Here is a 110,912-nt window from a genome sequence, read left to right as displayed (position 1 = left end):
AGCAGGCACACGGCCAGCACGAGCGAGCCGATGAGTGCGAACTCCATGAACGACATGCCTGCTTCCTCGCGCAGCAGGTTCATGAAGTTTCTTGGCAGCAGTTCGTGCGATTCCATGCGTATTTCCCGGTGATGTGGCGTCACTGTAGGAATTGGCACGCTTGCGCGCATGGGCCGTGCGCCCCCGGCCCGGGGAGACATGTGCCCCGGGTCCGCCGCCCGGGTGCATGACAAAGCGCCTGCCTCGTGTGCACCAGCGCGGGGCGCGCCCGTGAAAAAGGCCTCGGTGTGTGCCGGGGCCTCTGGATGCGTGCCGCCCGTGGGCCGGGCGCGCCGCTTCTCAGGTGTCGAGCGTCAGGTGCTGGCCATGCAGCGCTGCTGCCGCGGGCGAGGCGAGGAACGCGATGGTCTGCGCCGCGACCGAGGTCGACACCCAGTCGGCGGGATTCGCGTCGGGCATCGCCTGTCGGTTGGCCGGCGTGTCGAGCACGCTGGGCGCCACGCTGTTGATGGCCACGCCATGCGGCGCCGCTTCGGCCGCCATGGCTTCGACCAGGCGCTGCAGCGCGCTCTTCGACGCGATGTAGGCGGCCATGCCCGGCAGGCCGCGCGCAGCCACCTTGGCGGTGACCGCGACGATGCGGCCGGCGCCGTGCTCGATCATCGAAGGCAGCACCGCCTGCGTGACCGCCACGAACGACCAGGCGTTGAGGTCCATCATGCGGTTCCAGCTCGCGCGCGTGAGCGCATGCGTGGCCTCGCCCATCTCGAAGCCGCCCGCGATGTGGACCAGTGCATCGATGCGGCCGAACGCCTTTCGCGCCTGCGTCGCGAGCGCCGACATCTCGTCGACCGAGGTCACGTCGCCCTCCAGCAGCAGGTGCTGCGAATTGTCGAGACCCGGGAAGGCATCGGCCAGCCGGTCCGCGCGATGGTCGACAAGCGCGAGACGTGCGCCCTGCGCAAGAAAGTGCTGGACCACCGCACGGCCCAGCGCGCCCGCGGCGCCGGTGATCACCACATGCGGCATGGTGCTTGTGTCTGCTGTTGTCATGGAAGTGTTCTCCTGGTGAAGGGCGTGGACCGCCGCCGATGACGCATGCTACCGCTGCGGCGCACAAAATCGTTGAGCCCCAAAATTTTTACGCTATACTTGCGGTCTTGCCAAAAAACGCCAAGCGTTTGAAAAGCAAGGGCTCTTAGCTCAGTTGGTAGAGCAGCGGACTCTTAATCCGTAGGTCGAGTGTTCGAGTCACTCAGGGCCCACCAACCAACACGAAAAGCCTGCTACCGCTCGGTAGCAGGCTTTTTTCATGGTGATACGCCGCCCCGGCCGGAGAGGATCCTCTCGGAAGAAGAGGAAATATTTCACGGTTTCACAGCCAATCCGAGTTGCTTCCGGCCGCCGCCTACGCCGGACAGTCCTTTGGCGTGGCATCTTGCAAACTGCTGTCACGCACCAAAAGAAGAACAAGAACGACCGCGACAGAAGTCTCGCGTCCAAACGCCAGTTCGTTTTTCTACCCGCCCAGGCGGTTTTTTTTTGCCTGTTCCGTTCAGGCCGGCGGCGAAAAGCCGCGCAGGATCGCAGCGCGGATGTCTTCGGGCACGGCCACGGCACGGTGGCTTTCGAGCGACGTGGTCACGAGCACCTGCTTTACCTGCATGCGCAGCTCGCCGGTCGCAGGCTCGAAGCAGCGCAGCGCGAGCGCGATCGAACGCGAACCCAGCCGTTCCACCGAGAGCCCGAGCATCACATCGTCGCCCATGCGGCTCACCGCGCGGAAATCGGCCTCGAGCCGCACGGTCGGCAGGCCGATGCGCCTCCCGCCGATGAGCGCGTGGTAGTCCACGCCGAGGCCCTCGCCCACCCAGTCTTCCACGAGGCCGTTGAGCATCACGAAGTACTGCGGATAGAAGACGATGCCCGCCGGGTCGCAGTCCGAGAAGCGGATCATCCGCGCGCGCTGGAACTCGACCACGGTCTGGGCGGGCGCGTCGATGGCGCTCACGCCGCTTCCTCGCCCGCAGGCTCGCTGCGCATCACGTGCACGCGCAGCTGCCCGAGTTGCGCATGCATCTGCTTGACGGTCTTCATGTCGAGCCCCGAGAACATCTCGAGGATCCACTGTTCGTGCTCCTTGGCCATGGCCTCGAAGCTCGTGCGGCCCTTGGGCGTGAGGCTCACGATCCAAGAGCGACGGTCGTCGGGGCTGTGCGTGCGCACCACCACGCCATCGCGTTCGAGCTCGTCGGTCAGGCCGGTGACGTTGCCGCCGGTCACCATCAGGTAGCGCGAGAGCACGCGCATCTTGAGGCCTTCGCGGTAGCGATGGAGCTGCGCCATGTAGTCGAAGCGCGCCAGCGAGATGCCGAAGCGCTCGCGCAGCCGGCGCCGGATCTCGGCCTCGATCTGCGTGGTGCTGGCCAGCATGCGCAGCCAGAGCTTGAGCATCGCGTGGTCGTCGTGGCCGGCGCGCGCTTCGTGGCCCAGTTCTTCGGCGTCGCTGAGCGCCGCATGCGAGGCGTCGTTGCGCATCACATCACCTCTCCGCCCGAAACCGACACCGATTGCCCGGTGACGGAGCCGGCGCCCTCGCCGCAGAGCCAGCGCACCGCATCGGCCACTTCGGCGGGCTGCACGATGCGCTTCTGCGGATTGACGGCAGAGAACTCGGCCAGCGCATCGGCTTCGCTGCGCCCGGTCTTGCCGACCACGTTGGCCACGCTCGTGCGCAGGATCTCGGTGTCGGTGTAGCCGGGGCACACCGCGTTCACCGTGATGCCCTTGCGCGCCACCTCGAGCGCGAGCGCGCGGGTGAGCCCGATCACGCCGTGCTTGGCCGCCGTATAGGCCGCTACGTACGCGTAGCCCTTCTGGCCCGCAGTGCTCGCGATGTTGACGATGCGGCCCCAGCCGGCCTCGAGCATGCCGGGCAGTGCCGCCTGCGTGCACAGGAAGGTGCCGGTCAGGTTGACGTCGAGCATGCGCTGCCAGAGCGCGGGCGTGGTCTTGAGGAACGGTGCGCTCTCTGCCGCGCCCGCGTTGTTCACGAGGACGGCGACGGGCCCGCGTTCAGCGCTGGCCTGTGCGAAGGCCGCGCGCACCGCGGCCTCGTCGGCCACGTCGGCCGCCGCGACACCGTGCCCCTGGCCCGGCAGCCATGCGGCCACGCGCGCGAGCGCATCGAGGTCGCGCCCGAGCAACGTCAATGTGGCGCCCTCGGCCGCGAGCGTGCGGGCGATTTCGGCGCCGATGCCGCGCGCGGCGCCGGTCACGAGTGCATGGCGTCCGGCGAGTGGATTTGCTTGCATACCTGAAATATTTACTTATGAACTTTTCGAACCGCGATTTTGGCGCATCGCCTTTTCAGCGCATGAAACGGCCGCCGTTGAGGTCGAGCGTGGCGCCTGTCATGAAGGCCGCTGCGGGCGACGCGAGATAGGCCACCGCAGCCGCCACTTCTTCGGGCTCGCCGAAGCGGCCTACCGGAATGCCGGCCTGTAGTGCCTGTTGCCGCGCCGCATCGAGCGCGTCGAGCGCGGGGCTCCTGACCGCCGCGGGCGCGACGGCGTTGACTGTGACCCCGTGCGGCGCCAGTTCCGCGGCGAAGCTGCGTGTCAGCGCCAGCAGCGCCGCCTTGCTGGCCGCATAGTGCGCGCCCGTGGCCGCGCTGGGCTGCTGCCCCGCCATGGACGCGATGTTGACTATGCGCCCCTGCCCGCGCGCGCGCATGTGACGCCCCGCGATGCGGCAGCCGAAGAAGCTGCCGCGCAGGTTGACCGCGAGCACCTCGTCCCACTCCTCGGGCGTGATGTCCCAGAGCGAGGTGAAGGCGGTGCGTGCGGCGTTGTTGACCAGCACGTCGACCGCGCCGAAGCGCGCGGCGGCCGCATCGAAGCAGCGCGAGAACGCCGCCTCGTCGCGCACGTCGAGCTGCATGGCCACGCAGTCGGCGCCTGTGCCGCGCAAGCGCGCGGCCGCGCGTTCGGCGCCATCGCCATCGATGTCCGCGAGCACGGTGCGCGCGCCCGCCTCGGCCAGCCCGCGCGCGATGGCCTCGCCCAGCCCCTGCGCCGCACCCGTGACGAAGGCGGCGCGGCCGGCGAGCACGGGCGATGCGGCCATCAGGCCGCCTTTGCGGCAGGCCGCGACGCCGGCCCGCGGTCCCAGGTGCCGGCGGTCACGCCGCGTTCGCGCAGCTTGAACTTCTGCACCTTGCCGTTCTCCGTGCGCGGAAGGTCGGGCAGCAGGTCGATGTAGCGGGGCACCGCGAAGTACGGCAGCCGGCTTTCGCAGAAGCGCACCAGCGCGGCCGGCTCGATGTGCTCGCCCTCGCGCGCAACGAGCGCGGCCATCACCTCGTCTTCGGCAAGTTCCGAGCGCACCGGATAGACCGCGCAGGCCGCCACGCCGGGATGGCTCAGCAGCACCTGCTCGACCTCGAACGACGAGATGTTCTCGCCGCGGCGGCGGATCGCGTCCTTGATGCGGTCGACAAAACGGAACGCCCCATCGGCATCGCGCACCACGCGGTCGCCGGTGTGGAACCAGAGGTTGCGCCAGGCCTCGACCGTCTTCTCGGGCATCTGGAAGTAGCCGCTCGCGAAGGCATGGGGTTCGTCCGAACGCAGCAGCAATTCGCCGGCTTCGCCGATCGGAAGTTCCACGTCGCCCTCGTCGGCCACGCGCGCCTGGAAGCCCGGACGCAGCCAGCCCATGACGCCGCCGCGCGGTGAATCCGGCGCGGTGGCGATCGCAAAGTTGGTTTCGGTCGAGCCGTAGCCCTCGAGCAGCTTCACGCCGGTGCGCGCCAAAAAGGCCTGTGCGGCCGCCGCGGGCACGCCCGGCCCGAGCCCGATGCGCACGCGGTGGCCGCGTTCGCCTTGGCCCTCGGGCTGCGCGAGCAGGATGGGCACCATCGCGCCGAGCAGGTAGACCACGGTCGCGCTGTTGTCGCGCATCGCGGGCCAGAAGCCCGACGCCGAGAAGCGTGTCTCGAACACCGCTTCCGCGCCGGTCAACGCGGCCTGCGCGAAGGTGTTGAGCGCATTGATGTGGAACAGCGGCAGCGTGGTGCACAGCACATCGTCCGCACCGACGCCGAGCACCTCGGCGCTGTTCACGCCCCACCAGAAATACTGCGCATGCGGGCAGACCACGCCCTTGGCGGGGCCGGTGGTGCCCGAGGTGTAGAGGATGGCAAGCGGATCGCCGGGCAGAACGTCTGCGGCTGGCAGCGAAGGCCCCTCCAGCGGATAGCGGCTCACGCGCACGCCTGCCGGCGCTGTCCACGCAGCGGCAGCCTCGCCAACCACCCACACCGCTTGCAGCGACGTGCGCGCGAGGTCGGCCGTCGCGAGCCGTTCGAGGAATCCGGCCTCGATCACCAGCAGCTTCGCCTGGCTGTTGGCGAGGAAGTATTCGAGCTGCGGCCCCATCGACGCGCTGTTGACCGGCACCACCGCCGCGCCGAGCCAGCCGGCGCCGAGAAAGACCTCGAGAAACTCGATGCGGTTGCCGCACATCACGGCGATGCGGTCGCCGCGCGCCACGCCGGCCGCGGCCAGGGCGCCGGCGCGCACCGCGGCCGCCGCCGCCGCATCGCCGTGCGTCCACTGCCGCCCCGCGATGCGCACCAGCGGACGCCCCGCGAAGCGCTCGGCCTGCCGCTGCAGCATCGCCGGCAGCGTGCGCTGGCCGGGCGGCAGCGCGCGCGCTTCACTCGTCATCGTGCGTGCCCCCGCCGAGGTAGGTGGCCTGCACGCGTGGGTCGCCCGCCAGTTCGGCCGACGCGCCCGACAGCGCGATCTCGCCGGTCTCGAGCACGTAGCCGTGGTCGGAGGTCTCGAGCGCCGCGCGCGCGTTCTGCTCGACCAGCAGGATCGAGACGCCGTCGTCGCGCAGCTTGCGCACGATCGACAGGATGTCGCGCACGATGAGCGGTGCCAGCCCGAGGCTCGGCTCGTCGAGCATCAACAGCCGCGGGGCCGACATCAGCGCCCGCCCGACCGCGAGCATCTGCCGCTCGCCGCCCGAGAGCGTGTCGGCGCGCTGCGCGCGGCGCTCGGCCAGGCGCGGGAACCGGTCGTACACCGATTGCAAGCGCTTCTTCATCGCGTCGCCGCGCAGCCGCTTGGCATAGGCGCCGAGCTGCAGGTTGTCGAGCACCGTCAGCTCGCCGAACAGCTCGCGCTTCTCGGGCACGAGGCACAGGCCGCGCTCCACGCGCGATTCGACGTCGAGGCCCTGCAGGTCCTCGCCCTCGAAGCGCAGCGTTCCCTTGCAGGGCAGCAGGCCCATCGCCGCCGCGAGCAGCGTGGTCTTGCCCGCGCCGTTCGGGCCGATCACCGAGATGATCTGGCCCGGCTGCAGTTCGAGCGACACGCCGCGCACCGCCTCGACCTGCCCGTACGACACGTGCAGGTCGCCGATCTCGAGCATGGCGGTCATACAACGCTCCCCAGATAAGCCGCCTGCACGCGTTCGTCGGCGCGCACCGCCGACGGCACGCCCTCGACGAGCTTGGAGCCGAAATTCATCACCACCAGCCGGTCCACGAGTTTCATCACGAAGTCCATGTCATGTTCGACGATCAGGATCGTCACGCCCTCCTCGCGCAGCTTGCGCAGCAGGTCGCCGAGCGCCATCTTTTCCTTGCGGCGCAGGCCCGCCGCGGGCTCGTCGAGCACCAGCAGCACCGGGTCGGCCGCGAGCGCACGCGCGATCTCGAGGATGCGCTGCGTGCCCAGCGGCAGGCTGCCCGCGAGTTCGTCCGCGCGGTCGCCCAGGCCGATGCGGTCGAGCTGGCGCTGCGCCTCCTGCAGGATCTGCCGCTCCTCGGCGCGGTCGAGCCGCAGGCCCGCCCTGAGGACACCCGAGCGCGTGCGCGAATGCGCACCCAGCGCCACGTTGTCGAGCAGGCTCATGTGGGGGCGCAGCTTGACGTGCTGGAAGGTGCGCGCCAGCCCGAGCCGCGCGACCTGCCGCTGCGGCATGCCCGCGATGTCGCGCCCGAGAAAGCGCACCTCGCCCGCGCTCATCGGCAAGGTGCAGGTCAGCAGGTTGAACATGGTCGACTTGCCGGCGCCGTTGGGCCCGATGAGGCCGACGATCTCGCCCGCATTGACCTCGAAGCTCACGTCGTTGACCGCCACGAGGCCGCCGAAGCGCCTGACCGCGCCCTTGACCGACAGCACCTGCGTGCCGCGCGCGGGCAACTGCCGGTGTGCGAGCGGCGCCACTTCAGGCCCTTCGTAGCGCGAAGCCCCCGAGGTACCGCCATGCCGCCGCGTCCAGCGTCGCAGCAGCCCCATCAGCCCGCCGCGCGCAAAGTGCAGCAGCAGGATGAAGAGCGTCGCGAAGGCCACCGCCTCCAGTTGGCCCGCGCGCTGCGTGAGCATGGGCAGCACGTCCTGCAGCCCGTTCTTGAGCACCAGCACCAGCGCCGCACCCACCAGCGCGCCCGACAGGTGGCCCAGGCCGCCCGCCACCGCCATCAGCAGGTATTCGATGCTCACCCGAACGTCGAACGGCGACGGGCTCACGAAGCGGTTCATGTGCGCATAGAGCCAACCCGCCAGGCCCGCGAAGAGCGCAGCCGTGACGAACAGCGTGAGGCGCACGCGGTAGGCGTCGGCGCCCACGCTCGCAAGCAGCGTGGCGCCGCCGCGCAGTCCGCGGATGGCGCGGCCCGGGCGCGACTGCAGCAGGTTGTGGCTGAACAGGCAGGCCAGCCCGACGATCGCCCAGATCAGGTAGTACATCGCGCGCGGATCGGCGAGCGACCAGCCCGCGACATGCAGCGGCGGAATGTTCGACAGCCCCGTGTGGCGCCCGAGCGCATCGACGTTGCCGAACAGCATTGCGATCGACAGGCCCCAGGCGATGGTGCTGAGCGGCAGGAAGTGTCCGCCGAGCCGCAGCGTGAGCATGCCGATCGCCAACGCCGAGACGCCGGTCAACAGCAGCGCGAAGAAAAGGCCGATCCACGGCGACAGGCCCTGCGTGGTCGTGAGCCATGCCGTCGCATAGGCTGCGATGCCCACGAAGGCGGCCTGTCCGAACGACGTGGCGCCGCCCACGCCGGTGAGCAGCACCAGGCCCAGCGCCACCAGGGCGCCGATGCCGATGTCGTTGAAGAGCGAGACCGTGAAGCTGCCCGCCAGCGCCGGCAGCAGTGCCAGCACGACGACCACTCCGGCGATCAACGCCATGCGTTTGCGGTTCGCGTTCATCATTGCTCCACCTCGTCTTCTTCCTCTTCGCTGTGGACCGCCAGGAACGATCGCAGCATGAGCACGGGTATCAGCAGGCTGAAGACGATCACGTCCTTCAGCGCCCCGCTCCAGAACGACGCGAAGCTCTCGACCACGCCGACCGCCAGCGCGCCGAGCGCCGTGATCGGGTAGCTCACCAGACCGCCAATGATCGCGGCCACGAAGGCCTTCAGTCCGATGATGAAGCCCGAGTCGTAGTACATCGTGGTCACCGGCGCGATCAACACGCCGATGAGGCCGGCGAGCAGCGACGCGCAGCCGTAGGCCAGCAACGCGGTGCGCACCGGCCGGATGCCGACCAGCCGCGCGCCCACGCGGTTGACCGCGGTCGCGCGCAGGGCCTTGCCGGCCACCGTGCGTTCGAAGACTAGAAAGAACAACCCGCTGAGCACGATCGCGGCGCCCACCATCAGCACCACCTGGCCGCTGACGGTGAAACCGTCGCCGAGCGTGAACACCGCACTCGTGAGCGGCGTGGTGCGCGAGCCCTCGGGTCCGAAGAACAGCAGGCCCAGGCCCGAGAGCAGGAAGTGCAGCGCGAGCGACACGATCAGCAGCACCAGCACCGAGGCGTCGGCAATCGGCTGGAACACCACCCGCGCGAGCAGCGGCGCCATCGGCACCACCAGCAGCACGGCCACGGCAATGTGCACGGCCACGGGCACGCCGGGCCGCGCCGCGAGCCATGCGAGCACGCAGGGCACCGCAGGCAGCACGCCCCACATCAGCACCGCCTTCGGAATGCGCGCAGCCTCACCGCGGCGCACCAGGCTGCCGATCTCGGTGGCAAGCGCCAGCGCCGCGAGCACCGCCACCATGCCGATGGTCGGCGGCACGCGGCCGGTCTCGAAGGCCGCGAGCGACAGCGCGGCAAAGGCCGCGAGGTCGCCGAACGGCACGAACACCACGCGGGTGACGGAAAAAATCAGCACCAGCCCGAGGCCGGCGAGCAGATAGACGGCACCGTTGGCGAGGCCATCGGTGACGAGGATCAATGCCACGTCCCATGTCATGAGGAAACTCCCTGCAGGATCGTTGTTGTCCGGATCGTTCGCGCGCGTGTACTCAAGGTGCGAGCTTCCATTGGCCGTTGTCGAGCTTGACGATCACGCGCGCGCGTTCGTCCACGCCGTAGAGGCTGCCGGGCTTGAAGGTGTAGACGCCGTGGGTGCCCACCACTTCCTTGGTGCTGAAGATCGCATCGCGCAGCGCCACCCGGAACTCGGCCGTGCCCGGCTCTGCCTTCTTCATGGCGCGCGCGGCGGCATCGGCGAACACCAGCCAGCCGTCGAACGAGTAGGCCGAGAAGGCATCGTTGGTGGCGGCGTTGTTGACCTTCTGGAACACGGCACGGAAGTCGGTCGCGATCTTCTTGGTCGGATGGCTCTCGGGCAATTGCTCGGCCACGATCACAGGCCCCGTGGGCATCAGCGCGTTCTGCCCGGCCGCGCCGACCACGCGCACGAAGTCGGGGTTGATCAGCCCATGCTGGCCGTACACGCCGCCCTTGAAGCCGCGCTCCTGCAGCGCCAGGAAAGGCAGTGCGCCCGGCGTTCCCGCGCCACCGGTCATCACCGCGTCGGGGCGCAGCGCCACGATCTTGAGCACCTGCCCGGTGACCGATGCGTCGGCGCGCGCATAGCGCTCGTTGCTCACCACCTTGATACCGGCCGCGGGTGCGGCCTTCATCATCGCGTTGTAGACCAGGTCGCCCCAGGCGTCGGAGAAGCCGATGTAGCCCACGGTCTTGACGTTGTTGCGCTTCATGCGCTCGATCACCGCATCGATCATGAGCTGCGTGGGCTGCGCCACGGTCATGACCCATTCGTTGTCGGCCGGATCCAGCAGGATGGGTGTCAATCCGATCATCGGCGTCTTCGCGCCCTTGCCGACCTGTGCCATCGCGATGGCGGCCGGCACGCCCGAGGTGCCCATGAGCACGTCGACCTTTTCCTCCTCGATCAGCTTGCGCGCATTGCGACCGGCCGTGGTGGGGTCGGAACCGTCGTCGAGCACGATGAGCTGGATCTTGCGGCCCTCGACCTCGCCCTTGTAGGCCAGCGCGGCCTGCATGCCCTTGGCATAGGGCACGCCGAGCGAGGAGTTGGGCCCCGAGAGCGAGACGCTCAGCCCCACTTTGAGATCGGCCGCGATGGCGCCCGCCATGCCGCAGGCGGTCAGCGCCGCGGCGAGGGCGCCGCGTGTCAAGGTCAACATCAGGCTCTTCATGTCTTGGCTCCGGTGAGGGAAGGTGGATGAAACGAACGGGAGAAAACTCAGATGAACAACTGGATCGCAGGCAATGCACGCGCGCAGTCGAGCAGGTCGACGCGCTTCTCGCGCAGGGCCCAGCCCGAAGGCGTGCGCACCAGGTGATGGCGCGCGGTGCCGCTCAGCAGCACCTGCGCGTCGCCGCGTGCTTCGACGTAGAGGAACGGCGTGCGAAGGCGCACCTCACCGGGCGACTCGGCCTCGATGCGCGACGGCTGCAGCACGTGCTGGCTGCGGCTCGGCGGATGCTGCGAATGGGCGCGCGGGTTGCCGAGCCGGTCCACGCGCAGCTGCAGCAGCAACCGGTCTTCGTAGGCCAGCGAGTTGTGCGAGAACGGGTCAGCCTGCGCGGCGCCGAGCAGCGGCACCCAGTAGTGCCCGTCGTCGGTGAAGAGCGCCAGCCACTCGGCGAAGCGCCGCTCGTCGAGCAGGGCCGCCTCGTGCGCGGCGAAATCGCGCGGGTCGCCGTTCATGCCGGGGCCTCCATGCCTGCCGCCATGGCCTGTGCCCAGGCGCGGAACTGGTTGCGCATGAGCAGCTCGTTGGTGCCATTGGTGGTGAGCGTAGTCTGCGCACGCTCGGCGGGGTCGTAGTTCCGGTGCAGGCTCACCCAGTCGTTGCCCTCGGCGCGCAGGCCGCGCTGGATGCTCTCGAACAGGTGCACGTCGTCGTGCGCCACCACCGACATCGGCGAGAACACGAGCCGGTTGTAGCTCATCGCGCGTTCGAAAAGAAGCTCGGGCGCACCGGCCGCGCAAAAGCTCCAGGCCTCGACGAGCGTGCGGTCCGCGGCCAGCGGCCGGATCACGCGGATGGCCTGCGGCGAGCCCTTGACCGACAGGCTCGGGTACAGCACCGAGTTCTGCGGCGAGCGCTGCAGGATCTCGGTGGCGCGCGCCTCGCCGTGCGCGGCGCGCATCGCGGCCTCGTAGTCGGGCAGCTGCGCGTAGTTGGAATGGATGCTGAAGTTCACGCCGAGCACGCTGTGGCCGTTGGCGAACACTCGGCCGCCCATGTCGTCGAAGAACGCGTAACCCGCACCGAACGGCAGGATCTGCTCCATCGCCATCGGCTTGGGATCGGTGGGCGCATGGCCTTCCCACAGCGCCTCGGCCGCCTGCGTGGCCGACTCGTGGGTCGACATCGGGTGCACCGTGTCGTTGATGTTCTCGAGGTAGATCTTCCAGTTGCAGTGCACGATGTTGCGCAGCACGCCGCCGCCCACCGAGAGCCTGCCTTCGGGCGAGCGGTCGACCATGTTGTCGATCGCGCCGAGCACCTCGCCGAAGTAGTCCTCGAAACCCGGGCCGGTGTCGGCGAGCCGCACGAAGACGAAGTCGCGGTACACCTTCACATGCTTCACCGGCGCCATGCCCTGCCCCGATTCGCAGGCCTTGAGCCGTGTGCCTTCGTAGCCCTGCTTGAGCGGCATGCCCAGCGGCGCGCCGTCGAGCTTGTAAGTCCACGCGTGGTAGGGGCAGCGAAAGAAGCGGCCGGCGTTGCCGCATTCGTCGGTGACCAGCTGCGTGCCCTTGTGGGCGCAGCGGTTGTAGAGCACGCGCAGGCCGCCGTCGGGCTGGCGCACCATCACGAGCGGCCGTCCCGCGATCTCCGCGGCCACGAAGTCGCCGGCCTCCGGCACCTGGCTCGCATGGCCGAGGAAGACCCAGCTGTTCGCGAACAGGTGCGCCTGCTCGAGCGCGAAGATTTCCTCGCTCAGGTACAGGTCGCGGTGCACGCGGTCGTCCTGCACGAGCGCGGCAATGCGCTCGGGGTGGTCGCGGTAGGCGGGTGTCATCGGCGCGGGCCTTGGGTCGTCCGGGGTCGCGTCAGGGCACCAGCTTCCACTGGCCCTTCTGCATCTGCATCACGACCACACCGCGTTGGTCGGAGCCGTAGCGGTCGTCGGGCTTGAAGGTGTAGATGCCGTGGGTACCCACGAGCTCCTTGGTCGCGACGATGGCATCGCGCAGCGCCGTGCGGTACTGCGGCGTACCCGGCTCGCCCTTGGTGCGCGAAGCCGCGTCGGCGAGCAGCAGGTAGGCATCGTAGGTGTAGGACGAGAAGGCATCGGTCGGCACGGCGCCATGGGCCTTCTGGTAGGCCGCGCGGAAGCTCATCGCCACCTTCTTGATGGGGTTGCTGTCGGGCAGCTGGTCGGCCACCAGCACCGGGCCGCTGGGCACCTGCAGGCCTTCGATGGAGGCACCGCCCACGCGCACGAAGTCGGCGTTGATGAGGCCGTGCGTGCCGTAGATCTTTCCCTTGTAGCCGCGCTCGGCAAGCGCAAGGTACGGCAGCGCCCCGGGCGTGCCGGAGTTGCCTGCGAACACGGCGTCGGGCCGCTTGGCGACGATCTTGAGCACCTGGCCCGCGACCGACGAGTCGCTGCGCGCATAGCGTTCGTTGCCCACCACCTGGATGCCGGCCTTCTCGGCGCTCTTCACGAGCGAGTCGTAGGCCAGGTCGCCGAGCGCATCGGAAAAGCCGATGAAGGCCACGGTCTTGACGCCCGACTTCTTCATGCGGTCGACGACGCCCGCGACCATGAGCGGGAACGGCTGCGAGACGGTGACGGTCCATGCGCCTTCGGGGCCTGCGATGGTGACGGGCGTGGGTGAGATCAGCGGCGTGTTGAGCTCGCGCGCCACCGCCGCGATGGCCATGGCGCCGGGCACGCCCGACGTGCCGATGAGCACGTCGACCTTGTCCTCGGTCACGAGCTTGCGCGCGTTGCGCCCGGCGGTGGTCGGATCGGAAGCGTCGTCGAGCACGATGAGCTCGACCTTGCGCCCGGCAATCTGCGGGTGCTCGGCGATGGCCGCGCGAATGCCCTTCTCGTACGGCACGCCGAGCGCGGCGACGGGGCCCGAGAGCGAGCTGATGAAGCCGATCTTGAGGTCGGCGGCGATGGCCTGCGTGGCGGCCAGCGCCACGGCAGTGAGGCCGAGGATGCGGATCAGGTGTTGTTTCTTCATTGTCTTGGCTTCCATCAGGGAACGAGCTTCCACTGCCCCTTCTCGAGCCTCACGACGACGCGCGAGCGCTCATCGGCGCCGTAGCGGTCGGTGGGCTTGAAGTTGTAGACCGCGTGCGTTCCCACGAGCTCCTTGGTGCTCACGATGGCATCACGCAGCGCCAGGCGGAACTGCGGCGTGCCGGGCTCGGCCTTGGTGGCGAGGGCGCGCTCGGCCGCATCGAGGTACAGCAGCCAGGCATCGAAGGTGTAGGCCGAGAAGGCATCGGTCGGCGGCGCGCCGTTGGCCTTCTGGTAGGCCGCGCGAAAGTCGAGCGACACCTTGCGGATCGGGTTGGACTCGGGCAGCTGCTCGGCCACGATCACCGGGCCGGTGGGCGCCAGCAGGCCTTCGACCGCGTTGCCGCCGACGCGCACGAAATCAGGGTTGATGAGTGCGTGCATGCCGTAGATCTGGCCCTTGTAGCCGCGGTCGGCGAGCGCCAGGTACGGCAGCGCGCCGGGCGTGCCCGAAGTGCCGGTAATCACCGCGTCGGGGCGCAGCGCCACGATCTTGAGCACCTGGCCCGTGACCGACGAATCGGCGCGCGCATAGCGCTCGTTCGAGACCACCTTGATGCCCGCCGGGGCTGCGCTCTTCTGCAGCGCGTCGTACACCAGGTCGCCCCAGGCGTCGGAAAAGCCGATGTAGCCGACCGTCTTGACGCCCGACTTCTTCATGCGCTCGATCACCGCGCTCACCATCAACGGCGCGGGCTGCGGCAGCGTGACCATCCACGCGCCCTCCTCGCCCGGCAGGTTGGCATTGGCAATGGAGATGAGCGGCGTCTTCGTCTCGCGCGCCACGCCGGCAATGGCCAGCGCACCGGGCGAGCCGGCGGTGCCGATGATCACGTCGACCTTGTCCTCGTCGATCATCTTGCGCGCATTGCGCGCGGCGGTCGACGGATCGGACGCATCGTCGAGCTGCACCAGCTGGACCTTGCGGCCGCCCACTTCCGACTTGTAGGCCAGGGCCGCCTTCATGCCCTTCTCGTAGGGAATGCCGAGCGACGACACCGGCCCCGACAGCGAGGTGATGAAACCGACCTTGAGATCGGCCGCCCATGCGCCCGCGGCGGTGACGAGGGCGCCGAGGCCCACGGCGATGCCCGCGAGGGCTCGGAATCGGTTCGGAACTGTCATGGCAATGCTCCCGGTGGGATGGTGGTGAATGAAGGCTTGGAATGAATGAATGAGCGGCGGGTTCAGAGCGCCAGGCTGCCGACGCTGGTGCCGCCGCAGACGTAGAGCACCTGGCCGGTGACGAAACTGTTGTCGGCGTCGGCAAAGAAACGCACGGCGCGTGCCACGTCGGCCGATTCGCCGAGGCGCTTGACCGGCACCGAGGCCGCGAGCGCGCGCTCCTTCTCGCTGCCGGCCTCGACCACGTCGTAGAACATGTCGGTGCGGATGGGGCCGGGCGCGACCACGTTCACCGTGATGCCGTCGGCCGCCAGCTCGAGCGCCCAGGTGCGCGCCATGCCCAGCATGCCGGCCTTGGTGGCGGAGTAGCTGGTGCGCGTGGCCAGGCCGAGCGCCGCGCGCGAAGAGAGCAGCACGATGCGGCCAAACTTCTGTGCGCGCATCGCGGGCAGCGCGCCCTGCACGAGCTGGATCGCCGCGCCCAGGTGCAGGTCGACCAGCGCATCGAGGTCGTCGAGCTTCACATCGCTCAGCAAGGCCGCGCGGATCACGCCGGCGTTGTGCACCAGGGTCGTCGGCGAGAAGCGCGCAACCAGTTCGCGCACCGCCTCGCCGGTGGCCGCGCGGTCGCTCAGATCGACCTCGATGCTGTGGAGCTTCGGGTGCGCGATGTCGGCCTTGCGGCGCGCGAGCGACACCACCTCGTAGCCCTGCGCCAGCAGGTCTTCGCAGATCGCGCGGCCGATGCCGGCGCTGCCGCCGGTGACGGCTGCGACCTTGCCCGGTGCCGTCATGCCTGCGCTCCCACCAGCGCGAGCACGCGCAGCGGGCTGCCGCTGCCCTTCTCGATCTTCAGCGGCGGGCAGATCAGCACCGCGCCGGCCGGCGGCAGCAGGTCGAGGTTGGCAAGGCACTGCAGGCCGTAGCGCCCCGCGCCATGCATGTAGTAGTGGCACGGGTACGGCGGGCGCAGGTGGTAGCCCTGCCCCGCATCGGTGCCGATGGCTTCCGAGCCGAAGCCCAGCACGTCGCGCTGCTCCACCAGGAAGCGCACCGCCTCCGTACTCGGGCCGGGCGTGTGCTGGCCGGTGTCGTCGAAGTTCTGGTAGGCCGCTGGATCGCTGCGCTTGGACCAGTCGGTGCGCATCAGCACCCAGGCGCCCTTCGGGATGCGGCCGTGTGCGGCTTCGTAGCGCTCGATGTCGGCCACGCTCAGCAGGTAGTCGTCGTTGGCCTGCACGTCGGCCGAGCAGTCGATCACGCAGGCCGGTGCCACGAAGTTCTGCACCGGGATGGTGTCGACCGAATTGTTCGGCAGATCGCGCCCCGAGATCCAGTGGATCGGCGCATCGAAGTGCGTGCCGGAGTGCTCGCCGCACGAGAAGTTGTTCCAGTACCAAGCCGGGCCGCGCTCGTCGTACTTGGACACTTCCTCGATGCGGAACGGCCAGCACTGGCCCATCTCGGGCGGCAGCGCGATCTGCGGGAACTCGGGCGTGAGCGTCTGCGTGAGGTCGATCACGCGGATGCGGCCGCTGGCCATGGCGGTCACGAGGCCGCCGAGGACTTCGGCGGCGGACATCGCTTCGGTACTTGTCTTCATTTCATTCTCCGAACTCTGTTCCAGGAACACCGCGGAACCGGCTTTGCCGGGCCGCTGGTGTTGCCCCCTGCAAGGGGGTTGGCGAAGCGACACGAAGTGCGCGAAGACTGGGGGTGTGCTTCATGATCCGGCCGCGAGTTCGCGTTCCAGCACCTTCGGGTTGTCGCGCCAGCGTTCCAGCCACTCCTGCGCCACGTCGCCGGGGTACACGTCTTCCACCCCGTCGCGCAGCGCCTTGACGATGGCATTGGCGAGCGTGGCGGGCGCGAGCTTGGGCGGCGGCATGTGCTGGTTCCATTCGTCGTCGATCGGCCCGGGAAACACGTTGATCACGCGGATGCCGGCCGGGCGCATCTCGGCGCGCAGGCACTGCGCGAGCGAATGCGCGGCGGCCTTCGAGGCGCTGAAGGTGCCGTGCGGCGGGAAGTTGCTGAGCGCGTAGATCGACAGCAGGTTGACCCAGGCGGTCGCGCCGGTCGCGCCGTCGGCCGAGCGTCCCTTGAGCGCCGGGCCGAACTCCTGCGCGAGGCGCAGCAGGCCGAAGTAGTTGATGTCCATCTCGGCCCTGGCCACGTCGGTGCCGCGGCGCGTGCCGATGCCGAAGGTGCGGTGCAGCTCGGCGTTGTTGATCACGATGTCGACCTTGCCGCCGATGGCACCCGCGACCTCGGTCACCTGGCGTCCATTCGTCAGGTCCAAGGGCACCAGCGTGACCTGCGGCAGGGCCGAGATGTCGTCCAGCCCATCGCCGAGCTTCTTCCACGGCTCGGCATGACCGACCCAGACGATGTCGGCGCCGGCCTTCACCAGTGCGCGCACCAGCGCCTGGCCCACTTCGGTCTTGCCGTCGGTCACCAGCGCCTTGCGGAATTTTGGGTCGCTGGTCATTTCGCGCAGCATCTTGTCGTCGGCCATATGGGGACTCCCTTCGTTCGGAAAAGCAATGAGGACGGCCTGGCCGGCGCGGTCGAGCCGGGCGCCGACACGCACCTTCTGCGGCGCCTCGCCGACTTCGCCGTGCAGGTGGACCATGAGCGTCGGCCCGGCATCGAGGTGCACCAGCCCGAGCCGCCACGGCAGCCGCTCGCGGAAGAACAGGTCGTTGCTGTGGTGCAGCGTGGTGCTGCCGAGCAGTTCGCCCTCGCCGCTCTGTTCGCGCCAGCGCAGAGAAGCCGACAGGCACTTGTGGCAGACCTCGCGCGGCGGGTACTGCACCGTGCCGCAGTCGTCACAGGTCTGCAACTCGAAGCGGCCTTCGGCGGCGGCCGCCGTGAGGCCGAGCGCCACACGGCCGCGTGCGCCGGGCGGCAGGTTCATCTGCCGGGTGCGCAGCACCGGGTTCTTGCGCGGTGGGCGCATCAGGGGCATGGTCATGCCGATCTCCCCAGGATGACCGCGCCCGTACAGAGGCAGCGGTCGTAGGTCACCATGCCGAAGCCGGCGACGAGGCCCAGTTGCGCGTCGGGCACTGCGCGCGCTCCGGCTTGATCGGTCAGTTGCCGGATCGCCTCGACCATGCCGAGGAAGCCGCCCGCCGCACCCGCCTGCCCGGCCGATAGTTGCCCGCCGCTCGTGTTGTTGGGAAAGCTGCCATCGAAGGTCATGGTGTTGGCCTGCACGAAGGCCGAGCCCTCGCCCTTCTCGCAGAAGCCCAGGTCCTCGAACTGCATCATGACGATCACCGGATAGTCGTCGTAGGTCTGCACGAAGTCGAGCGCGGCGGGCTGCACGCCGGCCTGCGCGTAAAGGTCGTCGCGGTCCATGCGCCAGCCGCCCTGCACCATCACCGGGTCTTCGGCATAGGCGTTGTGGCGTTCGATGGCGCCGCGGATCACCACGTGCGCCAGGCCGAGGTCGCGCGCACGTTCTTCGCTCATCACCAGGAACGCGTCGGCGCCCGCGCAGGGCATCACGCAGTCGAACAGGTGGATCGGGTCGGAGATCGGCCGTGCCGCCATGTACTCGTCGAGCGTCAGCGCCTTCTTGAACATCGCGTTCGGGTTGCCTAGCGCGTTGGTGCGCTGGTCGACGCAGATGCGGCCGAAGTCCTCGCGCTTCACGCCATAGGTGCGCATGTAGTTGGCGGTGATGAAGGCGAAGATCGAGTTCGGCCCGCCCGAGCCGTACGGGTAGCTCGCGTCGCGCGCAAAGTTGCTGAAGCTGCCGAGCGTCTGGCGGAACGAGTCGACGTGGTTGGTGTCGGCACCCACGCAGGCGACGATGTCGGCATCGCCCGCCTGCACGGCGCGTGCGGCGCGGCGCAGGCACATCACGCCCGAGGCGCCGCCCGTGGGCACATGATCGAGCCAGCGCGGCGACATGCCCAGATGCTGCGTGACGCCCACGGCCGTGTCGGGCGCGAGCGAGAAGCTGCTGAGGCAGAGGCCGTCGATTTCTTCCTTGGCAACGCCGCTGGCCTTGACGAGGGCCTCGACGGCCTGGCCGACGAACCAGTGCGCGGTGCCCGTCGAATAGCGAACGTAGGGCACGGTGACGGGCACCGCGACCGCGACGCCTTCGTAGGAAAGCCGGTTGCGCTTCATGCCGGTTGCCTCTTCTTCATCGCCCGGGTGTCGATGCAGTGGCCCTGCCCCGGCAGCGACTGTGCCATCTCGCGCAGTTGCCCGCGCTGGATCTTCTGCGAGGGCGTGAGCGGCAGCGCCTCGACGAATGCGACGTAGCCAGGGGCCTTGTAGTAGGCGAGCTGCGCGAGCGCGTGCTCGACGATGCTGGCCGCAACCTGCGCGCGCTGCGCCGCATCGCCGGCGCCTTCGCGCAGCACGATGCAGGCCAGCACTTCGTCGCCGCGCACCGTATCGGGCGTGGCGGCCACGGCCGAGGCCTTCACGGCCGGATGCTGGTTGAGCACGCTTTCGACCTCGACGGCCGAGATGTTCTCGCCGCTGCGGCGGATCACGTTCTTCTTGCGGTCGACGAAGAAGAAGTTGCCTTCGGCGTCGCGGCGCACCAGGTCGCCGGTGTGAAACCAGCCATCGGCCCAAGCTTCGCTCGTCGCGTCCTCGTCCTTCAGGTAGCCCGAGAAGAAATAGCGCCTCGGGTCGGCGCCGGCCGAGCGCACGAGCAGCTCGCCCGGCGCATCGGTGCCCACCTCGCTGCCGTCGTCGCCCACGAGGCGGATCTCGACGAAGTCTTCCTGCCGGCCGAAGCAGCTGGTGCCCACGCGCCGCGGCTCGCGGTTGGCCATGATGCAGGCGGCCGCGCCGGTCTCGGTCATGGCCCAGGCCTCGACCAGCGGAAAGCCGAAGCGTTCCTCGAACGGCGCGTGGTTCTTGCGGTCGACACCGGCGCCGAAACCCCAGCGGATCGCATGCTCGCGGTCGGCCGCCGAGGGCGGCGCCGACAGCAGCATCGCGGGCATCACGCCGAGGTAGTGCGCGATGGTCGCGCCGCTTTCGCGTGCGCTCGCGAGCCAGCTCTTCGGATGGAAGCGGTCGAGCTGCACCAGGCAGCCGCCTGCGACCAGCACCACCATGGTGGAGAAGGCCATCGCGTTCATGTGGTTGAGCGGCAGCGGCGTGATGACGCGCTCCGCATCGCGCCGGATGCTGCACACGCCGTCGAGCGCCGCGTACCACTGGCCCGCGCGCAGGAAGTAGGCGTTGCCGAGGATGCAGCCCTTGGGCCGACCGGTGGTGCCCGAGGTGTAGAGCAGGCCGCATTCGGTGGCCTCGCCGATCGGCTCGCCGGCGCGCGGGGCGGGCGTCTTCGCGCGCGGCACGGCATCGTCCGGGCCCATGGTCTCGCAGGCCATGCCGGCCTGTGCCGCCGCGGCGCGCAGGTCGTTCGCGCGTTCGGGCAGCGTGACCGCCAGGGCGATCTCGCTGTGGCCGATCAGGTAGGTGAGTTCGGCCGAACGCATGTCGGCGTTGATCGGCACCACGCTCACGCCCAGCGCATTGAGCGCGAACCAGTGGAAGAGGAATGCGGGCCGGTTCTCCAGCAGCAGGCCGACGCGGTGGCCGTGGCCGTACCCCGCCTGTGCATAGGCCGTGCGCAGGCGCTCGACCTCGGCCGCAGCATCGCCCCAGCGGATGGCGCCGGCCGCGATGCCGTAGGCCGCCGCGGTCACCGATTCGGTGAACAGGAATTCGGCCTCGGGCGTGCGCCGCGCGGTGGCCGTGAAGACCTCGTGGACAGTGCGCTGTTGTTGCATCGCGTCCCTAGATGAAAAGCTGCACGGCCGGCAGCGCCGCGTCGCAGTTGAGGAGGTTCACGCGCTTCAGCGTCATGCGCAGCGCGCCGTCGTGCACGGTGAGGTGGTGAAAGAAGGTGCCCACGTAAAACTGCAGCTCGTCGCCCTGCGCTTCGGTGTAGTGGAATGCGGTGCGCACGACGAAGCGGTTGCCCTCGGCATCGAGGGTTTCGACCACCGGCACCTGCAGCAGGTGATGGCAGCGGCTCGGCGGCTGTTGCGAGAACGCGCGCGGGCTCTTGAGGCGCTCGATGCGCAGCGCGCGCAGCAGCTTGTCCTCATAGAGGTGAGAGGTGTGGTTGAGGCCGTCTTCCTGGTCGGGCACGAGCGGCACCCAGTAGAAGGCGTCGTCGGTGAAGAGCGCGTTCCACCCCTCGTAGCGGCGCGTGTCGAGCAGATGCGCTTCGTTCACCACGAAGTCGATCAGGTCCTGGCGGGTGACTTCGGCCGGCGTCATCACATCGTCTCCGTCATGCGCTGCAGCCAGCTGCGGTACTGGTTGCGCATCGGCAGCTCGTTGGTGCCGCCGGTGGTGATCTCGCCGCCCTTGAGTTCGGCCGGGTCGTAGTCACGGTGCAGGCTCACCCATTCGTTGCCGCTCGCATGCAGGCCGGCCTGCATGCCGCGGTAGGCCTGCAGGTCGTCGTGCCCGACCACCGAGAACGGCGAGTTGATGAGCCGGTTGTACATGGTGGTGCGCTGCAGCAGCTCCGGCGGCGCGCCCTTGAGGCGGAAGGTCCAGCTTTCGACGAGCGTCTGGTTGGCCGAGATCGGCTTGACCACGCGGATCGCCTGGATCGCGCCCTTGATCGTGAGGTTCGGGTAGTAAACCGTGTTGTGTCGCGCCATGCCCAGGATCTGCGCGGTCTTCTCTTCGCCGTAGCGCGCCTTCATGGCGTCGTCGTAGGCGGGAATGGCCTTGTACTTGCTGTGGATGCTGAAGTGCACGCCCGTGAAGCTGTGGCCGTGGTCGTAGGTGCGGATGCCCATGTCCTCGAAGAACTTGTAGTCGGACATGAAGGGCACGAACTGCTCCACCGCCATGGGCTTGGGCGCGTCCTCGGGCTTGTCGGCCCACATGCGCTTGGCCGTGCCGGCCGACGATTCGTGCGCCACCATCGGATGCATGGTGTCGTTGAGGTTCTCGACGAACATCTTCCAGTTGCACTGGTGCATGAAGCGCAGGCAGCCGCCCGCGATTTCGAGCTCGCCTTCGGGCGAGCGGTCGGCCATGTTGTCGATGGAGCTCAGCGAATCGCCGAAGTATTCTTCGAAGTCCGGCCCCACATCGTTGATCTTCACGAAGATGAAGCCGCGGTGGCTGCGCACGTGCTTCACGGGCGTGAGGCCCTTGCCCGATTCGCATTCGTGCAGCTGCGTGTTCTCGTAGCCGGTCTTGAGCGGAATCGCGAGCGGCGAACCGTCGGTCTTGAAGGTCCAGGCGTGGTACGGGCAACGGAAGAACTTGCCGGTGTTGCCGCACGGGCCGCTCACGAGCCGCGAGCCCTTGTGGGCGCAGCGGTTCATCACCACGCGCACCGTGCCGTCGGAGTGGCGCACCACGATCAGCGGGCGGCCCGCGATCTCGTTGCTGATCCAGTCGCCGGGCTTGGGCAACTGGCTCTCGTGGCCGACGTAGTTCCAGGTGTTGGCGAAGAAGTGTTCCTGCTCGAGCTCGAACAGTTCCTGGCTGATGTACAGGTCGCGGTGCACGCGGTCGGGCTTGACCAGCGCGCGGATCGCATCGGGGTTGTCGCGGTAGGAGGTCATTGGGGGCGGCTCCTTGTCGTTCACATGTCGAGCACCAAGCGCGCACCCTTGGCGCGCGAGATGCAGATCTGCATGACGTTGCCCTCGGCCTTCTCGCGGGCCGTGAGCACGTAGTCGCGGTGGTCGATCTCGCCTTCGATCACGGGCACCGCGCACACGCCGCATTCGCCGCGCTTGCAATCGAACATCGGGTCGCAGCCGTGGTCGATGAGGCAGTCGAGGATGCTCTGGTCGGCCGGCACGGTGAAGCGCTGGCCCGACTGCGCGAGCTCGACGTCGAACGGCTGGTCGCCTTCCTCGGCGACCGGCTCGGTGAAGAGTTCGAAGTGCACGCGGTCGTGTTCCCAGCCGCGCGCCTGGGTGCGCGCGAGCACGGCATCGAGCATGACCTTGGGGCCGCAGACATATAGACGGTCGCCGGCAGGCACGCTGTCGAGCAATGCGTCGATGTCGAGTGGCGCGCCGGCCTCGGCGTCGGCATGCACGCGCAGGTCGTCACCGAGCAGCGCCTGCAGTTCGGGCAGGAAGGCCATGAGTTCGCGGCTGCGGCCGGCGTAGTGCAGGCGCACCGGCGCGGCTTCGGCGCGGCGGCGCGCGGCCATGCTGGCGAGCGGCGTCACGCCGATGCCGCCCGCCACGAGCACCGTGCCGCCGGGGCCGGTGTGCAGCGGGAAGTCGTTCTTCGGCGCCTCGACGGCGAGCGTGTCGCCCTCGTTGAGCCGCTCGTGCATGAAGCGCGATCCGCCGCGGCCATCGGCCTCCTTGCGGACGGCGATCACGTAGTCGGTCGGCGCATTCGTGGCATTGCGCGCGGTGTCGAAATTGATGAGCGAGTAGTGGCGCCAGTCGGTCTGGCCCTCGGCGAGCGAGACCTGCACGCGGATGTGCGCGCCGGCCGCGAAGCCGGGCAAAGCGCGGCCGTCGTCGGCGCGCAGGCGCAGCAGGCGGATCAGCGGATTGAGTTGGCGCGCTTCGGCAACGCGAAGCTGGAGCGTGGCGGTGGGTGCGGTCATCGTGGTTCGTCGTCTGTTCAGGCCATGGCATGCCGCGCCAGCGCGGCCTGCAGCTTGTCGCCGTGTTCGTCGGCCAGCGCCGCGTCGCGCCACTCGCGCAGCGTGGCCGGTGCAAGCGCCGTGCCCGCGCGCTCCACGGCGCGCATCACGGTGTCGTAGTTGCGGATGCCGCGCTCGTGCGTGTCGCTGTAGCCCTTGACGAGGCGTTGGCACTGGGCCAGTTCGACCGCCAACTCGGGGTTGCGTGCGGCGATGCCGGCGATGCGCGCGAGCCATTCCTCGATGCGACGGTTCTCCTCGGCATAGCGCATCGTGGAACGGCGCCAGCGCTTCATCGCGGCGACGGTGCGCAGCATCAGGTAGCCGTGCAGCGAGCTGGTGCGGATCACGCGGCCGTGCTGGGTAAAGCGCTCGACGATCTTCTTCGGCAGCGTCGAACCCATGAGCCAGCGGCCGAGCCCGCCGGGCAGCGTCTCGCAGATTTCCTGCAGCCGCGGATGCATGTATTCGTTGATGGCGAGCACCTGGCCGGGCTGCACGCGCGCCTCGCCGCGCACGCGCTCGAAGCGGGTGGCCCGGGTCTTGAGTGCGGCGACGCGCGCGGTGTCTTCGTACGACATCCAGAGCGCAAGGTGCCGCGCGGTCTCGCGCAGCAGCCGGTACGAGCCGGCGCCGGGCAGCGCCGCCACCTCGGCCATGCGGTCGAGGTAGAGCCCCGCATAGTCCGGATCCTGGTAGTCGATAAGGCGGCGCACGCCTTCGAACAGCAGGTCTTGCGCATCGGCCGGAAAGTTGCGCTGCACGCGCTCGACGAGCGCGCGCACCGCGGGGTGGCGCGGTTGCGGCGCGGGCGTGGCGATGGGCGCCTGCGGCACGGGCTCGCCATCGTCGCCGTCCTGCGCACGCGCGAACGCCGCGCCGAAGGCCTTCAGGCTCGGCTTCACGCCCACGCCGCCGCGCTCGATGGTGGCCTCGAACTGGGCGCGGCTGAACGGCAGCACGCCAGATCCCGCGAGCGCGCCGAAGAGCACGGCGCTGATCACGCTGCCCGCGGCCTCGGCCGCCTGCGCCATGTCGAAGCGGATGAAGCGCTTGGCCGCTCGGCCCGCATGCGCGAGCAGCTGGTCGCTGTCGACGCGGCCATCGCCGAGCGCGCTCTTCTCGGCGATCGAGAACACGCGGTGGGTGGAGGCGATCAGCGTGGTGCGATCGCCCGTGACCAGCCCGCGCTGCACCGCGCGGCCGGCCTCCATGAGTTCGGAGGCCAGCACCACGTCGACGTCGCCGGGCAGCGGCATCAGCGCGAGCACAGGGCGCCCGCCATCGACCTCGGCCTGCGCCACCGGGTACAGCTCGACGTAGTAGATGGTGGCGCCCGTGCGCTGGGCGACGCCCGGCACCGAGGTGGTTTGCGCGTGATAGCCGTTGGCCTCGCCCATGTCGACGATCCAGTCGGCCAGCACGCCGCCGCCCTCGCCGCCCATGGCGAGGATCGCGATCTTGATCGGTTGCGCCTTGTTCGTCATGGCTGCTTCAGAAGGCATAGGTGTCGCGCCGGCGCGCCTCGCCGCGCTGCAGCCAGCCGATCACGGCAGAACGCACGCGATCGCGCAGGCGGTCCCAACGCGTGGGGTTGCTCACGATCTGCGCCTTGTAGAACGAGGGGCACAGCACGGCGGCATGCGAGACCTCGCCGCAGACGCCGCAGCCCACGCAGCTGTCGAGCACGGTGGCCACCGGGTCGGTGCGCAGCGGATCGGGGTTGGGCTTGATCGACAGCGACGGGCAGCCCGACAGGCGGATGCACGAATGGTCGCCGGTGCAGGTGTCGGAATCGACGCCGAACTTCTCGCGCACCATGCGCTGGCCGTCGGCAATGGCCTTGCGCACCAGCGGCTTCTCGCGGCGCTGCTTGTTGAGCATGCACTCCGACTGCGCGATCAGGACCTTGGGGCCCTTCTTCGTGGTGGTGAGCGCTTCTTTCAGCGCGTCGCGCATGCCCGCCACGTCGTAGGTGCGGCGCAGCGTCTTCACCCACTCCACGCCCACGCCGCGCACGGCGCGCTCGATCTCGTGGCCGGTGCTGCGCGTGCGGTTGACGGCGCTCGACGAGAGGATATCCTGCCCGCCCGTGGCCGAGGTGTAGTTGTTGTCGACGATGATCGTGAGGTTGTCGCTCTTGTTGAAGACCGCGTTGGCCACGCCGCTCGTGAGGCCGTTGTGCCAGAAGCCGCCGTCGCCCATCATGGAGATCGCGCGCTTGCCCGCGGGTGCATTCAATGCCGCCGCACCGGCACCGCCCAGGCCGTAGCCCATGGTGGTGTTGCCGATGTTGAACGGCGGCAGGATCGAGAACAGGTGGCAGCCGATGTCCGCGCTCACGTGGTGCGCGCCGAGTTCGCGCTCGACCAGCTTCATCGCACTGAAGATCGGCCGCTCGGGGCAGCCGGTGCAGAAGCCCGGCGGACGCGCATGCACGACCTCGCCGAGCGCCATGGACGGCTCGGCCGGTTGGGGCGCCGCATCGACGCCGATGGCCGCCACTTCCTTGAGCGGAATCACCTTGCGCACCGGCGCGGGCATGGGCAGCGGCGCGAGCCGCTCATAGCGCTCGCAGAAGGTGCGTGCACCCTTGAGCAGTTCGGACGCGGTGTACTCGCCGGCCACCGGCAGCATGTCCTTGCCGTGCAGCACGGTGGTCGAGCCGGCCTGGCGCAGGATGGTCGCCAGGTTCTGCTCGACGAAGTTGGGCTGGCCCTCCTCGACGACCATCACCGCGCGCTTGCCTTCGCAGAAGCGGATCACCTCGCTCTCGATGACCGGGTAGGCCACGTTCATCACGTAGAGCGGCACCTCGGTGTTGCCGTAGACGTCGGCCAGGCCGAGCCGCTCGAGCGCGCGCAGCAGCGTGTTGTAGCTGCCGCCCTGCACGATGATGCCGATGTCGTCGGCGTCTTCGGAGAAGAACTCGTTGAGCTTGCGCTCCTCGATGAAGCGCACGGCGGCGGGCCAGCGGTCCTTCACCTTCTCCTGCTCGTGCACGAAGCTCGCGGGCGGCAGCACGATGCGGCCGACGTCGCGCTGCGGGTTCTCGAGCGCATCTTTCAGCGTGAACTTGGCGCGTTTGTTGTCGCCCGCGATGAAATGCCCATGCACGTGACAGGCGCGGATGCGCAGCTGCAGCATCACGGGCGTGTTGCTCGCCTCGGAGAGATCGAAGCCGGTCTTCACCGCGTCGACGATGCTCGGCAAGTTGGGCCGCGGATCGAGCAGCCAGATCTGCGACTTCATCGCGAAGGCGTGGCTGCGCTCCTGCATGATCGACGAGCCCTCGCCGTAGTCCTCGCCCACGATGATGAGCGCGCCGCCGGTGACGCCGCCCGACGCAAGGTTGGCCAGCGCATCGGACGCCACGTTGGTGCCCACGGTGGCCTTGAAGGTGACGGCACCGCGCAGCGGGTAGTTGACCGAGGCCGCCAGCGTGGCCGCGGCCGTGGCCTCGCTCGCGCTGTTCTCGAAGCGGATGCCCTGCTCGGCAAGGATGTCCTGCGCATCGGCCAGTACGTCCATCAGGTGCGAGATCGGCGCACCCTGGTAGCCCGCGACGTAGGACACTCCCGATTCGAGCAGGGCCTTGGTGACGGCCAGGATGCCTTCACCGCGAAATACTTCGCCACCGGAAAGCCGCAGCTTCTTGACTTCTTCGACGAATGAACGCTCAGCCATGGGGTGTCCTTGTTCTCTCTCGTGGGACGATGCGCAAACGCTGCCACACCGTGCTTCCTATAATGTTGACAAATAAACGTATCCACAATCATGAATTACCCTAGACATGCAAACCGCGTGCCCGAGGCTCGTTCGACCCCTCTGGTTGTGAGGTGCCTTCATGGCCGAGCCTGCTGCTGAGACGCACCGCTTCGTCGACGACTACCTGCCGGCCCTGCTGGCGCAGGCGAGCCAGCTGATTTCGTCGGAATTCCACGAGGTGGCGCGCCAGCATGGCTTCTCGGTGTCGGAGTGGCGCGTGATGGCGTCGCTCGCGGGCAGCGAGCCGGTCAGCATCGGCCAGCTCGCGCAGGTGACGGTGACCAAGCAGCCGACCGTGACGCGGCTGCTCGACCGCATGGAAGCGCGCGGCCAGGTCGAGAGGCTGCCCCACGAGAGTGATCGCCGCATCACGCTGGTGCGCATCACGCGCAAGGGGCTGCACGCGGTCGAGCACCTGATGGAACTCGCGCGCGAACACGAGCGCCGGGTGCTCGAGCCGTTCGGCTTGCGGCGTGCCGAGGAGCTCAAGCAGACGCTGCGGCAGATGATCGAGCTGCATGTCCATGTGCCGACCGGCGAGGCCGAGGCCGCGGGCGAGGAAAGCTAGGGCACCAGCACCGCGCGGCCGCGGTGTCCGCGCTGCGCGATCCAGTCGAGCGCCGCACCCGCATCGGCCAGCGCGAACGGCGTCACATCGAGGTGCAGCCGCCCGTCGGCCAGTCGCGCGAGCAGGTCGGGCGCCGCCGCACGGCCCGCGGCTTCGCGCCGGAACATGTTGAGCGGCAGCAGCGCCACGTCGCGCTGCAGGAAATGAGCGATGTCGAGCTGCAGCAACGGCCCCGCGGTGTAGCCGACCAGCACCGCGCGGCCACCGGGACGCACCGCCGGCAATACCTTCGCGAGCACGTCGCCGCCGACGGTGTCGACGAGCAGGTCGGCTGTGCCCTCGCCCGGCGGCGGCCCATCGGGATCGACCGGCGACGCGGTGCAGCCGGCATCGCGCGCCAATTGCATTGCGAGCGATCCGACCGCACCGCTCGCGCCGGTCACGAGCACGCGCTCGCCCGGCTGCAGCTTCGCGACCTCGTGCAGCGCGACCCAGGCCGAGGTGCACGGCGAGAAGAAAGCCGCGCCCAGCGCCATCGGCACGGCATCGGGCAGCAGGCCCAGGGTTTCGTCGGGCGCGTCGATGAGTTCGCACCAGGTGCCGTCGAAGAGCGTGCCGAGCCCGCCGCCGCGCAGCCACACGCGCTGGCCCGCCGCGTAGCGCTGGCTCGCGACCACGATGCCCGCGGCCTCCACGCCCGGTATGTACGGCATCGGCGGATGGCGCAGGAAGCTGCCGCGCCACACGGTGCGGTCGATGTGGCCGACCGTGGCCGCCTGCATGCGCACGAGGGTGCGTCCGGCGCGCGGCAGTGGATCGGCGGCTTCTTCGAGCACCGGCGCGGCGTGGAAGCCGTGGATGCGCACGGCCTTCATGGCAGCGTCGACAGGAAGTCGGTGACCGTGCGCGCGAAGGCTTCGGGCATCTGGTCGGGCAGCGGCACCATGCCGCCTTCGATGTCGACGATGCGCGCCTGCGGCAGGTGCTGCTGCAGCTCCGCCGCATGCGGCGCGGCGAACGGATCGGCCGTGGCGCGCACGATGAGCGCAGGCTGCGTCACGCGGGCGATGCGCGTCTCCATGCGGTACGACGCCACGGCGCGGTGCCCTTCCTCGAGCCGATGGACGACCTTCATGGCATCGCGCACGAAGGCTTCGAGCAGGTCGGGGCGGCCCGGCGGATAGAAGCCCTGGCGCTTCTGCCAGAGCGCCGCGAGATGCATGCCGTCTTCGCTGGGCGCGACTTCGTCGATGGGCGGACGTTCGGCCCGCGCGCGGCGAAAGGCTTCGTCGGTGAAAGGCGTCGACGACAACACGAGGCTGCGCACGCGCTCGGGAAACGCAGCCGCCATTTCCAGCGCCACGACCCCACCCGTGTGGTGGCCGACCACGTCGGCGCGCAGGATGCCCAGCGCGTCGAGCAACTCGCAGGCCACGCGCGCCCATTGCGCGATGCTCGCAGGCGCGCCGCCGTCGTCGGAGTCGCCGAAACCCGCGGTGTCCATCGCAATGGCGCGGTAGCGCGCACCCAGCAGCGGCAGCACCGCGCGGTATTCGGCCCAGCTGCGCGGCGACTGGTGCAGCAGCAGCACGGGTGGCGCGTAAATGTCGCCACACGCCGCGTAGTGCACCTGTCCCACCGACAGATCGGCGAAGGCGCGGCGGATCGTCATGGCAGGGTGTCGGCGGCGGGCGCGCGCCAGAGGCCCGCGTGCTTCAGTTCGCCGAGCGTGCGCGAGAGCACGTCGCGCCGATAGGCGGCCACGTCGCGGCCTTCATAGTCGTAGAAGCCGCTGCCGCTCTTGAGGCCGAGCCGCCCCTCTTCGACCATGCGCCCGACGATGGCCGGCGCGGTGTAGCGCCCCGCATCGAGCGAGGCCGACATCTCGCGGCTCGCGTGGTGCAGGATGTCGCAGCCGCCGAAGTCGATGAACTCCACCACGCCGAGCGCCGCGAAGCGCAGGCCGAGGCCGTAGCGCGTGGCCTTGTCGATCTCCTCGGCGGTGGCGGCGCCCTCCTCGATCATGCGTGCGGCCTCGTTCATGACCAGCGCCTGCAGGCGCGGCACGATGTAGCCCGGCGATGCGCCGCAGACCACCGGCAGCTTGCCGATGGCCTCCATCAGCGCCTTGGTGCGCGCGAGCACGGCGGCGTCGGTGCCCGGGTGGCAACTGAGCTCGACCACCGGGATCACATAGGCCGGATTGAGCCAGTGCATGTTGAGGAAGCGCTCGGGCCGCCGCACGAGCGCCGCGAGCTGCGTGACGAGGATGCTGCTCGTGGTCGACGTGAGGATCGCATCGTCGCGGCAATGCCGGTTGAGCTGCTCGAAGGCCTCGCGCTTGGCCTCGAGCGTCTCGGGCACGCCCTCGAATACCAGCTCGGCGGCCGCCAGGGCCTGCGGCGCGTCGGCCGCATTCACGAGGTGCACGCGCGCCGCGATGGCCTCGGCCTGCGCGGCGTCGATCACGCCGAGTTGCGCCAGCCCTGAGAGGCTGGCCTCGATCTCGGCCCGGGCCTCGGCCTGCAGCCGCTGCCAGGCTTCGTCGCTGCGCGGGCGCAGGTCGATCAATGCGATGCGGTGACCCGCATAGGCGAACGCGATCGCGATGCCGCGCCCCATGCGGCCCGCGCCGACGGCCGCAAAGCGGGGCAGCGCGGCTTCATTCGCCATCGTGCAGCCTTTGCTGGAGGTCGGCCGCGCTCAGGTCGGCCAGCCCCAGGCTTTCGAAGGTGCGCGCGCCGCGGCGCAGGTCGCGGCCGAGAAAGCCGCCCACGATGGCCAGCAGGCCGTGCGCGATCGGCGCATCCACGCCCGCATGGCGCGCGGCCGAGGCCAGGAAAGCCAGGCCGAGTTCGGTGTCCTCGGTGATGTAGCGGTGGGTGTGCAGGTCGATGTGCTCGCGCCAGTCGCCCGACTTGACGAGCTTCTTGTGCGCATCGCCGTACATCCACTGGTCGTTGTTGTAGTGGTCCGCCAGCGGATAGTGCGGTGCCGCATGCCCGAAGGCTTCGCGCACCGCCATGCGCTCCAGGTCGAGCCGGTCGGTCACGTCGCGCACCGCGCGCTGCGTGCCTTCGTTGTGGATGTCCCAGCGCTCGAAGTGCTGCAGCGGCGCGGCGTTCATCACCATGAGCGGCGGATGGATCACCGGGCCGGCATTCATCAGCGCGCCCGAGAGCGCATTGCCGCAGCCGTGCACCGCAGGGTAGGCCTGGCGGATCACCTCGATCGCCTCGGCTTCCTTCCGCGCAGGATAGACGCCGGTGGGCAGCCGGATCGCACGGATGGTGACGTTCACTTCGCGCTCGCCGTGCTTGCGCGCCAGGTATGGCAGGGTGCCGGTCTCGGCCCACGCCACGTCGGCACGGCTGCCTGCCGCCTTCACGGTGCGCGCCATCACGTAGCTGCCGAAGGTGCCGGGCGGCAGGAACACCACCTGGCCGTCGGCGAGGTGCGGCGCCATGGCCAGCGCGATGTCGTGCTGCGCGATCGCCGGGGTGGGAACGACGATGAGTTCCGCGCCCTTCAATGCCGCGGCGATGTCGCCGGTGGCCAGGGCCAGCGGCACCTCGCGCGCGCCATCGGCATCCTTCAGCGTGATGGCGCCCGCCTGCACCACCGGCTCGAGCGCTGCCGCATCGCGGCGCCACAGCCGCACTTCATGGCCCGCTTCGGAGAGGTCCGCGGCCGCCGCGTAGGCCCCATGGCCACCGCCAAGAATCGCAATTTTCATGTTCGGAATTTGAAAGGCAGATGTCGATGAACCGGCAGCCGCGGCGCGGACCGGGGGAGCAATGCCTCAATACATTACTTTTCATCGTTTCATGTGTCAATCAACTTCCGTGACTGCGGCCCCCGCGGAAACCCGCAAAGGAAAAGCCCGGACTTCTCGCGAAGTCCGGGCTTTCTCGGGTGCGGGCGGCCCGTAGGCCGCCCTGGAGGGGATCAGCGCGTGGGCTTGAAGGCGCGCTTCTGGGCGTCGCGCGGCACGAAGACCTTGCCCGGGCCGCCATGGCCTGCGCCATTGCCGCGGGGTGCGAAGCCCTCGCGGGGTGCGAAGCCTTCACGCGGTGCAAAGCCGCCGTCGCCACGGCCGCCGCGCGGTGCGGCGTTGTCGCCGCCCCAGCCCGGCTTGCGACCGTAGCCGCCACCGCCGCCCTCTTCACGGGCACCGCCGCCGCCGAAGCCGGCGTTCTGGCCCTGGAAGCCACGCGGGCCAGCCGGGGCGCCGCGGCGGTCGTTGAAGCCGCTGGCGCCGGCATAGCCGCCGCGCGGGCCGCCTGCGTTGCCGCCGCCGCCACCGAACTTGCGGTCGCCACGCGGGCCGCTGTTGTTGTCGCGGCCACGGCCGCCGAAGTCGCCCTGCGGGCGCGACTGCGGCATGCGCTGCTGCGGCTCGAGACCGGCAACCACTTCCGCCTTGAACTGCTGGCGGCTGTACTGCTCGATGTCCATGATCTTGCGGCGATCGCGGAATTCGGCAAACGTGATGGCCAAGCCATCGCGGCCGGCACGGCCGGTGCGGCCGATGCGGTGGGTGTAGTCCTCGGCCTTCATCGGCAGGCCGAAGTTGAAGACGTGCGTGATCGTCGGCACGTCGATGCCGCGGGCGGCAACGTCGGTGGCCACCAGGATCTGGACCTGACCTTGACGCAGTGCCATCAGGCGGCGGTTGCGCAGGCCCTGGCTCAGGGCGCCGTGCAGCGCGACGGCGCTGAAGCCTTCTTGCTGCAGGTCGTTGGCGAGGCCGTCGCACTCGACTTGCGTGCTGGCGAACACGATCGCCTGGTTGATGCTGGTGTCGCGCAGCCAATGGTCGAGCAGCTTGCGCTTGTGCTGGCTGTTGTCAGCCCAGTACAGCGACTGCTTGATGTTGGCGTGCTTCTCTTGCGGGCTGTCAATGGTGATGCGCTGCGGCTCGCGCATGACGCGCTGAGCCAGCTGCTGAATGCGCGGCGCGAAGGTGGCGCTGAACATCATCGTTTGCTGACGCTCGATGGTGAGCTGGTTGACTTCGGCCAGGTCGTCGGAGAAGCCGAGGTCGAGCATGCGGTCGGCTTCGTCGACGACCAGGAACTTGACCTGGTCGAGCTTGAGCTGCTGCGAGCGCTGCAGGTCGAGCAGGCGCCCCGGCGTGGCAACCACGAGGTCGGCGTTCTGCAGCTTGGCGATCTGCAGCTGGTAGGGCATGCCGCCCACCACGTTGGCGACGCGCAGGCCGCGGCAATGGCGCACCAGCTCGATGGCATCGTGCGCCACCTGCTGCGCGAGCTCGCGCGTCGGGCACAGGATCAGGGCGCCGGGCGTGGCGGCCTTGAAGTGGCGCGCGTTGGTCGGGTCCTTGCGCTTCGCCTTCTTGGGCACGGCTTCGCCGCGCGCGGCGGCTTCGGCAGCCAGGCGTTGGTATTCGGCCTTGGCGGCCTCTTCGGCTTCGGCCTGGCGCTTGAGCAGCGTGTGCAGCACCGGCAGCAGGAAGGCTGCGGTCTTGCCCGAGCCGGTCTGGCTCGAGACCATCAGGTCGACGAAGCGGGCCTTGCCGTCCTGGCCGGCTTCACCGCCCATGGCGAGCGGGATCACCTTGTCCTGCACGGTCGTGGGCTGGGTGAAACCCAGGTCGGCCACGGCGGCGATGAGTTCGGGCGCGAGACCGAGCCGGACGAAACCGTTCGGTGCGACGGGCGCCTCGGCCACGGCCGCTTCGGGCAGCGCGGCGTCGAGTGCCTCGAGGATCGGCGACTCGGACGCGGTGTCCGGAGCGGCGATGAATTCGTTGTTGTTGGTGGATTGCACAGGCGCGAACTCGCCCTGCGCTTCAAAAGCGTCGGTCATGTGATTTGTCAATCTCAAACGCGAGCGCTGCCGTAGGCGGCGCCCCGTTGGTGGTTAAAAACATCAACCATCCAACGACATTCAACTTCCGGATTTCGCCGGAGGCTGCGGCCCTTTTTGATCAGCGGATGCGATCGGGCGCGGTGTGCAAGATAGGGAGATGCAAGAGACGCTGGCCGAAAAAAACCTGTCGACCAGCGAAGCCAACGATTATGGCACGGATCGGGGTTTTTACCTAATCCGTCAAACGCAAGAAGGTTTCACGGTAGTGCGCGAGCTCCTCGATGGATTCGTGCACGTCGGCCAGCGCGGTATGCGCCTGCTGCTTCTTGAACGCGCTGTAGGCCGAGGGCTTCCAGCGCTTGGCCAGCTCCTTGAGGGTGCTGACGTCGAGGTTCCGGTAGTGGAAATAGGCCTCGAGCCTGGGCATGAACTTGACCAGGAAGCGCCGGTCCTGCCCGATGGTGTTGCCGCACATCGGCGAGCCGGCCTTGGGCACGTAGCGCGCGATGAACTCGAGCAGCCGCAGTTCGGCCGTGGCTTCGTCGAGGGTGGAGGCCTTCACCTTGTCGATCAGGCCGCTGCGGCCGTGCGTGCCCTTGTTCCAGGCGTCCATGGCGTCGAGCACGGCATCGCTCTGGTGGATCACGAGCACGGGGCCGTCGATGCGGGGGCTCAGGTCGGGGCCGGTCACGACCACGGCGATCTCGAGCAGGCGCTCCTTCTCGGGGTCGAGCCCGCTCATTTCGCAGTCGAGCCAGACCAGGTTCTGGTCGCTTTTCTTCAGCACCGGCAGTGCGCCGCCGGTCGTGGGGTCCAGGGATTCGAGCATGCCCGGATTGTCGCCGATGGCTTCCGCGCTGCGGACCCGGCGGGCGGCAACACGCCCTAAACTCGCCGGTCATGTCCTATTCACTCATCTTCACCGCCGCCTTCGCCGCTGCACTCGTCGCGGGGCTCGTCGTGAAGTTCTGGCTCGCCTCGCGCCAGGTGCGCCACGTGGCGCGCCACCGCAACGCGGTGCCGCCCGCCTTCGAGCACAAGATCACGCTCGAGGCCCACCAGAAGGCCGCCGATTACACCGTGGCCAAGGCGCGCTTCGGCATGGTCGAGATGGCTTGGGGCACGGCGGTGCTGCTCGGCTGGACGCTGCTCGGCGGCCTCGACCTGCTCAACAAGCTGCTCGTGGCGTGGCTCGGTGGCGGCATGGTGCAGCAGCTCGCGCTACTCGCAGCATTCGCGGCGATCGGCGCGCTGCTCGAGCTGCCGTTCACGTTGTGGCAGATCTTCCGGCTCGAGGAGCGCTTCGGCTTCAACAAGATGAGCTGGCGCCTCTGGCTGCGCGACACGGCCGTCTCCACGCTGATCGGCGCAGCCATCGGGCTGCCGATCGCCGCGCTGATCCTGTGGATCATGGGCGCGGCCGGCACGCTGTGGTGGCTCTGGGCCTGGGCGGCATGGATGGGCTTCAACCTGCTGCTGATGATCGTCTATCCGATGTTCATTGCACCGCTCTACAACAAGTTCAAGCCGCTCGACGATCCCACCGTCAAGGAGCGCGTCACCGCGCTCATGAAGCGCTGCGGCTTTCGCGCCAAGGGGCTGTTCGTGATGGACGGCAGCCGGCGCAGCGCGCATGCCAATGCCTACTTCACGGGCTTCGGCGCGAGCAAGCGCGTGGTCTTCTACGACACGCTGCTGCGCCAGCTCAATGCGGCCGAGATGGAGGCGGTGCTCGCGCACGAGCTCGGCCATTTCAAGCACCGCCACATCGTGAAGCGGCTCGCCTCGATGTTCGCGCTGAGCCTGGCGGGCTTCGCGCTGCTGGGCTGGGTGTCGACACAGGCCTGGTTCTACGGCGGGCTCGGCGTACAGCCGAACATGGCGCCCACGGCGCCGAACGACGCGCTCGCGCTGCTGCTCTTCATGCTCGCGGTGCCGGTGTTCGGCTTCTTCGTCGCGCCGCTCGCGGCCCGGCTGTCGCGCAAACACGAGTTCGAGGCCGACGCCTATGCGGTGGCGCAGACCAGCAGCGCCGATCTCTCCGCTGCGCTGCTGAAGCTCTACCAGGACAACGCGTCGACGCTCACGCCCGACCCTGTGTTCGTCAAGTTCTACTACTCCCACCCACCGGCCTCCGAGCGCCTCGCGCGCATGCAGGCCGCCTGAATGACTCCCACCTCTCGCGAAGAAAAAGCCGACACCATGAGCAGCATGTTCAAGCCCAAAGACTGGAAGGGCGTTACCCGCCAGGCACTGAGCGCCACCGAGATCGTCTCGGGTCTCGCCAAGCTCGACGGATGGAAGCTCAATGGCGACGGCGCCAACGTTGCGATCGAAAAGACCTTCAGCTTCGCGAACTACTTCGAGACCATGGCCTTCGTGAATGCGCTGGCCTTCGTCGCCCATACGCAAGACCACCATCCCGACCTGTCGGTGCACTACAACCGCTGCGTGGTGCGCTTCAACACGCACGACGTCGGCGGCATCTCGAGCACCGACTTCGAGTGCGCACGCCAGGCCGACGCGCTGGTGGCCGGGCCCGCGCCGTGACGAGGGCTCGCGCCTTTGGCTAAGCCGCCCCGCACCCCCGCCAAGGGCGCCGCGGGCGCCGCCCGCACCCTGCACGATGGCCTGGTCGTCGCGAGCCACGGACGCCACTGCCTGGTCGAGACGCCTGCGGGCGAACGGCTGATCTGCCATCCACGCGGCAAGAAGAGCCAGGCCGTGGTCGGCGACCGCGTGCGCTGGCAGGCCAGCGAGGACGAGGGCACGATCGAAGAGGTCGTGCCGCGGCGCAACCTCTTCTACCGGCAGGACGAGATCCGCACCAAGTCGTTCGCGGCCAACCTCGACCAGGTGCTGATCCTGATCGCGGCCGAACCGGAGTTTTCGGAGCACCAGTTGGCCCGCGCACTGATCGCGGCCGAGGCCGAGCGCATCGTGCCGATCATCGCGCTCAACAAGCGCGACCTGGCCGTGCCGTTCGAGCGCGCATGGAACCGACTCGCACCGTACCGGCGCATGCATGAAGGCGTGCTGCCGCTGTCGCTCACGGCCACGGGCGACGCCGACCGCGCCACGCTCATGGCACTGCTCGCGGGCAAGCGCACCCTGGTGCTGGGCCCCTCGGGCGCAGGCAAGAGCACGCTCGTGAACCTGCTCGTGCCGGGTGCCGCCGCGCTGACGAACGAAATCTCGCAGGCGCTCAATTCGGGCAAGCACACCACGACGAGCACCACCTGGTACTGGGTCGACGAGGCGCGCACCACAGGCCTCATCGATTCGCCGGGGTTCCAGGAATTCGGTCTCAACCACATTGCCCCGATGCAGTTGGCGGGACTGATGCCGGACATCGCCGAGCATGCGCAGGAATGCAAGTTCTACAACTGCACGCACCTGCACGAGCCGGGGTGCGGCGTCATCGCGAATGTCGACGCGCCCGGGAAGCCGGCCCCGATCAGCGCCACGCGTTACCGAATCTACGGCGAGCTGTTCGCCGAACTGAGCCAGACGCGCTACTGAACCGCTCAGGGCGCCTGGAGAATCTCCTGCAGACGCTGCACGAGCAGGCTGCACTGGTCGCGCGTGCCGATGCTGATGCGCAGGTGCTGCGCGATGCGCGGCTGCCTGAAATGCCGCACCAGCACCGCGCGCTCGCGCAACAGCGCCGCGAGTTCGGCCGCGTCGCGCCCCGGGTGGCGGGCGAAAACGAAATTGGCCTGCGAAGGCAGCACCTCGAAGCCCAGGTCTTCGAGCTGCAGGCACAGCCCTTCGCGCGCGTCCATGACCTGGCGGCGCGTGCGCTCGAACCAGGCCTCGTCGTCGAGCGCCGCCACCGCGCCCGCCGAGGCGAGGCGGTCGATCGGATAGGAATTGAAACTGTCCTTCACGCGCACCAGCGCATCGACCAGGTGCGACTGGCCGCAGGCGTAGCCGACCCGCAGGCCCGCGAGCGAGCGCGACTTCGACAGGGTGTGGACCACGAGCAGGTTCGGATGGCAGGCGATGAGCGGCATGGCGCTCTCGCCGCCGAAATCGACGTAGGCCTCGTCGACCAGCACCACGCGTTCGGGGCAGGCGGCGGCGAGCCGCTCGATGCGCTCGAGCGGAAGGCCGATCCCCGTGGGCGCATTCGGGTTCGCAATCACCAGGCCGGCGCAGCCGCTGGCCGCGCGCGACGCCATCGCCTCGGCGTCGATGCGCAACTGCGCGTCGACCGGCAGCAGCTCGCAGGCGATGCCGTAGAGCTGCGCATAGACGCGGTAGAAGCTGTAGCTCACGTCGGGCATGAGCAGCGGCTCGGCCTGCTGGAAGAAGGCGAAGAAGGCGTGCGCCAGCACCTCGTCCGAACCATTGCCCGCGAAGACCTGCGCCACGTCCAGGCCATGCCGCCGGGCCACGGCTTCGCGCAGCGCGAGCGAGCTTGGATCGGGGTAGCGCTCCAGTCCCTCGGCAGCCGCCTCGCGGATCGCGTGGACCGCGCGCGGCGACGGCGGATACGGGTTCTCGTTGGTATTGAGCTTGACGAGGTCGGCGATGCGCGGCTGCTCGCCGGGCACGTAGGGTTCGAGCGCGCCGATGCGCGGGCTCCAGAAGGTCGGCACGGAGGTCGCCATGGCGTCGTGGTGGCGAGCAGCCCGCTCAACCGAGCAGGCGGGCCAGCGTGAGAAGGGCCAGCAGCACCATCCACATGACCACCGAGCGCCAGACCAGGCCGACCACGCTGCGCAGGTGACCCGGCTCGGGCTCGCGCCCGGGCGTGCTGCCGCTGTCGGTCCGGCGGTCGTCGGCCAAGGAATCGCCGGCCTGGGCGCGCGAGAGCGCATCAGCGAGCGGAATCGGCCGCAGCGCCCCCCCGCCGAGCCGCACGTTGACCGCGCCAGACGTGGCCGCGAGGATCACGCCGTCGTTCTCGCTCGCGAAGCGGCGCGCGTCGTTGCGCCAGCAGTCGATGGCCTCCTCGAAGCTGCCGACGACCGCAAAGCCCAGCGCGGTGATGCGCGCCGGGAGCCAGTCGATCGCATGCCAGGCGCCCTCGGCGGCACGCTGCACCGAGACGCTCGAGGGCTGCACCGCCGCGCCGTCCTTGTGGGCCCAGTAGCGCGCGACGAATTCGCTCATGCGGTAGAACACCGCGCCGGCCGGACCGAGGCCCAGCGCCGCGAGCACAGAGAACCAGGCCAGCACACCGAACACGTGGCGATGCGCGGCGATCACCGAATGCTCGATCACGCGACGGACGATCTCGCTGCGCCGCAACTCGGCCGCGTCCACGCCCTGCCAATGGGCGAGCAGCGAGCGCGCGAGCGGCTCGTCGCCTTCGTCGAGCGCATCGCGGATGCCGGTGAAGTGATGGCTGAACTGCCTGAAGCCCAGCGTGACGTAGAGCACGGCGACGCTCCAGAGCACCGCGAACGGCAGTCCGAGCGTGAGCACCAGCAGCCAGTGGATGCCCAGCGTTGCAAACGTGGGCATGAGCACCGCGAGCCCCCATGCGACCCATCCGTGGTGCGGTTTGCCGGCATCGAAGTTGCGGCTGGTCCAGCGGGTCCAGGAAAGCACGCCGCCGTACACCGGGTTGTGTGGCGCGAGCGGACGCACCTGCTCGATCAGCAACGCACACAGGATGGCAAAGAAGCTCATCCTTCGATGATAGCGAGGGCGCCCCGGCGCTTCACGCCGGCGCTCACCATCAGGCGATCAGGAAGCGGTAGAGGTTGCGCAGCATGCCCGCCGTGGCGCCCCAGACGAAGCGCTCCTCGGCGCCATCCTGGTAGGGCATCGAATACCACTCGCGGCGCGTGCCGTCGGGTGCCGGCACCGTGTGCCGGCGATGGTTGGCGGGGTCCATGAGCCAGGCCAGCGGCACCTCGAAGGCGGCGGCTACTTCGTAGGGATTGAGCGTGAGTTCGAAGGGCGGCTTCACCAGCGCGACCACGGGCGTCACGACGAACGAGGTGATCGTCGTGTAGGTCGGCAGGCTGCCGAGCACCTCGATGAACTGCGCCGAGAGGCCCACCTCTTCCCAGGCCTCGCGCAGGGCCGCCGCCGCGACGTTCGCGTCTTCGGGGTCGACGCGCCCGCCCGGGAACGCTACCTGGCCCGAATGGTTCGACAGGTGCGCGGTGCGTTCGGTCAGCAGCACCGTGGGGCCTTCCGGACGCTGGACGATCGGCACCAGCACCGCCGCCTGGGCCGGCGTGCGGTCGCTCAGGCGTGGCTCGCGGCGCAGCTCCGGCATCCACTCGGGGGGCGTGGCGAATCGCCGGCGCAGCGCCTCGGCCGTCAACTCGGCCACGTCAACCGCGGGCAGGCCATCCGGACCGCCGACCACCGGCGCCTTGCGCGGGTCGACCACGAGCAGCGTGGGCGGCACCACGGCATTGACGGGTTCGGCGGGCTCGAGCTGCATGGAGGGGTCGGCGGGGGTGGTCAAGTGCTAGCTGGCTGTCTGGTGAAGGAGTAGAACCCGAAACTGCGGTGCTGTCTTTTCGCGGAAAGGCCTGCACAGCGCACAACGCAAAAAGCCGCCAGAGGGCGGCTTTTTTGCACGGCAGAAGAACGGCTTACTTGGCAGCCACTGCTGCGCGCTTGCCCGGCAGCTTTTCCTTGATACGTGCCGAGCGGCCGCTGCGCTCGCGCAGGTAGTACAGCTTGGCGCGGCGAACGTCGCCGCGGCGCTTGACTTCGATGCCGGCGATCAACGGGCTGTAGGTCTGGAACGTACGCTCCACGCCTTCGCCGCTCGAGATCTTGCGCACCGTGAAGCCGCTGTTGAGGCCGCGATTGCGCTTGGCGATCACGACGCCTTCGTAGGCCTGCACGCGCTTGCGGCTGCCTTCGACGACGTTCACGCTGACGATGACCGTGTCACCGGGCATGAAGTCGGGGATCTTCTTGTCGAGACGGGTAATTTCTTCCTGCTCGAGGGTCTGGATGAGGTTCATGATTTCCTGATGTCGATCGTGCTCGCGCTACACAAAAGGCGCCCTTGGGTTTTGTCGGCTGCTTCGAAAGAAGCCGAAGACGAAACCCAGGCGCGGCCGGGCAGAGGATCGGGGAACCAGGGATTATAGCTTTTTTTTGAGCGCCGTCTCGTCGGCCTTGCTCAGCCGGCCCGCGGCACGCGCGGCGTCGATCAGGTCGGGACGCCGGGCCGCGGTGATCGCGAGCCGCTGGTCGCGGCGCCAGCGCTCGATCTGGACGTGGTGGCCCGACAGGAGCGGCGCCGGCACGCCCTGCCCGTTCCACTGCTCGGGCCGGGTGTAGTGCGGGCAGTCGAGCAGTCCGTCGAGCGAGGGATTGAAGCTGTCCTGCACATGGCTGGCTTCGTCGCCCAGCACGCCGGGCTGCAGCCGTGCCACCGCATCGAGCAGCGCCATGGCCGCGATCTCGCCGCCCGACAGAACGAAGTCGCCGAGGCTCACCTGGTGGGTCACGCGCGTGTCGATGAAGCGCTGGTCGATTCCCTCGTAGCGCCCGCAGACCAGCACGGCGCCGTCGCTCGCGGACCAGCGTTCGACCGCCTCGTGCCGCAGCACGTCGCCAATCGGCGAAAACAGCACGACCGGTGCCGGCGTGCCGCGCGCGGCCAGCGCCGCATCGAGGCAGGCCGAGAGCGGCTCGGCCATCATGACCATGCCCGGCCCGCCGCCGAACGGACGATCGTCCACGCGCCGGTAGTTGCCTTGCGCGAAATCGCGCGGGTTCCAGAGCACGACTTCGACCTGTTTTGACTCGTAGGCACGGCGCGTCACGCCCGCGGCCATGAAAGGCGCGAACAGCTCGGGAAAGAGCGTGAGAACGTCGAAGCGCATGCGCGCGAGCCCGGTCAGTAGTCGGGTTGCCAGTCGACCGTGATGAGCCGGCCCGGCAGGTCGACCTTGTCGACGAAGGCCGAGACGAAAGGCACCATGCGCTCGATCGCCTTGCCGTCTTCTTCCGCGGACAGGACCAGCGTGGTCTGCGGCCCGGTCGCGAGCAGCTCGCGCACGTTGCCGAGCACCACGCCCTCGCGGTTGACGACCGAGAGGCCGATCAGGTCGACCCAGTAGTACTCGTCATCGCCGGCGGTGGGAAAGCTCGAACGCGGCACGAACACCCGCGCACCGCGAAGCGCTTCGGCCGCATTGCGGTCGGGCACGTCCTCGGACGAGGCGACGATGCAGTCGGAATGTTCCTTGGCTTCGCGGATCGCGAGCCGAAATGCAGCGCTGGTGGTGGCGCCGGGCGCCTGCAGGAACCAGCGTTTGGAAGAAAAAAGCGCCTCGGGTTGGGCGCTGTGGGGCAGGACCTTGAACCACCCCTTGATGCCCCAGGCATCGGCGATGCGTCCTACCTCGATCGCGTCCGCCGGCAATTCGGCGGTTTCGAGTGCGGGCAGCATGGCCGTGCGAAAGGCCTGCAGGCTCAGGCCGCGGCCTGGGGTGCTGCGGCTGCCGCTTGCTTGATTAGGCGCAGGACCGTGGGCGAAGCCTGTGCGCCGACGCTCTTCCAGTACGCCAGGCGGTCCTGGGCGATGCGGATGCTTTCTTCGTTTTCCTTCGCGGTCGGGTTGTAGAAACCCAGACGCTCGATGAAACGGCCATCGCGGCGAACGCGCTTGTCCGACACGACGATGTTGAAGAACGGACGGCCTTTCGAGCCGCCGCGGGAGAGTCGAATGACGACCATGATTTATCCTTGGGTGGTGCAGCGAGCCTGAATGCCCGCCCACAGAGTTCTTTCAGCGTCGAGACACGCGACATGGCCACCCGGCCAGCGACACGCTGAAAAGCCTGCGATTATAGCCCGAACCGCTTTTACAGAATTCGGCCCCCTGCGTCTCCCGCTCTCCACCTGCATGACCCTCACCATTCGACCCAGCCGCGACGAGGACGTCGCGGCCATCACCGCGATCTACGCGCACCACGTGCTGAACGGCACCGGCACCTTCGAGACCGAGCCGCCCCCGGCTGCCGACATGGCGGCGCGGCGCGCCGACGTGCTCGGCAAGAACCTGCCCTACCTCGTCGCCGAAGAGGCCGGCGAAGTGCTGGGCTTTGCCTACTGCAACTGGTTCAAGCCGCGCCCCGCCTACCGCTTCTCGGCCGAAGACTCGATCTACCTGGCCGAAGCCGCACGCGGTCGCGGGCTCGGCAGCCGCTTGCTGGCGGCGTTGTCGGAGGCCGCCGAAGCCGCGGGCATCCGCAAGCTCATCGCGGTGATCGGCGATTCTGCCAATGCCGGCTCTGTCGGCGTGCATCGCGCCCAGGGCTTCACGCACGTCGGCGTGCTCAAGGACTGCGGCTGGAAATTCGGCGAATGGCGCGACGTGGTGCTGATGGAGAAGGTGCTCGGCGAAGGCAGCACCACCCGACCCGAATGAAAAACAAGACGACTGCCGCCTGGCTCTCCTTCCTGGGCGGCCCCTTCGGGCTGCACCGCTTCTACCTGCGCGGATTCGGCGACTGGCTCGGATGGCTGCTGCCCATTCCGACCGCGCTCGGCCTCTATGGCATGGAGCGCGTGCGCATGTACGGCGTGGACGACGGCTGGAGCTGGGTGCTGATTCCGATGCTGGGCTTCACCATCGCGGGCTGTGCGCTCATGGCCATCGTCTATGGCCTCATGGCGCCCGAGAAGTGGAATGCCCGCTTCAACGCCGGCGCGCCGGCCGACGCCGAACCGGGCCGCACGAACTGGGCCACGATCGGCGCCGTGGTGCTGGCGCTGTTCTTCGGCACCACGGTGCTCATGTCGAGCATCGTGTTCAGCTTCCAGCGCTACTTCGAGCACCAGATCGAAGAGGGCCGGAAGATTTCGCAGTAGCCCCGCCCGCCGGCCGGGGCCTCAGAAGATCTGCCAGCTCACCCAGTAGGCGATCGCGGCGACGAAGGCCGAGGCCGGTATCGTGAAGATCCAGGCCCAGACGATGTTGCCCGCCACGCCCCAGCGCACGGCACTTGCGCGCTGGGTCGCGCCCACGCCGACGATAGCGCCGGTGATGGTGTGGGTGGTCGACACCGGAATGCCGAGCGCGGTCGCCAGGAACAGCGTGATCGCGCCGCCTGTCTCGGCGCAGAAGCCGCCCACGGGCTTGAGCTTGGTGATCTTCTGGCCCATGGTCTTCACGATGCGCCAGCCGCCGAACATGGTGCCCAGCGCAATGGCGGCGTAGCAGCTCACGACCACCCAGCCGGGCGGCGCGCTCTCGGTCGCCGAGTGGTAGCCGGTCGCGATCAGCAGCATCCAGATGATGCCGATGGTCTTCTGCGCATCGTTGCCGCCGTGGCCCAGGCTGTAGGCTCCGGCCGAGACCAGCTGCAATCGCCGGAACCAGCGGTCCACGCGCGACGGCGTGGCGCGCCGGAAGCCCCAGGCCACCACCACCATCATCAGGGTGCCGAGCAGGAAGCCGAGCACCGGCGACACGAAGATGAAGGCCAGGGTCTTCCAGATGCCCGAGGCCACGAGGCCGCCGGTCCCGGTCTTGGCGATCACCGCGCCGACAATGCCGCCGATCAGCGCGTGCGACGAGCTGCTCGGAATGCCGTAATACCAGGTGACGAGGTTCCAGCTGATGGCGCCGATGAGTGCGCCGAAGACGACATGCACGTCCACCACGCCCGGCTGGGCGATCCCCTTGCCCACCGTCGCGGCCACGCTCAGGTGGAACACGAAGATGGCAATCAGGTTGAAGAACGCCGCGAACACCACCGCCTGCCCCGGCTTGAGCACGCCGGTGGACACCACCGTCGCGATCGAGTTGGCGGCGTCGTGGAAGCCGTTCATGAAGTCGAACAGGATCGCAAGCGCGACCAGCACTATCACCACCCAGAGGGCGACCTGCATCGTTTCCATCGGTAGCCGCCGCTCAGGAATTCTCGAGGACGATGCCCTCGATCACATTGGCCACGTCCTCGCATTTGTCGGTGATCGTCTCGAGCAGCTCGTAGATGGCCTTGAGCTTGATCACCTCGCGCACATCGGGCTCCTCGCGGAACAGCTTGCTCATGGCGCTGCGCATCACGCGGTCGGCATCCGACTCGAGGCGGTCGATCTCCTCGCAGGTCTTGAGCGTGGCCTCGGCCACCGCCGGATCGGCGATCTTGCTCAGAAACTTGACGGCATCCTTCAGGCGGTCGCAGCACTTCACGCACAAGGCCGTGAGCCGCACGATCTCTTCGGTCATGTGGCGCACGTCGTACAGCGCCATGGTCTCGGCCGAGTCCTGGATCAGGTCGGCCACGTCGTCCATCGTGTTGATGAGCTTGTGGATCTGCTCGCGGTCGATGGGCGTGATGAAGGTCTTGTGGATCAGCCGATTGACGTCGTGCGTCACACGGTCGGCCGCGCGCTCGGCGTTGTCGACGTCACGGTTGTACTGCTCGCGCAGGTGCACGTCGCTGTAGTTGGCCACGAGTTGCTCGAACGCGCGCGCCGCTTCGACGATGCGCTCGGCGTGCTGGTTGAACATCTCGAAAAAATTCCCCTCGCGGGGCAGCAGCTTGCCGAACATGGCGCTCTCCTGGGTTCGCGTCTGCCACAGGCATGTGACAGCGTTATGAAAAACCATAGGAGTGTAATGGGCGATCAAGCCCCCCGGCGATCGGGGGGCCCGGCTCCGCCGCTTCAGTCGCGGATGCGCTCGACCACTTGCGAGGAAACGCGCGCCAAGGCTGCGCGCGGCACCTTGTCGGGCGCGATCTCGGCAAGCGGCTTGAGCACGAAGGCGCGGTCGCGCATGCGCGGATGCGGCAGGCTCAGCGCGGGCGCGTCCTTGACCGTGTTGCCGTGCATCAGGAGGTCGAGGTCGAGCGTGCGCGGCGCATTGGGGAACGGCCGCTCGCGCCCGGCCTGGGTCTCGAGCAGTTGCAACTCGGCCAGGAAGGCCTCGGCCGTGAGGCCGGTGCGCACCGCCACCACGGCGTTGATGTAATCGGGCCCTTCTGCATCGATCGGCGCACTGCGGTAGAGCGACGACCGCGCCGTGACCTGGGTCCGTTCGATGCCGGCGATCGCGTCCATGGCCACCGTCACGGCCGCCTGGGCGTCGCCGAGGTTGGCTCCGATGGCCACGAAGGCCTGCACGGTCGGGTAGTCCTCGCGCGGGCGGCGGGCGGCGGGCGCCGGCCTGGGCGCCGCCTTGCCTGCCGGCCGCGGACGCGACGGCGCGCGCTTGTCGTTCGCCCGCGCGGGGCCAGGGGGCTTGCCGCCCTTCGGCTGGGAAGGCCGCGTCATTCGGATGCGGCGCCTGCGCCGCCTTCACTGCCGGCCGCGCCATCGGTGCGGGGCTTGCGGCGGCGCCGGCGCTTGCGCGGCGTCGTGGGGTCGCCACCGCCTTCGCCGGACGGCGCGACGGTTTCGGCCTCGAGCACCTCGTCGGGCTGCGGCTCGCGCCCTTCCTCGCGCTGGCGCCCGGCGGGCTCCGCGCGCGGCTTCGGTGCCACAGGGTCGCGCGTGCGCACGCGCTGGCGGGTCTTCTGCTCCTCGCGCACCTGCTCTAGCAGGTCCTGCCGGCGCACGTCGTCGGCGGTGCTGAACTCCTGCCACCACTCGGCGATTGCTTCGCCGATCTCGCCCACGTCGGCGCGCAGGCGCATGAAGTCGAAGGCAGCGCGAAAGCGCGCCTGCTCGACCAGGCTATAGGGCGTGGAGCCGGTGCGCTTGTCGAAGCGCGGCTGCATCATCCAGATCTCGCGCATGTCGGCCGCGAGCTTGCCACGGCCGGACACGTCGCCGATGCGGGCGTTGAACACATCGTCGATCGCATCCTGCAGCGCCGGGAACGGCGGCTGCGGCCGATGCCCGCGCTGGCCCTCGATGCGCTGGGACCAGCCATCGCGCACGTCGGCCCACAGCACGCAGGCCAGCAGGAAGCTGGGCGCGACGGGCTTGCCCTCGCCAACGCGACGGTCGGTGTCCAGAAGCGCCGCCTGCACGAAGGGCTGGTCGGCGCGCTCCACCACCACGTCGAGCAGCGGATAAATGCCCTTGGCCAGGCCGAGCTTGCGCAGTTGCTCGACGGTGGCGATCGCATGGCCGGTCTGCAGCAGCTTGAGCATCTCGTCGAACAGGCGGCTCTGCGGCACGTCGGCCAGCAGCTTGCTCGATTCGACCAGCGGCGCGGCCGTCTTGGCCTCCATCTTGAAGCCGAGCGCCGCGAGCTTGGCCGAGAAGCGGATCGCGCGGATGATGCGCACCGGATCCTCGCGGTAGCGCGTGGCCGGGTCGCCGATCATGCGCAGCGTGAGCTTCTGGGCGTCGCGAATGCCGTTGTGGTAGTCGACCACGACCTGGTTGGCCGGGTCGTAGTACATGGCGTTGACGGTGAAGTCGCGGCGCGCCGCATCTTCTTCCTGCGGGCCCCACACGTTGTCGCGCAGCACGCGGCCGCTCGCATCCACCGCATGCGTCATGCTCGCGAGCTCGCCCTTGCTGGTGCGCTCGTTGCCGGTCACCTGCCCGGCCGCGGCGCTGTCCATGTAGGCGCGGAAGGTCGAGACCTCGATCACCTCGTGCTCGCGGCCGCGCCCGTACACGACGTGCACGATGCGGAAGCGCCGCCCGATGATGAAGGCGCGGCGAAAGAGCGACTTGACCTGTTCGGGCGTGGCATTGGTGGCCACGTCGAAATCTTTCGGGCGCAGGCCGAGCAGCAGGTCGCGCACCGCGCCGCCCACCACATAGGCCTCGTAGCCCGCCTGCTGCAGCGTGGTGACGACGTTCTTCGCACGTTCGTCGACCAGGGCCGGGTCGATCTTGTGAACCTCCGCCGATACCTCCTGACGCTTGCCGAAGCGGCTCTTGCCCTGTGCGCCGCCGGGCGTTTTGCCGAGCAGCTTGTCGATGAATTTCTTGATCATTGTTGGTTGAGGCTCTTCTTATTCGTTTTCGAGCATGGATCGAATCAGGGGAATGGTGATCGCGCGCTGCGTCTGCAGCGCATAGCCGTCGAGCTGGTTCAGCAGCTCCATCAGGCTGCCGAGGTCGCGGCTGAAGCGGTGCAGCATGTAGTCGAGCACGTCGTCCGACAGCATCACGCCGCGCGTGTCGGCCGCCTGGCGCAGCACCGCGCGGCGTTCGCTTTCGCTCAGCACGTGCAGGTGGAACACATGGCCCCACCCGAGGCGCGTGCGCAGGTCCTCGCGCAGCGGCAGGTCGGCCGGCGGCAATGCGCCGGCTGCCACCACACCGCGCTGCAGGGTCTGCGCATTGACGAACCAGTTGAAGGCCGCGTGCTGCTGCACCGCGGTGTAGAGGTGCACGTCGTCAAGCAGCACCGCGCCCCAGCGCTCGTCGAACTCGGGCGGCTCGAGCAGGCCGGCATGCAGCCAGCCCACGCTCGCGCCCTGCTCGCGCAGTGCGACGCGCACCGATTCGAGCAGATGGCTCTTGCCACTGGCGCTTTCGCCCCACAGGTAGGTCGGCACCGGCGAGTGCGGCACGGGGCCGCCGGCGCCGCCCGCCCATACTTGAAGGTGGCGCAGCGCCGCCTCGTTGGGGCCGGCAAAAAAGGCGTCGAAGCTGGGGCCCGTCGCAATGCCGATATCGAGCGCGAGCTGTTTCATCCCGGGAAGGTTCATGGAGGGGGCCGCTGGGACCCTTAAAATCAACAGGAATTCTATCGGCCCGGCCGCTTCGGTTGCCGGCGCCTCCACCGCCCGCCTGCTTTTCGGCCCATCGTTTCGCCTTTTCCGACACCGTCCGACCATGACTTCCCCCACGCCCACCCCGCTCAGCTACAAGGACGCAGGCGTCGACATCGATGCCGGCGACGCCCTGATCGACCGGATCAAGCCGCTCGCAAAAAAGACCCTGCGCGAAGGCGTGCTGGCCGGCATCGGCGGCTTCGGCGCGCTGTTCGAGGTGCCCAAGCGCTACAAGGAGCCGGTACTGGTGAGCGGCACCGACGGCGTGGGCACCAAGCTCAAGCTGGCGTTCGAATGGAACATGCACGACACGGTCGGCATCGACCTGGTGGCCATGAGCGTGAACGACGTGCTGGTGCAAGGTGCCGAGCCGCTGTTCTTCCTCGACTACTTCGCCTGCGGCAAGCTCGACGTGGACACGGCCGCGGCCGTGATCGGCGGCATCGCCCGCGGCTGCGAGCTCTCGGGCTGCGCACTGATCGGCGGCGAAACGGCCGAGATGCCCGGCATGTACCCGGCCGGCGAATACGACCTGGCCGGCTTCGCCGTTGGCGCGGTCGAGAAATCGAAGATCCTCACGGGCCTCAACGTGAAGCCCGGCGACGTGGTGCTCGGCCTCGCCTCGGCCGGCGTGCATTCCAACGGTTTCAGCCTGGTGCGCAAGGTGATCGAGCGCGCGGGCGCCGAACTGCCCGCCACGCTCGACGGCATGCCCTTCCGCGAAGCGGTCATGGCGCCCACGCACCTTTACGTGAAGCCCGTGCTCGAGGCCCTGATGAAGCATCCGATCAAGGCGCTGGCCCACATCACGGGCGGCGGCCTGCTCGAGAACATCCCGCGCGTGCTGCCCGAAGGCATGGCCGCGCACCTGAAGAAGGGCAGCTGGCCCCAGACCGAACTCTTCGCCTGGCTGCAGAAGGTGGCCGGCATCGACGACATCGAAATGAACCGCACCTTCAACAACGGCATCGGCATGGTGGTGGTGATCGACGCGGCCGAGGCCGCGGCCTGCGCCGACACGCTGCGCGCGGCCGGCGAAACGGTGCACGAGATCGGCACCATCGCCGAACGCGGCGAAGGCGCGGCCGTGGTGGTGGCCTGAGGCCCGCGGCTTCCGGTACGACGCGCAGCCCTCGCCACGGATGACCAAGCCGCTGCCCGCCACACCCCTCGCCACCCCGCCTGCGCGCACCGCGTCGCGCCAGGTGGTGGTCGCGAGCTATCTGCTGATGCTCGCGGGCCTGCTGCTCGTGATGTGGCAGCACCTGCTGCCGGGCCTGCTGTGCGTCTGCATCGGGTTTCTCGCCACGCGCTGGTTCACCCGGCTCATCGCGCCCCAGTTGGCCCGCCTCGGCGTGCTTCGCGGCCGCGGCGAAGGGCTGGCGCGTGTTCTCTCGGTCATCCTGGTGCTGCTGGCGCCGGTAGGGCTGCTCTCGCTGGGCTTTTCCGAGGCGCGCGAATATGTCATCGATGCGCCCGACCAGTACCGCGAACTTGTCGACTACACCGCGCGCACCGTGCTCGAGCTGCGCCAGAAGCTGCCGCCCGAGATCGCCGTCTACCTGCCCGAGGGCGCGGCCGAGATCCAGCGCATGGCGGCCAACTACATGCGCACGCAGGCCGGCGCGCTTGCACTCACGGGCCGCGCCTGGCTCGGCGCCCTGCTCTTCGCCTATGTTGGCCTGGTCATCGGCGCGCTCGCAGCGGTGGCGGTGCAGAACCGGGAGCGGCCGCCGCTCGCGGCCGAACTGCACCGGCGCATCAGCATGTTTGGCGAGGCCTTCGGCCAGATCGTCGCGGCCCAGTTCTGGATCGCGGCGTTCAACACGCTGCTGACCGCGATCTTCCTGCTGTTCCTGATGCCGCTCTGGGGCCCGCTGCTGCCCTACACGCCGGCGCTGATCACGCTCACCTTCGTGGCCGGGCTGGTGCCAATCGTCGGCAACCTGGTGTGCAACACGGTCATCACGCTGGTGGCGCTGTCGGTATCGCCGATCACCGCGCTTGCCTGCCTGATCTTCCTGATCGTCATCCACAAGGCCGAGTACGTGATCAATGCCAAGGTGGTCGGACGCCGCACGCAGATGAGCGTGTGGGAGCTGCTCGCGGTGATGTTCGTGGCCGAGGCGGTGTTCGGGCCGGCCGGACTGGTGGCGGCGCCGCTGTTCTACGCCTACCTCAAGAAAGAGCTGCAGGCGGCGGGGCTGGTCTAGGGCGTGCGCTCTTCCGGCTCTTGATGTCCTGATCTGATCGATTCCGGTCCGCTTCGGCACGGACCCTGCGCTGGCGGCGCCCAAGAATAGACGGCATCATTCACTCCGCCCGTGCGAGCACTCCACCCATGAGATCCTGTCTGATTGTGATCGACGCCCAGGAATCGTTTCGGCACCGGCCGTACTGGTCCGCCGGCGGCCTGCCGTCGTACCTCACGGCGCAGAACGCGCTCATCGAGGGCTGCGCCGACGCGGGCGTGCCGATCGTTCGCGTGTTCCACATCGACGCGCCCGCAGTGCCCGACAACCCGTTCGCGCTTGAATCGGGTTTCGTGCGCCCGATCGAAGGCCTGGCGCCGTTCGAGGCGGCCGCCACCTTCACCAAGCACCGCCACAGCGCGCTGGTTGGAAGCGGGCTCGAGGTCTGGCTCACGCAGCACGGCATCGGCCGGCTGATCGTCAGCGGCATCCGCACCGAGCAATGCTGCGAGACCACCACGCGCCACGCCTCCGACCTGGGCTGGGAGGTCGATTTCGTTGCCGAGGCCACGCTGACCTTCGACATGGTGCAGCCCGATGGCCGGCCACTCGCCGCGGCCGACATCCGTGCTCGCACGGCCACGGTGCTTCACGAGCGCTTCGCGACGGTCTGCAGCGTGGCGCAGGCGCTCGAGCGCGCGGGCGCCGTAGAGGCCGCCGCGGCGCGGTAGACGGACGACCGATGGCTCCGCAGCACACAGCGCCGCCCATCCGCGTCGTGTTCGCGCTGCTTCCGGACAGCCTCGTGCTCGACTGGGCCGGGCCCGCCGAAGCGCTGCGCATCGCCAACCAGCGGCTGGGCGCCGCGGGACGGCCGGCACGCTTCGAGATCGAATTCGCGAGTCCGCGGCCTACCGCCATCGGCTCGGTCGGCATCGCGCTCGCCGATCTCGCACCGCTGCCAACAGCGTGGAACGGGCCAGCCTGGGTGGTGTTGGTCGGGCTGCCGGGCGATGCGATCCCGATCGACAGCGCCGAGGCGCAGGACCTGCTGCACTGGCTGCGCGGGCTGCGCTTCGAACGCGGCGGGCTAGAGCTGATCACGATCTGCGCCGGCGCGCTGCTGGCCGCGCATGCCGGCGCGCTCGCGGGCCGGCGCGTGACCACCCACCACCATCACCTCGACGAACTGCGCGCAGCCGAGCCGCGCTGCGAAGTGGTGGCCAACCGCGTGTTCGTGCTCGATCCACCGGTCTACAGCAGCGCGGGCGTGACCACCGGCATCGACCTGATGCTGCACCGCATCGGCGACGTCTGCGGCGAAGCGCTGGCTGCACAGGTGGCGCAGACGATGGTGGTGGCGCAACGGCGCGGTCCGCACGATCCCGAGCTGTCGCCGTTTCTGGCCTACCGCAACCACCTGCATGCCGCGCTGCACCGCGTGCAGGACGCGGTGAGCGAGCAGCCGCAGGCCGACTGGAGCGTGCCGCGCATGGCCGAAGTGGCGCACACCTCGGCGCGGCACCTGACGCGGCTGTTCGTCGAGCATGGGGGCGTCGCGCCACTGACCTACCTGCGGCGGCTGCGGCTCGCGGCGGCGCAGCTCGCGCTGGCCTCGGGGGCGAGCGTGACGCGGGCCGCGGAGATCTCGGGCTTCGGCTCCGACACCCAATTGCGGCGCGCCTGGCACCAGTTCGGCCTGCCGGGCTCGCCCTCGGCGCCGCGTCACTGAGGCAGGCACGCCCGCGCACGCGCCAACAGCAGTGCGCGTTCGCGCGTGTTGCGCGTGAGCGAGGCGGCGCGGTCGAACTCCCGGCGCGCTTCGTCGTGGCGGCCAAGCTTGAACAGCAGGTCGCCGCGCACCGTCGGCAGCAGGTGATACCCCTGCAGGGCCGTTTCTCCGACGAGCGCATCCACCACCTCGAGCGCTGCGGCCGGCCCGAAGGCCATCGACAGCGCCACCGCGCGGTTGAGCTCGACCACGGGCGACGGCGACAGTTGGGCCAGCGCGTCGTAGAGCGCGGCGATGCGCGGCCAGTCGGTATCGGCCGCGCTGCGGGCGCGCGCGTGGCAGGCGGCGATCGCGGCCTGCAGCGTATACGGGCCGAGAGCGCCGCCCAGCGCTTCGGCGCGCGCCAGCCCGGCCAGGCCGCGGCGAATCAGCATCTGGTCCCAGCGCGCGCGGTTCTGTTCGAGCAGCAGCACCGGCTCCCCCGAGGCGCCCACGCGCGCGGCCGTGCGCGAGGCCTGGATCTCCATCAGCGCGACCAGGCCGTGCACCTCGGCCTCCCCGGGCATCAGCCCAGCCACGATGCGGCCCAGGCGCATCGCCTCGTCGCAGAGCGCGGGCCGCATCCAGTCGTCGCCGGCCGTGGCCGAATAGCCTTCGTTGAAGACCAGGTAGAGCACTTCGAGCACAGAGGCGAGCCGTGCCGCGAGTTCGTGCCGGCGCGGCACCTCGAAAGGCACGCGCGCCTCGCGCAGCGTGCGCTTGGCGCGCACGATGCGCTGCGCGATGGTGGCTTCGGGCACGAGGAAGGCACGGGCGATCTCGTCGGTGGCGAGGCCGCCGACCAGGCGCAGCGTGAGCGCCACGCGCGCCTCGGTCGACAGCACCGGGTGGCAGGCGGTGAACACCAGCCGCAGCAGGTCGTCGCCGATGTCGTCGTCGATCGCCGCATCGCGCGCCTCGGCGAAGTCGGCCTGCGCGATCGCGTGTTGGGCGTCGAGCTCGCGACCGATCTCGGGCGCCTTGCGCTCGACCAGCTGGCCGTGGCGCAGTTGGTCCAGCGCCCGGTGCTTGGCGACGGCCGTGAGCCACGCCGCGGGGTTGTCGGGCACGCCGGCCGCGGGCCATTGCTCGAGTGCCGAAACCAGCGCGTCCTGGGCCAGTTCCTCGGCGCGGCCCACGTCGCGCACCATGCGCGCGACGGTGGCCACGATCTTCGGCGACTCGATGCGCCACACCGCCTCGATGCTGCGGTGGATGGCGGCCGTGGCGGAGGCGCTCACTGGGGCTTCTTCAGCGTCTGCATCGACGCGAAATCGTTCGTCCTGGCCTGCACGTCGGGCGGATAGTCGGCCACTTCCTGGATCTGGCGCACCTCGATGACCTCGTTCTCGGCGCCGGGGCAGCGCGTGGCCCATTCGATGGCGTCGGCGCGCGTGGGCACGTCGATGATCCAGAATCCGCCGAGCACTTCCTTGGCTTCTGCGAAAGGGCCGTCGACGACCTTGGGCTTGCGGCCCGGAAAGCTCACGCGCGCACCCATCGAAGGCGGGTGCAGGCCGTCGCAGCTGATCAGCACGCCGGCCTGCTGCATCGACTCGTTGTAGGCCATCATGGCCGACACCGCATCGATGTCGTCGGGCACGGTGCCGGGCGCGGCCGTCTCGTAGCCGCGGGGAATCATCAGCAGCATGAATCGCATGGCGGGTCTCCTTTATTGCGGGGCGGTCAGTGGGCGGCCTTGGTCTGGGCGCGCAGGCGGTCTTCCTGCGCGACCAGTTCGGGCGTCATCGCCTCGCCGAAATCGGCGGCTTCGAACACCTGGCGGATCTCGATCTCGCCCTCCTCGAAGGGGCTGCGCTTGATCCACTCGATCGCCTCTTCCTTCGACTTGACCTGCAGCAGCCAGAAGCCCGCGAGCAGCTCCTTCGTCTCGGTGAAGGGGCCGTCGATGACGGTGCGCTTCGTGCCTTCGCAGCGCACGCGCACACCCTTCGACGAGGGATGCAGCCCTTCGCCGGCAAGCAGCACGCCGGCGTTGACCAGCGCCTCGTTGAACTTGCCCATGGCGGTGAGCAACTCGGTGCTCGGCATCACGCCGGCTTCGGAATCCTTGCTGGCCTTGACCAGAACCATGAATCGCATGTCGTTTCTCCTGGAGGGTGGATGAAGAAAGAAACGGCGCGGAAAAAACACCTGCGCCTGTTCACACGTCGCGCAGCGTGCCGCCGGATCGACACGCGGGCGACTGACAATTTGTAAATTAGTGCTTCAACGTCGAACCGGCCGGGCGCAGTGCCACCCCCGCGCGCGCTCACAGATAGCCGCAGAAGCGCAGCACATGTCCGTCGGGTTCCCGCACCGCGAACTCGCGCAGGCCCCAGGGCTGCGACACCGGCGGCTCGACCACGGTGACGCCGCGCCGGAGGTAGGCGGCATGCAGGCCGTCGATGTCCTTGCCGACGTGGATCACGATCTCGCCGCGCCAGGGCGGCGCGTCGCGCGTGCTGCACTGCCACAGGCGCAGGTAGACCGGGTCGCCATGGCTGCCGTCACCCTTCTTGACCCTGGCATAGCTCGGCGGTTCGCCCGCGATGAAGTCGAGCTCGAAGCCCAGCACGTCGCAGAACCAGCGCGCCGCGCGCGTGACGTCGGACACCGGCAGCACCGGCTGCAAGCCGTGGAACTGATGCAGCGTCCCGAGGTCGGCCGCGGGCGCGACGCCGGGCCTCGCGGGGGTCATCGGTTCGACGCGCGGCGCAGCGCGGCCACGCGCTCGGCAATGTCGTCGACATCGAGCGCATCTTCGGCATGCGTGAGGTAGGTTTCGAGGTCGCGCACGGCCGCCGCGGTGTTGCCCTGCTCGGCATGGGCGATGCCGCGGTCGCGGTACTCGCCCCAGGCATTCGGCAGCAGCGCGATGAGGCGGTCCTGCACGGGAATGGCGCGCTGCCAGTCCTCTTGCGCGCGGTGTACTTCCTTGAGGTTGCGCAGCATGCGCGCAATGATCTCGCGCGAGCTCGCGGGCTGCAGGTAGAGGCCCAGAGGCACGTCGAAATCGCCCACAAGGCCGTTGCTGCGTTTGTAGGGCTCGAGCCGCTCGCTGAGTTCCTCGCGCGAGAGCGACTTGCCGCTGAAGGGATCGATCACCACCTGCCCCTTCGGCAGCGTCACCTTGACCATGAAATGGCCCGGAAACCCGACGCCGCGTGCCTGCAGTCCGAGCCCCTGCGCCAGCTCCATCCAGAGCACCGCGAGCGAAATGGGGATGCCGCGGCGCGTGCGCAGCACGGCATTGAGGTAGCTGTTGTCGGGGTCGTAGTAGTCGTTGACGTTGCCGCCGAAGCTCAGGTCGCTGAAGAAGAACTGGTTGAGTGCGCGCAGCCGTGCCAGCGGCGCGGCGTCGCCCGGCAGCCGGCGCTTCAGGCGCGCGAGCAATTGGTCGACGTCGCCAAGCACCTGCTGCACGTCGAGGTCAGGGTATTCGTCCTGCGCCAGGCTGGCGGCAGCCTCGAGCAGCGGGAAATGGTCGTCGCTCTGCACCAGCGACTCGAAATACGCGAGGGCGGTGGGAACCTGAAAGCTGAACGTCATGTGTCTTTGTAGAGGAGCGCCAGGGGTGCGTCAAGGCGGTGTTTTCAGCTTGCGCCAGTCGCGGTGGCCGCGGTCCTTCAGCGCCGCAAGAAGCTGCGCAGCCGCACGCCCACGGCCGCGAGCACGCCGAAATACAACAGCCCCGCGCCCGCGATCAGCGCCGCCAGCCAGCCGATGCGCAACAGCCGCTGCTCGCGCAAGGCGATCCAGTCGACATGCTGTGCGCCCCAGGCCAGCACGGCGGCCAGTACCAGCGTGCCGGCGGCCACCTGCAGCACGAACCGGCCCCAGCCGGGCGCCGGCTGGTAGTTGCCGCGGCGCACCAGCCCGACCAGCAGCCAGACCGCATTGACCAGCGCGCCGATCGCGATGGTCAGCGTCAGCGCCGCATGCTGGAGCACCGGCACCAGCACGAGGTTGAGAAGTTGGATCAGCACCAGCACCGACACCGCGATGATCACCGGCGTGCGCATGTCGTGCTTGGCGTAGTAGCCCGGCGCCAGCACCTTGATCGCCACGATGCCGACGAGCCCCACGCCGTAGCCCATCAGCGCCATCGTGGTGCGCCGGACGTCCTCGCCGCTGTAGGCGCCGTTGTGGAACAGCACCGCCACCAGCGGCTGCGAAAAGAGCAGCAGCGCCACCGCGCAGGGCGCCGAAAGCAGCACCACGAGCCGCAGGCCCCAATCGAGCAGGGCCGAATAGCGCGCGTCGTCCTTGGCCGCGCGCGCGCCCGCCAGCTGCGGCATCAGCACCACGCCGAGCGCCACGCCGAGCATCGCGGTGGGAAATTCCATCAGGCGGTCGGCATTGGCGATCCAGGTCACGCTGCCGACCGCGAGGTGCGACGCGATCTGCGTATTGATGAGCAGCGAGATCTGCGCCACGCTGACGCCCACCAGCGCCGGCGCCATGAGCTTGGCCACCTTGCGCGTGGTGGGGTCGCGCCAGGCCGCGCGCAGCGCGCCCAGGCTCGCGCCGATGCGCGGCGCGAGCCCGAGCTTGCGCAGTGCCGGCACCTGCAGCGCCAGCTGCAGCACGCCGCCGACCAGCACGCCGGCGCACTGCGCATAGATCGGCTCGATGCCCCAGCGACGGAACAGCGGCGCGCCGACCACGATCGCAAGGATCAGCGACAGATTGAGCAGCACCGGCGACGCGGCCGGCACCGCGAACCTGCGCCAGGTATTGAGCACCCCGCCGGCCAGCGCCACGAGCGACATGAAGCCGATGTAGGGGAACATCCAGCGCGTCATCACCACGGCCGCGTCGAAGCCCGGCAGGCCGCTGGCCATGGCCCACACCAACCACGGTGCGCCGACCACGCCCGCCACGCACACCACCACCAGCGCCCAGGTCAGGAGCGTCGCGACATGGTCGATCAGCGCTTTGGCGCCCTCCTCGCCGGCCTCGGTCTTGTGCGCGGCCAGCACGGGCACAAAGGCCTGGCTGAAGGCGCCCTCGCCGAACACCCGCCGGAACAGGTTGGGAATGCGGAATGCGACATTGAAAGCGTCGGTCAGCGCGCTGACGCCGAAGACCGAGGCAAAAAGCACGTCGCGCACGAGGCCCGTGATCCGCGAGGCGAGCGTCAGCAGGGATACGGTGGAGGCGGATTTGAGCAGGGACACGGGGCGAGTGTAGGGCCCGGAAAGCCCCGATTCGGCCGAAAACGCAACCCGGCCTATAATGGAGGGCTTTGCTGCATCATCCTCAGACACCTAAGGAACCAAAACCATGGCATCCGCCAAGCCCAAGAAAAAGAACCCGCGCCTCGCGTCGGGCCGTAAGCGCGTCCGTCAGGACACCAAGCTCAACGCTGCGAACACCTCGCTGCGCTCCAAATACCGCACCGCCGTGAAGAATGTCGAGAAGGCCGTGCTGGCCGGCGACAAGACCAAGGCGAGCGAACTCTTCGCGAAGGCCCAGAGCATCGTCGACGCCATCGCCGACAAGGGCATCTTCCACAAGAACAAGGCTGCCCGCGACAAGAGCCGCCTGTCGGCGAAGGTCAAGGCCCTCGCCCTCGCGCCTGAAAAGGCCGCCGCCTGACACCTGTCAGGCAAGCCCGGACTGAAATGTTTCAGTCCGCCGTTTGATCGGGGTGCGCTGCAGCAAAGTGTAAAAAACCGCCTTCGGGCGGTTTTTTCATGGGGCGATCGATTCGCGGGGGCGGCGGCTCAGGCCTTGGGCGGCACTTCGGGTACGTCGGGCACCAGACAGGCCTCGGCCACCTGCAGGTCGTTGTCGCGCGCGAAGTTCACGCAGAAGTCCCATGCCATGGGCTCCGCGTCGCGCAGCGCCCTGTTCACCACCACGCATTTGACCCCGTTGATCGTGGTGGGAATACACCAGGGCGAATAGCTCAGATGGCTCCCCGGGTAGGCCCCTCCGGGGCGGAAGGAGCACATCACACCGGCCAGCCGCTCGGCCCAGTCGCTGGGGCGAAAAGTCCGGCCATCGCGCGTGATGCCCTGGATGAAGATTTCTTTGGCAGTGGGGGAAATCATCGTTGAAAGAGGCGACCGAAGCAGGTGCTGCGGTGCAGCATGCAATTGTATCCGCGCCCTTTTGGCGGCCATGGCCGGGGGCATTGCTGTGATGCGGAATCGTCAACGAAGCCGTCGTACCACCCGCCTAGAATTCCCCTTCCCTTTCTGGAGAACCGAATGAGCGCCACCGCCGAGCCCACCTCGCCCCACGTCATGAACACCTACGGTCGACTGCCGATCGCGCTGTCGCACGGCCAGGGCTGCCGAGTCTGGGACACCGCGGGCAAGGCCTACCTCGACGGTCTCGGCGGCATCGCCGTCAACACGCTGGGCCACAACCACCCCGAGCTGGTGCCCGCGCTGCAGGACCAGATCGCCAAGCTGATCCACAGCTCCAACTACTACCACGTGCCCGGCCAGGAGCAGCTCGCGGCCAAGCTGGTCGAACTCTCGGGCCTGACCAACGCCTTTTTCTGCTGCACCGGCCTCGAGGCCAACGAGGCCGCGCTGAAGCTCGCGCGCAAGTTCGGCCACGACAAGGGCATCGAGCGCCCCGAGATCGTGGTCTACGAGGCCGCCTTCCACGGCCGCAGCATCGCCACGCTGTCTGCCACCGGCAATCCGAAGGTGCAGGCCGGCTTCGGCCCGCTGGTCGAGGGCTTCATCCGCGTGCCGCTCAACGACATCGATGCCCTCAAGAAGGCCACCGAAGGCAACCCGAACGTGGTGGCGGTGTTCTTCGAGACCATCCAGGGCGAAGGCGGCATCAATCCGATGCGCCTCGACTACCTCAAGCAGGTGCGCGCGCTCTGCGACGAGCGCGACTGGCTCATGATGATCGACGAGGTGCAGTGCGGCATGGGCCGCACCGGCAAGTGGTTCGCCCACCAGTGGGCCGATATCAAGCCCGACGTGATGCCGCTCGCCAAGGGGCTGGGCTCGGGTGTGCCGATCGGCGCCGTCGTGGCCGGCCCCAAGGCCGCCAACATCTTTGCGCCCGGCAACCATGGCACCACCTTCGGCGGCAATCCGCTCGCGATGCGTGCGGGCGTCGAAACCATCCGCATCATGGAAGAGCACAAGCTGCTCGACAATGCCGCCACGGTGGGCGCGCACCTGAAGGCCGCGCTCGAGCGCGAGCTCGGCGGGCTGGCGGGCGTGAAGGACATCCGCGGCCAGGGCCTGATGCTCGGCATCGAGCTCGACCGGCCCTGCGGCGTGGTGCTGAACCGCGCTTGCGACGCCGGCCTGCTGTTGAGCGTGACCGCCGACCGCGTGATCCGCCTCGTGCCGCCGCTCATCCTGAGCATTGCCGAGGCCGACGAGATCGTGGCCATCCTCGCGCCCATCGTGAAGAACTTCCTTTCGGAACCTGCCGCGCAATGACGACCGCCGCCACCACGCCCAACGCCATCCGCCACTACCTGCAGTTCTCGGACCTCACGGCCGACGAATACACCTACCTGTTCGACCGCATGGCGGTCATCAAGCAGAAGTTCAAGACCTACGAGAAGCACCAGCCGCTGACCGACCGCACGCTGGCGATGATCTTCGAGAAGGCTTCCACACGCACCCGCGTGAGCTTCGAGGCCGGCATGTACCAGCTCGGCGGCAGCGTGGTGCACCTGACCACCGGCGACAGCCAGCTCGGCCGCGCCGAACCGATCGAAGACAGCGCCAAGGTCATCAGCCGCATGGTCGACCTGGTGATGATCCGCACCTACGAGCAGGCCAAGATCGACACCTTCGCCGCGCATTCGCGCGTGCCCGTGATCAACGGCCTGACCAACGAGTTTCACCCCTGCCAGATCCTTGCGGACATCTTCACCTACATCGAGCACCGTGGATCGATCCAGGGCAAGACCGTGGCCTGGGTCGGCGACGGCAACAACATGGCCAACACCTGGCTGCAGGCAGCCGAGATCCTCGGCTTCTCGGTGCACGTGAGCACGCCCAGCGGCTACGAGGTCGACCAGTCTATCGCCGGCATCCGCTCGGGCGACAGCTACAAGGTCTTCAAGGACCCGATGGAAGCCTGCCGCGGCGCCGACCTCGTGACCACCGACGTCTGGACCAGCATGGGTTATGAAGCCGAGAACGAGGCCCGCCGCAAGGCCTTTGCCGACTGGTGCGTCGACGAGGACATGATGCGCGCCGCCCAGCCCGACGCCCTCTTCATGCACTGCCTGCCCGCGCACCGCGGCGAAGAGGTGCAGGCCGAAGTCATCGACGGGCCGCAGTCGGTGGTGTGGGACGAGGCCGAGAACCGGCTCCATGCGCAGAAGGCGCTGATGGAGTTTCTGCTGCTGGGGCGGCTGTAAGTCCTGGCGCTTCGGGCTTCAAAACGCCCACGCGCCCAACTGGTAATAGTCGAAGCCGCTGCTGCGCCCGCCAAGGCAGCCGGCGAGGAAATCTTCGGCGTGGCGGTACATGGCGAGGTTGTTGGGCCACTTCTGGTTGCCGTGGCCGTCACCCTGGAAGCTGACGAACTCGACCTTCTTGCCGGCCGCGCGCAACGCCGCCACCATGCGCTCCGATTGATCGAACTTCACGCGCGCATCGTTCACGCCATGCATGACGAGCAGCGGCGCGCGCACTTGGGCGACGTGATTGATCGGTGACTTGGCGTCCAACAGCTTGCGCTGCACAGGATCGGCCGGATCGCCCACATAGCGCTTCCACCAAGGCAGGTTGAGCGACCAGTAGGCGGGCGCGTTCTCGATCAGCCGCGAGAGGTCGGACATGCCCACCACGTCGACCGCGCAGGCAAAAGTCTCCGGCGTCATCGTGGCGCCCACGAGCGCCGAATAGCCGCCGTAGCTCGCGCCGTAGATCGCCACGCGCGCGGGATCGGCCACGCCCTCGGCCACGGCCCATCGCACGCCGTCGATGAGGTCGTCGTGCATCTTGCCCGCGAACTCGCCCACGGCCTTTTCCATGAACGCGCGGCCGTAGCCGGTGGAACCGCGGTAGTTGACCTGCAGCACCGCATAGCCGCGGTTGGCAAGAAACTGCTGGACGCTGTAGTTGCTCTGGTAGGTCCAGATATCGCGCGCCCAAGGCCCGCCGTGCACCAGCAGCACCATCGGCAGCGCGCGCGCCTGCGCGCCCGGCGGCAGCGTCAGGTAGCCATGGATCCGCAAGCCGTCACGCGCGGCGTAGTCGATCGGCCGCGTCGATGCCAGCGAGGCAGCGAGGCCGCTGGTGTTGCTTTCGCCGAGCAGCAGCGGCGCTGTGCCCGCATCGCGCTGCAGCAGGTAATGCTTCCAACCCTTGTCGGTTCCGACGCTGACCGTCATGGCGTGCTCGTCGTCGGCCATGCTGGTCACGTGCACCGCAGCCGGTGCGCCGCCCGCCAGCGGTTCGAGCCGCGCCGCCAGCGCGGTATCGAAGTACCTGACGCGCGGGTAGCCCGGCATCGCATAGGCCGCGAGCGGCGCATGGCTGCGGCGACTGATGAGCACCTGCTCGACGTCGACCTCGCGCTCGGCGTGCACCACTTCCTCGGCGCCCGATTCGAGGTCGAGGCGCACCAAAGCGTCCTTGTCACGGCCGCGGCCCGAGACCGCCCAGGCGATGTTCGTACCCGGCACGAAGTCGGCGATCCACCAGTTCTCGCCCTTCTGCCAGCGCAACGTGGTGCGCCATCCATCGCCATCGGGCAGCTGCAGGTAGTGCGCGTCCCCGTCCAGCACCGAACGCGCGCGCAGGCGCCCCGCGCGGTCCACCACCCAAGAGGTGACGTTGCCCGGGTTCTGTGCCAGCAAGGTCCGCGCGCCGGTGACGGGATCGATGCGGTAGAGGTCGAAGACCTTCTTGTCGCGAAGGTTGGAGATCACAAGGAGTTCGGCACTGCCGTCGACGCGTCGCACGATGCGCGAGCGGGTGCCCTTGAAGGGCGTCAGGTCGACGGGCTCAGAATCGGCGCGCATCAGGTCAACGGCCAGCACATGGGTGTCCTCGTCGCCTGTGCGATCGACCGTGAGGAAGAGAAAGCGACTGTCGCCCGACCAGACGATGCCTCGCGCGCGCACCGGGATCGCCCGCGTGTCGCCGCTGGCCAGCTTCTTCACCCAGACGGCCGGCTGCAACCCGCTGACGCCCTTCCATGCAAGAGACGCGCCGTCGGGCGACACGCGGTAGAGGCTCGTGCCCTCGGTGTTCGCGACGAACTCACGCACGGGTATCAGCGGCGGCAGCGGCGCATCCTGCAGCGCCGGGTGCGTCGGCGCGATGGCGCAGCCGCCGAGCAGCACCGTCAGAAAAAGCGCGATCCACATTCTTGGCAGCGTCACGGGAATGCCTCCTTGTTGCAGGCCGGATTCTGAGCCGCCCGACCTTTGGCGATCCCAAAGGTGCGGGCGCCACAATGCGGCCATGCACCTCCTGCTCATCGAAGACGATCTCGACCTGGGGCGTGCGCTGCAGGCCACGCTCAAGGTCGAGCACTTCACGAGCGAGTGGGTGCGCCGCGCCGCCGATGCACCGCCGGCCGTCGATGCCGCGCGCGTCGACTGCGTGCTGCTCGACCTGAACCTGCCCGATGCCAGCGGCTTCGACCTGCTGCGGCGCTGGCGGCGCAGCGACGTTCGCGTGCCGGTGATCGTGATCACCGCGCGCTCGGCCATCGACGACCGGCTGGCCGGCTTCGAAGGCGGTGCCGACGATTTCGTCATCAAGCCTTTCGACACCGCCGAATTGGTGGCGCGCATCCGCGCGGTGGTCCGGCGCAGCGCGCGGCAGGCGAGCGAAGACTGGACCGTGGGCGCCCTCGAAATCGAACCGGGCCGGCGCCAGGCCAGGCTGCACGGCACACCGCTGGCGCTCTCGCCGCGCGAATTCCAGCTGCTGCTCGAACTGGCGCGCGAACCGGGCGTCGTGGTGCCCAAGGACCGGCTGGCACAGCGCCTGGAGCCCTTGGGCGATCCGGTCGACTTTGCCGCGATCGAGGTGCATGTTTCGAACCTGCGCAAGAAGATCGGCACCGAACGCGTGCGCACGGTGCGCGGCGTGGGCTATCTGCTCGAGCCATGAGCGTTGCGCTTCGCAATTTGTGGCAGCGCGTGCGCGAGCCCTCGCTGGTGCGGCGCGGCACCGCGGCGACGCTGCTGGTCCTGCTGCTGATCTGGGCCGTGCTGCTGGGCTACATGTACCTCGAGAACCGCAGGTACCTCGCCCAGGCGCCGGGGCTGCAGCAGTTCGGCGACGCGCTGCTCGTCGCGCTCGACGAAACCCCGGACCCGGCCCAGGCGCGCGTGGTGATGGCCGCCACCGAACGCTGGACTGCCATCCGCCGCACCCAGGACAGGCGCCTCGGCGGCATCGTGCTCTACGAACTGCGCGACCGCGGCGGCGCTCGTGTGTACGCGTCCGACGCATGGCCATGGGCAGCCGCCACGCCGCCGGACGGCCGCTGGACCGAGCGCTACTGGCGCTACCACGGCACGAGTGCGCAGTGGCATCTGCAGATCCTCAACCCGCGCCGCACCCGCGGCGCATGGCTCGGCTACAACGCCCGCACCATCGTTCCCTACCTGTTGGTGGCATTTCCCTTCGTGCTGCTGGCGGTGTGGCTCACGGTGCGCGCCAGCCTGCGGCCACTGCAGCAGCTGGCGCAGCGGATCGAAGCGCGTCCGGCCGACGACCTGAGTCCGGTCGGCGTGCCGGCCCACTACCGCGAACTCAGGCCGCTGGTGCAGGCGCTCGACACGCTGGTGTCGCGCCTGCGCGGCACGGTGGAGCGCGAGCGTGCATTCGTGCAGGACGCGGCCCACGAGATCCGCACGCCGCTGGCCGTCATCAGCGCGCAGGCCCATGTGCTGGCGCATGCGCGCGAGCCGGCAGAGCGCGCCACGGCCGAGGCGCAATTGAGCCAGGCCATCGCACGCGCCTCGCACCTGGCACGGCAACTGCTGGCACTCGCCGCGCTCGACCGCGCCGGTGCGCCGAGCGCCAGCCGCATCGACCTGGCGCACTGGCTGCGCACGCTGCTCGGGCCCGCCGCCCAGGCCGCGCTGCGCGAAGGCCGCGAACTCTCGCTGGACGCGCCCGACACGCTGCCCTGGAGGGTCGAGCTCGGCACGCTGGAGTCGATCGTGCAAAACCTGGTCGACAACGCGCTGCGCCACGGCGTGCCCGGCAGCATGGTGGCCGTTACCCTCTGCGATACCGGCGGCGAGCTGCAGCTCGACGTGCGCGACGATGGCCCCGGCATCGCAGCGGCCGAGCGCGACAGGGTCTTCGAGCGCTTCCACCGCGGCACCGAGCCGCGCGCGAACGGCGCCGGCCTCGGGCTCGCCATCGTCCGCCAGGCTGCCGCGCGCCTGGGCGGCAGCATCGAGATCGTGGAGGGGCTGCGGGGCCGCGGCGTTGGCTTTCGCGTGCGCCTGCCGCGGCCGGGCGGATAGCATCGCCGCCATGAGCAGCCGCTATTCTTCCTGCCAGCAATGCGGCGCCTGCTGCGCCGCCTACCGCGTCGACTTCAGCGTGCACGAACTCGACACGCACGGCGGCGCGGTGCCGGCCGGACTCGCGGTGGACGTCAACGAGGCGATCGCCCGCATGCGCGGCACCGACCACGCTCGGCCGCGCTGCGCGGCGCTCACCGGCCGGATCGGCGAGGCGGTGGGCTGCGGCATCTACGAATGGCGTCCCAACCCCTGCCACGAGCTCGAGGCCGGCAGCGACGCCTGCGAACGTGCCCGCGCGCGCCACGGGTTGCCGGCGCTCGCGGCGTCCTGAAACCCGCGCCCATCAACTCCTCACCGCAGTTGTTGGAAATAACCGACACCACGACCGCGCGCGCGGCGCTACCTTCGCGCCATGCGCTCTCTGCAACCCCAACCCCGCGTCTGGGACATCTCGCCGCCGGTCCATGAAGGCACGCCGGTGTTCCCCGGCGACACGCCCTACCGGCAACGCTGGGCGGCCACCATCTCGCCGGGCTGCCCCGTCAACGTAAGCGAGATCACGCTCTCGCCGCACACCGGCGCGCATGCCGACGCACCGCTTCACTACGACGCCGAAGGCCTGCCCATCGGCCTGGTCGATCTCGCGCCCTTTCTCGGGCCCTGCCGCGTCATCCATGCCATTGCCAAGGGACCCTTGGTCGAATGGGCGCACATCGCGCACGCTGTCGACAGCCAGTTGCCGCCGCGCGTGCTGGTGCGCACCTATGCGGCCATGCCGGTGGACCGCTGGGACCCGCAGCTCGCGGCCTATGCGCCCGACACGGTCGAGCGCCTCGCGGCCATGGGCGTGAAGCTCATCGGCATCGACACGGCGAGCATCGACCCGGCCGACAGCAAGACGCTCGACAGCCACCAGCGCATCCGCCGGCTCGACATGCGCGTGCTCGAGAACCTCGTGCTCGACGCGGTGCCCGAAGGCGACTACGAACTCATCGCGCTGCCGCTGAAGCTGGCGAGTGCCGATGCATCTCCCGTTCGCGCGGTGCTGCGCGACCTTCCCCGCTGACATCCCTTCCCTCCATGACCACCCTCGAAGACTGCCGCGCGCTCGACGCGCAAGACCCGCTCGGCGCGTTGCGCGACCAATTCATCCTGCCCGAGGGCGTGATCTACCTCGACGGCAACTCGCTCGGCGTGCTGCCGAAGGCGGCTCCGTCACGCATTGCCGAAGTGGTGGCCGCCGAATGGGGCCAGGGCTTGATCCGCTCCTGGAACACGGCCAGCTGGTTCGACCTGCCGCAGCGCCTGGGCGACAAGGTGGCGCGGCTGATCGGTGCCGCACCCGGCGAGGTGGTGTGCACCGACAGCACCTCGGTCAATCTCTACAAGGTGCTGTTCGCCGCGCTCGCGCAGCAGAAGCAGCATGCCGGCCGCAGGCTCGTGGTCAGCGAGCGCAGCAACTTCCCGACCGACCTCTACATCGCCGAATCGCTGTGCCGCGAACGCGGCTTCACGCTCAAGCTCGTCGACGAGGGCGAGCTGCCCGCCGTGCTGACCGACGAAGTGGCCGTGCTGATGCTCACGCACGTCAACTACCGCACCGGTGCGATGCACGACATGAAGGCCGTCACCGCGGCCGCGCATGCGGTCGGCGCGCTGACCGTCTGGGACCTGGCCCACAGCGCGGGTGCGGTGCCGGTCGCGCTCAACGACAGTCAGGCCGACTACGCGATCGGCTGCGGCTACAAGTACCTGAACGGCGGCCCCGGTGCGCCGGCGTTCGTGTGGGTGCACACCCGGCACGCGGGCCAGTTCGAACAGCCGCTCGCGGGCTGGTGGGGCCATGCGGCGCCGTTCGAGTTCACGCCGCACTATCGGCCAGCGCCCGGCGTGGGCCGCTACCTCTGCGGCACGCAGCCGATCATTGCGCTCGCGGGGCTCGAATGCGGCATCGACACCGTGCTCGCGGCCGAAACCTTCGACAACGGCCGGGGCGGCATGGCGGCCCTGCGCGCCAAGTCGCTCGCACTGACCGACCTGTTCATCGCGCTGGTCGAGGCGCGCTGCGCGGGCCACGGGCTCTCGCTCGTCACACCGCGCGATCCGGCACGCCGCGGCTCGCAGGTCTGCCTGAGCCGCACGGACCCGCAAGACCCGCAGGGCGGCTCGGGTGCCTACGCGATCGTGCAGGCGCTGATCGCCCGCGGCGTGATCGGCGACTACCGCGCCGGCGACGCGCAGATGCCCGACATCCTGCGCTTCGGCTTCACGCCGCTCTACCTCGGCTTCGAGGATGTGTGGAATGCGGTGGAGCACCTGGTGCAGGTGCTCGAGACGGGCGAATGGCGGCGCGCCGAGTTCAACCAGAAGAATGCAGTGACATGAGCACCGGGAAGCCTTCGCCGAACCACCCCGAGCACATCGTGCGGGAAGAAGGCGCACAGCTCGACTTCAGCAAGTCGATGAGCTACGGCGACTACCTGCACCTCGACGAGATCCTCAACGCGCAGCATCCGCTGTCGCCCGCGCACGACGAGCTGCTGTTCATCGTGCAGCACCAGACCAGCGAGCTCTGGATGAAGCTCATGCTGCACGAACTGCGCGCGGCCACGGCCTGCATCGCCAGCGAGAAGCTGTCGGACGCCTTCAAGATGCTCGCGCGCGTGAGCCGGATCATGGAACAGCTCGTGAGCGCATGGACCGTGCTCTCGACCATGACGCCGCCCGAGTACACGGCCATGCGCCCCTACCTCGCGAACTCGAGCGGCTTCCAGAGCGCGCAGTACCGCTGCATCGAATTTGCGCTGGGCAACAAAAACGCGGCGATGCTCAAACCCCATGCGCACCGCCCTGATCTGCTGGCACAGGTCGAGGCCGCCTACCGCTCGCCCTCGCTCTACGACGAGTCGCTGCGCCTGCTGGCGCGCCACGGACTGCCAGTGCCCGCCGACAAGCTCGAGCGCGACTGGACGCAGCCGTACGATGCGAGCGACGGCGTCGAGGCCGCATGGCTCACGGTGTACCGCGATCCGCATGCGCATTGGGATCTCTACCAGCTCGGCGAGAAGCTCACCGACCTTGAAGATGCCTTCCGGCTCTGGCGCTTCCGCCACGTGACCACGGTCGAGCGCGTGATCGGCTTCAAGCGCGGCACCGGCGGCACGGGTGGCGTGAGCTACCTGCGCAAGATGCTGGACGTGGTTCTGTTCCCTGAAATCTGGAAGATCCGAACGGATCTCTAGGACGCGCCCCGACACGCTACATTGGCAGACACCTCACGGAGACCTGCCATGCACAAAGACGACGTCCAGTTTTCTCCCGACGAACTCGCCACGCTGCGCACACATGGCGTGGTGCTGTTCGCGGACCGCGTGATCTTCGAAGCCCGGCCGCCGATGCCCGAGGCGCGCATCGCCGAGGTCGAGGCCCTGTGCGCCGGGCCGGTTCCCGATGCGCTCGCCGCGCTCTGGCGCGAAACCGCGGGCGGCCGCCTCGACTACGACCTCTCGCTGCCGATGAAAGGCAACATCGAGGCCGTGAGCTGGTCGGAGCTGTTCTGGGACGGCAGCGACGGCTACCACGACCTGCAGGGCTGGATCGCGCACGAGCAGGAGATCGCCCAGGAAGCCGCCGACGACGAGGGCCGCACCTGGAGCGGCAAGCTCACGCACCTGCCGCTCGGCGGCTTCGAGTACCTCGACCGCGTGTATGCGGTGGTGGAACCCGGCGGCGAGCACGGCAGCATCGTCGCGTGGAAGCACGGCCTGCCGCCCGCCTGGACGCATGCGCTGCACGAGGACGGCGTCAGCACCATTGCGCCCGACCTGCGCGGCGCCTTCGCGGCGCTGCACCTCGACGAGGATCCGCTCGCACCCGCGGGCGACTACTTCTCGGGCCAGGCGCTACTCGAATACCTCGACGACCGGCACGAGGAACACGGCCTCGCGATCGACCTCGTCGACAAGCTCGTGGCCTTCTACCGCCGCGCGATGCGCGACTGGCGCACGCCGCTCGCCGACGGCACGCTGCGCCTCCAGCCGGCGACCGCACGCGCGGCATTGCGCCACGCCATCGGCACAGACGACGCCTCGCTGGTGGCCGAGCTCGCGGCCGCGGGCGTGAGCTTCCAGGGCCCACAGCAGGGCAGCGCACTGGCCACCGACGTGGCGATCGGCCACGGCGCGTTCGCAGCCGCCATGGCACTGGTGCGCGCCGGCGCACCGGTGGCGCGCGAGGCGCTGGCCAACATCGACGGCCAGATCTCGCCCGAACTCACGAGCGCCCTGCTCGCGAACGGTGCCGAGCCTAGCGTGGTCGCGATCGTGCAGTGCGCGGCCTGCGGCGCGCCCGCGAGCGCGCACCTGATCGCGGAGGCCTGCGCCAAGGCGGGCATCGACGTGCCGGCTGCGTTCGCCCTGGAACGCGACGCCATGCTGGGCGAACTCAAGGCCACGCTGCTCGAGGTGCGCGAGGACGCGCAGGGCCACTATCTCGGGCCCGAGGGCCTGGCCGAACGCATCGAACACCTGCAGGCATTCAGCCTCGATTGAGCGCGGCAGCCCGCCGGGATCAGCCCGCGTACAGCCAGGGCTGGTCGAGCAGCCGCGCGCCGAGCACCCGCATTGCCAGGTCGCGGCCGATGCGCGTGGCACCGGTCGCGTGGAAGACCTGGCCGTTGCGCCGCGCCCGCGCCTGCACCAGCGCATTGCGCTGCCACCGGGCCTCGGCATAGCGCGCGAAGGCGGACGGCACCTCGGCCGCGGAACCCTCGCCGAGCGCGTCGGCCAGCGCCACCGCATCCTCGATGGCCATGCCCGCGCCCTGCGCGAGGTACGGCACCATCGGATGCGCGGCGTCGCCGACCAGTGCCACGCGCTCGTGCGCCATCTCGGCGGCCGAGCGCAGGGGGGGCCGGTCACTCAGCGACCAGGCACGCCAGCCCGGCATCGCCTCGAGCAGGGCCTGCAGGCTGCGCCCGCTCGGCCCCGTGGCTTGCTGCAGCGCGGCCAGGCTGCTGGCCTGATCCCAGTCGTGCACGTTGCCGGTGGCTGCCGCTTCGGCGATCACCACCACGTTGAGCCAGTCGCCGCCGCGCACCGGATAGGCCACCGCATGCAGGCGGGGGCCGAGCCAGACGTCGATGCCGTCGCGGCGCAGCGCCTGCGGCAGGTCGGCCTGGGCGGCGAGCGCGCGCCAGGCCGTGTGGCCGGTGACACGCGGCGCCTCTGCGGCCGAGGGCGCGTCGAGTCGCTGCCGCGCGATGCTCCAGAGCCCGTCGGCGCCGACCAGCGCCTCGCCCTCCCAGGCCCTCGCACCGCTGCTCGAGATGCACACCAGGTCTTCGCCGGCCTCGACGTCGGCGATGCGCGCGTCGGTGACCAGCACGCCGCTGCCCGCGGCGCGCACCGCATCGAGCAGCAGCGCGTGCAGGTCGGCACGATGAACGCAGACGTAGGGTGCGCCATAGCGCCGGCGCATCGCCGGGCCCAGCGGCAGCCGCGCGAGTTCGGCGCCGCTGCCGGCGCTGCGCACCGCCAGCATGGTGGGGCGCGCAGCGATCGCGTCAAGGCCTTCGGCCAGGCCCAGGCCTGCGAGGCGACGTGTGACGTTGGGACCGAGCTGGATGCCGGCGCCGATCTCGCCGAAGGCCGCCGCCTGCTCGAAGACATCGACCCGGTGCCGGCCACGCGACAGTGCCAGCGCGGCGGCAAGCCCCCCGATGCCGCCGCCGGCGACGAGGATGTGCGCGGGCATCCTCAGCGGCTGGGATGCGTGTCGCGAAGTTCCTGGCCGGTTCTTTCAGCCTCGGCGCCCGGACGCACCTTGGGGCCGCAGCTGCCGCAACTGTCGCAGGAGCCGCAGCCCGAGGTCTTGGCCAGCGAGGCGGCCAGCGCATCGGCGCGCTCGCGGTCGACCCAGCCGGCCCGGTGCGTGCCGGCGGCGAACTTCTGCGCGGCGCTGCGGCGCCAGCCGGCGGGCATCCAGCGCCAGACCGCGTAGAACGCGGCGGCCGCGACGATCAATCCGACGATCAGTTGCTGTGTCATGTCCGTCCCTTGTTGCGAAGCCTGCTTTTTACCCCGCCCCCAAAGCCAGCGCCACCCGGTAGGTGATGAAGCAGGCCACGTAGGCGAGCGCGAACAGGTAGCCCGCCATGATCCAGACGTATTTCCATGCGCCGGTTTCGCGCTTGACCGCCGCGAGCGTCGAGATGCATTGCGGCGCGAACACGAACCAGACCAGGAGCGACAGCGCCGTCGCGAGCGACCAGGTGCCCGCGATCAGCGGCTGGAGCTGGCCCGCGACGTCGTCGCCCGTGGCCGACAGCGCATACACCGTGCCGAGCGCGCCCACCGCCACTTCGCGCGCCGCCATGCCCGGCACCAGCGCGATGGAGATCTGCCAGTTGAAGCCGATCGGCGCAAAGATGTGCTCGAGCCCGCGGCCGATGATGCCGGCCAGGCTGTACTGGATCGCCGGCCCCGTGGCGCCCTCGGGCGGCGACGGGAAGGTCGACAGGAACCACAGCAGGATGGTGAGCGTGAGGATGATGGTGCCCACGCGGCGCAGGAAGATCCAGGCGCGCTCATACAAGCCCAGCGCCAGGTTGCGCAGGTTGGGCCAGCGGTACGCCGGCAGTTCCATCAGCAACGGCGAGTGCTGCTTGTTGTCGCGGAAGCGCTTCATGACCCAGGCCACCGCCATCGCCGAGACGATGCCGAACACGTAGAGCGCGAACAGCACCACGCCCTGCAGGTTGAACACCCCGGCCACCGAGCGCTCGGGGATGAACGCCGCGATCAGCAGCGCATACACCGGCAGGCGCGCCGAACAGGTCATGAGCGGCGCGATCATGATCGTCGTGATGCGGTCGCGCCAGTTGCTGATGGTGCGCGTCGCCATCACGCCAGGAATAGCGCAGGCAAAGCTCGACAGCAGCGGAATGAACGAGCGGCCCGACAGCCCCACCGAACCCATCATGCGGTCGAGCAGGAACGCGGCGCGCGGCAGGTAGCCCGAGTCCTCGAGCGCGAGGATGAAAAGGAACAGGATCAGGATCTGCGGCAGGAAGACGATCACGCCGCCCACGCCAGCAATCACGCCGTCGACCAGCAGGCTTTGCAGCATGCCTTCGGGCATGTAGGTCTTGAGCAGCCCGCCGGCGCCGTCGGTGGCAGCGAGGATCGCGTCCATCGGCACGCTGGCCCAGCTGAACACGGCCTGGAACATCAGGAACATCGTGACCGCGAGCACCAGCATGCCCCACACCGGGTGCATCACCACGCGGTCGATGCGATCGCTCGTCACGAGGCTGGTCGCGGGCTCGGTGACCGCGAGCCCGAGGATGCGGCGCACCTCGCGCTGCGTGGCCAGCACGTCGTCGAGCCCCGGTGCCTGCCAGGCCTTGGGCGAAGCGGCGGGCACCGGCGCATCGAGCGCCGCGAGCAGGTCGTGGGCGCCACCCGACTGCACGCCGACGGTCTCGACCACCGGCACGCCGAGCTCGCGCGCGAGCACGGCGGTGTCGATCGCGATGCCCTGCTTGCGCGCCATGTCGGTCATGTTGAGCGCCACCACCATCGGCAGGCCGAGGCGCTTGGCCTCGAGCACCAGCCGCAGGTTGAGCCGCAGGTTGGTGGCGTCGGTCACGCACACCAGCAGGTCGGGCAGCGCCTCGGTGCTCTTGCCGGTGACGACGTCGCGCGTCACGGCCTCGTCCGCGCTCAGCGCGTTGAGGCTGTAGGCGCCGGGCAGGTCGAGCACGAAGACGCGGCGCCCCGACGGGGTGCGCAGCAGCCCTTCCTTGCGCTCGACGGTCACGCCCGCGTAGTTGGCGACCTTCTGGCGGCTGCCGGTCAGCAGGTTGAAGAGCGCGGTCTTGCCGCAGTTCGGGTTGCCGAGCAGCGCGACGCGCCCCGGCTGGGCGGTGGCCGCGAGGCGGCCCGGTCCCTGGATCACGGCCTCACCCATGGCGGGCTCCTTCCGGCGTGTCGGGTGCCACCCGGATCAGCGCGGCCTCGTGGCGGCGCAGGGCAAAGGTGGTGTGGCCAAGCCGGACCGCGAGCGGCTCGCGCCCTGCCATGCCGGTCGCAACGATGCGCACGGCCTCGCCCGGCACGAAGCCGATCTCGGTCAGGCGCAGCACCAGCTCGCGATCGTCCGCGCCGTCGGGGCGCGCCACGTCGAGCACGGTGGCCCATTGGTTGTCGGGAAGCTGGTCGAGCCGCAGGCCGGTGGGCGCCAGGGCGGCGCCGGAGTCAGAGGTTTGCACGGTGAGAAAGCACGCCGGAAACCGGCCACGCCAAGGAGCAAAACCCAGATGCTATCAATTCTCAATTGCAGTCGCAGAGAAAGTCCTTTGGCTGGCGTGCGGAATAGCGCCGCACAGCCCGCGTTCAGACCGCCAGTTCGACGATGCGCGCGCTGACGGAAGCGCCCTCGATGGCGAGTTCCGCTACCGAAACCGGCAGTTTGAAGCGCCGCGGCCCGGCGCTGCCGGGATTGACGTAGAGGATGCCGTCGCGCGTTTCGACCCTGGGTTTGTGCGAATGGCCCGAAACGACCACGCGCACCCCCGCAAGGTGGAGCGCGATCTGCGACAGGTCGTGGATCACATGGATGCGCACCTGCTCCACGCAGAGTTCCGCGGTCTCGGGAATTCCGTCGGCCCAGGCCTCGCGGTCGTTGTTGCCGCGCACCACGGTGAGTGGCGCGATGGCCGCGAGCGCCTCGAGGATCGCCGCGCTGCCGATGTCGCCGCCGTGCACGATGCGGTCGCAGCCCTGCAGCGCCGCCACGGCCTGCGGCCGCAGCAGGCCGTGGGTGTCGGAGATCAGGCCGACGCGGACCAAGCTCAGGCGGCCAGCAGTTGCCGCAGCACGAACGGCAGGATGCCGCCATGCTTGTAGTAGTCGACCTCGATCGGCGTGTCGATGCGCAGGCGCACCGTCACTTCCTGGTGGCTGCCGTCGGCGCGGTGCACGACGAGCTTCACGTCCATCTGCGGCTTGAGTTCGCCGCCGATCACCACGTCGATCTTCTCGTCGCCGTTGAGCCCCAGCGTCTGCCAGGAATCGGCACCGCGGAACTGCAGCGGCAGCACGCCCATGCCGACGAGGTTGGCGCGGTGGATGCGCTCGAAGCTGCGCGCCACCACGGCCTTGATGCCGAGCAGCTGCGTGCCCTTGGCGGCCCAGTCGCGCGACGAGCCGGTGCCGTACTCCTCGCCGCCGAACACGACCGTCGGCACGCCCTGGGCCATGTACTTCATGGCCGCGTCGTAGATGAACATCTTCTCGCCGCCGGGCTGGAACAGCGTGAGGCCGCCCTCTTCCTGCGTGCCGTTGACGTCCGGCGGGATCATGAGGTTCTTGATGCGCACGTTGGCAAAGGTGCCGCGCATCATCACGTCGTGGTTGCCGCGGCGCGAGCCGTAGCTGTTGAAGTCGGCCTTGGCCACGCCGTTGGCCTTGAGCCAGATCCCTGCGGGCGAGCTTTCCTTGATGGCGCCGGCGGGAGAGATGTGGTCGGTGGTGATCGAGTCGCCGAAGAGCGCCATGATGCGCGCGCCCTTGAAGCCCGCGTCCGACGCGTGCGGCTCCATCTTGAAGCCTTCGAAGAAGGGCGGCTCGGCGATGTAGGTCGAAGCGGGCCAGTCATAGACCTGGCCCGTGGTGCCCTTGATGCTGCTCCAGAACTTGCCTGGGTCGGTCTTGACCTTGTCGTAGTTGGCGCGGAACGACTTGGCGTTCATCGCATGGCGCAGGTTCTCGTCGATCTCCTTCGGCGTCGGCCAGATGTCGCCGAGATAGACGTCCTTGCCATTGTTGCCTTTGCCCACGGGTTCGGTCATCAGGTCGACCATCACGTTGCCCGCGATCGCGAACGCCACGACGAGCGGCGGCGAGGCGAGGAAGTTGGCCTTGAGGTTCGGATGGATGCGCGCCTCGAAGTTGCGGTTGCCCGAGAGCACGGCCGCACCGATGAGGTCGTTCTTGACGATGACGTCGTTGATCTCGGGCGTGAGGTCGCCGGCGTTGCCAATGCAGGTGGTGCAGCCGTAGCCCGCGAGATAGAAGCCGAGCTTCTCGAGGTACGGCAGCAGGCCGGCCTTCTCGAGGTATTCGGTCACGATGCGCGAACCCGGGGCCAGCGAGGTCTTGACGTGCGGCTTGACCGTGAGGCCCGCCTCCACCGCCTTCTTGGCCAGCAGCCCGGCCGCGAGCATCACGCTCGGGTTCGACGTGTTGGTGCACGAGGTGATGGCCGCGATCAGCACGTCGCCGTTGCCGATGGCGACGTCGCCGGCCGGCAGCGGATGGCGCTGCTTGAGCCGCTCGGGCGGCTGGTTGAAGCCGTTGGCATTGTTGGGCTTGCTGAAGAGCTCGGAGAACTTGGTCGACAGCTGGCCGAGGTCGATGCGGTCCTGCGGGCGCTTCGGTCCAGCGAGGCTCGGCGACACGGTGCCCAGGTCGAGCTTGACGATCTTGGTGTAGTCGATGTCGCCCGGCGCCGGCATGCCGAACAGGCCCTGGGCCTTGTAGTAGGCCTCGAAGCGTTCGACTTCCTCCTGGGTGCGGCCGGTGCCCTTGAAATAGGCCACGGTCATCTCGTCGACCGGGAAGAAGCCCATGGTGGCGCCGTATTCGGGCGCCATGTTGCCGATGGTGGCGCGGTCGGGCACCGCGATCGAGGCGGCACCGGGGCCGAAGAATTCGACGAACTTGCCCACCACCTTCTCGGCCCGCAGGATCGCGGTGACGTACAGCACCAGGTCGGTGGCCGTGACGCCTTCGCGCAGCTTGCCCGTGAGCTCGAAGCCCACGACGTCGGGCGTGAGCATGTAGACCGGCTGGCCCAGCATCGCGGCTTCGGCCTCGATGCCGCCGACGCCCCAGCCGACCACGCCGACGCCGTTGATCATGGTGGTGTGGCTGTCGGTGCCCACGAGCGAATCGGGGTAGTACACCGGCACCTCGGCGGTGTCGCCGGGGCTCTTGTAGACGCCGCGCGCGAAGTACTCGAGGTTGACCTGGTGCACGATGCCGAAGCCGGGCGGCACGACGCCGAAGGTGTCGAAGGCCTGCATGCCCCACTTCATGAACTGGTAGCGCTCGTTGTTGCGCTGGAACTCGAGCTTCATGTTGAGGTCGAGCGCCTTCGGCGTGCCGTAGTGGTCGACCATCACCGAGTGGTCGACCACCAGGTCGACGGGCACCAGCGGCTCGATGGTCTTGGGCGACTTGCCAAGCTTGGCGGCCACGCTGCGCATGGCGGCCAGGTCGGCGAGCAGCGGCACGCCGGTGAAGTCCTGCAGCACCACGCGCGTGACGACGAAGGGAATCTCGTCGGTCCGGTCCGAGTTCGGCGTCCACCGGGCCAGTTCCTCGACGTGCTTGGGCGACACCTTCTTGCCGTCGCAGTTGCGCAGCACCGACTCGAGCACGATGCGGATGGAAACCGGCAGGCGCTCGATCGACGGATACTGCTTTGCCAGCTCCTTCAGTGACCAGTATTTGCCGGCCTTGCCCGAGGCGGTCTTGAAGGTCTTGAGGGTAGAGGCAAAGGCATGCGCCGGTGCTTTGGCCATTGAGGAAACTCCTGTTCGTTCGGTCTGTTCGTGGAAGCACCTCAAAGATAGCAGGGAACGATGACCATGGGTCGCACCCAGGGTCTTTTTCAGGCGATCGCCATGCCGGCGCCGGCGCGCGTGCGGCGCAGGCCGGTCCACTGCAGCTCGGCCAGCACCACCACGCACAGCGCCTGCGCCAGCACCCAGGCCATGCCGAGCGCGGTGACGGCGAACATGCCGCTCATCAGCAACGCCACGCAGCCTGCGGCCCAGCCGAAGTTGCCGGCCACCACCAGCCCGATCAGCGTGCGCGGCGGGCTCTTGCGGCTGGCCATCCAGGCCGCGGCCGCCGCGTAGCCGAGCAGGAACACGCCCGTGGCCATGAGCAGCGGCGCCGGCAGGCCGGTCAGCCGCGCAAGCGTGTCGGTCAGCGCGACCTGGAGCGCACCGGTCGCGGCGCAGGAAGCGGCATCGGCCCACATCACGCGGGGCAGGAAACGGGGGGACGCAAAGACGGACATGACTTTCTCCTTCGGGTTGTACGGCAAGCCTGTCCTGCCGCGTTGGAGCCAATGATCCCGAAGCGCCCGCGCACGGTCGATAACCTCGCAGGTCATGGCGCGGCGCCGCGGCCGCGCCAGAATGCGCGGCATGATGAACACGCCCCGCCCCCCTTCGTCCGCCGTCGCCCAACCCGGCGCGCGCGATCCCTTCGGCGCCCATCTGCGGCACTGGCGAACGCGCCGCCGGCTCAGCCAGCTCGACCTGGCGCAGGAGGCCGAGGTCTCGACGCGGCACCTGAGCTACGTGGAAACCGGCCGCGCCGCGCCGAGCCGCGAGATGGTGCTGCGCCTGGCCGAGCGCCTGGACGTGCCGCTGCGCGAGCGCAATGCGCTGCTGGTGGCCGCCGGCTTCGCGCCGATGTACCGGCAGCGTTCGCTCGACGACCCTGCGATGGCCGCGGCGCGGCGCGCGGTGGACCTCGTGCTCAAGGGCCACGAGCCCTTTCCCGCGCTCGCGGTCGACCGGCACTGGAACCTCGTGGCCCACAACGCGCTGGTGCCGATGCTCATGGCCGGCGCGGCGCCCGAACTGGTGCGTGCGCCGATCAACGTGCTGCGGCTGAGCCTGCATCCCGATGGCCTGGCCCCGCGCATCGCCAACCTCGCCCAATGGCGCGCGCACCTGCTCGAGCGGCTGCAGCAGCAGATCGCCGCCACTGGCGACGCGGTGCTGCAGGCGCTGCACGACGAGCTCGAGGCCTACCCCATGCCGCAGGTCGGCCACGACGCACCGCCCGCGGCCGCAGAGTTGTCGAACGTGGTGGTGCCGTTTCAGCTCGCGACGCCGAACGGCATGCTGAGCTTCATCAGCACCACCACCATCTTCGGCACGCCGGTCGACGTCACCCTGCAGGAACTGGCGGTGGAATCGTTCTTTCCCGCGGATGCGCAGACGGCTGCGGCGCTGACGGCGCTGGCGGCGGCGGGCTGAGGTCCGGGCGCCCGGGACGCTGCGTGGCAATGCCTTCGAAGTCGTCGACCTGGATCACCTTGTCGGCGGCCTTCAGGTAGGCCAGCGCCAGCGCGGGATCGGGCGCAGAAGCCGCAGCTTCCTCGAGCGAGCCGGTGCGGCGCAGGTTCTTGTTGAGCGCCGCGGTCGCATCGCCCAGCTGTGCGGCGAGTTCCATCGCGTGCATCAGGTCGCGCAGGCCGCCCGGGCCGGGCGCGCTGAGGTCGGGCGCGAGCCGCGCGACCGTGCGCGGGTGGCTGCGCAGCAGCTCGGCCAGCGCCATCAACTGCACGTCGCGCAGCGGCGCCAGGTGTGCGGTCCGGCGCAGCACCAGCGCACCGATGAGGCGGCGCCCCGGCGTCGGCAGGTTGGCATAGAGATCGTGCAGGATCTCGCCGGCCGCATCGATCTGCAGGCGTATCGCCGCCTGCGCGAAGGGCAGCATCTCCGGCGCGGCATCGACGCGCCAGCGCCAGATGCAGGCGCTCGCGAGGTACAGGTGCGCCAGTACGTCGCCCAGGCGCGCCGAGAGCAGCTCCATGCGCTTGAGCTTGCCGCCCAGAAGACCCATTGCAAGGTCGGCCGTGAGCGCGTACTTGGCGCTCATGCGCGCGATCAGCCGCGCCTCGTGGGCCAGTGCCTCGGGCGGTTCACCGACCACCGGTGCGCCGAACAGGCTGTGCCACAGGTTGCGGGCCACATGCCTGCCATGGGCGATGAGCGCGCGGCCCAGCGCGGTTTCGTCGCGGGCCTGCACCGCCGCCATCTCGTCGAGCACATGCGGATGGCAACGCACCGCCCCCTGGCCGAACACGATCAGCGCGCGCGTCAGGATGTTGGCGCCCTCGACGGTGATCGCGATCGGCGCCTGACGGTAGGCCACGCCGAGCAGGTTCGACGGGCCCGCGATGATGCCCTTGCCGCCGAGGATGTCCATGCCGTGGTTCACGGCGCGCCGGCCTGCTTCGGTCAGCTGCACCTTGAGGATCGCGCTCGCCACGCTGGGCCGCTCGCCGTTGTCGAGCGCGGCCGCGGTGAAGCGCCGCGCCGCGTCGCTCGCATAGAGCTCGGCCGACATCTGCGCGATCAGCCCCGCCACCGCATGGAACTTGCCCACCGGCAGGCCGAACTGCTCGCGGATCTGGCCGTAGGCATTGCTCACGTAGAGCGCCGTCTGCTGCATGGCCGAGCCGAGCGCGGGCAGCGAGATCGCACGGCCCGCGGCCAGGCATTCCATCAGCATGCGCCAGCCCTGCCCCACCTGCTGCTCGCCGCCGATCACCCAGTCCATCGGCACGAACACCTGGCGGCCCCGGATCGGGCCGTTCATGAAGGCGCTGTCCATCGGACGGTGGCGTCGGCCGATCTCCATGCCCTCGTGCGGCACGGGAATCAACGCGCAGGTGATGCCGAGTTCGCGCTCGCCTTCGGGCCGGCTTTCGTCCACGGCATGGAAGGCCAGGCCCACGACCGTGGCCACGGGCGCGAGCGTGATGTAGCGCTTGTCGAAGTCGACCAGGAAGCCGCGCGTGCGGCGACCGCCGAAGTCGCGCTCGACCAGCACGCCGCGGTCCGGAATGGCGGCCGCATCGGAACCCGCGTAGGGCGAGGTCAGGCCGAAGCACGGCAGCTCGCGGCCGTCGGCCAGGCGCGGGAGGTAGTGCGCCTTCTGCGCCTCGGTGCCGTAGCGCAGCAGCAGTTCGGCGGGCCCCAGCGAGTTGGGCACCATCACGGTGACGGCCGTGGCGACATTGACGCTGGCGATGCGCGCGACCACCGTCGCATGCGCGTAGTGGCCGAAGCCGAGGCCGCCGAACTCCTCGGGAATGATCATGCCGAAGAAGCGCTTCTCACGAAGGAAGCGCCAGACCTCGGGCGGCAGGTCCTTCGCCTCGTCGATGGCATGGTCGTCGAGCATGCGGCAGAGATCCGCCACCTCGCGGTCGAGAAAGGCCTGCTCGCGATCGGTGAGGCGGTTCGGGCCCATCTGCGCGAGCGCGTCGAAGTCGGGCCGCCCTGCAAAAAGCCGGCCTTCGAACCCGACGGTGCCGGCCTCGAGCGCCGCACGCTCGGTGTCGCCGAGCGGCGGCAGCGCCTTGGCGAAGGGCTGCATGGCCCAGCGGCCGATCAGAGAAGCCAGAGGCATGGGGTGGTCTCCTTCTTGTTGCGCGGCAAGCCCCGCGCCTGCCCCATTTTGTGCACGACCACCCGCGGCGCGGGCCGGCCGAGGGCGCTCCCGGCTGTCGGAGACCGGCGCGGCACGGCGAACGGCGCCCATGAAAAAGCCCCGCAGTGCGGGGCTTGGTCGTCGAGGCCGAAGACAGGATCAGGACACGGCGGCCGCCACCTTGGCGTCCTCGGTCTTGTAGTCGTCGATCTTGTCGAAGTTCAGGTACTGGTAGATCTGCGCGCTCGAGGCATCGAGCACACCCACCTGTTCCATGTACTCCTCGCGCGTCGGAATGCGGCCGAGGCGCGAGCAGATGGCGGCGAGTTCGGCCGAACCCAGGTACACGTTGGTGTTCTTGCCCAGGCGGTTCGGGAAGTTGCGGGTGCTGGTCGACATCACCGTGGCGCCTTCGCGCACCTGCGCCTGGTTGCCCATGCACAGCGAGCAACCGGGCATCTCGGTGCGTGCGCCGGCATTGCCGAAGACGCCGTAGTGGCCTTCTTCGGTGAGCTGCTGCGCGTCCATCTTGGTCGGCGGCGCGATCCAGAGCTTGACCGGGATGTCGCGCTTGCCTTCGAGCAGCTTCGATGCCGCGCGGAAGTGGCCGATGTTGGTCATGCACGAGCCGATGAACACTTCGTCGATCACGGCGCCGGCCACGTCGCTGAGCGTCTTGACGTCGTCGGGGTCGTTCGGGCAGGCGACGATCGGTTCGTGGATCTCGGCCAGGTCGATCTCGATGACGGCGGCGTAGTCGGCGTCGGCATCGCCCTTGAGCAGCTGCGGGTCCTTGAGCCAGGCTTCCTGGGCCGCGATGCGGCGCTCGAGCGTGCGGGCGTCGGCATAGCCCTCCGCGATCATCCACTTCATCAGCGTGATGTTGCTGTTGATGTACTCGATGATCGGTTCCTTGTTCAGGTGCACCGTGCAGCCGGCGGCAGAGCGTTCGGCCGAGGCGTCGCTGAGTTCGAAGGCCTGCTCCACCTTCAGGTCGGGCAGGCCCTCGATCTCGAGGATGCGGCCCGAGAAGATGTTCTTCTTGCCTTGCTTGGCGACCGTGAGCAGCCCCGACTTGATGGCGTACAGCGGAATCGCGTTGACCAGATCGCGCAGCGTGACGCCAGGCTGCATCTGGCCCTTGAAGCGCACGAGCACCGATTCGGGCATGTCCAGCGGCATCACGCCGGTGGCGGCCGCGAAGGCCACGAGGCCGGAGCCGGCCGGGAAGCTGATGCCGATGGGGAAACGGGTGTGGCTGTCGCCGCCGGTGCCGACGGTGTCGGGCGTCAGCAGGCGGTTGAGCCAGCTGTGGATCACACCGTCGCCGGGACGCAGCGAAACGCCGCCGCGGTTGGCCATGAACTCCGGGAGTTCGTGGTGCATCTTGACGTCGACCTTCTTCGGGTACGCCGCCGTGTGGCAGAACGACTGCATCACGAGGTCGGCCGAGAAGCCCAGGCAGGCCAGGTCCTTGAGCTCGTCGCGCGTCATCGGGCCGGTGGTGTCCTGCGAGCCGACCGAGGTCATCTTGGGTTCGCAGTACGTACCCGGGCGAACGCCGGTGCCTTCGGGCAGGCCGCAGGCGCGGCCGACCATCTTCTGTGCGAGCGAGAAGCCCTTCTTGGTGTCGACCGGGCTTTGCGGCAGGCGGAACAGCGTGGAGACCGGCAGGCCCAGCGCCTCGCGCGCCTTGGTCGTGAGGCCGCGGCCGATGATCAGCGGAATGCGGCCGCCGGCGCGCACTTCGTCGAAGAGCACGTCGCTCTTGACGGTGAATTCGGCGATGACCTTGCCGTCCTTCAGCGCCTTGCCTTCGTAGGGACGCAGCTCGACCACGTCACCCATGTTCATCTGGCTCACGTCGAGCTCGATGGGCAGCGCGCCCGAGTCTTCCATGGTGTTATAGAAGATGGGGGCGATCTTGCCGCCGAGGCAGACGCCGCCGAAGCGCTTGTTGGGCACGAAGGGAATGTCTTCGCCGGTGAACCAGAGCACCGAATTGGTGGCGCTCTTGCGCGAAGAACCGGTGCCGACCACGTCGCCGGCATAGGCCACGAGGTGGCCGCGCGCGCGCAGGTCTTCGATGAACTTCACCGGGCCGCGCTTGCCGTCTTCTTCAGGGACGATGCCGGGGCGGGCGTTCTTGTGCATCGCCAGGGCGTGCATCGGAATGTCGGGACGCGTGGTGGCGTCGGGTGCGGGGGACAGGTCATCGGTGTTGATTTCACCGGCCACCTTGAAGATGCTGACCGTGATGCTCTGCGGTACTTCGGGGCGGCTGGTGAACCACTCGGCGTCGGCCCAGCTTTGCAGCACGGCCTTGGCATGAGCGTTGCCCTGGTCGGCCTTTTCCTTGACGTCATGGAACTGGTCGAACATCAGCAGGGTCTTCTTGAGGCCCTCGGCCGCGACGCTGCCGACCTCGGCATCGTCCAGCAGGTCGATCAGCGGGGAGATGTTGTAGCCGCCGAGCATGGTGCCGAGCAGTTCGGTGGCGCGGGCGCGCGTGATGAATTGGCTCTTCTCGGTGCCATGCGCCACCGCCGCGAGGTAGCTGGCCTTGACCTTGGCGGCATCGTCGACGCCGGCAGGCACGCGGTGGGTCAGCAGGTCGAGCAGGAAAGCGCCGTCCTCGGCGTTCGCGCCCTTGAGGAGCTCGATGGCTTCGGCGGTCTGCTTCGCACTCAGGGGAAGCGGTGGAATGCCGAGCGCGGCGCGTTCGGCAACATGGTCAACGTAGGCTTGCAACATCTTCTTTTCTCCGGAAACGGGGGCCGGGCGTGCGGTGCGGCCAGGCAGGCGCCGCGCCGCAGCCCGACAGGGCTCTCTTACTACTGCTTGGGCGCGTCGGAGCCTTCGAACAGGCTCTTCGGCGGGTTCTTCTTCATTTCTTCGGCAAAGGCCAGCTGCTCCGCCGTCTGGCATTCGTCGGCAATGCGCAGACCGGCCTTCTGGTTCATCAGCATCGACTTGTTGCCGAGCTGCAGCCACATGGCGCCGGCGCGCGGGTCTTCGAGGCGGATCGCGCCGGTGCGGCTTTCGACCGGGTGCATGCGGTACTTCAGGCCCTTGGTGGTCACGTTGAAGAAGCCGGGCTTCTTGTCGTCGGCGCTCACCGTCACGTCGGCGCCGAGTTCGCATTGCGCCCGGCCGGTGGACACGCGCTGGGCCACGGCCAGGTCGGCATCGGTCAGCACGACGTTGGCGTCGTCGGCAATGGGGGTGACTTCCTCGACCGCCTTCTTGGCGCTGCGGGCGACCTTCTTCTTGGGCGGGGTCTTCTTGGCCTTCGGCTTGGCCTCTGCCTTGGCCGCGGGCTTGGCGGGGGTGGTCTGGGCCACGGCCGCAAACGGCAGCGCCAGGGCCAGGGCAGCGATCAGAGCGATTTTCTTCATGGGTGTGTTCCTTGAGGCTGGAGCGGGTTTCAAGAGGCCGCGAGTGCAAACCAGGCCTGGGCTTCTGGCGGCAGCGCGCGCCCGGTGGCATGGGCGCGCGTCAGCACTTGCCAGAAATGGCGATAGCTCGCGCGGTCGTGCAATGTGCCATCAATTTGCGTCGGCGCCCAATCGGCGGCCGCCGCAGTTGTAATGATTCTTGTGGCAATCTGGATCTGCGCCTCGTCCGGGGCGAAGGCCTCGAGGATCGGTCGGATCTGGTTCGGATGGATGCTCCACATGCGCGTGTAGCCGAATTCGGCCGCCGCCCTGCGCGCCGCGGTGCGCATGGCGGCCATGTCGTTGAACTCGGTGACCACGCAGTGCGAAGGCACCTTGCCATGCGCATGGGCGGCCGAGGCGATGGCAAGCTTCGCGCGCACCACGAGCGGATGCGTGAACTGCCCGACGGCGCCCATGCCCTCGGCGGGAATCGCACCCGCATGGGCCGAGACGAAGTCCATCAGGCCGAAGCTCAGCGACTGCACGCGCGGATGCGCTGCGATGTCGAAGGCGTTGTGCACGGCCAGCGGCGATTCGATCAGCACGTGCAGCGGCAGGTCGGGGGCATCGGCCGCGTCGAGTGCTTCGACCGCCTGCACCACGTCGGCAACGGTCTCGACCTTCGGCACCATCAGGTGGCTGAGCCGCTGGCCCGCACCGCCCGCGATGGTGACGACGTCGCCGGCAAAGGCGGGGTGGTCCACCGGGTGCACCCGCACGCCGACCCGCAGGACCGGCCTGGCGGCCAGCGCGAGTTCGGTCACCAGTGCGGCATGGTCGGACTCGCCGCCCACGGGTGCGCCGTCCTCGCAGTCGAGCGTGACGTCGAACACGCAGGCGCCGAATTCGTCGGCCATCTCGGCCTGCAGCGCGAGGCTCTTGCGCATGCGCGCCTCGACGCCGCTGTAGTGGTCGCACACCGGCAGCGTGACGGCGCCGGCCTGGGCGCCGAGCAGCACTTCGGCAGGATGAACGGATTTCGTCGTCATGCTTTTTTCTGCGCCACGATGAACATGCGCGGGAACGCCAGCAGCCGCTTGCCGTCGGTCCGCGCCGGATAGGCCTGGTCGACGCGGCGCTCGTATTCAGCCAGGTAGCTGGCCTGCAGGTCGGCCGGCAGCCGGTCGACGAAGGGTTTCAGCCCGGTGCCGCGCACCCATTCGACGATGGCCGCGGCGCTGGCCATCGGGTGCTGATAGATGGTGTGCCACACATCGACCCGGGCCGCCTCGGGCGCGAGCAGGTCGTAGTAGCCGCCGAGCGGCAACAGCAGCGTGCGCAGGCGATCGGCGTCGCCGATGGGTTCGGCCCAGGGCGCCTCGGCCGCAACGGCGCGCATCAGGCGGTGCGTGGGCTCTTCACGGTTGTCGGGCATCTGGACGGCGAGCACGCCGCCCGGGGCCAGCGCAGCGAACAGGCGCGGGATCAGCTTTTCGTGGTCCGGCACCCACTGGAGGGCTGCGTTGGCATAGATGAGATCGGGCGCTTCATGCGGCGCCCAGGTCGCAATGTCGCTCAACTCGAAGCGCGCCTCGGGCAGGCGCTCGCGCGCACTGGCCAGCATGGCTTCGGAGTTGTCGGTGCCGACGACGCGTGCCGCCGGGAACCGCCGCGACAGCAGCTCGGTGGAATTGCCCGGCCCGCAGCCGAGATCGACGACACGTCGGGCCTCGGCCAGTGGCACCCGCGCCAGGAGTTCCTGTGCGGGGCGGGTGCGCTCGTCCTCGTAGCGACGGTAGAGCGCGGGGTTCCAGTCGAGCATGCGCGGGTTGCTTACAGCAGGTGGGCGACGCCGGCGCGCTCGCCTTCGAGCTCTTCGAGGGTCTTGTTGATCCGCTCCTGGCTGAAGGCGTCGATCTCGAGGCCTTCGACCAGCTTGTACTCGCCGTTCTCGCAGGTGACCGGGAAGCCGAACATCACGTCCTTCGGGATCCCGTACTGGCCGTCCGACGGAATGCCCATCGTGACCCACTTGCCATTGGTGCCCAGCGCCCAGTCGCGCATGTGGTCGATGGCGGCGTTGGCGGCCGAGGCGGCCGACGACAGGCCGCGCGCCTCGATGATGGCGGCGCCGCGCTTGCCGACGGTCGGCAGGAAGGTGTTGGCGTTCCATTCCTGGTCGTTGACCATCTTGGCGACGCTCTCGCCGTTGATGGTGGCGAAGCGGTAGTCGGCGTACATCGTGGGCGAGTGGTTGCCCCAGACGGTGAGCTTCTCGATGTCGGCCACGGCCTTGCCGGTCTTGGCGGCGATCTGGCTGGCAGCGCGGTTGTGGTCGAGGCGCAGCATGGCGGTGAAGTTCTTGCGCGGCAGGTCGGGCGCGCTCTTCATGGCGATGTAGGCATTGGTGTTGGCCGGGTTGCCGACCACCAGCACCTTGACGTTGCGGCTCGCCACGGCGTTCAGGGCCTTGCCCTGGGCGGTGAAGATGGCGCCGTTGACGGCGAGCAGCTCGGCGCGCTCCATGCCCGGGCCGCGCGGGCGCGAGCCCACGAGCAGCGCGTAGTCTGCGTCCTTGAAGGCGGTCATCGGGTCGCCGTGGGCTTCCATGCCGGCCAGCAGCGGGAAGGCGCAGTCGTCGAGCTCCATCATCACGCCCTTGAGCGCCTTCTGCGCTTTTTCATCGGGGATCTCGAGCAGCTGGAGGATGACCGGCTGGTCCTTGCCGAGCATTTCGCCCGACGCGATACGGAACAACAGGGCGTAACCGATTTGGCCGGCGGCACCGGTGACGGCAACGCGGACGGGCTTTTTGCTCATGGGAAGACTCCAGAAGATGGTGAAACGGTAGGGGCGGGCGCGTGGAGGCGCCAGGCTTCCTGCGGGGCGGGTGTTCGTCCGCGGCGCAGGCCGGCCCGCATTTTAAGCCGATTCGATTCGCCTCGTCTTATGTCTTATATAAGATATGCTCCACGGTTGCCGCCACGGCGCACCCACCGCTGCCATGAATGCCCCCTCCGTCCTCGAAGATTCCGCGACGCCGTCCTTCAGCCCGCTCTACCAGCAGATCAAGACGCTGATCCTGCAGAGCCTGCAGGCCGGCGAATGGAAGCCGGGCGAACCGATCCCGAGCGAGATGGACCTGGCGGTGCGCTACCGCGTGAGCCAGGGCACGGTGCGCAAGGCCATCGACGAGCTCGCGGCCGAGAACCTCGTGGTGCGGCGCCAGGGCAAGGGCACCTTCGTCGCCACGCATGCCGAGCAGCATGTGCAGTACCGCTTCCTCAAGCTCGTGCCGGACACCGGCAGCCCGGCTGCCGAAGGGCCCGCCGAGCGCACCATCGTCGACTGTCGGCGCCAGCGCGCCTCGGCCGACGTGGCGCGCGCGCTGGGGCTGCGCACGGGCGACGCGGTGCTGCAGGTGCGGCGCGTGCTCGCGTACGGGGGCGTGCCCACGATCCTCGAAGACCTCTGGCTGCCGGGCGCCCCGTTCAAAGGGCTGACGGCCGAGCGGCTGCGCGCCTGGCCGGGGCCGATGTACGCGATGTTCGAGACCGAGTTCGGCGTGCGCATGGTGCGGGCCGAGGAAAAGATCCGCGCCGTGCTGCCCGATGCCGAGCAGGCCGCCCTGCTCGACGTGGCGCCGCAGACGCCGCTGCTGAGCGTCGAGCGCCTGGCGCACACCTACCACGACACGCCGATGGAACTGCGGCGCGGGCTCTACCGCACCGACACGCACCACTACCGCAACCAGCTGGGTTGAGACGATGCCGGGCCCATTCCACATCGCATCCGGATCGGACCGCATTGCAGCGCCGGCGCGCCGGGTCCACCATGCGACCAAGTCGATAGCATCCGACTGCCGCGGTGCGACGACGCGGGCCCCTCCGCCGGACAATGGTGCATTGCAATAGAATTTTGCGTCGTTTGCATTCCGCAGAAGAAACAACAGCGTTCGCTCTCAGAACAAGCCAACAAGCCACGAAAGCCCTCCCCCCATGACAGAGCTTGCCACTCCCCCCCGGACACCGCGCCGCGAGTTCCGCAACATCAACGCCTTCACCGATCTCACGACCTACCGGCTGCCGCCGGCCGGCGTCGTGTCGATCCTGCACCGCATCAGCGGCGTGCTGATGTTCCTGCTGATGCCGTTCATCATCTGGATGTTCGACACCTCGCTGTCTTCGGACTATTCGTTCGCCAGGTTCAAGGCCGCCTTCAACAGCGGCATTGGTTTCGCTCCGGGCTGGTTCTTCAAGCTTGTCGCGCTCGCGCTGATCTGGGCCTACCTGCACCACTTCATCGCCGGCCTGCGCCATCTCTGGATGGACGTGAGCCACAAGGCGGTGACCAAGGAGTTTGGCCACAGCTCGGCCCTGGTCACGCTGGTCCTGAGCATCCTGCTCACCGTGGTGCTCGGCGCCAAGCTGTTCGGTCTGTACTGAGAAGGAGCCAGAACCATGTCTGTGAACTACGGCTCCAAGCGCATCGTCGTCGGCGCACATTACGGTCTTCGCGACTGGCTCAGCCAGCGCATCACGGGCGGCCTGATGGCGCTCTTCACGATCGTGCTGCTCGCGCAGTTGATCTTCTCGCGCGGCCCCATCGGCTACGACCTCTGGGCCGGCATCTTCGCCGCGCAGTGGATGAAGGTGCTGACCTTCTCCGTGATCGCCGCCCTGCTCTACCACGTGTGGGTGGGCATGCGCGACGTATGGATGGACTACATCCAGCCGGTCGGCATCCGCCTTGCCCTGCAAATTTTCACCATCGTCTGGCTTGTCGGTTGCGCGGGTTGGGCCATTCAAGTGCTTTGGAAAATCTGACGACGCGATCCCCACCATGACCTACACAAAAGAACAAATCACCAAGCGCAAGTTCGACGTCGTGATCGTCGGTGCCGGCGGTTCCGGCATGCGCGCCTCGCTGCAGCTCGCGCGTGCCGGCCTCAACGTGGCCGTGCTCTCGAAGGTGTTCCCGACCCGCTCGCACACCGTCGCCGCGCAGGGCGGCGTGGGCGCCTCTCTCGGCAACATGAGCGAGGACAACTGGCACTACCACTTCTACGACACGATCAAGGGCTCCGACTGGCTCGGCGACCAGGATGCGATCGAGTTCATGTGCCGCGAAGCGCCGAAGGTCGTGTACGAACTCGAGCACTTCGGCATGCCTTTCGACCGCAACCCCGACGGCACGATCTACCAGCGCCCGTTCGGCGGCCACACGGCCAACTATGGCGAAAAGCCCGTGCAGCGCGCCTGCGCCGCGGCCGACCGCACCGGTCACGCGATGCTGCACACGCTCTACCAGAAGAACGTCGAGGCACGCACCCAGTTCTTCGTCGAGTGGATGGCGCTCGACCTGATCCGCGACGCCGAAGGCGACGTGGTGGGCGTGACGGCACTCGAAATGGAAACCGGCGACCTGCACATCCTGCAGGCCAAGACCGTGCTGCTCGCCACCGGTGGCGCGGGCCGCATCTTCCAGGCCTCGACCAACGCCTTCATCAACACCGGCGACGGCCTGGGCATGGCCGCGCGCTCGGGCATCCCGCTGCAGGACATGGAGTTTTGGCAGTTCCACCCGACCGGCGTGGCCGGCGCGGGCGTGCTGCTGACCGAAGGCTGCCGCGGCGAAGGCGCCATCCTGCTCAACAGCAACGGCGAGCGCTTCATGGAGCGCTATGCGCCCACGCTGAAGGACCTGGCCCCGCGCGACTTCGTGTCGCGCTCGATGGACCAGGAGATCAAGGAAGGCCGCGGCTGCGGACCCAACAAGGACTACGTGCTGCTGAAGCTCGACCACCTCGGTGCCGAGACCATCCACAAGCGCCTGCCTTCGGTGTACGAGATCGGCGTGAACTTCGCCAACGTCGACATCACCAAGGAGCCGATCCCCGTGGTGCCGACCATCCACTACCAGATGGGCGGCATCCCGACCAACATCAACGGCCAGGTGGTGGTGCAGAACGGCGACGTTCACAACCAGGTGGTGAACGGCCTCTACGCCGTGGGCGAATGCTCCTGCGTGAGCGTGCACGGCGCCAACCGCCTCGGCACCAATTCGCTGCTCGACCTGCTGGTATTCGGCCGCGCGGCCGGCAACCACATCGTCGAGTTCAACGACAAGCAGAAGGAGCACAAGCCGCTGCCGGCCGATGCGGCCGACCGCACGCTGGAGCGCCTGAACCGGCTCGAGGCCGATGCCGGCGGCGAGTACGCGCAAGACGTGGCCGGCGAGATCCGCACCGTCATGCAGCAGCACGCCGCCGTGTTCCGCAAGCAGGCTTCGATGGACGAAGGCGTGGTCAAGATCGCCGCGGTGCGCGAGCGCGTCAACGCGATCGGCCTGAAGGACAAATCCAAAGTGTTCAACACCGCGCGCATCGAGGCCCTCGAGGTCGACAACCTGATCGAGGTGGCCCAGGCCACGATGGTGTCGGCTGCCGCCCGCAAGGAATGCCGCGGCGCGCACACGGTCGAGGACTACGAGCGTCCGTCGGACGACCCGGTCGCACCGCTCGGCCGCGACGACGCCAACTGGATGAAGCACACGCTTTGGTACAGCGAGGGCAACCGCCTTTCCTACAAGCCGGTCAACCTCAAGCCACTGACGGTCGACTCCGTTCCTCCCAAGGTCCGTACGTTCTAAGCCAGAACAACATCACAAGGTTTCACGATGAAGCGCACATTCCAGATCTACCGCTACGACCCGGACAAGGACGCCAAGCCCTACATGCAGACCATCGAGATCGAACTCGACGGCCATGAGCGCATGCTGCTCGACGCCCTGATGAAGCTCAAGGCGCAGGACCCGACGCTGTCGTTCCGCCGCTCGTGCCGCGAAGGCGTCTGCGGCTCCGACGCGATGAACATCAACGGCAAGAACGGCCTGGCCTGCCTGACAAACATGAACACGCTCAAGGGCACCGTGGTGCTCAAGCCGCTGCCGGGCCTGCCCGTGATCCGCGACTTGATCGTGGACATGACCCAGTTCTTCAAGCAGTACAACTCGATCAAGCCGTACCTGCAGAACGACAACGTGCCGCCCGAGAAGGAACGCCTGCAGTCGCCCGAGGAGCGCGACGAGCTCAACGGCCTCTACGAGTGCATTCTGTGCGCGAGCTGCTCCACCAGCTGCCCGAGCTTCTGGTGGAACCCCGACAAGTTCGTGGGCCCCGCCGGCCTGCTGCAGGCCTACCGCTTCATCGCCGACAGCCGCGACGAAGCCACGGCCGAGCGCCTGGACAACCTCGAAGATCCGTACCGCCTGTTCCGCTGCCACACGATCATGAACTGCGTCGACGTGTGCCCGAAGAACCTGAATCCGACCAAGGCGATCGGCAAGATCAAGGAACTGATGGTGCGTCGCGCCATCTGATCCCGGACCGATAGAAGCCATGGACACCGCTGCCGACCTCGCACAGCCGCTCAGCGAACGCGCGCTGAGCAAGCTGAAATGGCGCTGCCGGCGCGGCCTGCTCGAGAACGACCTGTTCATCGCCCGCTTCTTCGAGCGGCACGAGGCCGACATCACCGTCGGCCAGGCTGCGGCGATGGAGACCCTGATGGACCTGTCGGACAACGATCTCCTCGATCTGCTCCTGCAAAGAAAGGAGCCCGAGCCCGCATGGGCCGGGGCCGAGGTGGTCGCCTTGCTGCAGCTGATGCGCACCGACGGCGCCCAGCGCCCCTCGACCTCTCCATCGTCCTGAATCCACCTCTGAAAGAAACCCGAAATGAAAGCTTCCGATACCAAGGCCACGCTGTCGTTCAGCAACGGCGGAGACAACGTCGAACTGCCGATCTACAAAGGCACCATCGGCCCCGACGTGATCGACATCCGCAAGCTCTATGCGCAGACCGGCATGTTCACGTACGACCCGGGTTTCATGTCGACCGCCTCCTGCCAGTCGGCCATCACCTACATCGACGGCGACAAGGGCGAGCTGCTGTACCGCGGCTATCCGATCGAGCAACTCGCCACCAACTGCGACTTCCTCGAGACCTGCCACCTATTGCTCTACGGGGAACTGCCCGACGCCACCAAGAAGGCCAACTTCACGAAGCTCGTGACCAACCACACGATGGTCAACGAGCAGATGCAGTTCTTCCTGCGCGGTTTCCGCCGCGACGCGCACCCGATGGCCATCATGACCGGCCTTGTCGGCGCGCTCTCGGCCTTCTATCACGACAGCACGGACATCAACAATCCCGAGCACCGCGAGATCGCCGCGATCCGCCTGATCGCGAAGATGCCCACGCTCGTGGCCATGGCCTACAAGTACACGATCGGCCAGCCGTACATGTACCCGAAGAACGATCTCAGCTATGCAGGCAACTTCCTGCACATGATGTTCGCGACGCCCTGCGAGGAGTACAAGGTGAACCCGGTGCTCGAGCGCGCGCTCGACCGCATCTTCATCCTGCACGCCGACCACGAGCAGAACGCCTCGACCTCGACCGTGCGCCTGTGCGGCTCGTCGGGCACCAACCCCTTTGCGGCGATCGCAGCCGGCGTGGCCTGCCTCTGGGGCCCGGCCCACGGCGGCGCCAACGAGGCGGCGCTCAACATGCTGTACGACATCCAGCGTGAAGGCGGCGTCGAGAAGATCGGCGAGTTCATCAAGAAGGTCAAGGACAAGAACTCGAACGTCAAGCTCATGGGCTTCGGCCATCGCGTGTACAAGAACTACGACCCGCGCGCCAAGCTGATGCAGGAAACCTGCAACGAAGTGCTGACCGAACTCGGCCTCGAGCAGGACCCGCTGTTCAAGCTCGCCAAGGAACTCGAGAAGATCGCCCTCGAAGACGAATACTTCGTCTCGCGCAAGCTCTACCCGAACGTCGACTTCTACTCGGGCATCGTGCAGCGCGCCATCGGCATCCCGGTGCCGCTGTTCACCGCGGTCTTCGCGCTCGCGCGCACGGTGGGCTGGATCGCCCAGCTCAACGAGATGATCGGCGACCCCGAGTACAAGATCGGCCGCCCGCGCCAGCTGTTCGAAGGTTCGCCCAAGCGCGACGTGAAGCCGATCTCGGCCCGCTGAGCCACTGCGGCGCACCGCTTTCCAAAAAGGCTGCCCACGGGCAGCCTTTTTGCGTCTTGGCTGACACGAGCGGCGTTGGGGGAGATTAGGTTCAGACACGAGGCTCGATCCCGACCTTGTTTTTTCAACCTTCCGTCAGGAGACCCGTCATGAAGCAAATCACCGCGCTGCTCGCCGTCGCTTTCGCCCTCGCCATTCCGCTGAGTGGCTGCAACACCTTCCGGGGTGCCGGACAGGACATCCAGAAGGGTGGCGAAAAGGTCGAGGACGCCGCCAAGAAGCGCCAGTAAGCGCGCCGACACGGGCCGACTCGCTCCAGGGCGTCGGCCCGCTGCTCGTCGCCCCATGGCAACGAACCCATCGCAGATGGCGATGGCATCGCGTTGAAAACCGGGGGAAAATGGCAAACTCATCGCAAAGCGCGATGCCGCCACCCCCATGAGCACCTCCGAACGCAATTTCGCCCGCCGCATCGACCTCACGTCGCTGCAGCTGTTCGTGGCCGTTTGCGAGCTCGGCAGCATCGGGCGCGCGGCCGAGCGCGAATTCATTGCTGCCTCGGCCATCAGCAAGCGGCTGTCCGACCTGGAGGCCACGCTCGGCACCCCCCTTCTCTACCGCCATGCGCGCGGCGTGGACCTCACGCCCGCGGGCGAGAGCCTGCTGCACCACGCCCGCTCGGTGCTCTACAGCCTCGAGAAGATGCAGGGCGAACTCAGCGAGTACGCCGACGGCGTGCGCGGCCATGTTCGCGTGCACGCGAACATCTCGGCGATCGTGCAGTTCCTCCCTGAAGACCTCGGCGTGTTCTCGCGCGCCCACGAAGCGATCAAGATCGACCTCGAAGAGCACCTGAGCAGCGAGGTGATCCGCGCGGTGCAGGAAGGCGCGGCCGATCTCGGCGTCTGCCACGTGGCCGGCGGCGCGGGCGAGCTGCAGAGCCTTGCGTACCGCCACGACCGCCTGGCGCTGATCGTTCCTGCGGGCCATGCGCTCGCTGCGCGCGCGCGCATCGACTTCGTCGAGTCGCTCGAATTCGACCATGTCGGCCTGCACACCAACAGTTCGATCTACGTGGCGATGCACGAGGCCGCACTCGCCGCCGGCCGCAGCATCAAGCTGCGCATCCACGTCACCGGCCTGGACGCCATGTGCCGCATGATCGAGAACGGCCTGGGCGTGGGCGTGATGCCCGAGCGCGCCTTCGAGCTCATGCACGACGGCATCGGCCGCGGCCTTGCGAGCGTGGCGCTCGACAACGCCTGGGCCGAGCGCGAGATCCGGCTGGTGGCGCGCGACTTTTCCACCCTGCCGGTGGCGGCGCGCTCGCTGGTGAACCACCTGCACGCGGCCGCGGGCGCCGGCGCCGGCGCCGACGAACAGCCGCTCGCGGCATAGACACAATCCAGTTTCCCCACGAAAGACCAAGAGACCGACATGGCACGCACGCTCTACGACAAGATCTGGGACGAACACGTCGTCCACACCGAGGAAGACGGCACCGCGATCCTCTACATCGACCGCCATCTGGTGCACGAAGTCACCAGCCCGCAGGCCTTCGAAGGCCTGCGCGTCGCCGGCCGCAAGCTGTGGCGCATCAGCTCCGTGGTGGCCACGGCCGACCACAACACCCCCACCACGGGCTGGGAACTCGGCTATGAAGGCATTGCCGACCCGACCAGCAAGGAACAGGTCACCACGCTCGACAAGAACATCGCCGAATTCGGTGCCGCCGCGTTCTTCCCGTTCCTGAGCAAGCGCCAGGGCATCGTGCACGTGATCGGCCCCGAATCGGGCGCCACGCTGCCCGGCATGACCGTGGTCTGCGGCGACTCGCACACCTCCACGCACGGTGCGTTCGGCGCGCTCGCGCACGGCATCGGCACCAGCGAGGTCGAGCACGTCATGGCCACCCAGACGCTGCTGGGCAAGAAGGCGAAGAACATGCTCGTCAAGGTCGAGGGCAAGCTGCCGCTCGGCTGCACCGCCAAGGACATCGTGCTGGCGATCATCGGCAAGATCGGCACCGCCGGCGGCACCGGCTACACCATCGAGTTCGCAGGTTCCGCGATCCGCGACCTGAGCATGGAAGGCCGCATGACGGTCTGCAACATGGCCATCGAGGCCGGCGCGCGCGCAGGGCTGGTGGCCGTCGACGACAAGACCCTGAGCTATGTGAAGGGCCGACCGCTCGCGCCCACCGGCGTCGAATGGGACCAGGCCGCGAGCTACTGGCGCACGCTGCATTCCGACCCGGACGCGCATTTCGACGCCGTGGTCGAGCTCGACGCCGCGCAGATCCAGCCGCAGGTGACCTGGGGCACCTCGCCCGAGATGGTGGTCGCCATCAATGGCCGCGTGCCCGACCCCGAGAAGGAAAAGGACGCGAGCAAGCGCGGCGCCATCGAGCGCGCGCTGGTCTACATGGGCCTGGAGCCGAACAAGGCGATGGACGACATCTTCATCGACAAGGTGTTCATCGGCTCGTGCACCAACAGCCGCATCGAGGACATGCGCGAGGCCGCCGCCGTGGTGAAGAAGCTCGGCCAGAGGGTCGCGAAGAACGTGAAGCTCGCGATGGTGGTGCCCGGTTCGGGCGTGGTGAAGGAACAGGCCGAGCGCGAAGGGCTCGATGCGATCTTCAAGGCCGCGGGCTTCGAATGGCGCGAGCCGGGCTGCTCGATGTGCCTGGCGATGAACGCCGACCGGCTCGAGCCCGGCGAGCGCTGCGCCTCGACCAGCAACCGCAACTTCGAAGGCCGCCAGGGCGCCGGCGGGCGCACCCACCTCGTGAGCCCCGCCATGGCTGCGGCCGCGGCCGTCCACGGCCACTTCGTCGATGTGCGCAAGTTCGCCTGATCTGGAGACCACACATGCAGAAATTCACCGTACACCAAGGCCTCGTGGCACCGATGGACCGCGAGAACGTCGACACCGACGCGATCATCCCGAAGCAGTTCCTCAAGTCGATCAAGCGCACCGGCTTCGGCCAGAACCTGTTCGACGAATGGCGCTACCTGGACGCCGGCTTCCCGGGCCAGGACCCGGCCAGCCGCAAGCCCAACCCCGATTTCGTGCTGAACCAGCCGCGCTATGCGGGCGCCTCGGTCCTGCTCGCGCGCAAGAACTTCGGCTGCGGCTCGTCGCGCGAGCACGCGCCGTGGGCGCTCGACCAGTACGGCTTCCGCGCGATCATCGCGCCGAGCTATGCCGACATCTTCTTCAACAACAGCTTCAAGAACGGGCTGCTGCCGATCGTGCTGCCCGAGGCGCAGGTGGCCCAGCTGTTCGACGAGGCCCTTGCATTCCCCGGCTACACGCTGACCATCGACCTGGAGCGCCAGGTGGTCGTGAAGCCCGACGGCGGCGAGTTCGCGTTCGACGTGCAGGCCTTTCGCAAGTACTGCCTCGTCAACGGCCTCGACGACATCGGCCTCACGCTGCGGCACCAGGACAAGATCAAGGCCTTCGAAGCCGAACGGCTCGCGTCGAAGCCCTGGCTGGCGCACACGATGATCGCCTGAACGGCATCCGCATCCCATTTCCAAACCTCAGACCAACCATGAAAATCGCAGTTCTCCCGGGTGACGGCATCGGCACCGAAATCGTGGCGGAAGCCATCCGCGTGCTCGACGCGCTCGACCTCTCGTTCGAGATGGAAACTGCGCTCGTCGGCGGTGCCGCCTACGAAGCGCACGGCCATCCGCTGCCCGAGGCGACGCTCAAGCTCGCGAAGGAAGCCGACGCCGTGCTTTTCGGCGCCGTCGGCGACTGGAAGTACGACAAGCTCGACCGCCCGCTGCGGCCCGAACAGGCGATCCTGGGCCTGCGCAAGAACCTCGGCCTGTTCGCGAACTTCCGGCCGGCCATCTGCTACGAGCAGCTGGTCGACGCCTCGAGCCTCAAGCCCGAACTCATCGCGGGCCTGGACATCCTCATCATCCGCGAGCTGACCGGCGACATCTACTTCGGCCAGCCGCGCGGCCGCCGCACCGCGGTGGACGGCCACTTCCCGGGCGCCGAAGAGGCCTTCGACACGATGCGCTATTCGCGCCCCGAGATCGAGCGCATCGCCCGCGTCGCCTTCGAGGCCGCCCGCAAGCGCAGCAAGCGCGTGACCAGCGTCGACAAGGCCAACGTGCTCGAGACCTTCCAGTTCTGGAAGGACGTGGTGACCGAAGTGCACAAGGACTACCCCGACGTCGAGCTCGACCACATGTACGTCGACAACGCCGCCATGCAGCTCGTGAAGGCGCCGAAGAAGTTCGACGTGATCGTCACCGGCAACATGTTTGGCGACATCCTGTCGGACGAGGCGGCGATGCTCACAGGTTCGATCGGCATGCTGCCTTCGGCCTCGCTCAATGCGAGCAACCAGGGCCTCTACGAGCCCAGCCACGGCAGCGCACCCGACATTGCGGGCAAAGGGGTTGCCAATCCATTGGCTACAATACTGTCCGCTGCCATGATGCTCCGCTTTTCACTCAACCAAGCCGAAGCTGCCGACCGTATCGAGTCGGCAGTCAAGCAGGTGCTCGCCTCCGGGCTGCGCACGGGTGACATCTGGTCGGAAGGCACGAAGCGCGTCGGCACCCGTGAAATGGGCGATGCGGTCGTTGCAGCAATCACCAAAAAGACGATTACCGGCTAACCGCAGCCCGCTTCGTCACGCCCCTCCCCGGCTCGACGAGTCGGGCGAAAGAGAAACTTTTTCAAAGGGCAAACTGAAATGGCGAACGCATCCCAACCCCTGGTCGGCCTCGTAGGCTGGCGCGGCATGGTCGGCTCGGTCCTGATGGACCGCATGCAGGCCGAAAGCGACTTCGGGCTCATCGAGCCGGTCTTCTTCTCGACCTCGAACGTCGGCGGCAAGGCCCCGGCCATGGCGAAGAACGAGACCACGCTCAAGGATGCGAACGACATCGACGCACTCAAGAAGTGCGACATCGTCATCACCTGCCAGGGCGGCGACTACACCACCGAGGTATTTCCCAAGCTGCGCGCGGCAGGCTGGAGCGGCCATTGGATCGATGCCGCTTCCACGCTGCGCATGAACGACGACGCGGTCATCGTGCTCGACCCGGTCAACCTGCCGGTGATCCAGAACGCGCTCGCCAAGGGCGGCAAGAACTGGATCGGCGGCAACTGCACCGTGAGCTGCATGCTCATGGGCGTGGGCGCGCTCTACAAGGCCGGGCTGGTCGAATGGATGACCAGCATGACCTACCAGGCGGCCTCGGGCGGCGGCGCGCAGCACATGCGCGAACTGCTGACCCAGTTCGGCACCATCAACGCCGAGGTGCGCGCGCTGCTGGACGACCCCAAGTCGGCCATTCTTGAGATCGACCGCAAGGTGCTGCATCGCCAGCAGAACCTCAGCGCCTCCGAAACCGCGAACTTCGGCGCGCCGCTGGGCGGCTCGCTGATTCCCTGGATCGACAAGGACCTGGGCGATGGCGTCTCGAAGGAAGAATGGAAGGCCGGCGCCGAAACCAACAAGATCCTGGGCCAGGGTGCGGGCTTCGGTACGGCGGCCACGCCGGTCGACGGCTTCTGCGTGCGCATCGGCGCCATGCGCTGCCACAGCCAGGCGCTGACCTTCAAGCTCAAGAAGGACGTGCCGGTGGCGGACATCGAAGCGCTCATCGCCGCCGACAACCCCTGGGCCAAGGTGGTGCCGAACACCCGCGAAGCCACGCTCGCGGCCCTGACGCCCGTGGCCGTGACCGGCACCATGGACATCCCGGTGGGCCGCATCCGCAAGCTGGCGATGGGCCCCGAATACGTCGGCGCGTTCACGATCGGCGACCAGCTGCTGTGGGGCGCCGCCGAACCGCTGCGTCGCATGCTGCGGATCCTGCTCGAGGCTTGATGGGGATTCGCGGGCTCCCCAGAGGTCAAGGGTGTTGCCGGCAGGCAACACCGAACGCGTGCGTAAGTATGCGCGCACTGGGTAGACGGGGCGCGGCGCCTTGTCAGCCCCCGGTCTTGGTGCTAACGTCCTCTTACAATTTCTGGGCCTGAGCCGCCCCCCTATCAGCATGACAAGACATCTGTTGCCCGCGGCCCGCCCATCGGCCGCTCGCCCTTCGCCGACCCTCCATGGCCTCCGTCTCTCGGTGCTCGGCACGGCCATCGCCGTGGTCCTGGGCCTTGGAAGCGCCGACGCCAGCGCCTTTGCGCTCGGACAGTTGAAGGTGCAGTCGGCCCTGGGCGAACCGCTGCGCGCCGAGATCGAGGTGACCGAAATGGCCGCCGCCGAGGCCGAAAGCCTGAAGATCGGGGTTGCCAGCGCAGAGGCATTCAAAAACGCCGGCGTGCCCTACAACGCGGCGCTCAGCGACGTCAGGGCCACGCTGCAGCGACGTGCCGGGGGCCAGTACGTCGTGCGGCTGACCGGCAGCCGCCCGCTCAACGATCCGTTCATCGACCTGCTGCTCGAAGCCAATGGCGCATCGGGCCGGATCGTGCGCGACTACACCGTGCTGCTCGACCCGCCGACGACCCGCCAGCCCGCGCCCGCCGCACCGATTGCTCCGGTGTCGCCCCAGGTCCGCGCGCCCGTGGAACGCCCCGAGGTACTGGCAGCACGCGCGCGCCGAGAGCGGGCACTTTCTGCGCCCGCTGCCCCGGTTGCGCCCGCCACCGCACCAGCGCCCACCGCCACGCCGCCGGCCGCAGCGCCGCAGCGTGCCGCCACCACCGCCCCGCCCCGCGCGACAGGCGGCGAGCAGCTCACCGTCCAGCGCGGCGATACCGCCGGCAGGATCGCCGCGGCCCACAAACCTGCCGAGGTTTCGCTCGACCAGATGCTGGTCGCACTCCTGCGGGCCAACCCCGATGCATTCATCGGTGGCAACGTCAACCGCATGAAGGCTGGTGCAGTGCTCGACCTGCCGAGCGCCACCGAGGCGGGTGCGACACCCGCCGCCGAGGCACGGCGCACCATCGTCGCGCAAAGCCGGGACTTCGGCGCCTACCGCCGGCGCCTGGCCGAGAACGCGCCCACCTCGAACGTCGCCGCGGCCGACCGCAGCGCGTCGGGCAGGCTGCAGGCCAGTGTCGAAGACCGCAATGCGGCAGCGAGCGCGCCCGACAAGCTGACCATCACGCAGAACAGCGCGGCAGCCCGCGCAGCCGAAGAAAAGGTTGCCCAGGCGCGCCAGGCGCAGGAGAACAGCAACCGTGTCGCGGAGCTCTCCAAGAACATCGAGGAACTGGCCAAGCTGAAGGCCGCCACCGGTTCGGTGACGCCCCCCGCAGGGTCAGCGCCTGCTGCAGGATCAGCGCCTGCTGCGGGTTCGCCCGCAGCGCCTGCGGCACCCGGCATTCCGGTTCCCAACCCGGGCGTGACCGCGCCGGCGACGGCCGCAGCCCCCGCCACTCCGCCGACCGCTCCCACGCCTGCGGCAGAAGCCCCGGCCGCAGCAGCAACGGCCGCGGCGCCAGCCACCGCCGCGCCCGAAGCCACCGTTGGCACACCGAGCACGGCCGAAACGACCCCGGGCGCTCCCGCGGCGGCGGCCAGTGCCGCGGCGCCCGCACCGGTTGCGCCCCCCAAGCCGGTCGTCAAGGCAGCCCCTCCGCCGCCACCGCCCGAGCGCGGCTTCTTCGAAGAGCTGCTCGCCAACCCGCTGATGCTCGCGGGTGCCGCGCTGGTCGCCTTGCTCGTCGGCTTCCTGCTCTTCCGCGTGCTCGGCCGCCGGCGCGAGGAAATGAGCGAGAGCGTGTTCCTCGAGAGCCGCATTCCGAAGGACTCGTTCTTCGGCGCCAGCGGCGGCGAATCGGTCGACACCAAGCAGCGCGGCGACTCCACCGTCTCGTCGCTGTCGTACTCGCCGAGCCAGCTCGATGCCGGCGATGTGGATCCGGTGGCCGAAGCCGACGTGTATCTCGCCTACGGTCGCGACCTGCAGGCCGAGGAAATCCTGCGCGAAGCGCTGCGCGTGAACCCCGAGCGCACGGCGATCCACCTCAAGCTGCTCGAAATCCACGCCAAGCGCCGCGACGTGCGGGCCTACGAAGGCCTGGCCACCGAAGTACACAAGCTCACCAATGGCACCGGTCCCGACTGGAACCGTGTGGTCGACATGGGCAAAGACCTGGATCCGGGCAACCCGCTGTACGACGCGGGCAGCACGGCCCGCGGCGTGAGCCCGGCCGAAAGCGCTGCGTTTGCCGGCGCGCTGGCCGCGGCCGCAGCAGCCAAGCCCGCAGCACCGGCCCCTGCGCCTGCCCCGGCGCCCGCCGTGTCGGCACCGCCGGCCTTCGTGCCTTCGGTCGCACCGCTGGATTTCGACCTCGACCTGAGCCAGCCCGCGGCCCTCTCCCCTGCGCCGGCACCTGCGCCTGCCCCGGTCAGCGCCAGCCTGCCCAAGACCGCCTATGCAGCCCCGACGCCTGTCGCGCCGCTGGGCAACAGCCATCCCGCCGCGCAGCCGCCCATCGCGCCGGCCGACATGGAGAACGACTTCGACACCGCGCCAGGCGCACTGGCACCGATAACCCGCCCCGGGGCGCTCGGCGATGTCGATCCCAACACGCGCCCTGTTGGCCTGCGCAGCGCGCTCCCCGCCGACTCGGGCTTCATCGAATTCGACATGAGCGCGCTGGCCGGCCTTCCGGCCCGTCCGGCGGCCGACAGCAGCAACAGCAACGCCGCCACCGGGGCGACGCTGCGCGCGGAGCCGAGCCTGGACGAGGACGACGAAGACAGCCCGCATGCAGTCAAGCTGTCGCTGGCGCGCGAACTGCAGGCGATCGGCGACGTCGAAGGCGCCCGCTCGCTGGTCGAGGAAGTCGAAGCCGAAAGCGCCGGCGACGTCCAGTCGCAGGCCCGGCAGCTCCTCGCCGAGCTGCGATGAGCCGCCCGCCGCCTTGTTCTTCCTGAATTCGTGAGGCTCGCGCTCGGCATCCGCTACAACGGGCAGGCATACGAGGGCTGGCAAAGCCAGCGCTCGGGCCGCACGGTGCAGGACAAGCTCGAAGCCGCGCTCGCGAAGTTCGCCGGGCTGCCCGCAGGCAGCAGGGTCAGCACGCTGTGCGCCGGCCGCACCGACGCCGGCGTGCATGCGCTGATGCAGGTGGTGCACTTCGACACCGACATCGCACGCGACAACGTCTCCTGGATGCGCGGCACCAACCGCTACCTGCCCGACGACATCGCGGTGCAGTGGGCGCACCCGGTGCCTGACGAATTCCATTGCCGAGCCAGCGCCCTGGCCCGCCGCTACGTCTACGTGCTCTCGCAGTCGCCCGTGCGACCCAGCCTCGACGCAGGCAGAGTCGGCTGGTCGATGTACCCGCTCGACGGCGACGCAATGCGCGCCGCGGCGGCACAGCTGGTGGGCCGGCACGACTTCAGCTCGTTCCGCGCCTCGGCCTGCCAGGCCCTCTCGCCTGTCAAGGACCTGCGGCGCATCGAGATCACGCGCCGCGGCGACGGCGAGCGCTGCCGCTGGCACTTCGAGTTCGAGGCCGACGCCTTCCTGCACCACATGATCCGCAACCTGATGGGCTGCCTGGTGCGCATCGGCCGCGGCGACGAGCGGCCCGAGTGGATCACCGAAGTGCTCGAGGCCCGCAGCCGCAAGGTCGCGGCGCCTACCTTTTCCGCGAATGGGCTGTATTTCCTCGGGCCGTTGTACGACGCCCGGTGGGGTCTGCCGGCCGAAGCCACGCTGCAGGGCGGCGGCGCTGCTTATGATGGCCCGCCATGAGCGCAGCCCGCACCCGCATCAAGATCTGTGGCCTCACGCGTGAGGCCGACGTGGATGCGGCGGTCGAGGCCGGTGCCGACGCCGTGGGCTTCGTGCTCTACGCCGCCAGCCCGCGCGCGGTCACGGCCGAGCGCGCGGCCGAACTGGCGTCGCGGCTGCCGCCCTTCGTGACGCCGGTGCTGCTGTTCGTCAACGAGGCGGCGCCCAGGGTGGTGGAATCACTCGCCCGCGTGAACGGCGCCATCGCGCAGTTCCATGGCGACGAGACCCCGTTGCAGTGCAACGAGGCCGCAGGCCAAGGGCGGTTTCGCTACATGCGCGCCGCCCGGATTCCCATGGGGGCTGCCGGCGTGGCCTTCGACCTCGTAAAATACGCTTCCGATTACTCCCACGCCCAGGCCATCCTGCTCGACGCGCATGTCGAAGGTTATGGCGGTGGCGGCAAGGCATTCGATTGGTCACTTCTTCCACCCGCCGTCGACGCTCACCTCGTCTTGAGTGGTGGGCTCACACCTGCAAACGTGAGCGATGGCATTCGCATCCTGCGGACGCGCTGCAAGTCGCTGTCCGTTGATGTGAGCTCGGGCGTCGAAATCGACGGCCCGGGAAACAAGGGCCTGAAGGACGCCGCCAAGATCCGGCAATTCGTTGCAGCCGCCAGGGCGGCCGACGCGTCCTTCTCCTCCAGTTAGCCGCCGCTTCCCGATCGCGATCGGGCCGCGGCCCACCGATCGAGAACCATGCAAAGCAATTACCAGCAACCCGATGCCAGCGGCCATTTCGGCCGTTACGGCGGCAGCTTCGCGAGCGAAACGCTCACCCACGCGATCAATGAACTGCGCGACGCCTATGCGAAGTGCAAGGACGATCCAGCGTTCCTCGCGGAATTTCACTATGAGCTCAAGCACTTCGTCGGCCGCCCCTCGCCGATCTACCACGCCGCGCGCACGAGCCGCGAGATGGGCGGCGCCCAGATCTACCTGAAGCGCGAAGACCTCAACCACACCGGCGCGCACAAGATCAACAACGTGATCGGCCAGGCGATGCTCGCGCGCCGCATGGGCAAGCCCCGCGTCATCGCCGAGACCGGTGCCGGCCAGCACGGCGTGGCCACGGCCACGATCTGCGCGCGCTACGGGCTCGAGTGCGTGGTCTACATGGGCAGCCAGGACGTGAAGCGCCAGAGCCCGAACGTCTACCGCATGAACCTGCTCGGCGCCACGGTGGTGCCGGTCGACTCGGGCAGCCAGACGTTGAAGGACGCGCTCAACGAGGCCATGCGCGACTGGGTCACGAACGTGGAAAACACCTTCTACATCATCGGCACGGTGGCGGGCCCGCACCCTTACCCGACGATGGTGCGCGACTTCCAGAGCGTGATCGGCACCGAATGCGTCGAGCAGATGCCCGCCATGCTGGCGGCGCAGGGCATCACCGGCGAAGCCGAGGGCCGGCAGCCCGACGTGGTGATCGCCTGCGTGGGCGGCGGCAGCAACGCCATCGGCATCTTTCATCCGTACATCCCCTTCGCGGGCACGCGGCTCATCGGCGTGGAAGCCGCCGGCGAAGGCCTCGACAGCGGCAAGCACGCGGCATCGATCCTGCGTGGCAGCCCGGGCGTGCTGCACGGCAACCGCACCTACCTGCTGCAGAACGAGGACGGCCAGGTCACTGAAACGCACAGCATCAGCGCGGGCCTCGACTACCCGGGCGTAGGCCCCGAACATGCGCACCTGGCCGACATCGGCCGTGCCGAATACGTGGGCATCACGGACACCGAAGCGCTCGAGGCCTTCCACTACCTGTGCCGCACCGAAGGCATCATTCCCGCGCTCGAATCGAGCCACGCCGTGGCGCACGCGCTCAAGCTCGCCAAGACCATGCGGCCCGACCAGTCGATCCTCGTGAACCTCTCGGGGCGCGGCGACAAGGACATCGGCACCGTGGCCGATCTTTCGGGCGTCGACTTCTACGACCGGCCCTCGATGCGCGGGCTGAGCGTGAAGGGAGGCAAATGATGAGCCGTATTGCCGCCACCTTCGACGCACTGAAAAAGGACGGGCGCCGCGCCCTCATCCCCTACGTCACCGCCGGCTTTCCCTATGCCGACATCACACCGGCGCTGATGCACGGCATGGTGGCCGCGGGCGCCGACGTGATCGAGCTCGGCGTGCCGTTCTCCGACCCGATGGCCGACGGCCCCGTGATCCAGAAGGCCGGTGAAGCGGCGCTGGCCATGGGCGTGGGCATGAAGCAGGTGCTCGCGATGGTCGCCGCCTTCCGCCAGGACGATGCGACGACGCCGGTGGTGCTGATGGGCTATGCCAACCCGGTCGAGCGCTACGACCTCGTGCATGGCCCGAAGGCCTTCATTCGCGATGCCGCCGCCGCCGGCGTCGACGGCCTCCTCGTGGTCGACTACCCACCGGAAGAGTGCGAGGACTTCGCCGCCGACCTCAAGGCCGCCGGCATCGACCTGATCTTCCTGCTCGCGCCCACCAGCACGGGCGAACGCATGGCGCAGGTGGCGCGCATCGCGAGCGGTTATGTCTACTACGTGTCGCTCAAGGGCGTGACCGGCGCCGGCCACCTCGACACCGAGGCGGTCGGCCGGATGATCCCGCGCATCCGCGAACATGTGAGCATCCCGGTGGGCGTGGGCTTCGGCATCCGCGACGCGCGCACCGCGCAAGCGGTCGGTTCGGCGGCGGACGCCGTCGTGATCGGCACCAAGATCATCCAGCTGATCGATGACCAACCACGCGAGCAGGTGGTGCCGGTGGTGCGTGAATTCCTGTCCGAAATCCGCGAGGCGCTCGATGCTCTGCCCGCGGCTACCCCCAAGAACGCGGCTGGCCGATAATCGCCGCTGCCCTGACCCCGAGGATTGCCCATGAGCTGGCTTGAAAAACTGCTACCCGCCAAGATCGCCCAGACCGACCCTTCGGAGCGCCGCCAGGTGCCCGAAGGCCTGTGGATCAAATGCCCGGCCTGCGAGACGGTGCTCTACAAGACCGATCTCGAGCACAACCAGAACGTCTGCCCGAGCTGCAGCCACCATCACCGCATCGGCGCACGCGCGCGGCTCGATGCCTTCCTGGACGCCGAGGGCCGCTACGAGCTCGCCCAGGAAGTGCTTCCCGTCGATGCACTCAAGTTCAAGGACAGCCGCCGCTATCCCGAGCGGCTCAAGGAAGCCCTCGAGAACACCGGCGAGACCGACGCGCTGGTCGTCATGGGCGGCTCCGTCCACAGCATCAGCGTGGTCGTGGCCTGCTTCGAGTTCGAGTTCATGGGCGGCAGCATGGGCAGCGTGGTCGGCGAGCGCTTCGTGCGGGGCGTCGAGACCGCCATCGAGCAGAAGGTGCCCTTCATCTGCTTCACCGCGACCGGCGGCGCGCGCATGCAGGAAGGCCTGCTGTCGCTGATGCAGATGGCCAAGACCAATGCAGCGCTCACGCGCCTGGCCAAGAAGGGCCTGCCCTACATCAGCGTGCTGACCGACCCGACCATGGGCGGCGTCTCGGCCGGTTTTGCGTTCGTGGGCGACGTGGTCATTGCCGAGCCCAAGGCGCTGATCGGCTTTGCCGGCCCGCGCGTGATCGAATCGACCGTGCGTGTGACGCTGCCCGAAGGCTTCCAGCGCGCGGAGTTCCTGCAGACCAAGGGCGCGATCGACTTCATCTGCGACCGCCGCGAACTGCGCAAGACCATGGCCAGCACACTGGCGATGCTGCTGCGCCAGCCAGCCGACGCGGTCCTTTGAACGCGCGCTGCCCGGCAGGGCAACGGGGCGCGAGCCCTGTTCAGCCCAGCCGGTAGGCCCAGACCAGCAGGTTGCCCAGCACGATCGCGACCACCTGCAACAGGACGATCGCGACCAGCGGCGACAGGTCCACTCCGCCGAGCAGCGGGATGAAGCGGCGCAACGGCCGTACCAGCGGTTCCGCGAGCCGCGAAATCAGGTCGAGCAGCATCGGCGAAGCGCCCGGTATCCATGACAGCACGGCGTACACCACGAGCAACGCCGTCAGCCCCGAAACGGCCAACTGAAGCAGACCCACGAACGACACCAGCGGCAGCGCAATGAGCCGGCCCAGGTTGCCGATCAGGAGCCAGAGCAGCAGGAACTTGGCAAGCACCAGCAGCCAGGCCGCGATCCCGCTCGCGAGGTCCCAGCGCTTCACCGACGGCACGATCCGCCGCAGCGGCAGCACGATCCAGTCGGTGACCGCAAAGATGAAACGACCGAGCGGATTGCCGAACGGCACGCGGTGGTACTGCATGTACAGGCGCAGCAGGCAGGCGCCGCCGAGCAGGCCGACGATCACATCGAGAAGAAACGAGGGAATCTGGTAGAGCATGGGACGGCATCGTGAGGGGAATGCGATGATAGCCATGCGAGACCGCTCGATGACGAAACAGCCCCTTTTGCATTCACTTCCATTGTTCCCGCTCGGCACCGTGCTGTTTCCGGGCGGTGTGCTGCCGCTGCGGATCTTCGAGGTCCGCTACCTCGACATGGTCGGCAAATGCCGCCGGGCCGACGCCCCCTTCGGCGTGGTCAGCCTGACGAGCGGCAGCGAGGTGCGCAAGCCTGGTGCCGAGGCCGAGCGCTTCGCGGCCATCGGCACCCTGGCCGTCATCCGCGAGTTCGAATCGCCACAGAGCGGGCTGCTCCAGATCGAATGCGTGGGCACCCAGCGCTTCCGCGTGCGCGAAACCGAAATGCAGAAGCACGGCCTGTGGGTTGCCGAAGTCGAAGGCCTGGCCGACGACATGGCACTCGAGATCCCGGCCGACCTCGCGCACACCGCCACCGCCCTGCGCCGCCTGGTCGACACCCTCGAGGAACGCCGCAGCGCCCAGGGTGCCGAGGCCGTGCGGCTGCCGATCGGCGCGCCCTACCGCTTCGACGATTGCGGCTGGGTCGCCAACCGCTGGTGCGAACTCGTGCCCATGCAACTCGAACTGCGGCAGCGGCTCATGGAACTCGAGAGCCCGCTGATGCGCCTCGAACTGGTCAGCGATCTTCTCGCACGCACGGGCATCACTGGCTAAGGCGCTACCTTTTAAATAGCAGATCGCACAGCATTGACGGGCTTTTCTGGCCGGTTCGGCCCGGACTTCATCGGCTAAAATGCGCGGTTGCGCACGCTCCCGATGCGCCCTCCCCGCCTTCCATGTCCGATCACCTGACCCCCCACATTCCCACGCCCGCCGCAGTGGCACCCGCCGCACCGGCCGCCGACGACAACCAGCTCATTGCGGAACGCCGCGAAAAACTCAAGCTGCTGCGCGCCGCGCAGGCCGAGGGCAAGGGCGTCGCGTTTCCCAACGACTTCAAGCCAGGCCACCGGGCCGCCGCGCTCGGCGAGGCGCACGGCGCCGTCGAGGCCGAGGCGCTCGAAGCGAAGGCCGTGGCCGTGAGCGTGGCGGGCCGCATGATGCTCAAGCGCGTGATGGGCAAGGCCAGCTTCGCAACGCTGCAGGACGCCACCGGCCGCATCCAGCTCTACGTGACGCGCGACGCGGTCGGCGAGGAGGTCTATGCGGACTTCAAGCGCTGGGACCTCGGCGACATCGTCGGCGCCGAAGGCACGCTGATGAAGACCAAGACCGGCGAGCTGTCGGTCAAGGTGACCACGCTGCGCCTGCTCACCAAGAGCCTGCGTCCGCTGCCCGACAAGTTTCACGGCATGGCCGACCAGGAGCAGAAGTACCGCCAGCGCTATGTCGACCTGATCACCGACGAAACCGCCCGCGTGCGCTTCACCGCGCGCAGCAAGGCCGTGAGCGCGCTGCGCGAGTTCATGGTGGCCAACGACTTCCTCGAGGTCGAGACGCCGATGCTGCACCCGATTCCGGGCGGCGCGAACGCCAAGCCGTTCAAGACCCACCACAACGCGCTCGACCAGGAGATGTTCCTGCGCATCGCGCCCGAGCTGTACCTGAAGCGCCTGATCGTCGGCGGCTTCGAGCGCGTGTTCGAGATCAACCGGAGCTACCGCAACGAAGGCATCTCGGTACGGCACAACCCCGAGTTCACGATGATGGAGTTCTACGCGGCCTACTGGAACTACCGCGACCTGATGGACTTCACCGAGACGCTGATCCGCACCATCGCCGACAAGGCCGTGGGCACCCAGCAGCTCACCTACCAGGGAAAGCCGGTCGACCTGACGCAGCCCTTCGAGCGGCTGACGATCCGCGAGGCGATCCTCAAGTACACCGACGCCGCGGACGTGGCGCAGGGCGTGGACGACAGCGCGTGGCTGGTCAACGCATTGCGCAAGCTCGGCCTCAGCGAAGAGAAGGACAAGCTCTCGCAGCGCAGCCTCGCGAGCCTGCAGGTCATGTACTTCGAAGAGACGGTGGAAGAAAAGCTCTGGCAGCCCACCTTCATCATGGAACATCCAACCGAGATCTCGCCGCTGGCACGCGCCAACGACGACCGGCCCGAGGTCACCGAGCGCTTCGAGCTCTACATCACCGGGCGCGAATTCGGCAATGGCTTCAGCGAGCTCAACGATGCCGAGGACCAGGCCGCGCGCTTCAACGCGCAGGTGGCCGCCAAGGACAGCGGCGACGATGAAGCCATGTACTACGACCACGATTTCGTGCGGGCGCTCGAGTACGGCATGCCGCCCACCGGCGGCTGCGGCATCGGCATCGACCGACTGATGATGCTGCTGACGGATTCACCGAGCATCCGCGACGTGATCCTGTTTCCGGCGCTGCGCAGGGAAGCTTGAACGTGCGTTCCCCGTCGTCGCTGCCGACGATCGGCATCGACTTCGGCACCTCCAATTCAGCCGTCGCCTGCCGCGTCGACGGCGCGGTGCGGCTGCTGCCGGTCGAGGGCACCGCGACCACGCTGCCGACCGCGATCTTCTTCAACGCCGAGGACCGCAGCACCCACTTCGGCCGCGATGCCATTGCGCTGTACCTCGCGGGCGTCGAAGGTCGACTGATGCGCTCGCTCAAGAGCCTGCTGGGCAGTCCGCTGATGCAGGAGAAGACCGCCATCTACGACGGCCTTGTGAGCTTCGAAGACATCATTGCGCGTTTCCTGCGCGAGCTCGCCGTCCGTGCGGGCCGCGAGCTGGGGCGCACGCCCGAGCGCGTGGTGATCGGGCGCCCGGTTCATTTCGTCGACGGCGATGCGAAGCGCGACGAGCGGGCCGAGGAGAGCCTGCGCCACGCAGCGCGCGCGGCGGGCTTCAATGACATCGCGTTCCAGCTCGAGCCGATCGCGGCGGCCTTCGACTACGAGCAGCGCATCGCCAAGGAATCGCTGGTGCTGATCGTCGACGTCGGCGGCGGCACCTCCGACTTCACGGTCGTGCGCGTCGGCCCCGAGCGTGCGGAGCGCGACGACCGCAGCGGCGACGTGCTCGCCACCAGCGGCGTGCACATCGGCGGGACCGATTTCGACCAACGCCTCAACCTCGACCGCGTGATGCCCGCATTCGGATTCCGCCACACCGGCGCGCAGGGCCGCGAAGTGCCGAGCAAGGTCTTTTTCGACCTGTCGTCCTGGCACCTGATCAACTGGCTGTATGCCGCCAAGGCGCTGCGGCAGGCGAAGGATTTGCGTTCCAGCTACGCCGACACGCGGCTGCACGACCGGCTGATGACGGTGCTCGAGGAACGGCACGGCCACCGGATCGCCAGCGAGGTCGAGCAGGCGAAGATCGCCGCCTCGGTGCAGGACGCAAGCGCCGAGATCGACCTGTCGTGCGCCGAGCGCAACCTGTCGGCCTCGCTCTCGCCCGCCGACATGGCGCAGCAGCTGTCGTCCCTGCTCGACGACGTGGTCGCCTGCGCACATGCCTGCGTGCGGCGCGCGGGCCTGCGCAGCGGCGACCTCGACGCGATCTACCTGACCGGCGGCTCCTCGGCCTTGCGGCCGTTCCAGCAGGCGCTGCGCAAGAGCTTTGCCGGCGTGCCGCTGGTCGAGGGCGATCTGTTCGGCGGCGTGGCCACCGGGCTCGCCTGCGCCGGATCGGCTGCATGAAGTACCTCGCGGGCTATCCCCCCGCGTTGCTGGCGCAGGTCCAGCAGCTCGTGGCGACCGACGGGCTGGGGCCCTTGCTGCAGAAGCGCTATCCGGGGCCGATGCACGACGTGCAGACCGACCGCGCGCTCTACGAATACGTGAGTGCGCTCAAGAACGACTTCATGCGCAAGGCCCCGCCGCTGTCGAAGGTGGCATTCGACAGCAAGCTCCATGTGATCCGCAACGCACTCGGCACGCACACCACCGTCTCGCGCGTTCAGGGCAGCAAGCTCAAGGCCAAACGCGAAATCCGCGTCGCGACCCTGTTCAGGGAAGTGCCACTCGAATGGCTGCGCATGATCGTGGTGCATGAACTCGCGCACATGAAGGAGCGCGAGCACGACAAGAGCTTCTATGCGCTGTGCGAGCACATGGCGCCCGACTACCACCGGCTGGAATTCGACGTGCGGCTTTACCTGACGCACCTGGAGACGGGCGGCGAACGCCTGTGGGCGAATCCGCTCGCAGGCTAGACGCCCTGCGCAGCGGCCAGCTCCGCCTTCGCCAGCACTTGCCGGGCGTGCCGGTACCCTGGAGATCCGGCCAGCGCCTGCCAACCGAGCGGCGAAGCACCGGGGAGCAGCGCCCGCCGCCGCGACTCGCTGGCCGCATCGGGGTGCCAGCGTCCCGTCCTCGCTGCCGACTGGAAGCCGTCGAGCAGCCCATCGAGCGCCAGCCCATCACCGATGCTCTGGTTGCAAAGCATCGCAAGATCGCAGCCCGCATCGAGCGCCGCAAGTGCCGCGTCGGCGTAGCTCAGCAGTTCGCCGTCGATGTAGCGCCCCGCCTCCATGCTCAGGTCGTCGCTGAAGATGGCGCCGTCGAAGGCCAGCCGCTCGCGCAGCACATCCTTCAGCCATTTGCGCGAGAAACCCGCGGG

110 protein-coding genes and 1 tRNA gene (2 of these 111 cut by a window edge) are annotated in these 110,912 nt (G+C 68.6%); 45 read left to right on the top strand and 66 right to left on the bottom strand.

Going from position 1 to position 110,912, the window contains the following annotated elements:
• Both AC3A6G_RS07870 and AC3A6G_RS07865 read right to left on the bottom strand, forming a co-directional pair.
• Positions 1-116 carry the 5' portion of a hypothetical protein gene (locus AC3A6G_RS07870; protein WP_487859709.1) on the bottom strand. The gene continues 31 nt to the left of window position 1, outside the view, so only the first 116 of its 147 coding nucleotides appear in the window; it begins with the start codon at positions 114-116; its stop codon lies off the left edge, out of view.
• A gap of 223 nt (positions 117-339) precedes the next feature.
• Positions 340-1,053 (bottom strand): SDR family NAD(P)-dependent oxidoreductase, encoded by a 714-nt coding sequence (locus AC3A6G_RS07865; protein WP_487859708.1) that lies wholly within the window; start codon positions 1,051-1,053, stop codon positions 340-342.
• Positions 1,054-1,192: 139 nt separating this feature from the next.
• Between AC3A6G_RS07865 and AC3A6G_RS07860 the strand changes: the two genes are divergently transcribed.
• Positions 1,193-1,268 (top strand) — tRNA-Lys (locus AC3A6G_RS07860).
• A gap of 287 nt (positions 1,269-1,555) precedes the next feature.
• On the opposite strand, the gene AC3A6G_RS07855 is transcribed toward AC3A6G_RS07860, so the two are convergent.
• The 23 genes from AC3A6G_RS07855 to AC3A6G_RS07745 form a co-directional block, all read right to left on the bottom strand.
• Complete coding sequence (locus AC3A6G_RS07855) at positions 1,556-1,957, bottom strand: acyl-CoA thioesterase (protein WP_487863887.1); 402 nt, start codon at positions 1,955-1,957, stop codon at positions 1,556-1,558.
• Between the two features lie 50 nt (positions 1,958-2,007).
• Complete coding sequence (locus AC3A6G_RS07850; protein ID WP_487859707.1) at positions 2,008-2,538, bottom strand: MarR family winged helix-turn-helix transcriptional regulator; 531 nt, start codon at positions 2,536-2,538, stop codon at positions 2,008-2,010.
• Complete coding sequence (locus AC3A6G_RS07845) at positions 2,538-3,314, bottom strand: SDR family NAD(P)-dependent oxidoreductase (protein WP_487873481.1); 777 nt, start codon at positions 3,312-3,314, stop codon at positions 2,538-2,540. Before AC3A6G_RS07845 ends, AC3A6G_RS07850 begins: the two co-directional genes overlap by 1 nt.
• Before the next feature lie 55 nt (positions 3,315-3,369).
• Positions 3,370-4,128 (bottom strand): SDR family NAD(P)-dependent oxidoreductase, encoded by a 759-nt coding sequence (locus AC3A6G_RS07840; RefSeq protein WP_487873480.1) that lies wholly within the window; start codon positions 4,126-4,128, stop codon positions 3,370-3,372.
• Positions 4,128-5,732: an ATP-dependent acyl-CoA ligase gene (locus tag AC3A6G_RS07835; RefSeq protein WP_487873479.1), complete on the bottom strand. Its 1,605-nt coding sequence runs from the start codon at positions 5,730-5,732 to the stop codon at positions 4,128-4,130. Before AC3A6G_RS07835 ends, AC3A6G_RS07840 begins: the two co-directional genes overlap by 1 nt.
• The gene (locus AC3A6G_RS07830; protein WP_487863400.1) at positions 5,722-6,453 is read right to left on the bottom strand and encodes an ABC transporter ATP-binding protein; all 732 of its coding nucleotides are present in this window, start codon (positions 6,451-6,453) and stop codon (positions 5,722-5,724) included. The genes AC3A6G_RS07835 and AC3A6G_RS07830 overlap by 11 nt, the downstream gene beginning before the upstream one ends.
• Positions 6,450-8,237 (bottom strand): branched-chain amino acid ABC transporter ATP-binding protein/permease, encoded by a 1,788-nt coding sequence (locus AC3A6G_RS07825; RefSeq protein ID WP_487859702.1) that lies wholly within the window; start codon positions 8,235-8,237, stop codon positions 6,450-6,452. Before AC3A6G_RS07825 ends, AC3A6G_RS07830 begins: the two co-directional genes overlap by 4 nt.
• A complete protein-coding gene (locus AC3A6G_RS07820) occupies positions 8,237-9,292 on the bottom strand; it encodes a branched-chain amino acid ABC transporter permease (RefSeq protein WP_487859701.1) in 1,056 nt (351 codons plus the stop codon). The genes AC3A6G_RS07825 and AC3A6G_RS07820 overlap by 1 nt, the downstream gene beginning before the upstream one ends.
• Positions 9,293-9,344: 52 nt before the next feature.
• A complete protein-coding gene (locus AC3A6G_RS07815; RefSeq protein WP_487859700.1) occupies positions 9,345-10,508 on the bottom strand; it encodes an ABC transporter substrate-binding protein in 1,164 nt (387 codons plus the stop codon).
• A 47-nt stretch (positions 10,509-10,555) separates the two neighbouring features.
• Positions 10,556-11,023 carry an aromatic-ring-hydroxylating dioxygenase subunit beta gene (locus AC3A6G_RS07810; protein WP_487873478.1) on the bottom strand — a complete coding sequence of 156 codons (468 nt, stop codon included), beginning with the start codon at positions 11,021-11,023 and terminating at the stop codon, positions 10,556-10,558.
• Positions 11,020-12,348 carry an aromatic ring-hydroxylating dioxygenase subunit alpha gene (locus tag AC3A6G_RS07805; RefSeq protein ID WP_487873477.1) on the bottom strand — a complete coding sequence of 443 codons (1,329 nt, stop codon included), beginning with the start codon at positions 12,346-12,348 and terminating at the stop codon, positions 11,020-11,022. Before AC3A6G_RS07805 ends, AC3A6G_RS07810 begins: the two co-directional genes overlap by 4 nt.
• 31 nt (positions 12,349-12,379) lie before the next feature.
• Entirely contained in the window at positions 12,380-13,528 is a 1,149-nt protein-coding gene (locus tag AC3A6G_RS07800) for an ABC transporter substrate-binding protein (protein WP_487873476.1), read from the bottom strand.
• A gap of 14 nt (positions 13,529-13,542) precedes the next feature.
• Entirely contained in the window at positions 13,543-14,712 is a 1,170-nt protein-coding gene (locus AC3A6G_RS07795) for an ABC transporter substrate-binding protein (protein ID WP_487859696.1), read from the bottom strand.
• Positions 14,713-14,774: 62 nt separating this feature from the next.
• On the bottom strand, positions 14,775-15,506 hold the full coding sequence (locus tag AC3A6G_RS07790) for an SDR family NAD(P)-dependent oxidoreductase (protein ID WP_487873475.1): 732 nt from the start codon (positions 15,504-15,506) through the stop codon (positions 14,775-14,777).
• Positions 15,503-16,315: a cyclase family protein gene (locus tag AC3A6G_RS07785; RefSeq protein ID WP_487873474.1), complete on the bottom strand. Its 813-nt coding sequence runs from the start codon at positions 16,313-16,315 to the stop codon at positions 15,503-15,505. The genes AC3A6G_RS07790 and AC3A6G_RS07785 overlap by 4 nt, the downstream gene beginning before the upstream one ends.
• Positions 16,316-16,435: 120 nt before the next feature.
• The gene (locus AC3A6G_RS07780; RefSeq protein ID WP_487873473.1) at positions 16,436-17,689 is read right to left on the bottom strand and encodes an SDR family NAD(P)-dependent oxidoreductase; all 1,254 of its coding nucleotides are present in this window, start codon (positions 17,687-17,689) and stop codon (positions 16,436-16,438) included.
• Positions 17,686-18,858: a thiolase family protein gene (locus tag AC3A6G_RS07775; protein ID WP_487873472.1), complete on the bottom strand. Its 1,173-nt coding sequence runs from the start codon at positions 18,856-18,858 to the stop codon at positions 17,686-17,688. Before AC3A6G_RS07775 ends, AC3A6G_RS07780 begins: the two co-directional genes overlap by 4 nt.
• Complete coding sequence (locus tag AC3A6G_RS07770; protein ID WP_487863395.1) at positions 18,855-20,489, bottom strand: AMP-binding protein; 1,635 nt, start codon at positions 20,487-20,489, stop codon at positions 18,855-18,857. The genes AC3A6G_RS07775 and AC3A6G_RS07770 overlap by 4 nt, the downstream gene beginning before the upstream one ends.
• A 7-nt stretch (positions 20,490-20,496) precedes the next feature.
• Positions 20,497-20,985, bottom strand: a complete 489-nt coding sequence (locus tag AC3A6G_RS07765) for an aromatic-ring-hydroxylating dioxygenase subunit beta (RefSeq protein WP_487873471.1) — start codon at positions 20,983-20,985, stop codon at positions 20,497-20,499.
• Entirely contained in the window at positions 20,985-22,298 is a 1,314-nt protein-coding gene (locus AC3A6G_RS07760) for an aromatic ring-hydroxylating dioxygenase subunit alpha (RefSeq protein WP_487873470.1), read from the bottom strand. Before AC3A6G_RS07760 ends, AC3A6G_RS07765 begins: the two co-directional genes overlap by 1 nt.
• Before the next feature lie 20 nt (positions 22,299-22,318).
• Positions 22,319-23,311 (bottom strand): PDR/VanB family oxidoreductase, encoded by a 993-nt coding sequence (locus AC3A6G_RS07755; RefSeq protein ID WP_487873469.1) that lies wholly within the window; start codon positions 23,309-23,311, stop codon positions 22,319-22,321.
• A gap of 17 nt (positions 23,312-23,328) precedes the next feature.
• Positions 23,329-24,837, bottom strand: a complete 1,509-nt coding sequence (locus AC3A6G_RS07750) for an indolepyruvate oxidoreductase subunit beta family protein (RefSeq protein ID WP_487873468.1) — start codon at positions 24,835-24,837, stop codon at positions 23,329-23,331.
• A gap of 7 nt (positions 24,838-24,844) precedes the next feature.
• Positions 24,845-27,037: a thiamine pyrophosphate-dependent enzyme gene (locus AC3A6G_RS07745; RefSeq protein WP_487873467.1), complete on the bottom strand. Its 2,193-nt coding sequence runs from the start codon at positions 27,035-27,037 to the stop codon at positions 24,845-24,847.
• Between the two features lie 160 nt (positions 27,038-27,197).
• Here AC3A6G_RS07745 and AC3A6G_RS07740 point away from each other — a divergent pair, with 160 nt between their 5' ends.
• Positions 27,198-27,686 (top strand): MarR family winged helix-turn-helix transcriptional regulator, encoded by a 489-nt coding sequence (locus AC3A6G_RS07740; protein WP_487859685.1) that lies wholly within the window; start codon positions 27,198-27,200, stop codon positions 27,684-27,686.
• On the opposite strand, the gene AC3A6G_RS07735 is transcribed toward AC3A6G_RS07740, so the two are convergent.
• The 6 genes from AC3A6G_RS07735 to orn form a co-directional block, all read right to left on the bottom strand.
• Positions 27,683-28,561, bottom strand: coding sequence for a quinone oxidoreductase family protein (locus AC3A6G_RS07735; RefSeq protein WP_487873466.1), 879 nt, complete (start codon positions 28,559-28,561; stop codon positions 27,683-27,685). The two genes, AC3A6G_RS07740 and AC3A6G_RS07735, sit on opposite strands and share 4 nt — an antisense overlap.
• A complete protein-coding gene (locus AC3A6G_RS07730) occupies positions 28,558-29,358 on the bottom strand; it encodes an alpha/beta fold hydrolase (protein ID WP_487873465.1) in 801 nt (266 codons plus the stop codon). Before AC3A6G_RS07730 ends, AC3A6G_RS07735 begins: the two co-directional genes overlap by 4 nt.
• A complete protein-coding gene (locus AC3A6G_RS07725) occupies positions 29,355-30,359 on the bottom strand; it encodes a 3-hydroxybutyryl-CoA dehydrogenase (RefSeq protein ID WP_487864149.1) in 1,005 nt (334 codons plus the stop codon). Before AC3A6G_RS07725 ends, AC3A6G_RS07730 begins: the two co-directional genes overlap by 4 nt.
• Entirely contained in the window at positions 30,349-31,422 is a 1,074-nt protein-coding gene (locus tag AC3A6G_RS07720; RefSeq protein WP_487873464.1) for an NAD/NADP octopine/nopaline dehydrogenase family protein, read from the bottom strand. The genes AC3A6G_RS07725 and AC3A6G_RS07720 overlap by 11 nt, the downstream gene beginning before the upstream one ends.
• Before the next feature lie 212 nt (positions 31,423-31,634).
• Entirely contained in the window at positions 31,635-33,518 is a 1,884-nt protein-coding gene (locus AC3A6G_RS07715) for a DEAD/DEAH box helicase (protein ID WP_487864151.1), read from the bottom strand.
• 235 nt (positions 33,519-33,753) lie between these two features.
• A complete protein-coding gene (gene orn, locus AC3A6G_RS07710) occupies positions 33,754-34,350 on the bottom strand; it encodes an oligoribonuclease (RefSeq protein ID WP_487873463.1) in 597 nt (198 codons plus the stop codon).
• A gap of 71 nt (positions 34,351-34,421) precedes the next feature.
• Here orn and AC3A6G_RS07705 point away from each other — a divergent pair, with 71 nt between their 5' ends.
• The 3 genes from AC3A6G_RS07705 to rsgA are packed head-to-tail and all read left to right on the top strand — an operon-like array spanning position 34,422 to position 37,043.
• A complete protein-coding gene (locus AC3A6G_RS07705) occupies positions 34,422-35,687 on the top strand; it encodes a M48 family metallopeptidase (RefSeq protein ID WP_487873462.1) in 1,266 nt (421 codons plus the stop codon).
• A 36-nt stretch (positions 35,688-35,723) separates the two neighbouring features.
• The gene (locus AC3A6G_RS07700; protein WP_487860047.1) at positions 35,724-36,071 is read left to right on the top strand and encodes a 4a-hydroxytetrahydrobiopterin dehydratase; all 348 of its coding nucleotides are present in this window, start codon (positions 35,724-35,726) and stop codon (positions 36,069-36,071) included.
• Between the two features lie 15 nt (positions 36,072-36,086).
• The gene (gene rsgA / locus AC3A6G_RS07695) at positions 36,087-37,043 is read left to right on the top strand and encodes a ribosome small subunit-dependent GTPase A (protein WP_487859677.1); all 957 of its coding nucleotides are present in this window, start codon (positions 36,087-36,089) and stop codon (positions 37,041-37,043) included.
• A 5-nt stretch (positions 37,044-37,048) separates the two neighbouring features.
• Here the strand turns inward: rsgA and hisC are convergent, their stop codons facing one another.
• From hisC to rpsP, 7 genes are all read right to left on the bottom strand, one after another.
• Complete coding sequence (gene hisC, locus AC3A6G_RS07690) at positions 37,049-38,137, bottom strand: histidinol-phosphate transaminase (protein WP_487873461.1); 1,089 nt, start codon at positions 38,135-38,137, stop codon at positions 37,049-37,051.
• A 25-nt stretch (positions 38,138-38,162) separates the two neighbouring features.
• Positions 38,163-39,164, bottom strand: a complete 1,002-nt coding sequence (locus AC3A6G_RS07685; protein WP_487859675.1) for a CobD/CbiB family protein — start codon at positions 39,162-39,164, stop codon at positions 38,163-38,165.
• Between the two features lie 49 nt (positions 39,165-39,213).
• The gene (locus tag AC3A6G_RS07680) at positions 39,214-39,933 is read right to left on the bottom strand and encodes a CoA pyrophosphatase (protein ID WP_487859674.1); all 720 of its coding nucleotides are present in this window, start codon (positions 39,931-39,933) and stop codon (positions 39,214-39,216) included.
• Between the two features lie 154 nt (positions 39,934-40,087).
• Positions 40,088-40,468 (bottom strand): 50S ribosomal protein L19, encoded by a 381-nt coding sequence (rplS, locus tag AC3A6G_RS07675; RefSeq protein WP_487859673.1) that lies wholly within the window; start codon positions 40,466-40,468, stop codon positions 40,088-40,090.
• A gap of 123 nt (positions 40,469-40,591) precedes the next feature.
• Positions 40,592-41,338: a tRNA (guanosine(37)-N1)-methyltransferase TrmD gene (gene trmD, locus AC3A6G_RS07670; protein WP_487873460.1), complete on the bottom strand. Its 747-nt coding sequence runs from the start codon at positions 41,336-41,338 to the stop codon at positions 40,592-40,594.
• Between the two features lie 14 nt (positions 41,339-41,352).
• Positions 41,353-41,907 (bottom strand): ribosome maturation factor RimM, encoded by a 555-nt coding sequence (gene rimM, locus AC3A6G_RS07665; protein WP_487859671.1) that lies wholly within the window; start codon positions 41,905-41,907, stop codon positions 41,353-41,355.
• Between the two features lie 23 nt (positions 41,908-41,930).
• Complete coding sequence (gene rpsP / locus AC3A6G_RS07660; protein ID WP_307702207.1) at positions 41,931-42,194, bottom strand: 30S ribosomal protein S16; 264 nt, start codon at positions 42,192-42,194, stop codon at positions 41,931-41,933.
• A 169-nt stretch (positions 42,195-42,363) separates the two neighbouring features.
• On the opposite strand from rpsP, the gene AC3A6G_RS07655 reads away from it, so the two are divergent.
• A complete protein-coding gene (locus AC3A6G_RS07655) occupies positions 42,364-42,888 on the top strand; it encodes an N-acetyltransferase family protein (RefSeq protein ID WP_487859670.1) in 525 nt (174 codons plus the stop codon).
• On the top strand, positions 42,885-43,331 hold the full coding sequence (locus tag AC3A6G_RS07650) for a TM2 domain-containing protein (protein WP_487864156.1): 447 nt from the start codon (positions 42,885-42,887) through the stop codon (positions 43,329-43,331). The genes AC3A6G_RS07655 and AC3A6G_RS07650 overlap by 4 nt, the downstream gene beginning before the upstream one ends.
• 21 nt (positions 43,332-43,352) lie before the next feature.
• On the opposite strand, the gene AC3A6G_RS07645 is transcribed toward AC3A6G_RS07650, so the two are convergent.
• The 5 genes from AC3A6G_RS07645 to hda form a co-directional block, all read right to left on the bottom strand.
• Complete coding sequence (locus AC3A6G_RS07645) at positions 43,353-44,363, bottom strand: anion permease (protein ID WP_487859668.1); 1,011 nt, start codon at positions 44,361-44,363, stop codon at positions 43,353-43,355.
• Between the two features lie 13 nt (positions 44,364-44,376).
• Positions 44,377-45,021 (bottom strand): DUF47 domain-containing protein, encoded by a 645-nt coding sequence (locus AC3A6G_RS07640; RefSeq protein ID WP_487859667.1) that lies wholly within the window; start codon positions 45,019-45,021, stop codon positions 44,377-44,379.
• A 113-nt stretch (positions 45,022-45,134) separates the two neighbouring features.
• Positions 45,135-45,743, bottom strand: coding sequence for a 2-amino-4-hydroxy-6-hydroxymethyldihydropteridine diphosphokinase (folK, locus tag AC3A6G_RS07635; protein ID WP_487859666.1), 609 nt, complete (start codon positions 45,741-45,743; stop codon positions 45,135-45,137).
• Entirely contained in the window at positions 45,740-47,368 is a 1,629-nt protein-coding gene (gene pcnB, locus AC3A6G_RS07630; RefSeq protein ID WP_487873459.1) for a polynucleotide adenylyltransferase PcnB, read from the bottom strand. The genes folK and pcnB overlap by 4 nt, the downstream gene beginning before the upstream one ends.
• Positions 47,369-47,386: 18 nt before the next feature.
• Entirely contained in the window at positions 47,387-48,073 is a 687-nt protein-coding gene (gene hda, locus AC3A6G_RS07625) for a DnaA regulatory inactivator Hda (RefSeq protein WP_487864376.1), read from the bottom strand.
• A 142-nt stretch (positions 48,074-48,215) separates the two neighbouring features.
• Here hda and purM point away from each other — a divergent pair, with 142 nt between their 5' ends.
• From purM to AC3A6G_RS07605, 4 genes are all read left to right on the top strand, one after another.
• Positions 48,216-49,256, top strand: coding sequence for a phosphoribosylformylglycinamidine cyclo-ligase (gene purM, locus AC3A6G_RS07620; RefSeq protein WP_487859664.1), 1,041 nt, complete (start codon positions 48,216-48,218; stop codon positions 49,254-49,256).
• 40 nt (positions 49,257-49,296) lie between these two features.
• The gene (locus AC3A6G_RS07615) at positions 49,297-50,367 is read left to right on the top strand and encodes an AI-2E family transporter (RefSeq protein WP_487859663.1); all 1,071 of its coding nucleotides are present in this window, start codon (positions 49,297-49,299) and stop codon (positions 50,365-50,367) included.
• 128 nt (positions 50,368-50,495) lie between these two features.
• Positions 50,496-51,077, top strand: a complete 582-nt coding sequence (locus tag AC3A6G_RS07610) for an isochorismatase family protein (RefSeq protein ID WP_487873458.1) — start codon at positions 50,496-50,498, stop codon at positions 51,075-51,077.
• 11 nt (positions 51,078-51,088) lie between these two features.
• Positions 51,089-52,078 carry a GlxA family transcriptional regulator gene (locus AC3A6G_RS07605; RefSeq protein WP_487873457.1) on the top strand — a complete coding sequence of 330 codons (990 nt, stop codon included), beginning with the start codon at positions 51,089-51,091 and terminating at the stop codon, positions 52,076-52,078.
• Here AC3A6G_RS07605 and AC3A6G_RS07600 read toward each other — a convergent pair.
• The 6 genes from AC3A6G_RS07600 to murJ all read right to left on the bottom strand — a co-directional run bounded on the left by AC3A6G_RS07600 (position 52,072) and on the right by murJ (position 57,300).
• Complete coding sequence (locus AC3A6G_RS07600; protein WP_487873456.1) at positions 52,072-53,358, bottom strand: RNA polymerase sigma factor; 1,287 nt, start codon at positions 53,356-53,358, stop codon at positions 52,072-52,074. The genes AC3A6G_RS07605 and AC3A6G_RS07600 overlap by 7 nt on opposite strands.
• A complete protein-coding gene (locus AC3A6G_RS07595) occupies positions 53,355-53,777 on the bottom strand; it encodes a YciI family protein (protein ID WP_487873455.1) in 423 nt (140 codons plus the stop codon). Before AC3A6G_RS07595 ends, AC3A6G_RS07600 begins: the two co-directional genes overlap by 4 nt.
• A gap of 26 nt (positions 53,778-53,803) precedes the next feature.
• Positions 53,804-54,220 carry a YciI family protein gene (locus AC3A6G_RS07590; protein ID WP_487859658.1) on the bottom strand — a complete coding sequence of 139 codons (417 nt, stop codon included), beginning with the start codon at positions 54,218-54,220 and terminating at the stop codon, positions 53,804-53,806.
• Between the two features lie 169 nt (positions 54,221-54,389).
• On the bottom strand, positions 54,390-54,818 hold the full coding sequence (locus AC3A6G_RS07585; RefSeq protein ID WP_487859657.1) for a bleomycin resistance protein: 429 nt from the start codon (positions 54,816-54,818) through the stop codon (positions 54,390-54,392).
• On the bottom strand, positions 54,815-55,669 hold the full coding sequence (locus AC3A6G_RS07580) for a SirB1 family protein (RefSeq protein ID WP_487859656.1): 855 nt from the start codon (positions 55,667-55,669) through the stop codon (positions 54,815-54,817). Before AC3A6G_RS07580 ends, AC3A6G_RS07585 begins: the two co-directional genes overlap by 4 nt.
• Before the next feature lie 77 nt (positions 55,670-55,746).
• The gene (gene murJ / locus AC3A6G_RS07575) at positions 55,747-57,300 is read right to left on the bottom strand and encodes a murein biosynthesis integral membrane protein MurJ (protein ID WP_487873454.1); all 1,554 of its coding nucleotides are present in this window, start codon (positions 57,298-57,300) and stop codon (positions 55,747-55,749) included.
• Positions 57,301-57,406: 106 nt separating this feature from the next.
• On the opposite strand from murJ, the gene rpsT reads away from it, so the two are divergent.
• Positions 57,407-57,721 (top strand): 30S ribosomal protein S20, encoded by a 315-nt coding sequence (gene rpsT, locus AC3A6G_RS07570; protein WP_295984544.1) that lies wholly within the window; start codon positions 57,407-57,409, stop codon positions 57,719-57,721.
• A 128-nt stretch (positions 57,722-57,849) separates the two neighbouring features.
• Here the strand turns inward: rpsT and AC3A6G_RS07565 are convergent, their stop codons facing one another.
• Positions 57,850-58,179: a DUF3579 domain-containing protein gene (locus AC3A6G_RS07565; RefSeq protein WP_487873453.1), complete on the bottom strand. Its 330-nt coding sequence runs from the start codon at positions 58,177-58,179 to the stop codon at positions 57,850-57,852.
• 159 nt (positions 58,180-58,338) lie between these two features.
• Between AC3A6G_RS07565 and AC3A6G_RS07560 the strand changes: the two genes are divergently transcribed.
• Together AC3A6G_RS07560 and argF are read left to right on the top strand one after the other, a co-directional pair.
• The gene (locus AC3A6G_RS07560; RefSeq protein ID WP_487873452.1) at positions 58,339-59,547 is read left to right on the top strand and encodes an acetylornithine/succinylornithine family transaminase; all 1,209 of its coding nucleotides are present in this window, start codon (positions 58,339-58,341) and stop codon (positions 59,545-59,547) included.
• On the top strand, positions 59,544-60,482 hold the full coding sequence (argF, locus tag AC3A6G_RS07555) for an ornithine carbamoyltransferase (protein ID WP_487859652.1): 939 nt from the start codon (positions 59,544-59,546) through the stop codon (positions 60,480-60,482). Before AC3A6G_RS07560 ends, argF begins: the two co-directional genes overlap by 4 nt.
• Positions 60,483-60,500: 18 nt before the next feature.
• Here the strand turns inward: argF and AC3A6G_RS07550 are convergent, their stop codons facing one another.
• Positions 60,501-62,456, bottom strand: coding sequence for a S9 family peptidase (locus AC3A6G_RS07550; protein ID WP_487873451.1), 1,956 nt, complete (start codon positions 62,454-62,456; stop codon positions 60,501-60,503).
• A gap of 82 nt (positions 62,457-62,538) precedes the next feature.
• On the opposite strand from AC3A6G_RS07550, the gene AC3A6G_RS07545 reads away from it, so the two are divergent.
• The 7 genes from AC3A6G_RS07545 (at position 62,539) to AC3A6G_RS07515 (ending at position 69,121) form a co-directional block, all read left to right on the top strand.
• On the top strand, positions 62,539-63,195 hold the full coding sequence (locus AC3A6G_RS07545; protein ID WP_487864165.1) for a response regulator: 657 nt from the start codon (positions 62,539-62,541) through the stop codon (positions 63,193-63,195).
• A complete protein-coding gene (locus AC3A6G_RS07540) occupies positions 63,192-64,568 on the top strand; it encodes a sensor histidine kinase (protein ID WP_487873450.1) in 1,377 nt (458 codons plus the stop codon). The genes AC3A6G_RS07545 and AC3A6G_RS07540 overlap by 4 nt, the downstream gene beginning before the upstream one ends.
• A 10-nt stretch (positions 64,569-64,578) precedes the next feature.
• Positions 64,579-64,902, top strand: a complete 324-nt coding sequence (locus AC3A6G_RS07535; protein WP_487859648.1) for a YkgJ family cysteine cluster protein — start codon at positions 64,579-64,581, stop codon at positions 64,900-64,902.
• Positions 64,903-64,983: 81 nt separating this feature from the next.
• Positions 64,984-65,637, top strand: coding sequence for an arylformamidase (gene kynB / locus AC3A6G_RS07530; RefSeq protein WP_487859647.1), 654 nt, complete (start codon positions 64,984-64,986; stop codon positions 65,635-65,637).
• A 14-nt stretch (positions 65,638-65,651) separates the two neighbouring features.
• Positions 65,652-66,956 carry a kynureninase gene (gene kynU, locus AC3A6G_RS07525; protein WP_487859646.1) on the top strand — a complete coding sequence of 435 codons (1,305 nt, stop codon included), beginning with the start codon at positions 65,652-65,654 and terminating at the stop codon, positions 66,954-66,956.
• Positions 66,953-67,813 carry a tryptophan 2,3-dioxygenase gene (gene kynA / locus AC3A6G_RS07520; RefSeq protein ID WP_487859645.1) on the top strand — a complete coding sequence of 287 codons (861 nt, stop codon included), beginning with the start codon at positions 66,953-66,955 and terminating at the stop codon, positions 67,811-67,813. Before kynU ends, kynA begins: the two co-directional genes overlap by 4 nt.
• Before the next feature lie 48 nt (positions 67,814-67,861).
• Positions 67,862-69,121 (top strand): SMI1/KNR4 family protein, encoded by a 1,260-nt coding sequence (locus tag AC3A6G_RS07515; RefSeq protein ID WP_487873449.1) that lies wholly within the window; start codon positions 67,862-67,864, stop codon positions 69,119-69,121.
• Positions 69,122-69,140: 19 nt separating this feature from the next.
• Here AC3A6G_RS07515 and AC3A6G_RS07510 read toward each other — a convergent pair whose 3' ends face one another.
• The 7 genes from AC3A6G_RS07510 to AC3A6G_RS07480 all read right to left on the bottom strand — a co-directional run bounded on the left by AC3A6G_RS07510 (position 69,141) and on the right by AC3A6G_RS07480 (position 76,664).
• Positions 69,141-70,325 (bottom strand): FAD-dependent monooxygenase, encoded by a 1,185-nt coding sequence (locus AC3A6G_RS07510; RefSeq protein WP_487873448.1) that lies wholly within the window; start codon positions 70,323-70,325, stop codon positions 69,141-69,143.
• 2 nt (positions 70,326-70,327) lie between these two features.
• Positions 70,328-70,618, bottom strand: coding sequence for a DUF6587 family protein (locus AC3A6G_RS07505; RefSeq protein WP_487864173.1), 291 nt, complete (start codon positions 70,616-70,618; stop codon positions 70,328-70,330).
• Positions 70,619-70,646: 28 nt separating this feature from the next.
• Positions 70,647-72,542, bottom strand: a complete 1,896-nt coding sequence (gene feoB / locus AC3A6G_RS07500; protein ID WP_487873447.1) for a ferrous iron transporter B — start codon at positions 72,540-72,542, stop codon at positions 70,647-70,649.
• Positions 72,535-72,843 carry a FeoA family protein gene (locus AC3A6G_RS07495; protein WP_487864174.1) on the bottom strand — a complete coding sequence of 103 codons (309 nt, stop codon included), beginning with the start codon at positions 72,841-72,843 and terminating at the stop codon, positions 72,535-72,537. The genes feoB and AC3A6G_RS07495 overlap by 8 nt, the downstream gene beginning before the upstream one ends.
• Before the next feature lie 124 nt (positions 72,844-72,967).
• Positions 72,968-73,423, bottom strand: coding sequence for a metallophosphoesterase family protein (locus AC3A6G_RS07490; protein ID WP_487873446.1), 456 nt, complete (start codon positions 73,421-73,423; stop codon positions 72,968-72,970).
• Positions 73,424-73,425: 2 nt separating this feature from the next.
• Positions 73,426-76,161: an aconitate hydratase AcnA gene (gene acnA, locus AC3A6G_RS07485; RefSeq protein WP_487873445.1), complete on the bottom strand. Its 2,736-nt coding sequence runs from the start codon at positions 76,159-76,161 to the stop codon at positions 73,426-73,428.
• Positions 76,162-76,250: 89 nt separating this feature from the next.
• The gene (locus AC3A6G_RS07480; protein WP_487873444.1) at positions 76,251-76,664 is read right to left on the bottom strand and encodes a hypothetical protein; all 414 of its coding nucleotides are present in this window, start codon (positions 76,662-76,664) and stop codon (positions 76,251-76,253) included.
• 133 nt (positions 76,665-76,797) lie between these two features.
• Here AC3A6G_RS07480 and AC3A6G_RS07475 point away from each other — a divergent pair, with 133 nt between their 5' ends.
• Complete coding sequence (locus AC3A6G_RS07475; RefSeq protein WP_487864378.1) at positions 76,798-77,637, top strand: helix-turn-helix domain-containing protein; 840 nt, start codon at positions 76,798-76,800, stop codon at positions 77,635-77,637.
• Here AC3A6G_RS07475 and AC3A6G_RS07470 read toward each other — a convergent pair.
• From AC3A6G_RS07470 to AC3A6G_RS07445, 6 genes are all read right to left on the bottom strand, one after another.
• Positions 77,549-79,801, bottom strand: a complete 2,253-nt coding sequence (locus tag AC3A6G_RS07470) for an acyl-CoA dehydrogenase (protein WP_487864177.1) — start codon at positions 79,799-79,801, stop codon at positions 77,549-77,551. The two genes, AC3A6G_RS07475 and AC3A6G_RS07470, sit on opposite strands and share 89 nt — an antisense overlap.
• Before the next feature lie 180 nt (positions 79,802-79,981).
• On the bottom strand, positions 79,982-82,576 hold the full coding sequence (locus AC3A6G_RS07465) for a bifunctional aconitate hydratase 2/2-methylisocitrate dehydratase (RefSeq protein ID WP_487859635.1): 2,595 nt from the start codon (positions 82,574-82,576) through the stop codon (positions 79,982-79,984).
• Between the two features lie 80 nt (positions 82,577-82,656).
• Positions 82,657-83,220 carry a hypothetical protein gene (locus tag AC3A6G_RS07460; RefSeq protein ID WP_487864178.1) on the bottom strand — a complete coding sequence of 188 codons (564 nt, stop codon included), beginning with the start codon at positions 83,218-83,220 and terminating at the stop codon, positions 82,657-82,659.
• 29 nt (positions 83,221-83,249) lie between these two features.
• The gene (locus tag AC3A6G_RS07455; protein WP_487873443.1) at positions 83,250-84,251 is read right to left on the bottom strand and encodes an HpcH/HpaI aldolase/citrate lyase family protein; all 1,002 of its coding nucleotides are present in this window, start codon (positions 84,249-84,251) and stop codon (positions 83,250-83,252) included.
• Positions 84,248-85,024, bottom strand: coding sequence for a trans-aconitate 2-methyltransferase (gene tam, locus AC3A6G_RS07450; protein WP_487859632.1), 777 nt, complete (start codon positions 85,022-85,024; stop codon positions 84,248-84,250). The genes AC3A6G_RS07455 and tam overlap by 4 nt, the downstream gene beginning before the upstream one ends.
• A gap of 11 nt (positions 85,025-85,035) precedes the next feature.
• Positions 85,036-86,022, bottom strand: a complete 987-nt coding sequence (locus tag AC3A6G_RS07445; RefSeq protein ID WP_487873442.1) for a malate dehydrogenase — start codon at positions 86,020-86,022, stop codon at positions 85,036-85,038.
• A 184-nt stretch (positions 86,023-86,206) separates the two neighbouring features.
• Between AC3A6G_RS07445 and AC3A6G_RS07440 the strand changes: the two genes are divergently transcribed.
• The 19 genes from AC3A6G_RS07440 to accD all read left to right on the top strand — a co-directional run bounded on the left by AC3A6G_RS07440 (position 86,207) and on the right by accD (position 105,736).
• Positions 86,207-86,965 carry a GntR family transcriptional regulator gene (locus AC3A6G_RS07440; protein ID WP_487859631.1) on the top strand — a complete coding sequence of 253 codons (759 nt, stop codon included), beginning with the start codon at positions 86,207-86,209 and terminating at the stop codon, positions 86,963-86,965.
• Between the two features lie 235 nt (positions 86,966-87,200).
• Entirely contained in the window at positions 87,201-87,647 is a 447-nt protein-coding gene (sdhC, locus tag AC3A6G_RS07435) for a succinate dehydrogenase, cytochrome b556 subunit (RefSeq protein ID WP_487873441.1), read from the top strand.
• A 15-nt stretch (positions 87,648-87,662) separates the two neighbouring features.
• A complete protein-coding gene (gene sdhD / locus AC3A6G_RS07430; RefSeq protein ID WP_487859629.1) occupies positions 87,663-88,028 on the top strand; it encodes a succinate dehydrogenase, hydrophobic membrane anchor protein in 366 nt (121 codons plus the stop codon).
• Positions 88,029-88,044: 16 nt separating this feature from the next.
• Positions 88,045-89,853, top strand: a complete 1,809-nt coding sequence (sdhA, locus tag AC3A6G_RS07425) for a succinate dehydrogenase flavoprotein subunit (RefSeq protein ID WP_487859628.1) — start codon at positions 88,045-88,047, stop codon at positions 89,851-89,853.
• Between the two features lie 27 nt (positions 89,854-89,880).
• Positions 89,881-90,582 (top strand): succinate dehydrogenase iron-sulfur subunit, encoded by a 702-nt coding sequence (locus tag AC3A6G_RS07420; protein ID WP_487859627.1) that lies wholly within the window; start codon positions 89,881-89,883, stop codon positions 90,580-90,582.
• A gap of 19 nt (positions 90,583-90,601) precedes the next feature.
• On the top strand, positions 90,602-90,916 hold the full coding sequence (locus tag AC3A6G_RS07415) for an FAD assembly factor SdhE (protein WP_487859626.1): 315 nt from the start codon (positions 90,602-90,604) through the stop codon (positions 90,914-90,916).
• Positions 90,917-90,940: 24 nt separating this feature from the next.
• Entirely contained in the window at positions 90,941-92,251 is a 1,311-nt protein-coding gene (locus AC3A6G_RS07410; RefSeq protein ID WP_487873440.1) for a citrate synthase, read from the top strand.
• Positions 92,252-92,400: 149 nt separating this feature from the next.
• Positions 92,401-92,541 (top strand): entericidin A/B family lipoprotein, encoded by a 141-nt coding sequence (locus tag AC3A6G_RS07405; RefSeq protein WP_487859624.1) that lies wholly within the window; start codon positions 92,401-92,403, stop codon positions 92,539-92,541.
• Between the two features lie 148 nt (positions 92,542-92,689).
• Positions 92,690-93,649, top strand: coding sequence for a LysR substrate-binding domain-containing protein (locus AC3A6G_RS07400; protein ID WP_487873439.1), 960 nt, complete (start codon positions 92,690-92,692; stop codon positions 93,647-93,649).
• Positions 93,650-93,688: 39 nt separating this feature from the next.
• Entirely contained in the window at positions 93,689-95,110 is a 1,422-nt protein-coding gene (gene leuC, locus AC3A6G_RS07395; RefSeq protein WP_487859622.1) for a 3-isopropylmalate dehydratase large subunit, read from the top strand.
• 14 nt (positions 95,111-95,124) lie between these two features.
• Positions 95,125-95,775 (top strand): 3-isopropylmalate dehydratase small subunit, encoded by a 651-nt coding sequence (gene leuD, locus AC3A6G_RS07390; RefSeq protein ID WP_487859621.1) that lies wholly within the window; start codon positions 95,125-95,127, stop codon positions 95,773-95,775.
• A 38-nt stretch (positions 95,776-95,813) separates the two neighbouring features.
• Positions 95,814-96,902, top strand: coding sequence for a 3-isopropylmalate dehydrogenase (leuB, locus tag AC3A6G_RS07385; protein ID WP_487859620.1), 1,089 nt, complete (start codon positions 95,814-95,816; stop codon positions 96,900-96,902).
• A 78-nt stretch (positions 96,903-96,980) separates the two neighbouring features.
• Positions 96,981-98,123, top strand: a complete 1,143-nt coding sequence (asd, locus tag AC3A6G_RS07380) for an aspartate-semialdehyde dehydrogenase (RefSeq protein ID WP_487864181.1) — start codon at positions 96,981-96,983, stop codon at positions 98,121-98,123.
• Between the two features lie 169 nt (positions 98,124-98,292).
• A complete protein-coding gene (locus AC3A6G_RS07375) occupies positions 98,293-101,115 on the top strand; it encodes a FimV/HubP family polar landmark protein (RefSeq protein WP_487864182.1) in 2,823 nt (940 codons plus the stop codon).
• 30 nt (positions 101,116-101,145) lie between these two features.
• On the top strand, positions 101,146-101,970 hold the full coding sequence (truA, locus tag AC3A6G_RS07370; protein ID WP_487873438.1) for a tRNA pseudouridine(38-40) synthase TruA: 825 nt from the start codon (positions 101,146-101,148) through the stop codon (positions 101,968-101,970).
• Entirely contained in the window at positions 101,967-102,662 is a 696-nt protein-coding gene (locus tag AC3A6G_RS07365) for a phosphoribosylanthranilate isomerase (protein ID WP_487864183.1), read from the top strand. The genes truA and AC3A6G_RS07365 overlap by 4 nt, the downstream gene beginning before the upstream one ends.
• Before the next feature lie 48 nt (positions 102,663-102,710).
• Positions 102,711-103,988: a tryptophan synthase subunit beta gene (gene trpB, locus AC3A6G_RS07360; RefSeq protein ID WP_487873437.1), complete on the top strand. Its 1,278-nt coding sequence runs from the start codon at positions 102,711-102,713 to the stop codon at positions 103,986-103,988.
• Entirely contained in the window at positions 103,988-104,833 is an 846-nt protein-coding gene (gene trpA / locus AC3A6G_RS07355) for a tryptophan synthase subunit alpha (RefSeq protein ID WP_487873436.1), read from the top strand. Before trpB ends, trpA begins: the two co-directional genes overlap by 1 nt.
• A gap of 30 nt (positions 104,834-104,863) precedes the next feature.
• Positions 104,864-105,736 carry an acetyl-CoA carboxylase, carboxyltransferase subunit beta gene (accD, locus tag AC3A6G_RS07350; RefSeq protein WP_487859613.1) on the top strand — a complete coding sequence of 291 codons (873 nt, stop codon included), beginning with the start codon at positions 104,864-104,866 and terminating at the stop codon, positions 105,734-105,736.
• 40 nt (positions 105,737-105,776) lie between these two features.
• Here accD and AC3A6G_RS07345 read toward each other — a convergent pair whose 3' ends face one another.
• Entirely contained in the window at positions 105,777-106,334 is a 558-nt protein-coding gene (locus tag AC3A6G_RS07345; protein WP_487864184.1) for a YggT family protein, read from the bottom strand.
• 49 nt (positions 106,335-106,383) lie between these two features.
• On the opposite strand from AC3A6G_RS07345, the gene AC3A6G_RS07340 reads away from it, so the two are divergent.
• The 4 genes from AC3A6G_RS07340 to AC3A6G_RS07325 all read left to right on the top strand — a co-directional run bounded on the left by AC3A6G_RS07340 (position 106,384) and on the right by AC3A6G_RS07325 (position 110,505).
• Positions 106,384-107,031 (top strand): LON peptidase substrate-binding domain-containing protein, encoded by a 648-nt coding sequence (locus AC3A6G_RS07340; RefSeq protein WP_487864185.1) that lies wholly within the window; start codon positions 106,384-106,386, stop codon positions 107,029-107,031.
• A gap of 122 nt (positions 107,032-107,153) precedes the next feature.
• Positions 107,154-108,725 (top strand): lysine--tRNA ligase, encoded by a 1,572-nt coding sequence (lysS, locus tag AC3A6G_RS07335; protein ID WP_487873435.1) that lies wholly within the window; start codon positions 107,154-107,156, stop codon positions 108,723-108,725.
• Positions 108,722-109,990: an Hsp70 family protein gene (locus AC3A6G_RS07330; RefSeq protein WP_487873434.1), complete on the top strand. Its 1,269-nt coding sequence runs from the start codon at positions 108,722-108,724 to the stop codon at positions 109,988-109,990. Before lysS ends, AC3A6G_RS07330 begins: the two co-directional genes overlap by 4 nt.
• Entirely contained in the window at positions 109,987-110,505 is a 519-nt protein-coding gene (locus AC3A6G_RS07325; RefSeq protein ID WP_487859608.1) for a M48 metallopeptidase family protein, read from the top strand. The genes AC3A6G_RS07330 and AC3A6G_RS07325 overlap by 4 nt, the downstream gene beginning before the upstream one ends.
• Here AC3A6G_RS07325 and nagZ read toward each other — a convergent pair.
• Positions 110,502-110,912, bottom strand: the 3' end of a protein-coding gene (gene nagZ, locus AC3A6G_RS07320; protein ID WP_487859607.1) for a beta-N-acetylhexosaminidase. The gene runs 702 nt beyond the window's last position; the window shows 411 of its 1,113 coding nt (coding positions 703-1,113); its start codon lies beyond the right edge, outside the window — the gene reads right to left on this strand; it ends in the stop codon at positions 110,502-110,504. The two genes, AC3A6G_RS07325 and nagZ, sit on opposite strands and share 4 nt — an antisense overlap.

Source organism: Variovorax sp. Soil_C_26 (genome assembly GCF_057657075.1).
The sequence above is the reverse complement of the archived record's forward strand: the minus strand, read 5'-3'. Positions and strand labels throughout refer to the sequence as shown.

Coding starts and splice junctions, on each gene's coding strand:
- pcnB (WP_487873459.1), bottom strand. CDS start 47,368: ATGATCAAGAAATTCATCGACAAGCTGCTCGGCAAAACGCCCGGCGGC.
- AC3A6G_RS07775 (WP_487873472.1), bottom strand. CDS start 18,858: ATGAAGCGCAACCGGCTTTCCTACGAAGGCGTCGCGGTCGCGGTGCCC.
- AC3A6G_RS07780 (WP_487873473.1), bottom strand. CDS start 17,689: ATGACCATGCCCCTGATGCGCCCACCGCGCAAGAACCCGGTGCTGCGC.
- AC3A6G_RS07345 (WP_487864184.1), bottom strand. CDS start 106,334: ATGCTCTACCAGATTCCCTCGTTTCTTCTCGATGTGATCGTCGGCCTG.
- AC3A6G_RS07460 (WP_487864178.1), bottom strand. CDS start 83,220: ATGAAGAAAATCGCTCTGATCGCTGCCCTGGCCCTGGCGCTGCCGTTT.
- AC3A6G_RS07830 (WP_487863400.1), bottom strand. CDS start 6,453: ATGACCGCCATGCTCGAGATCGGCGACCTGCACGTGTCGTACGGGCAG.
- AC3A6G_RS07800 (WP_487873476.1), bottom strand. CDS start 13,528: ATGAAGAAACAACACCTGATCCGCATCCTCGGCCTCACTGCCGTGGCG.
- AC3A6G_RS07740 (WP_487859685.1), top strand. CDS start 27,198: ATGGCCGAGCCTGCTGCTGAGACGCACCGCTTCGTCGACGACTACCTG.
- leuC (WP_487859622.1), top strand. CDS start 93,689: ATGGCACGCACGCTCTACGACAAGATCTGGGACGAACACGTCGTCCAC.
- leuB (WP_487859620.1), top strand. CDS start 95,814: ATGAAAATCGCAGTTCTCCCGGGTGACGGCATCGGCACCGAAATCGTG.
- lysS (WP_487873435.1), top strand. CDS start 107,154: ATGTCCGATCACCTGACCCCCCACATTCCCACGCCCGCCGCAGTGGCA.
- acnA (WP_487873445.1), bottom strand. CDS start 76,161: ATGGCCAAAGCACCGGCGCATGCCTTTGCCTCTACCCTCAAGACCTTC.
- AC3A6G_RS07655 (WP_487859670.1), top strand. CDS start 42,364: ATGACCCTCACCATTCGACCCAGCCGCGACGAGGACGTCGCGGCCATC.
- kynB (WP_487859647.1), top strand. CDS start 64,984: ATGCGCTCTCTGCAACCCCAACCCCGCGTCTGGGACATCTCGCCGCCG.
- feoB (WP_487873447.1), bottom strand. CDS start 72,542: ATGGGTGAGGCCGTGATCCAGGGACCGGGCCGCCTCGCGGCCACCGCC.
- AC3A6G_RS07750 (WP_487873468.1), bottom strand. CDS start 24,837: ATGACGAACAAGGCGCAACCGATCAAGATCGCGATCCTCGCCATGGGC.
- AC3A6G_RS07585 (WP_487859657.1), bottom strand. CDS start 54,818: ATGACCCCCGCGAGGCCCGGCGTCGCGCCCGCGGCCGACCTCGGGACG.
- AC3A6G_RS07685 (WP_487859675.1), bottom strand. CDS start 39,164: ATGAGCTTCTTTGCCATCCTGTGTGCGTTGCTGATCGAGCAGGTGCGT.
- AC3A6G_RS07340 (WP_487864185.1), top strand. CDS start 106,384: ATGACGAAACAGCCCCTTTTGCATTCACTTCCATTGTTCCCGCTCGGC.
- AC3A6G_RS07440 (WP_487859631.1), top strand. CDS start 86,207: ATGAATGCCCCCTCCGTCCTCGAAGATTCCGCGACGCCGTCCTTCAGC.
- AC3A6G_RS07610 (WP_487873458.1), top strand. CDS start 50,496: ATGAGATCCTGTCTGATTGTGATCGACGCCCAGGAATCGTTTCGGCAC.
- AC3A6G_RS07445 (WP_487873442.1), bottom strand. CDS start 86,022: ATGAGCAAAAAGCCCGTCCGCGTTGCCGTCACCGGTGCCGCCGGCCAA.
- AC3A6G_RS07565 (WP_487873453.1), bottom strand. CDS start 58,179: ATGATTTCCCCCACTGCCAAAGAAATCTTCATCCAGGGCATCACGCGC.
- AC3A6G_RS07785 (WP_487873474.1), bottom strand. CDS start 16,315: ATGAAGACAAGTACCGAAGCGATGTCCGCCGCCGAAGTCCTCGGCGGC.
- AC3A6G_RS07725 (WP_487864149.1), bottom strand. CDS start 30,359: ATGGCGAATGAAGCCGCGCTGCCCCGCTTTGCGGCCGTCGGCGCGGGC.
- AC3A6G_RS07410 (WP_487873440.1), top strand. CDS start 90,941: ATGAAAGCTTCCGATACCAAGGCCACGCTGTCGTTCAGCAACGGCGGA.
- AC3A6G_RS07640 (WP_487859667.1), bottom strand. CDS start 45,021: ATGTTCGGCAAGCTGCTGCCCCGCGAGGGGAATTTTTTCGAGATGTTC.
- AC3A6G_RS07470 (WP_487864177.1), bottom strand. CDS start 79,801: ATGCCTCTGGCTTCTCTGATCGGCCGCTGGGCCATGCAGCCCTTCGCC.
- AC3A6G_RS07420 (WP_487859627.1), top strand. CDS start 89,881: ATGAAGCGCACATTCCAGATCTACCGCTACGACCCGGACAAGGACGCC.
- AC3A6G_RS07325 (WP_487859608.1), top strand. CDS start 109,987: ATGAAGTACCTCGCGGGCTATCCCCCCGCGTTGCTGGCGCAGGTCCAG.
- purM (WP_487859664.1), top strand. CDS start 48,216: ATGACTTCCCCCACGCCCACCCCGCTCAGCTACAAGGACGCAGGCGTC.
- AC3A6G_RS07400 (WP_487873439.1), top strand. CDS start 92,690: ATGAGCACCTCCGAACGCAATTTCGCCCGCCGCATCGACCTCACGTCG.
- AC3A6G_RS07820 (WP_487859701.1), bottom strand. CDS start 9,292: ATGACATGGGACGTGGCATTGATCCTCGTCACCGATGGCCTCGCCAAC.
- AC3A6G_RS07700 (WP_487860047.1), top strand. CDS start 35,724: ATGAGCAGCATGTTCAAGCCCAAAGACTGGAAGGGCGTTACCCGCCAG.
- folK (WP_487859666.1), bottom strand. CDS start 45,743: ATGACGCGGCCTTCCCAGCCGAAGGGCGGCAAGCCCCCTGGCCCCGCG.
- accD (WP_487859613.1), top strand. CDS start 104,864: ATGAGCTGGCTTGAAAAACTGCTACCCGCCAAGATCGCCCAGACCGAC.
- AC3A6G_RS07415 (WP_487859626.1), top strand. CDS start 90,602: ATGGACACCGCTGCCGACCTCGCACAGCCGCTCAGCGAACGCGCGCTG.
- AC3A6G_RS07835 (WP_487873479.1), bottom strand. CDS start 5,732: ATGACGAGTGAAGCGCGCGCGCTGCCGCCCGGCCAGCGCACGCTGCCG.
- AC3A6G_RS07790 (WP_487873475.1), bottom strand. CDS start 15,506: ATGACGGCACCGGGCAAGGTCGCAGCCGTCACCGGCGGCAGCGCCGGC.
- AC3A6G_RS07605 (WP_487873457.1), top strand. CDS start 51,089: ATGGCTCCGCAGCACACAGCGCCGCCCATCCGCGTCGTGTTCGCGCTG.
- AC3A6G_RS07650 (WP_487864156.1), top strand. CDS start 42,885: ATGAAAAACAAGACGACTGCCGCCTGGCTCTCCTTCCTGGGCGGCCCC.
- AC3A6G_RS07455 (WP_487873443.1), bottom strand. CDS start 84,251: ATGACGACGAAATCCGTTCATCCTGCCGAAGTGCTGCTCGGCGCCCAG.
- AC3A6G_RS07755 (WP_487873469.1), bottom strand. CDS start 23,311: ATGACCGCACCCACCGCCACGCTCCAGCTTCGCGTTGCCGAAGCGCGC.
- AC3A6G_RS07765 (WP_487873471.1), bottom strand. CDS start 20,985: ATGACGCCGGCCGAAGTCACCCGCCAGGACCTGATCGACTTCGTGGTG.
- AC3A6G_RS07705 (WP_487873462.1), top strand. CDS start 34,422: ATGTCCTATTCACTCATCTTCACCGCCGCCTTCGCCGCTGCACTCGTC.
- AC3A6G_RS07760 (WP_487873470.1), bottom strand. CDS start 22,298: ATGACCTCCTACCGCGACAACCCCGATGCGATCCGCGCGCTGGTCAAG.
- AC3A6G_RS07795 (WP_487859696.1), bottom strand. CDS start 14,712: ATGACAGTTCCGAACCGATTCCGAGCCCTCGCGGGCATCGCCGTGGGC.
- sdhC (WP_487873441.1), top strand. CDS start 87,201: ATGACAGAGCTTGCCACTCCCCCCCGGACACCGCGCCGCGAGTTCCGC.
- AC3A6G_RS07735 (WP_487873466.1), bottom strand. CDS start 28,561: ATGAAGGCCGTGCGCATCCACGGCTTCCACGCCGCGCCGGTGCTCGAA.
- sdhD (WP_487859629.1), top strand. CDS start 87,663: ATGTCTGTGAACTACGGCTCCAAGCGCATCGTCGTCGGCGCACATTAC.
- AC3A6G_RS07540 (WP_487873450.1), top strand. CDS start 63,192: ATGAGCGTTGCGCTTCGCAATTTGTGGCAGCGCGTGCGCGAGCCCTCG.
- kynA (WP_487859645.1), top strand. CDS start 66,953: ATGAGCACCGGGAAGCCTTCGCCGAACCACCCCGAGCACATCGTGCGG.
- tam (WP_487859632.1), bottom strand. CDS start 85,024: ATGCTCGACTGGAACCCCGCGCTCTACCGTCGCTACGAGGACGAGCGC.
- AC3A6G_RS07850 (WP_487859707.1), bottom strand. CDS start 2,538: ATGCGCAACGACGCCTCGCATGCGGCGCTCAGCGACGCCGAAGAACTG.
- asd (WP_487864181.1), top strand. CDS start 96,981: ATGGCGAACGCATCCCAACCCCTGGTCGGCCTCGTAGGCTGGCGCGGC.
- AC3A6G_RS07595 (WP_487873455.1), bottom strand. CDS start 53,777: ATGCGATTCATGCTGCTGATGATTCCCCGCGGCTACGAGACGGCCGCG.
- AC3A6G_RS07720 (WP_487873464.1), bottom strand. CDS start 31,422: ATGAAAATTGCGATTCTTGGCGGTGGCCATGGGGCCTACGCGGCGGCC.
- AC3A6G_RS07680 (WP_487859674.1), bottom strand. CDS start 39,933: ATGCAGCTCGAGCCCGCCGAACCCGTCAATGCCGTGGTGCCGCCCACG.
- argF (WP_487859652.1), top strand. CDS start 59,544: ATGACGACCGCCGCCACCACGCCCAACGCCATCCGCCACTACCTGCAG.
- AC3A6G_RS07560 (WP_487873452.1), top strand. CDS start 58,339: ATGAGCGCCACCGCCGAGCCCACCTCGCCCCACGTCATGAACACCTAC.
- trpB (WP_487873437.1), top strand. CDS start 102,711: ATGCAAAGCAATTACCAGCAACCCGATGCCAGCGGCCATTTCGGCCGT.
- AC3A6G_RS07475 (WP_487864378.1), top strand. CDS start 76,798: ATGAACACGCCCCGCCCCCCTTCGTCCGCCGTCGCCCAACCCGGCGCG.
- AC3A6G_RS07825 (WP_487859702.1), bottom strand. CDS start 8,237: ATGAACGCGAACCGCAAACGCATGGCGTTGATCGCCGGAGTGGTCGTC.
- AC3A6G_RS07590 (WP_487859658.1), bottom strand. CDS start 54,220: ATGCGATTCATGGTTCTGGTCAAGGCCAGCAAGGATTCCGAAGCCGGC.
- kynU (WP_487859646.1), top strand. CDS start 65,652: ATGACCACCCTCGAAGACTGCCGCGCGCTCGACGCGCAAGACCCGCTC.
- AC3A6G_RS07505 (WP_487864173.1), bottom strand. CDS start 70,618: ATGACACAGCAACTGATCGTCGGATTGATCGTCGCGGCCGCCGCGTTC.
- AC3A6G_RS07810 (WP_487873478.1), bottom strand. CDS start 11,023: ATGAACGGCGACCCGCGCGATTTCGCCGCGCACGAGGCGGCCCTGCTC.
- AC3A6G_RS07535 (WP_487859648.1), top strand. CDS start 64,579: ATGAGCAGCCGCTATTCTTCCTGCCAGCAATGCGGCGCCTGCTGCGCC.
- AC3A6G_RS07515 (WP_487873449.1), top strand. CDS start 67,862: ATGCACAAAGACGACGTCCAGTTTTCTCCCGACGAACTCGCCACGCTG.
- AC3A6G_RS07510 (WP_487873448.1), bottom strand. CDS start 70,325: ATGCCCGCGCACATCCTCGTCGCCGGCGGCGGCATCGGGGGGCTTGCC.
- AC3A6G_RS07615 (WP_487859663.1), top strand. CDS start 49,297: ATGACCAAGCCGCTGCCCGCCACACCCCTCGCCACCCCGCCTGCGCGC.
- AC3A6G_RS07480 (WP_487873444.1), bottom strand. CDS start 76,664: ATGTCCGTCTTTGCGTCCCCCCGTTTCCTGCCCCGCGTGATGTGGGCC.
- rpsT (WP_295984544.1), top strand. CDS start 57,407: ATGGCATCCGCCAAGCCCAAGAAAAAGAACCCGCGCCTCGCGTCGGGC.
- sdhA (WP_487859628.1), top strand. CDS start 88,045: ATGACCTACACAAAAGAACAAATCACCAAGCGCAAGTTCGACGTCGTG.
- AC3A6G_RS07545 (WP_487864165.1), top strand. CDS start 62,539: ATGCACCTCCTGCTCATCGAAGACGATCTCGACCTGGGGCGTGCGCTG.
- AC3A6G_RS07865 (WP_487859708.1), bottom strand. CDS start 1,053: ATGACAACAGCAGACACAAGCACCATGCCGCATGTGGTGATCACCGGC.
- hisC (WP_487873461.1), bottom strand. CDS start 38,137: ATGGCGACCTCCGTGCCGACCTTCTGGAGCCCGCGCATCGGCGCGCTC.
- AC3A6G_RS07730 (WP_487873465.1), bottom strand. CDS start 29,358: ATGACGATCCGCCGCGCCTTCGCCGATCTGTCGGTGGGACAGGTGCAC.
- rimM (WP_487859671.1), bottom strand. CDS start 41,907: ATGCTGCCCGCACTCGAAACCGCCGAATTGCCGGCGGACGCGATCGAG.
- rpsP (WP_307702207.1), bottom strand. CDS start 42,194: ATGGTCGTCATTCGACTCTCCCGCGGCGGCTCGAAAGGCCGTCCGTTC.
- AC3A6G_RS07465 (WP_487859635.1), bottom strand. CDS start 82,576: ATGTTGCAAGCCTACGTTGACCATGTTGCCGAACGCGCCGCGCTCGGC.
- AC3A6G_RS07815 (WP_487859700.1), bottom strand. CDS start 10,508: ATGAAGAGCCTGATGTTGACCTTGACACGCGGCGCCCTCGCCGCGGCG.
- trpA (WP_487873436.1), top strand. CDS start 103,988: ATGAGCCGTATTGCCGCCACCTTCGACGCACTGAAAAAGGACGGGCGC.
- AC3A6G_RS07745 (WP_487873467.1), bottom strand. CDS start 27,037: ATGGCTGAGCGTTCATTCGTCGAAGAAGTCAAGAAGCTGCGGCTTTCC.
- AC3A6G_RS07580 (WP_487859656.1), bottom strand. CDS start 55,669: ATGACGTTCAGCTTTCAGGTTCCCACCGCCCTCGCGTATTTCGAGTCG.
- AC3A6G_RS07405 (WP_487859624.1), top strand. CDS start 92,401: ATGAAGCAAATCACCGCGCTGCTCGCCGTCGCTTTCGCCCTCGCCATT.
- AC3A6G_RS07805 (WP_487873477.1), bottom strand. CDS start 12,348: ATGACACCCGCCTACCGCGACCACCCCGAGCGCATTGCCGCGCTCGTG.
- AC3A6G_RS07845 (WP_487873481.1), bottom strand. CDS start 3,314: ATGCAAGCAAATCCACTCGCCGGACGCCATGCACTCGTGACCGGCGCC.
- AC3A6G_RS07645 (WP_487859668.1), bottom strand. CDS start 44,363: ATGGAAACGATGCAGGTCGCCCTCTGGGTGGTGATAGTGCTGGTCGCG.
- AC3A6G_RS07365 (WP_487864183.1), top strand. CDS start 101,967: ATGAGCGCAGCCCGCACCCGCATCAAGATCTGTGGCCTCACGCGTGAG.
- leuD (WP_487859621.1), top strand. CDS start 95,125: ATGCAGAAATTCACCGTACACCAAGGCCTCGTGGCACCGATGGACCGC.
- orn (WP_487873463.1), bottom strand. CDS start 34,350: ATGCTCGAATCCCTGGACCCCACGACCGGCGGCGCACTGCCGGTGCTG.
- trmD (WP_487873460.1), bottom strand. CDS start 41,338: ATGCGCTTCGACGTTCTCACGCTCTTTCCCGAGCTGTTCGCGCCTTTC.
- rplS (WP_487859673.1), bottom strand. CDS start 40,468: ATGAACCTCATCCAGACCCTCGAGCAGGAAGAAATTACCCGTCTCGAC.
- AC3A6G_RS07855 (WP_487863887.1), bottom strand. CDS start 1,957: ATGATCCGCTTCTCGGACTGCGACCCGGCGGGCATCGTCTTCTATCCG.
- hda (WP_487864376.1), bottom strand. CDS start 48,073: ATGAAACAGCTCGCGCTCGATATCGGCATTGCGACGGGCCCCAGCTTC.
- AC3A6G_RS07770 (WP_487863395.1), bottom strand. CDS start 20,489: ATGCAACAACAGCGCACTGTCCACGAGGTCTTCACGGCCACCGCGCGG.
- AC3A6G_RS07375 (WP_487864182.1), top strand. CDS start 98,293: ATGACAAGACATCTGTTGCCCGCGGCCCGCCCATCGGCCGCTCGCCCT.
- AC3A6G_RS07715 (WP_487864151.1), bottom strand. CDS start 33,518: ATGACCGACGCTTTTGAAGCGCAGGGCGAGTTCGCGCCTGTGCAATCC.
- AC3A6G_RS07840 (WP_487873480.1), bottom strand. CDS start 4,128: ATGGCCGCATCGCCCGTGCTCGCCGGCCGCGCCGCCTTCGTCACGGGT.